Annotated in this window: 84 protein-coding genes and 1 pseudogene; 39 read left to right on the plus strand and 46 right to left on the minus strand. The window is 50.9% G+C overall.

Translation table 11 applies throughout. The annotated features are described in order from the left end of the window. Positions 1 to 232: 232 nt before the first annotated feature. Together ycf46 and IXB28_RS09495 are read right to left on the minus strand one after the other, a co-directional pair. Positions 233 to 1,741, minus strand: a complete 1,509-nt coding sequence (gene ycf46 / locus IXB28_RS09490) for a stress-responsive protein Ycf46 (protein WP_215618340.1) — start codon at positions 1,739 to 1,741, stop codon at positions 233 to 235. A gap of 94 nt (positions 1,742 to 1,835) precedes the next feature. Further along, a complete protein-coding gene (locus IXB28_RS09495; protein WP_215618341.1) occupies positions 1,836 to 2,168 on the minus strand; it encodes a hypothetical protein in 333 nt (110 codons plus the stop codon). Positions 2,169 to 2,383: 215 nt separating this feature from the next. Here IXB28_RS09495 and recQ point away from each other — a divergent pair, with 215 nt between their 5' ends. The 3 genes from recQ to IXB28_RS09510 all read left to right on the plus strand — a co-directional run bounded on the left by recQ (position 2,384) and on the right by IXB28_RS09510 (position 6,449). Further along, positions 2,384 to 4,588 (plus strand): DNA helicase RecQ, encoded by a 2,205-nt coding sequence (gene recQ, locus IXB28_RS09500; protein WP_215618342.1) that lies wholly within the window; start codon positions 2,384 to 2,386, stop codon positions 4,586 to 4,588. Between the two features lie 112 nt (positions 4,589 to 4,700). Then, positions 4,701 to 5,840, plus strand: coding sequence for a THUMP domain-containing class I SAM-dependent RNA methyltransferase (locus IXB28_RS09505; RefSeq protein WP_215618343.1), 1,140 nt, complete (start codon positions 4,701 to 4,703; stop codon positions 5,838 to 5,840). A 33-nt stretch (positions 5,841 to 5,873) separates the two neighbouring features. After that, positions 5,874 to 6,449 (plus strand): Uma2 family endonuclease, encoded by a 576-nt coding sequence (locus tag IXB28_RS09510; RefSeq protein WP_215618344.1) that lies wholly within the window; start codon positions 5,874 to 5,876, stop codon positions 6,447 to 6,449. Between the two features lie 736 nt (positions 6,450 to 7,185). Here the strand turns inward: IXB28_RS09510 and IXB28_RS09515 are convergent. Continuing rightward, positions 7,186 to 8,175: an endonuclease/exonuclease/phosphatase family protein gene (locus IXB28_RS09515; RefSeq protein WP_215618345.1), complete on the minus strand. Its 990-nt coding sequence runs from the start codon at positions 8,173 to 8,175 to the stop codon at positions 7,186 to 7,188. 151 nt (positions 8,176 to 8,326) lie between these two features. Here IXB28_RS09515 and IXB28_RS09520 point away from each other — a divergent pair, with 151 nt between their 5' ends. The 3 genes from IXB28_RS09520 to IXB28_RS09530 all read left to right on the plus strand — a co-directional run bounded on the left by IXB28_RS09520 (position 8,327) and on the right by IXB28_RS09530 (position 13,614). Then, entirely contained in the window at positions 8,327 to 9,274 is a 948-nt protein-coding gene (locus IXB28_RS09520) for a glycosyltransferase family 2 protein (RefSeq protein WP_215618346.1), read from the plus strand. A gap of 46 nt (positions 9,275 to 9,320) precedes the next feature. Further along, positions 9,321 to 12,884, plus strand: a complete 3,564-nt coding sequence (locus IXB28_RS09525; RefSeq protein WP_215618347.1) for an AAA-like domain-containing protein — start codon at positions 9,321 to 9,323, stop codon at positions 12,882 to 12,884. Positions 12,885 to 13,218: 334 nt separating this feature from the next. Next, a complete protein-coding gene (locus IXB28_RS09530) occupies positions 13,219 to 13,614 on the plus strand; it encodes a PleD family two-component system response regulator (protein WP_215618348.1) in 396 nt (131 codons plus the stop codon). Here the strand turns inward: IXB28_RS09530 and IXB28_RS09535 are convergent. Beyond that, the gene (locus tag IXB28_RS09535) at positions 13,594 to 14,922 is read right to left on the minus strand and encodes an AAA-like domain-containing protein (protein WP_215618349.1); all 1,329 of its coding nucleotides are present in this window, start codon (positions 14,920 to 14,922) and stop codon (positions 13,594 to 13,596) included. The genes IXB28_RS09530 and IXB28_RS09535 overlap by 21 nt on opposite strands. Positions 14,923 to 15,258: 336 nt before the next feature. Between IXB28_RS09535 and IXB28_RS09540 the strand changes: the two genes are divergently transcribed. Beyond that, positions 15,259 to 16,566 (plus strand): PQQ-dependent sugar dehydrogenase, encoded by a 1,308-nt coding sequence (locus IXB28_RS09540; RefSeq protein ID WP_246559720.1) that lies wholly within the window; start codon positions 15,259 to 15,261, stop codon positions 16,564 to 16,566. 323 nt (positions 16,567 to 16,889) lie between these two features. Here IXB28_RS09540 and IXB28_RS09545 read toward each other — a convergent pair whose 3' ends face one another. Beyond that, a complete protein-coding gene (locus tag IXB28_RS09545; protein ID WP_215618350.1) occupies positions 16,890 to 19,592 on the minus strand; it encodes a protein kinase domain-containing protein in 2,703 nt (900 codons plus the stop codon). 61 nt (positions 19,593 to 19,653) lie between these two features. Here IXB28_RS09545 and IXB28_RS16775 point away from each other — a divergent pair, with 61 nt between their 5' ends. Next, complete coding sequence (locus IXB28_RS16775; RefSeq protein WP_274609683.1) at positions 19,654 to 19,782, plus strand: hypothetical protein; 129 nt, start codon at positions 19,654 to 19,656, stop codon at positions 19,780 to 19,782. A gap of 611 nt (positions 19,783 to 20,393) precedes the next feature. Here the strand turns inward: IXB28_RS16775 and fcl are convergent. The 19 genes and pseudogenes from fcl to IXB28_RS09640 form a co-directional block, all read right to left on the minus strand. Next, positions 20,394 to 21,338, minus strand: coding sequence for a GDP-L-fucose synthase (gene fcl, locus IXB28_RS09550; RefSeq protein WP_215618351.1), 945 nt, complete (start codon positions 21,336 to 21,338; stop codon positions 20,394 to 20,396). 480 nt (positions 21,339 to 21,818) lie between these two features. Next, positions 21,819 to 23,201 carry an adenosylhomocysteinase gene (ahcY, locus tag IXB28_RS09555; RefSeq protein WP_215618352.1) on the minus strand — a complete coding sequence of 461 codons (1,383 nt, stop codon included), beginning with the start codon at positions 23,199 to 23,201 and terminating at the stop codon, positions 21,819 to 21,821. 434 nt (positions 23,202 to 23,635) lie between these two features. Next, positions 23,636 to 24,790: a methionine adenosyltransferase gene (gene metK, locus IXB28_RS09560; RefSeq protein ID WP_215618353.1), complete on the minus strand. Its 1,155-nt coding sequence runs from the start codon at positions 24,788 to 24,790 to the stop codon at positions 23,636 to 23,638. Between the two features lie 214 nt (positions 24,791 to 25,004). Next, positions 25,005 to 25,370: a hypothetical protein gene (locus IXB28_RS09565; RefSeq protein ID WP_215618354.1), complete on the minus strand. Its 366-nt coding sequence runs from the start codon at positions 25,368 to 25,370 to the stop codon at positions 25,005 to 25,007. 243 nt (positions 25,371 to 25,613) lie between these two features. Beyond that, a pseudogene (locus IXB28_RS16780) lies at positions 25,614 to 25,712 on the minus strand (element excision factor XisI family protein); the annotation flags it as partial. 458 nt (positions 25,713 to 26,170) lie between these two features. Then, positions 26,171 to 26,719: a YdcF family protein gene (locus IXB28_RS09575; RefSeq protein WP_246559721.1), complete on the minus strand. Its 549-nt coding sequence runs from the start codon at positions 26,717 to 26,719 to the stop codon at positions 26,171 to 26,173. A 189-nt stretch (positions 26,720 to 26,908) separates the two neighbouring features. Continuing rightward, the gene (locus tag IXB28_RS09580; RefSeq protein WP_215618356.1) at positions 26,909 to 27,904 is read right to left on the minus strand and encodes an NAD-dependent epimerase; all 996 of its coding nucleotides are present in this window, start codon (positions 27,902 to 27,904) and stop codon (positions 26,909 to 26,911) included. Between the two features lie 138 nt (positions 27,905 to 28,042). Beyond that, positions 28,043 to 28,882, minus strand: coding sequence for a sulfotransferase domain-containing protein (locus IXB28_RS09585; RefSeq protein WP_215618357.1), 840 nt, complete (start codon positions 28,880 to 28,882; stop codon positions 28,043 to 28,045). Between the two features lie 112 nt (positions 28,883 to 28,994). Next, positions 28,995 to 30,125 carry an SGNH/GDSL hydrolase family protein gene (locus tag IXB28_RS09590; RefSeq protein ID WP_215618358.1) on the minus strand — a complete coding sequence of 377 codons (1,131 nt, stop codon included), beginning with the start codon at positions 30,123 to 30,125 and terminating at the stop codon, positions 28,995 to 28,997. A gap of 25 nt (positions 30,126 to 30,150) precedes the next feature. Beyond that, a complete protein-coding gene (locus IXB28_RS09595; RefSeq protein ID WP_326520999.1) occupies positions 30,151 to 31,188 on the minus strand; it encodes an MBOAT family O-acyltransferase in 1,038 nt (345 codons plus the stop codon). A gap of 385 nt (positions 31,189 to 31,573) precedes the next feature. Continuing rightward, positions 31,574 to 32,752, minus strand: coding sequence for a glycosyltransferase family 4 protein (locus IXB28_RS09600; protein WP_215618360.1), 1,179 nt, complete (start codon positions 32,750 to 32,752; stop codon positions 31,574 to 31,576). Between the two features lie 20 nt (positions 32,753 to 32,772). Further along, positions 32,773 to 33,933: a glycosyltransferase gene (locus IXB28_RS09605; protein WP_215618361.1), complete on the minus strand. Its 1,161-nt coding sequence runs from the start codon at positions 33,931 to 33,933 to the stop codon at positions 32,773 to 32,775. Positions 33,934 to 33,980: 47 nt separating this feature from the next. After that, complete coding sequence (locus IXB28_RS09610; protein WP_215618362.1) at positions 33,981 to 35,312, minus strand: hypothetical protein; 1,332 nt, start codon at positions 35,310 to 35,312, stop codon at positions 33,981 to 33,983. 150 nt (positions 35,313 to 35,462) lie between these two features. Beyond that, positions 35,463 to 36,413, minus strand: a complete 951-nt coding sequence (locus tag IXB28_RS09615) for a sulfotransferase family protein (RefSeq protein WP_215618363.1) — start codon at positions 36,411 to 36,413, stop codon at positions 35,463 to 35,465. Between the two features lie 117 nt (positions 36,414 to 36,530). After that, the gene (locus tag IXB28_RS09620; RefSeq protein ID WP_215618364.1) at positions 36,531 to 37,310 is read right to left on the minus strand and encodes a sulfotransferase domain-containing protein; all 780 of its coding nucleotides are present in this window, start codon (positions 37,308 to 37,310) and stop codon (positions 36,531 to 36,533) included. A gap of 33 nt (positions 37,311 to 37,343) precedes the next feature. Next, a complete protein-coding gene (locus IXB28_RS09625) occupies positions 37,344 to 38,657 on the minus strand; it encodes a flippase (RefSeq protein ID WP_215618365.1) in 1,314 nt (437 codons plus the stop codon). A 657-nt stretch (positions 38,658 to 39,314) separates the two neighbouring features. Beyond that, complete coding sequence (locus IXB28_RS09630) at positions 39,315 to 40,550, minus strand: glycosyltransferase family 4 protein (protein ID WP_215618366.1); 1,236 nt, start codon at positions 40,548 to 40,550, stop codon at positions 39,315 to 39,317. Between the two features lie 83 nt (positions 40,551 to 40,633). Then, positions 40,634 to 41,719, minus strand: coding sequence for a glycosyltransferase family 4 protein (locus IXB28_RS09635; RefSeq protein ID WP_215618422.1), 1,086 nt, complete (start codon positions 41,717 to 41,719; stop codon positions 40,634 to 40,636). 461 nt (positions 41,720 to 42,180) lie between these two features. Then, positions 42,181 to 42,999, minus strand: coding sequence for an NF038130 family PEP-CTERM protein (locus IXB28_RS09640; RefSeq protein WP_215618367.1), 819 nt, complete (start codon positions 42,997 to 42,999; stop codon positions 42,181 to 42,183). 2,035 nt (positions 43,000 to 45,034) lie between these two features. Between IXB28_RS09640 and IXB28_RS09645 the strand changes: the two genes are divergently transcribed. Next, positions 45,035 to 46,498 (plus strand): SLBB domain-containing protein, encoded by a 1,464-nt coding sequence (locus IXB28_RS09645; RefSeq protein ID WP_215618368.1) that lies wholly within the window; start codon positions 45,035 to 45,037, stop codon positions 46,496 to 46,498. Between the two features lie 83 nt (positions 46,499 to 46,581). On the opposite strand, the gene IXB28_RS09650 is transcribed toward IXB28_RS09645, so the two are convergent. Then, positions 46,582 to 46,782 (minus strand): hypothetical protein, encoded by a 201-nt coding sequence (locus IXB28_RS09650; RefSeq protein ID WP_215618369.1) that lies wholly within the window; start codon positions 46,780 to 46,782, stop codon positions 46,582 to 46,584. A 76-nt stretch (positions 46,783 to 46,858) separates the two neighbouring features. Between IXB28_RS09650 and IXB28_RS09655 the strand changes: the two genes are divergently transcribed. From IXB28_RS09655 to IXB28_RS09665, 3 genes are all read left to right on the plus strand, one after another. Next, on the plus strand, positions 46,859 to 49,117 hold the full coding sequence (locus IXB28_RS09655; protein WP_215618370.1) for a GumC family protein: 2,259 nt from the start codon (positions 46,859 to 46,861) through the stop codon (positions 49,115 to 49,117). A gap of 771 nt (positions 49,118 to 49,888) precedes the next feature. Beyond that, positions 49,889 to 51,328 (plus strand): polysaccharide biosynthesis/export family protein, encoded by a 1,440-nt coding sequence (locus IXB28_RS09660; protein WP_215618371.1) that lies wholly within the window; start codon positions 49,889 to 49,891, stop codon positions 51,326 to 51,328. Between the two features lie 71 nt (positions 51,329 to 51,399). Further along, entirely contained in the window at positions 51,400 to 53,700 is a 2,301-nt protein-coding gene (locus IXB28_RS09665) for a GumC family protein (RefSeq protein WP_215618372.1), read from the plus strand. A 224-nt stretch (positions 53,701 to 53,924) separates the two neighbouring features. Here the strand turns inward: IXB28_RS09665 and dinB are convergent, their stop codons facing one another. Next, entirely contained in the window at positions 53,925 to 54,989 is a 1,065-nt protein-coding gene (dinB, locus tag IXB28_RS09670; RefSeq protein WP_215618373.1) for a DNA polymerase IV, read from the minus strand. Between dinB and IXB28_RS16785 the strand changes: the two genes are divergently transcribed. Continuing rightward, complete coding sequence (locus tag IXB28_RS16785) at positions 54,988 to 55,113, plus strand: hypothetical protein (RefSeq protein WP_274609685.1); 126 nt, start codon at positions 54,988 to 54,990, stop codon at positions 55,111 to 55,113. The two genes, dinB and IXB28_RS16785, sit on opposite strands and share 2 nt — an antisense overlap. Positions 55,114 to 55,141: 28 nt before the next feature. Here IXB28_RS16785 and IXB28_RS09675 read toward each other — a convergent pair whose 3' ends face one another. The 3 genes from IXB28_RS09675 to IXB28_RS09685 all read right to left on the minus strand — a co-directional run bounded on the left by IXB28_RS09675 (position 55,142) and on the right by IXB28_RS09685 (position 58,175). Next, positions 55,142 to 55,783, minus strand: coding sequence for a DUF4114 domain-containing protein (locus IXB28_RS09675; RefSeq protein WP_215618374.1), 642 nt, complete (start codon positions 55,781 to 55,783; stop codon positions 55,142 to 55,144). Positions 55,784 to 55,857: 74 nt separating this feature from the next. Continuing rightward, complete coding sequence (locus IXB28_RS09680; RefSeq protein ID WP_215618375.1) at positions 55,858 to 56,388, minus strand: hypothetical protein; 531 nt, start codon at positions 56,386 to 56,388, stop codon at positions 55,858 to 55,860. 155 nt (positions 56,389 to 56,543) lie between these two features. Further along, positions 56,544 to 58,175 (minus strand): hypothetical protein, encoded by a 1,632-nt coding sequence (locus IXB28_RS09685; protein WP_215618376.1) that lies wholly within the window; start codon positions 58,173 to 58,175, stop codon positions 56,544 to 56,546. 42 nt (positions 58,176 to 58,217) lie between these two features. Here IXB28_RS09685 and IXB28_RS09690 point away from each other — a divergent pair, with 42 nt between their 5' ends. Beyond that, positions 58,218 to 58,382: a hypothetical protein gene (locus IXB28_RS09690; RefSeq protein ID WP_215618377.1), complete on the plus strand. Its 165-nt coding sequence runs from the start codon at positions 58,218 to 58,220 to the stop codon at positions 58,380 to 58,382. A gap of 810 nt (positions 58,383 to 59,192) precedes the next feature. On the opposite strand, the gene ilvC is transcribed toward IXB28_RS09690, so the two are convergent. Then, a complete protein-coding gene (ilvC, locus tag IXB28_RS09695; protein WP_215618378.1) occupies positions 59,193 to 60,188 on the minus strand; it encodes a ketol-acid reductoisomerase in 996 nt (331 codons plus the stop codon). 21 nt (positions 60,189 to 60,209) lie between these two features. Between ilvC and IXB28_RS09700 the strand changes: the two genes are divergently transcribed. Continuing rightward, entirely contained in the window at positions 60,210 to 60,383 is a 174-nt protein-coding gene (locus tag IXB28_RS09700) for a hypothetical protein (RefSeq protein ID WP_215618379.1), read from the plus strand. Positions 60,384 to 60,457: 74 nt separating this feature from the next. On the opposite strand, the gene IXB28_RS09705 is transcribed toward IXB28_RS09700, so the two are convergent. Next, entirely contained in the window at positions 60,458 to 61,318 is an 861-nt protein-coding gene (locus IXB28_RS09705; RefSeq protein ID WP_215618380.1) for a PEP-CTERM sorting domain-containing protein, read from the minus strand. Between the two features lie 456 nt (positions 61,319 to 61,774). Beyond that, positions 61,775 to 63,220 carry an Asp-tRNA(Asn)/Glu-tRNA(Gln) amidotransferase subunit GatA gene (gatA, locus tag IXB28_RS09710; RefSeq protein WP_215618381.1) on the minus strand — a complete coding sequence of 482 codons (1,446 nt, stop codon included), beginning with the start codon at positions 63,218 to 63,220 and terminating at the stop codon, positions 61,775 to 61,777. Positions 63,221 to 63,668: 448 nt separating this feature from the next. On the opposite strand from gatA, the gene IXB28_RS09715 reads away from it, so the two are divergent. From IXB28_RS09715 to IXB28_RS09735, 5 genes are all read left to right on the plus strand, one after another. Further along, positions 63,669 to 64,976, plus strand: coding sequence for a serine hydrolase (locus IXB28_RS09715; protein ID WP_215618382.1), 1,308 nt, complete (start codon positions 63,669 to 63,671; stop codon positions 64,974 to 64,976). Between the two features lie 446 nt (positions 64,977 to 65,422). Further along, positions 65,423 to 66,712, plus strand: a complete 1,290-nt coding sequence (locus IXB28_RS09720; protein ID WP_215618383.1) for a glucose-1-phosphate adenylyltransferase — start codon at positions 65,423 to 65,425, stop codon at positions 66,710 to 66,712. Between the two features lie 195 nt (positions 66,713 to 66,907). Next, the gene (locus tag IXB28_RS09725; protein WP_215618384.1) at positions 66,908 to 68,134 is read left to right on the plus strand and encodes an ABC transporter permease; all 1,227 of its coding nucleotides are present in this window, start codon (positions 66,908 to 66,910) and stop codon (positions 68,132 to 68,134) included. A 110-nt stretch (positions 68,135 to 68,244) separates the two neighbouring features. Next, complete coding sequence (locus IXB28_RS09730; protein ID WP_215618385.1) at positions 68,245 to 68,961, plus strand: ABC transporter ATP-binding protein; 717 nt, start codon at positions 68,245 to 68,247, stop codon at positions 68,959 to 68,961. Between the two features lie 214 nt (positions 68,962 to 69,175). Further along, positions 69,176 to 70,036 carry a tetratricopeptide repeat protein gene (locus tag IXB28_RS09735; protein WP_215618386.1) on the plus strand — a complete coding sequence of 287 codons (861 nt, stop codon included), beginning with the start codon at positions 69,176 to 69,178 and terminating at the stop codon, positions 70,034 to 70,036. A gap of 73 nt (positions 70,037 to 70,109) precedes the next feature. On the opposite strand, the gene IXB28_RS09740 is transcribed toward IXB28_RS09735, so the two are convergent. Next, positions 70,110 to 70,487 (minus strand): hypothetical protein, encoded by a 378-nt coding sequence (locus IXB28_RS09740; protein WP_215618387.1) that lies wholly within the window; start codon positions 70,485 to 70,487, stop codon positions 70,110 to 70,112. A gap of 123 nt (positions 70,488 to 70,610) precedes the next feature. Here IXB28_RS09740 and IXB28_RS09745 point away from each other — a divergent pair, with 123 nt between their 5' ends. Beyond that, complete coding sequence (locus IXB28_RS09745; protein ID WP_215618388.1) at positions 70,611 to 71,696, plus strand: Gfo/Idh/MocA family protein; 1,086 nt, start codon at positions 70,611 to 70,613, stop codon at positions 71,694 to 71,696. Between the two features lie 31 nt (positions 71,697 to 71,727). Next, the gene (locus IXB28_RS09750; protein WP_215618389.1) at positions 71,728 to 72,528 is read left to right on the plus strand and encodes a hypothetical protein; all 801 of its coding nucleotides are present in this window, start codon (positions 71,728 to 71,730) and stop codon (positions 72,526 to 72,528) included. Positions 72,529 to 72,549: 21 nt separating this feature from the next. Here the strand turns inward: IXB28_RS09750 and IXB28_RS09755 are convergent, their stop codons facing one another. Continuing rightward, on the minus strand, positions 72,550 to 73,170 hold the full coding sequence (locus IXB28_RS09755) for a CPP1-like family protein (protein WP_215618390.1): 621 nt from the start codon (positions 73,168 to 73,170) through the stop codon (positions 72,550 to 72,552). 718 nt (positions 73,171 to 73,888) lie between these two features. Between IXB28_RS09755 and IXB28_RS09760 the strand changes: the two genes are divergently transcribed. Beyond that, positions 73,889 to 74,611, plus strand: a complete 723-nt coding sequence (locus IXB28_RS09760; RefSeq protein ID WP_215618391.1) for a response regulator transcription factor — start codon at positions 73,889 to 73,891, stop codon at positions 74,609 to 74,611. Between the two features lie 45 nt (positions 74,612 to 74,656). Here the strand turns inward: IXB28_RS09760 and IXB28_RS09765 are convergent, their stop codons facing one another. Next, entirely contained in the window at positions 74,657 to 74,989 is a 333-nt protein-coding gene (locus IXB28_RS09765; RefSeq protein ID WP_215618392.1) for a hypothetical protein, read from the minus strand. Between the two features lie 107 nt (positions 74,990 to 75,096). Then, positions 75,097 to 76,422 carry a HetZ-related protein gene (locus IXB28_RS09770; protein WP_215618393.1) on the minus strand — a complete coding sequence of 442 codons (1,326 nt, stop codon included), beginning with the start codon at positions 76,420 to 76,422 and terminating at the stop codon, positions 75,097 to 75,099. A 535-nt stretch (positions 76,423 to 76,957) separates the two neighbouring features. Here IXB28_RS09770 and larC point away from each other — a divergent pair. Then, a complete protein-coding gene (gene larC, locus IXB28_RS09775) occupies positions 76,958 to 78,388 on the plus strand; it encodes a nickel pincer cofactor biosynthesis protein LarC (RefSeq protein WP_215618394.1) in 1,431 nt (476 codons plus the stop codon). On the opposite strand, the gene IXB28_RS09780 is transcribed toward larC, so the two are convergent. Beyond that, positions 78,385 to 79,713: a hypothetical protein gene (locus tag IXB28_RS09780; RefSeq protein WP_215618395.1), complete on the minus strand. Its 1,329-nt coding sequence runs from the start codon at positions 79,711 to 79,713 to the stop codon at positions 78,385 to 78,387. The two genes, larC and IXB28_RS09780, sit on opposite strands and share 4 nt — an antisense overlap. Before the next feature lie 935 nt (positions 79,714 to 80,648). On the opposite strand from IXB28_RS09780, the gene ndhL reads away from it, so the two are divergent. The 12 genes from ndhL (at position 80,649) to IXB28_RS09840 (ending at position 100,445) form a co-directional block, all read left to right on the plus strand. Then, complete coding sequence (ndhL, locus tag IXB28_RS09785; protein ID WP_215618396.1) at positions 80,649 to 80,879, plus strand: NAD(P)H-quinone oxidoreductase subunit L; 231 nt, start codon at positions 80,649 to 80,651, stop codon at positions 80,877 to 80,879. Between the two features lie 2 nt (positions 80,880 to 80,881). Beyond that, complete coding sequence (locus IXB28_RS09790; protein WP_215618397.1) at positions 80,882 to 81,199, plus strand: DUF3007 family protein; 318 nt, start codon at positions 80,882 to 80,884, stop codon at positions 81,197 to 81,199. Between the two features lie 49 nt (positions 81,200 to 81,248). Beyond that, positions 81,249 to 82,046: a tryptophan synthase subunit alpha gene (gene trpA / locus IXB28_RS09795; protein ID WP_215618398.1), complete on the plus strand. Its 798-nt coding sequence runs from the start codon at positions 81,249 to 81,251 to the stop codon at positions 82,044 to 82,046. Positions 82,047 to 82,879: 833 nt separating this feature from the next. Beyond that, positions 82,880 to 83,791 (plus strand): DUF11 domain-containing protein, encoded by a 912-nt coding sequence (locus tag IXB28_RS09800; RefSeq protein ID WP_215618399.1) that lies wholly within the window; start codon positions 82,880 to 82,882, stop codon positions 83,789 to 83,791. Next, positions 83,791 to 87,303: a TonB-dependent receptor gene (locus tag IXB28_RS09805; RefSeq protein ID WP_215618400.1), complete on the plus strand. Its 3,513-nt coding sequence runs from the start codon at positions 83,791 to 83,793 to the stop codon at positions 87,301 to 87,303. The genes IXB28_RS09800 and IXB28_RS09805 overlap by 1 nt, the downstream gene beginning before the upstream one ends. A 50-nt stretch (positions 87,304 to 87,353) precedes the next feature. Then, positions 87,354 to 89,417, plus strand: a complete 2,064-nt coding sequence (locus tag IXB28_RS09810) for an OmpA family protein (protein ID WP_246559724.1) — start codon at positions 87,354 to 87,356, stop codon at positions 89,415 to 89,417. A gap of 51 nt (positions 89,418 to 89,468) precedes the next feature. Further along, positions 89,469 to 94,946 (plus strand): beta strand repeat-containing protein, encoded by a 5,478-nt coding sequence (locus IXB28_RS09815; protein ID WP_215618402.1) that lies wholly within the window; start codon positions 89,469 to 89,471, stop codon positions 94,944 to 94,946. Positions 94,947 to 95,052: 106 nt separating this feature from the next. Then, positions 95,053 to 96,222: a polysaccharide pyruvyl transferase family protein gene (locus IXB28_RS09820; protein WP_215618403.1), complete on the plus strand. Its 1,170-nt coding sequence runs from the start codon at positions 95,053 to 95,055 to the stop codon at positions 96,220 to 96,222. 99 nt (positions 96,223 to 96,321) lie between these two features. Beyond that, positions 96,322 to 97,311 (plus strand): sulfotransferase family protein, encoded by a 990-nt coding sequence (locus IXB28_RS09825; protein WP_215618404.1) that lies wholly within the window; start codon positions 96,322 to 96,324, stop codon positions 97,309 to 97,311. Then, on the plus strand, positions 97,311 to 98,096 hold the full coding sequence (locus tag IXB28_RS09830; RefSeq protein WP_215618405.1) for a hypothetical protein: 786 nt from the start codon (positions 97,311 to 97,313) through the stop codon (positions 98,094 to 98,096). The genes IXB28_RS09825 and IXB28_RS09830 overlap by 1 nt, the downstream gene beginning before the upstream one ends. Positions 98,097 to 98,212: 116 nt before the next feature. Continuing rightward, positions 98,213 to 99,418 (plus strand): glycosyltransferase family 4 protein, encoded by a 1,206-nt coding sequence (locus tag IXB28_RS09835; protein ID WP_215618406.1) that lies wholly within the window; start codon positions 98,213 to 98,215, stop codon positions 99,416 to 99,418. 241 nt (positions 99,419 to 99,659) lie between these two features. Further along, positions 99,660 to 100,445 carry a DNA adenine methylase gene (locus IXB28_RS09840; RefSeq protein ID WP_215618407.1) on the plus strand — a complete coding sequence of 262 codons (786 nt, stop codon included), beginning with the start codon at positions 99,660 to 99,662 and terminating at the stop codon, positions 100,443 to 100,445. 79 nt (positions 100,446 to 100,524) lie between these two features. Here IXB28_RS09840 and IXB28_RS09845 read toward each other — a convergent pair whose 3' ends face one another. Continuing rightward, positions 100,525 to 101,424, minus strand: a complete 900-nt coding sequence (locus tag IXB28_RS09845) for a DUF6473 family protein (RefSeq protein WP_215618408.1) — start codon at positions 101,422 to 101,424, stop codon at positions 100,525 to 100,527. A 148-nt stretch (positions 101,425 to 101,572) separates the two neighbouring features. On the opposite strand from IXB28_RS09845, the gene IXB28_RS09850 reads away from it, so the two are divergent. Then, positions 101,573 to 102,589 (plus strand): glycosyltransferase family 2 protein, encoded by a 1,017-nt coding sequence (locus tag IXB28_RS09850; protein ID WP_246559725.1) that lies wholly within the window; start codon positions 101,573 to 101,575, stop codon positions 102,587 to 102,589. 38 nt (positions 102,590 to 102,627) lie between these two features. Here the strand turns inward: IXB28_RS09850 and IXB28_RS09855 are convergent, their stop codons facing one another. The 8 genes from IXB28_RS09855 to IXB28_RS09890 form a co-directional block, all read right to left on the minus strand. After that, entirely contained in the window at positions 102,628 to 103,788 is a 1,161-nt protein-coding gene (locus tag IXB28_RS09855) for a glycosyltransferase (protein WP_215618409.1), read from the minus strand. Positions 103,789 to 103,916: 128 nt separating this feature from the next. Further along, positions 103,917 to 104,954, minus strand: coding sequence for a hormogonium polysaccharide biosynthesis glycosyltransferase HpsE (gene hpsE, locus IXB28_RS09860; protein ID WP_215618410.1), 1,038 nt, complete (start codon positions 104,952 to 104,954; stop codon positions 103,917 to 103,919). A gap of 667 nt (positions 104,955 to 105,621) precedes the next feature. Further along, entirely contained in the window at positions 105,622 to 106,299 is a 678-nt protein-coding gene (locus IXB28_RS09865) for a hypothetical protein (RefSeq protein WP_215618411.1), read from the minus strand. Between the two features lie 550 nt (positions 106,300 to 106,849). After that, on the minus strand, positions 106,850 to 107,623 hold the full coding sequence (hisA, locus tag IXB28_RS09870) for a 1-(5-phosphoribosyl)-5-[(5-phosphoribosylamino)methylideneamino]imidazole-4-carboxamide isomerase (protein WP_215618412.1): 774 nt from the start codon (positions 107,621 to 107,623) through the stop codon (positions 106,850 to 106,852). Positions 107,624 to 107,751: 128 nt separating this feature from the next. Next, positions 107,752 to 108,573 (minus strand): SirB1 family protein, encoded by an 822-nt coding sequence (locus tag IXB28_RS09875; protein ID WP_215618413.1) that lies wholly within the window; start codon positions 108,571 to 108,573, stop codon positions 107,752 to 107,754. A 26-nt stretch (positions 108,574 to 108,599) separates the two neighbouring features. Continuing rightward, positions 108,600 to 110,153: an NAD(P)/FAD-dependent oxidoreductase gene (locus tag IXB28_RS09880; protein WP_215618414.1), complete on the minus strand. Its 1,554-nt coding sequence runs from the start codon at positions 110,151 to 110,153 to the stop codon at positions 108,600 to 108,602. Positions 110,154 to 110,246: 93 nt separating this feature from the next. Continuing rightward, positions 110,247 to 111,218, minus strand: a complete 972-nt coding sequence (locus IXB28_RS09885; RefSeq protein ID WP_215618415.1) for a DUF3598 family protein — start codon at positions 111,216 to 111,218, stop codon at positions 110,247 to 110,249. Continuing rightward, a complete protein-coding gene (locus tag IXB28_RS09890) occupies positions 111,140 to 111,844 on the minus strand; it encodes a DUF2834 domain-containing protein (protein ID WP_246559726.1) in 705 nt (234 codons plus the stop codon). Before IXB28_RS09890 ends, IXB28_RS09885 begins: the two co-directional genes overlap by 79 nt. Positions 111,845 to 112,071: 227 nt before the next feature. On the opposite strand from IXB28_RS09890, the gene IXB28_RS09895 reads away from it, so the two are divergent. Both IXB28_RS09895 and cutA read left to right on the plus strand, forming a co-directional pair. Next, complete coding sequence (locus tag IXB28_RS09895; RefSeq protein WP_215618416.1) at positions 112,072 to 112,983, plus strand: pentapeptide repeat-containing protein; 912 nt, start codon at positions 112,072 to 112,074, stop codon at positions 112,981 to 112,983. A gap of 44 nt (positions 112,984 to 113,027) precedes the next feature. Further along, a complete protein-coding gene (cutA, locus tag IXB28_RS09900; protein WP_215618417.1) occupies positions 113,028 to 113,366 on the plus strand; it encodes a divalent-cation tolerance protein CutA in 339 nt (112 codons plus the stop codon). The last annotated feature ends 90 nt before the right edge of the window (positions 113,367 to 113,456 follow it).

The raw sequence follows: 113,456 nt of genomic DNA on the forward strand, positions 1-113,456 counted from the left end.
GAGAGATTGAGAATTAAAAAACGCAAAGCCAATAGATTAACAAACCAACGGTTAAAACCTGATGTTGCCGATTCTTGGTATGACGGTCCCTGTAAGATGGTGGTCCATGACCGGTATCTCCAGTTGGGTCTATCCTTGAAATCAGCAATGATAATTTGCTAAGCCATTGCCTCAAAAACTGCTAACCACATGGTTAGCCCCTTGCTAGGGGAAATCCCCTAACAAAAGCCTGTTAAAACTCCATCCGCTGATATTCAGCGACGGATGAAGCCGCGGGGCGAGCACGCTGCCGTGCCCAATCGCGAAGCGCCGTTACCTGTTCACTCATGGTCTTAGACAACGGTAACGTTGCCCGAATAGCCGCAATAATGTCGAGTTGATTAAACTCGCGGCCTTGGGCAAACGCTTCATACATTGCAGAGATTAAACCCTGTTCAATCTCTGCCCCCGAAAAACCTTCACATACCTTAGTTAGTTGTTCGAAATCAAATCGTTCAACATCGCGGCGACGCTTACTAAGGTGAATCTTAAATATCTCTTTGCGCTCTTCTTCGTTGGGTAGGTCCACAAAGAAGATCTCGTCGAACCGGCCCTTGCGCAAAAACTCGCTAGGCAAACGCTCCACCCGGTTGGCCGTGGCCATAACAAATACGGGGGAGTTTTTTTCCTGCATCCAGGTGAGAAAGCTACCAAAAATTCGACTGGAGGTGCCACCATCGGAGTCGGCGGAACCGGCCCCACCGGCAAAGGCCTTGTCGATTTCGTCAATAAACAAAATGGCGGGGGAAATCGACTCGGCGGTGCGAAGGGCACCCCGCAAATTGGCCTCGGACCGACCCACCATGGAGCCGTCGTATACCCGGCCCATGTCTAGGCGCAGTAAGGGCAAACCCCACAGCCGGGCGGTGGTTTTTGCAATGAGGGATTTACCACAGCCGGGCACCCCGAGAATTAACATCCCCTTGGGCTGGGGTAGACCATACTCACGGGCCCGCTCAGTAAATGCGTTTGAGCGTTGTCTGAGCCAGCGCTTGAGCTCTTCCAAACCGCCGACAGAATCCAGCGTTTCATCCTCTTCAATATATTCAAGGATGCCGTTACGACGAATGAGCTGCTTTTTCTCGGAGAGAACGATATTTACTTCCGATTCGGTCAGCTTGCCGGAAACAACCCTGGCTTTGCGAAACACCTTCTCGGCTTCGTCCTCGGTGAGACCAAGGGCCGCCTTGAGTAGTTTTTCGCGAACATCGGTGGTGATGTTGCCGCCGCCCGCCTTGGCTAGCTCAGCCGTGAGAACCTTGTTTAGTTCACCCATGCTGGGCATGTCAAAGTTGAGGACAACAACTTCCTTTTCTAATTCTATCGGAATCTCCTGCACCGGAGACATGAGAACGATGGTTTTGTTACTACCCTTAAAACTTGCGATCGCATCCCGCAAACATCGAGTTACCGCAGGGGAATCCATAAATGGATGCAAGTCTTTAAAGACGTAGATGCCCGGATCCTTCTGACGAATCGCCCAATCAATGGCAGCCTCGGGAGAGACCGTATTACTATTCTGGGAGCTACGCGCTTGACCATACTCAGTAACACCGTGGGTCACCGTCCAGGTGAATAATCTCCTGGGTGGATGCTGTTTTGCAATCGTAGCAATTGTTCTCTCTGCTCTTTCCTCCTCAAAGGTGAGCAAATAGATCAGAGGATACTGAGCTTTAACTAGGACCTTGAGCTCTTCTTTCATTGTTTTTTATCCTCTCAACGCCGACCGACAAACCAGACCAAATAAGACCTTCAGCACCGCGATTATGAGTGTCTCAACAACTAGACTAACGCCCCTAACAGGGCACTAGCTCGCCTTCATCAGACCGCACCGAACTAGGCACAACGTCTGGCACTTCGGTCAACGACTCTGCATGTAAATCCCCGTGAGATTCCACCGTCATTAAGTCGTTGTCCTTGAGCACCACGGGCGTAGAACAAGAAGGACACTCATACACCAAATGAGCTCTGCCCTGCACACCATCAACTACATCTGAATGATTAAGATAAAAACCAATTGCCCTTTCGGCCAAGGTAGACATAGGTTCACCATCTACCGCAGCACGAATCTTAAGCTGGCGGTGCAGGTCATCGGGCATATAGAGAGTGACCTTCTGCTTGCCTTGCATATCAACCCTAATAAATAGCAATAATTCACGGGGCCTGAACCCATGCAGTCACTGTACCCATCCTGCCCGATGCAGTCAAGCCGTCATGCGGCTATAACGCTAAAAAGTTTACATATGTTTACGTCGCAATTTCTATAGATTTTTTTAGTGGGTTTTACTCCTGTGTCGAGGTTATGTGGAAGTCTAGAATAATTGCCGACGAGTTTTCTGCTGACATGGCCAACGCACCTACCATGGCGTCATTTCCATCCCTAGAGTCTGCTCTCAAACACTTTTTCGGCTACGACGACTTTCGGTACTATCAGCGCACGATTATTGAGCAAGCCCTAAAGGGGCAGGATGTGCTGGTGATTATGCCCACGGGTGGGGGTAAGTCTTTGTGCTATCAGCTGCCGGCGCTGTTGCGTTTGGGGGTGACCATTGTGGTGTCCCCGCTGATTGCCCTGATGCAGGATCAGGTGCGCAGTCTCAAGGACAATGGCATTGCCGCCACCTTTCTCAACAGTAGTTTGACCTTTGCGGAGGCACGGGAGCGAGAAAGTGCGCTGCTAAATGGCGATGTCAAGCTGCTGTATCTGGCCCCAGAGCGGTTAATGAGTCCTAACTTTTGGCCACTCCTGGAGCGGCTGCAACAAACCGTGGGCATCGCGTCATTTGCCATTGATGAGGCCCACTGTGTGTCGGAATGGGGGCATGATTTTCGGCCAGAATATCGCCAGTTGTTTCAACTTAAGCAGCAGCTACCCCAGGTGCCCATGATCGCGCTGACGGCGACGGCGACGGAGCGCGTGCGCCAGGACATTAGTCAGCAGCTGCGGCTCAAGGAACCCCAGGTGTTTGTGTCGGGGTTCAACCGTCAAAACTTGCACTATGAGGTCAAGCCCAAGACCAAGCAAAGTTACGATCATGTGCTGAAGCTGGTGAAACAGCAGCCGGGGTCTGGAATTATTTACTGTCTGAGCCGTAAGCGGGTGAATGAAATTTCCTTTCGGCTGAAGCAAGATGGGATTTCGGCTTTGCCCTACCATGCCGGGTTAAGTGATAAGGAACGGCAGGAGAACCAGGAACAGTTTATTCGCGACGATGTGCGCATCATTGTGGCCACCATTGCCTTTGGCATGGGCATCAACAAACCCGATGTGCGGTTTGTCATTCACTACGATTTGCCCCGCACCATCGAAAGCTACTACCAGGAATCTGGTCGGGCCGGACGGGATGGGGACCCGGCCAACTGTACCGTGTTCTTTAGCTATGCCGATGTGGCCACGGTGGAGTACCTCATTAATCAAAAGCCCGATGAGCAGGAGCAGCGCATCGCCCGCCAACAGCTGCGCCATGTGATCAACTATGCCGAAAGTGCCATCTGTCGTCGCAAGATTCAGCTGAGCTATTTTGGGGAATCGTTTCCGGGGGATTGCAAAAACTGCGACAACTGTTTGAATCCTGTGCCGATGGAGGATTGGACCATCGAGTCGCAAAAGTTTCTCTCCTGTGTGGCGCGCTGTCAGGAACGATTTGGCATGAACCATGTCATTGATGTGCTGCGCGGGTCTCGCAAGAAAAGGGTGTTGGACCTCGGCCACGATCGGCTGTCTACCTATGGCATTGGCCAGGACCACAGTGTGGATGAATGGCGGCAGCTGTGTCGGTCGTTGTTGCACCAAGAGCTGCTTTCGGAAACCACCGATGGCTATTCTGTGCTGAAGCTAAATGGCGGTAGCTGGCAGGTGCTAAAAAAAGAGATTCCGGTCAATATCCATGTGATTAAGCGACCGGAGCCGGAGGCCAAGGCCAAGGCTAATGATGTGGTGCAGCTAAGTGGGGATGAGGCCTTGTTGCTGGAGCAGCTGCGACAGCTACGGAAGCGGCTGGCCGACGAACAATCGGTGCCGCCCTATGTGGTTTTTGCCGATGCCAGTTTGCGGCAAATGGCCCAGCAGCGCCCAATTACCACGGCCGCATTTTCGGCGATTTCTGGGGTGGGCAAACGCAAGCTAGAGCAGTATGGCAAAACCTTTACCGAGACCATCGAGGTATTTTGTCGTTCCCACAATTTGACCCCAAATACGGTGGCCGCCGATGCTGCCGCTGCAACCACGTCGTCGTCTTCGTCGAGCGAGCTGACGGCGACTCAACTGACCACCCATGGGTTATTTCAGCAGGGGCTATCCCTATCGGAAATTGCCATTGAGCGGGGGCTGCGATTGGGCACCATTATTGACCATATGGAGCATTTGATGGCCGCCAACTATGAGGTGGATTTGGGGCGGCTGGTGTCGCCAGAACGCCAGGTGCCAATTTTTGAAGCGATTGAAAAGGTGGGGGCCCATTCTTTGAGAGCTATCCGTGAGGAGCTGGGGGACACCTATGATTACAACGAGATTCGGTTGGTGAGGGCGGCCTGGGAAGGGAAAAAATAAATGCTTTCTGTACTCCTGGGGGATCGGCCGGGGCGGTGATGTTCAATTGCGGGATCCTAAGGCATGATTGATAGGCTGCTTGAGTCTGGTGTGTTGAAACCTTAGTGCCCCTATGTTGTTTAACTGTTTTGCGACTGTCGCCCGTGGGTTGGAAGAACTGGCCGCCAATGAACTGGAGCGGCTGGGGGCAGACGGGGTGGAACCGGGGTTTTGTGGGGTGGGTTTTCGCTGCGATCGCACCCAGCTGTACAAAATCAACCTATGGGCCCGGCTGCCGTTTCGAATTTTGGTGACGGTGGGAAAAGTGGGGGCCCGCGATCGCGATTCTCTGTACTACGGCATCCAAAGTATTGACTGGGACATATATTTCTCGCCAGACTATTCCATTGCCGTCAAGGCCACCGGCAAAAATCAGCGCTTAAACCACAGCCACTTCACCGCCCTCCAGGTAAAAAACGCCATCGTCGATCAGCAGCAGGATCGCCATGGGGGCCGTTCCGGGGTGGATACCGAAAGCCCCGACGTGCAGATCAATGTGCACATCGACAACAACCAGGCCGTGGTCAGCTTAGATAGCTCCGGCAGTAGTTTGCACCGCCGTGGTTACCGCCCCGCCATGGGGGTGGCCCCCCTAAAGGAATCCCTAGCCGCCGCCCTAGTGAGCCTGACCGAATGGTCCGGGGATATCGCCTTTTTAGACCCCATGTGCGGCTCGGGCACCCTGCCCATCGAGGCCAGTTTGCAGGCCCTAAATATTGCGCCGGGGTTGTTTCGCCAGCAATCGGGGCAGCAATTTGGGTTTCAAACCTGGCCCGACTATAAGGAGCCGCTGTGGCAGTCGCTGGTGGCAGAGGCGGAACAACAGCAGCGAGCTGAGCTGACCGGGCCGGTGCTGGGGTGCGATCGCGACCTAGAGGTGCTCGACCAGGCCCGCACCAACGCCAGCCACAGTGGTGTGGACAATTACATCGACTTTAGCTACACCGACTTTGCCGACATCGAAGCCCCCGCCGACAGCGGCATTTTGATTTGCAACCCCCCCTATGGGGAGCGACTGGGGCAGAGCGAAAATTTAGCCCCGTTTTATAAACTCATGGGGGATATTCTCAAACAGCGGTTTAAAGGATGGACCGCCTATATTTTGAGTGGCAACAAGGCCCTGACCAAGCGCATTGGCCTGCGAACCGCTAGAAAGATTCCGGTCTATAACGGTGCAATTCCGTGTCAGTTTCTAAAATATGAGCTGTACTAAAACTATCTGTGCGCGTTTTCACCGGGAAGCACCATGACCATTGCAGCGCCTAAAACCTACACCGCCGAAGACTACCTAGCCTTAGAGGTGGAGTCCGAGCTGCGCCATGAATTTCGCAATGGGGAAATCGTCGAAATGACAGGGGGCACACCGGAGCACAATGAAATTACAGGAATGTTGATTTTTCTGTTAAGGGCTAGTTTGCGCAAGCAACCCTACGGTATCTTTTTCACAGATCAACGGCTTTGGATTCCTGACAGGACCGTTTACACCTACCCAGACATGATGGTGACGCCTCGACCACCAGAACTACAACCTGGGCGAAAAGATACGATTATTAATCCCCTATTGATTGGCGAAACCCTATCGGCCTCTACCCAGGGCTATGATCGCGGGCAAAAATTTTCCCACTACCGCACCATCGCATCCCTGCAAGAATATTTACTAATTGACCAATACTCGCCCCATGTGGAGCACTATGTAAAACAGGCGAGTCAAGAATGGTTATTTCGGGAATACGACGGTTTAGGTGGCTCGTTCGCGCTCACATCCGTGCCGGTTACCATTGCTTTGGCAGAACTCTACGAAACCGTCGAGTTTGAAAAATAAGTGGGTGAACTCAATCTTTTATAAGATATAAATAAGCAGTTTGACTTCGCAGATTTTGCCCCCAAACCCCCAATTCTGGGGGCTTTGAGTCTAGCTTCCCCCAGGATTGGGAAGAGGGGGCCTCGATATCTGAAAACTAATTAGGATCACTTACTTAGACAAAAAAATTCCTTAGCCCTTGGCAGGCTAAGGAATTCACCTTTGAAAAATAGACAAAAAAATTCCTTAGCCCCGAAAGGCTAAGGAAATCATCAGGGTGCATCTACCATCTATGTCTACGCCTTAGGCATCAGCCATCAGAACAATTTGAAAAAATTTGAGAAATTGCATCGTGGGTGTGGCAGTTTGGGTTTGCCAGTTTGGGTGCGGCCTTTGGAGTGCGGCAGTTTGCAAACTCTGCCACCAGGGCCAGGCTCTAGGGATTTTTAAACAAAAAAAATCCCTAGCCCAGTGGGCTAAGGAAATCATCAGGGTGCATCTACCATCTATGTCTACGCCTTAGCCATCAGCCATCAGAACAATTTGAAAAAATCTGAGAAATTGCATTGGGGGTGGGGACGATTGTCTAGCAATACCCAGGTTCAGCAATGCCAGTTTCGAAAAAAAGAGCAAAAAAAATCCCTAGCCCAGTGGGCTAAGGAAATCATCAGGGTGCATCTACCATCTATGTCTACGCCTTAGCCATCAGACGTCAGGACGTTTTCGAGATGGTAGAATTTTTTTTTAGCTGGCACCCCTAAGAGCCGTGGGCAATCCCTAAGGTCACGTGGGCAATCCCTAAGGTCACGTGCAATGGCAGGTGGTCGGAGCCAATGTAGGGACCGGTGAACCGATGCAGCACCCCCAAGTCGCGGCTGTGCAAACAATGATCAATCGCAATTTGCAGCAAAAATGGCAGGTCACCGGGCCAGGTCATTTGCCCAATGTGGCCCTGCTGGGAATTTTGCAGATTGCCCTGGCGTTGCATGGTGCCCATGCGGCGGGACCAGGGGGTGGAGTTAAAATCCCCGATAATTACCACCGACTTTTGGGCATCCATCTGGCGGCGAGCCCAGTCTGTCACCGCTTGAAATTCAATATTTTGAAAGTGTGAGCCCCGGACAGTACCCGGTCGGGTCAGGTGAATGCTCATCAAACTAATACGTTGGGAGCCAAGTTGAATATCCACCGTGAGTAAAGGTCGCTGGGAGTAGTTGGGCACCTGAATAATCTGCTTGCTGAGAATCTTTAGGGATGAACCTTGGGGCACAAACATAGCGCTGCCGTGGGATATCACTTTAGGTTCTGCCGCCACCAGGCGATAGTGGGTCAGGCCTTCAACAATCTGAGGTAGGGTGGTCGGGGTGATTTCCTGCAAAAAGACAATATCTGCAGTTTGACGATTCACATAGTCAATGGCGGCGGTGGGCTGGGGATTTGTGTGGTCAATATTGGCGTGGAGTACCGTGAGCGTGTCCACCGCTGCCAGCCCAGGTTGCGCTGGCCAAGCCAAGGATAAAATCAGCGCCCCATTAATGGCCATGGGCACCAGCCATAGGATGAACCAGCGTTGACGTTGCCAGACGCCGATGGCCATGAGCAATAGCAGTAGCCAACAATATTGCCAACGGAAATGGCCCAGTAGCTCAAAGCGCCACCATAGTTGCTCGGCAAATCCTAATAGGGTGGCAAGGGTAATTAGCCCCCCTGCGAAAAGACACAATCGGGAAAGGGGTAGACGAACCATACATTTAGAGGAACTCGAAGAATTGGTATTTTACAGAAATTCGCCCTTGACGTCTGTTTCTACGTTCGTGCGGCCAAAACCTGGCGGCCCCTGAAAGTCTCGGGGATGAATTTGGCACAATAACCAAGAGCGCTTAGCGAGGCTAGAGGCTATGGATCCAGACCAGATATCGTTCAGCATTGTGATTACCACCTACAACCGGGTGGCGCTATTGCAGCGCGCGATCGCAACCGCCCTAGGGCAAACGTTTCCCTGTGAAGTGATCGTGGTGGACAACGCCTCGACCGACGGCACCCAAGAATATGTGGAAAGCCTGGGAGAGCGGGTGGTCTATCACCGCAACGACACCAATATCAACCATTCCGGGGCTGTGAATGTGGGGGTGGAACGGGCCACAGGCACCTGGATCAAGCTGGTGGACGACGACGATTACCTAGCCCCCAACTGCATTGAAACCATGGTGCAGGCCATTGGGCAGCGCCCCGAAGCCGTAATTTGCTCTTGCCAGGCCGCCCAGGTGGACACCGACGGCGAAGAACTCAGCCGCACCCCCATCACCGGTCCGGGGGAGGTATTTTATATTCCCCAGGCCGATATCCACTACGGCATGTTTTTAGAGGTGGTTCCCTTTGGCACCCCGATTCAGGTGGCGGTGCGTCGAGATGCCTTTATCAAGTCCGGCGGTTGGGACATCGCCATGACCGGCTTTGACGATATCGATTCCTGGATTCGGGTGGCGGACCACGGCGATGCCTTGTTTGTAAACAAGTGCCTCACCTATCGCACCGTGTGGCCCGGTGGCTATGACCAAAAAATAACCCTACGCACCCGGCTGAATACCAATATCCTAATTAAAGAGCGCATCTACCAACACGTTAGTCCCAAACATCGAGCGAAGCTGCCCACGCTGCAAACCATTCGCCAGTACCTCAGCCTCCACTGGATGATTGTGGCCCTCAAACAAAAGCAACTGGCCAGTGCCCTGCGCTTTAGCCTGCCGGCCATGTTTTCCCCCAGGGCCTGGCTGCTGTTGCAAAAGGCGGTTAATTTTCGTAAGCAAAAGGCCACCCCCGCCATTGCTAAGCTAGTGCTTGAATAGGAACAAATTGCCAACTCCTGCCCCGTTTTGCCCCTGACGTCACCCCATGACCCTCACCATTCCCTCCTACCAAGTCGGCGGTAGTCTCCATGCCCAGGCGCCCACCTATATCAAGCGCCAGGCCGACGATTATCTCTACGAAAGTCTAGGTCGAGGAGAGTTTTGCTATGTGTTTAACACACGGCAAATTGGCAAATCGAGCCTGCGGGTAAGAACCAAGGACCGGCTGCAACGCGATGGGGTATGCTGTGCGGCCATTGACCTCACCAATCTTGGCAGTGACCATGCCACCGCCGAAACCTGGTACATGGGCATTGCGGCGGAGCTATGGCGCAGCCTCAAGCTGGCCGGAAATTTTCAGCAGTGGTGGCAACAGGGGGACAGCCTATCTGCGGTGCACCGCCTAGAACGATTTATGAAGGATGTGGTGCTGAAGCAAATCGAGGCAGACCGCATCGTTATTTTTATTGACGAAATTGACAGTGTGCTGGCGCTGCCGTTTCCGGCGGATGATCTGTTTACCCTAATTCGCTACTGCTACAACCAGCGGGTGGACAACCCCCAATATCGACGGTTGAGCTTTGCGCTGTTTGGTGTGGCCACACCGACGGACCTGTGCCACAACCCCAACCGCACACCGTTTAACATCGGCACCGCCATTGAACTGGGGGGCTTTACCCTAGATGAGGCCATGCCCCTAAGCCAGGGTCTGTTTCCCACGGTGAGCAACCCGGTGGAAACCCTGGATTATATTTTGGCCTGGACCAATGGCCAGCCCTTTTTGACCCAAAAGCTGTGCCAGCTGGTGGTGAATAAACTCTCGTCGCGCCCCGGCGTCTACGTAGAACAACCCTGGGTGGATGGGTTAGTGCGTACCCAGCTAATCAGAAACTGGGAATCCCAGGATGAGCCCCCCCATCTGCGGATTATCCAAGATCGGCTGCTCTCTCGCTCCCAGCTAATTAGCCGTCTGTTGGGCTGTTATAAAAAGTTGTTGTCCAACCAGTCGCTAACCCTAGAAGACAACCACCTTAAAGAAGAGTTGTTGCTGTCGGGGCTGATTGTGAAACAAGCCGGCCAATTAGTCGTGCGCAATCAGCTCTATCGTAAAGTCTTTAACGACGACTGGGTCGATTACCACTTGGGGCGTCTGCGTCCCTATTCCCAAGCCTTTGATGCCTGGGTGCAGTCGAAACAACAGGATCGTTCGCGACTGTTGCGGGGGCAGTCCTTAATCGAAGCCCAGGCTTGGGCCAAGGATCAACAGCTGAGCGATTTAGACTATAAATTTCTCTCGGACAGTGAGGCGGTAGATCGCCAGGAAGTGCAGCAGGCATTGGAATCGGAGCGTCTAAAAGAACTTGAAGCCAAGCTGGAAGCCGAGCGGCGCAATGTCACTTTGCAGCGCTTTTTGCTCGTGGGCATGGGCATAGCATTTTTGAGCATTACCAGTGTGGCCATGTTGGCCTATCGCCAGTCGCGGCAGACCATGCTCACCCGGCAGGACAACCAAAACAACCAGGCCCTGTCCGTTAGCTACTATGCCGACGCCCTCTACAACCGCAACAACCGCCTACAGTCGCTGTTGGAGGCGGTGCGGGCGGGACGACAGATCCAGCGTTTGCCCAGCCCCCAGCCCCTAGTGAAGCAACAGGTGGAGAGAACCCTGCGACGGGCTATCCAAGGCATTGCGGAGGCCAACCAGCTGCGGGGCCATCGGGCCCCCGTCTACGGTGTCGCCTTTAGCCCCGATGGTCGCTACATTGCCTCGGCCAGCTGGGACAATACCCTCAAACTGTGGCATGCCGATGGCCAGTTGATTACCACCCTGAGCGGCCATACCAATGCGGTGTGGGATGTGGCCTTTAGCCCCGATGGGGAGTATTTGGTATCGGCCAGTGCCGACGCCACGGTAAAAATTTGGCCCATCACCTATGAGAACGAGCTGCCCGGTGTGGTGGGGCCGCCGATGACTTTGCGGGGCTATGAAGGGCGAGTCAATGCGGTGGATGTGGCCCTCGATAGCCAGACCTTTGTCACCGGTGGCGAGGACGGTTCCCTGAAGCTGTGGGATCGCACGGGGGAGCTGCTGCTCGATATCCAGGCCCACGGAGCCAGCGTTACCCAGGCCATCATTAGCCCCGATGGTCTGACGTTGGCCACCGCCAGCGAAGACCAAACCATTCGCCTGTGGGATGCCACCAGCGGTGAGAAAATCCAGGAGCTGCGGGGACACCAGGCCGGTGTTTATGGGTTGGCCTTTACCCCCAACGGCCAGGTGCTGGCCTCTGGCAGTGACGACAAAACGATTAAGCTGTGGTCCCTGGTGGGGCAGCGGGACGGCGCCACCGCCGATGATGATGATGCCCAAACCATACAGCCCATTACCCTAGACGGCCACCAGGATCGGGTGTGGAATCTGCAGTTTAGTCCCGATGGGCTGCAGCTGGCCTCCACCAGTTGGGATAACACGGTGAAGCTATGGACCAGCAGCGGCACCCTGGTGACCACCCTCAAGGGCCACGACGCGGGCACCTGGAGCATTGATTTTAGCCCCGATGGTCAGGTGTTGGCCTCCAGCAGTGATGACGCTACGGTGCGGCTGTGGCGGTTGGATAAAATTCATCGCACCCTCCATGGCTATTCCGGTCCGGTGACGGGGCTGGCGGTGCATCAGCGGACATTGGCCGCGGGCAGCTGGGATAAAACCGTTCGCCTGTGGGATTGGCAGGGGAGCCTACTGGCCGTGCTGCGGGGGCACACCGATCGGATTCGCCAGGTGGCCTTTAGCCCCGATGGCGGTATGTTGGCCTCTGCCAGTGCCGATAAGACGGTAAAACTGTGGCGTCCGGAGGGGGCGTTGCTCCACACCCTCAAGGACCATGGCGATCGCGTTTGGGGGGTGGCCTTTAGCCCCGAGGGGGATGAAATCGCATCGGCCAGCTGGGATAGCACAATCAAGCTATGGACCTCGGGGGGGGAACTCGTGCGCACCCTTGTGGGTCATCGAAATCGGGTTTATGGGGTGGCCTATAGCCCCGATGGCGAATATCTGGTGTCCGCCGGGTGGGACCACACCATCAAAATATGGAACCGCCGGGGCGAACTGCAGAAAAGCATCCATGGCCATCGGTCGCCCATTTGGGCGGTGGCCGTGAGCCCCGATAGCCAGGTGATCGCTTCGGCCAGTGCGGACCACACGGTGCGGCTGTGGTCCATCGAAGGCAAGCCCCTGGCCACCCTGAGCGGTCATCGGGCCAGGGTCCATGGGGTGGCCTTTAGCCCCGATGGTCAGCTAATTGCCTCCACTAGCTACGATCGCACCGTACGTATCTGGCAATTGGACGGCACTTTAGTTACCACGCTTTATGGGCATAATGGGTTCACCTGGGGGGTAGCCTTTAGTCCAGATGGACAAACGCTAGTGTCCAGTGGCCACGATCGACAGATGATTTTGTGGGATTGGCAAGACAACCGTAGTTTTGAGCAACTTTTGGAGGATAGCTGCCGCTGGCTCGATAATTATTTAGCTTATGGAGATAATTTATCCGATGCGGATCGACAGCTGTGCACCCGGGGGATCGGTGGGGGAGATCTAGGTGGTATCTAGAAAGACCAATAGGATCTTCCTTTAAATTACTTTTTTAGCCTTACAGATTTTCGGTGTTTTCCCTTAAATTGCTTTCATAGCGAACAAGTCTGTTGGTCATTTATCAATTGGTGGTTCTGGTTACGCGGCTAGAGATATCTAGGGCTACGGTTACGCAATTTAATAGTTTACATTTGTTGTTCTTGCTGAGCCGAGGTTCCTGAAAACACCTTTGTTCAACAACTTTTGTTACTTCAAGTGGTGATTTCAATTAGCAAGGCGGCTTTACAGCCATGTTCCCAACGCCGTATTCGGCATCGCCACACGCTTTAGGACTCTCAGGAGGTATGGTTTTATGAAAGCTATTGCAATTGTGGGAGGCGCAAATCAGCCAGAGACCCTATTGGCTGATCTGTTGCACTGGCACGGACTGTCTGTCTTTCAAGTGGAAAGTGGTGAAACCCTGTTGCCGTTGTTAAGCTTTATTTCACCCGAGTTGATCATTGTTGAGTCGTTACCCGCTACAGAGGTTCAATCTGTTTGCGATCGCATCAAGCGCAGTGCTGTCGTGGGTCGTGTTCCCGTTTTAGTTTGTTCCGACTGTGGTGGCTCCCAGTCAGCAGAGCAGGCCGATGCCTACCTATGTGGCTCCTACACCGCCGAGGACGTGTTCGCCTACATCCAGGCGCTGCGTCCCCTTGGGGAAACCATGTACAGCCAGCTAGCTACATCAGCCTGGGTCGATTCCTAAACGTCCGCCAAAATATTCCTTATACAGGTTGCAACTGGCGGTTGCTGTGTTCCCGGCTAGGGTTACAAGTCCCATACTTTCTAAGCGATAAGCGGCCATGGGCTCAAGCTCCGTGGTCGTTTCTTCTTGGATGACCTGATAAAACGACCGACATAGTTTCGGTTCCGATTCAAAAATGGCGAGGTAGCTACGCAGGTGGTCGCTGTAGATGCCACTGTGTTGCGGTGCCTCATCAATCAGCGTGGTCAGGTTCATCTGCTGGACACTGAGGTTATAAAGCGCCAGGTGAATCAAATAGGGATGGCCGTTCACCAGCCGATGCAAATCGCCCAGGCTGTCTTCCCACGCCACCCGATAGCGCTGGGCCAACTGCTGGGTTTGGGCCAACGTAAAGGCCGGTAGCCGTAGGGGCAGACCCACATTGAAAGGAGACTGATGAATTTGTAACGGAATAAATGCTTCGGTGGCGTAGGCGACCAAGAGCCTCAGGTGGCCCCACTCCGGCAGGTTTTTGGCCTCCTCGTGCCACACCCGCAACATGGGCAAAAACTCCTGGGCCATGGCCGGGTGTTCAAATACGGCCTGGAGGTCGTCAATTACCAGCAATAGGGGATGCTGCAGCGGTGTGAGCACACTATTTTGCATATAGTTAGTGCAGCTCACCTTGCTGCCTAGATCCACATTCCATACTTCATCCAGACGGGTGGATAGCCGTAGCTGCTGGGCAATGTTGGCGCAAAACCAACGCAAAAATTTATCAAAATTGGCCAACACCCCCCCATCGGCCTGGCGAAAGTTGAGGCGAACGACGCTGAAATTGAGGGTTTGGGCCTGGGCCACCAGGCGATTTACTAAGGACGTTTTGCCCCACCGTTCTGGGGCACGAATTCTCAGCAGCGCTCCGGGCTTACGTAATTCCCCCATGGCCTGCTTTTCTACGGGGGGGCGTTCAATATAGAGGGGGCTACCCAGGGGCAACGGGCTACCGGGGAAGGGGGTGTCCGATTGTTCATCGGCGCCGGGCCACCATGGAGACGGGGTTTCGGGCTGATGCAGCTGATGGGACTGCTGCCGCAGCACCGCATGAATGTTCTTTTTAGTAACCCGTTCGCCTAAAACTTGGGAGATTTTTTGCCAGAGGCGGGAACCAGTAACCCGCACATAGTCTGCGTCGTATCCTTCACTGGAGGCAATTTCCGCGTAGGTAGAACCTTCCCAACACCGTCTAAAGACGACTTCTTGAATCGCCGTCAGTCGATAGGGTGAGAGCAGCTTATCAACAAGGTTAATGGCATCTTCAGGAGACATGGCCTACCACCACTTGTTGGATGTATAGATAAGCACTACCAGAGAAGGAACCTCCTATGAACTGTAATTGGCACGAAGCCACTAATATATCAGGCTGTTTGCGTTCTTTTTTGTGATTCAATGTGTACTTTTGCTGCAGGATAGGGCTAAACCCCAGGCTGGCCCGGACTTAACCAGGCGAGCTTAGCCATTGGTCTAGCATCTTAATGCTAGCTTAAGTAGCGGTTCGACCCTGGGCGGCTGTTAGCCTTTTGCAACTGTTACAAAAGACTACAGCGCTTGGTTTATATGGTCGGAGGGCCCCTGGTCGGACGGCATGTACGGAGTTTAGGAAGGATGCTAACTAACGGAATGAAACGGCTATTTGGCCTAGCGGGTCTGGTGGGTTTGGCGGTGGTGCTGGGCTGTCAGCCGGTGGTTTCCCAGGATGGGGGGCCTGCTCCGACTGATGTTGGCGTGACTGACGGCGGGGCCACTGATGTTGGCGTGACTGACGTTGGTGCCACTGATGTTGGCGTGACTGACGGCGGGGCGACAAGACCTGGGCAAACGGCCTATGGCATTCGTGCGATCGCATCCGGGTTAGATCACCCCTGGGGGATGGCCTGGCTGCCGGACGACAGTGTCTTGATTACAGAACGTGCCGGTGGGGTGCAGCATTGGACCGGGGGGGAGCTGATACCCGTCAAGGGTGTGCCCCTTGCAAGGGGTGTGCCCCTGACGAGGGGAACACCTCCCGTCTTTGCCAAGGGTCAGGGTGGGTTGTTGGATGTGGCGATCCACCCCCAGTTTGTCGATAACCAATGGGTTTACTTTACCTATGCGGCGGGGACCTCCGAGGCCAATGGCACCCAGGTGGCCCGGGCAAAACTTGTTGGCAACAGTCTCCAAGACTGGGAAATTATCTTTTCTGTTGAGCCCCTAAAACCAGGGAGCCAACATTTTGGTGCCAGGCTGTTGTGGCTGCCCGACGGCACCCTGTTGGTGTCCATTGGCGATGGGGGCAACCCGCCCCTGGAGCTAGATGGGGCGCTGATTCGCCAGCAGGCCCAAAACTCTACTAGCCATTTGGGTAAAGTGCTGCGGTTGAATGACGATGGGTCTGTTCCCAGGGACAACCCAGTCCTACCCGGAACGGCGGCGCCATCTGCCCTGTGGACCTATGGCCATCGCAACATTCAGGGATTGGCCTACCATGGGGGGCAACAACAGGTGTGGGTGACAGAACACGGGGCCAGGGGCGGCGATGAACTAAACCGATTGGCCCCGGGCAACAACTACGGTTGGCCGGTGGTGAGCCACAGTCGTGAATACCATGTGGACCGGTTGGTGAGCGAGCGACAATCCCAGCCGGGGATGGTGGACCCGGACATTGTTTGGACCCCGTCCATTGCGCCTTCTGGGTTGGCCGTCTACAATGGGGACGCATTTCCAGAATGGCAGGGAGATTTGTTTGCCGGGGCGTTGGTAAATAAAGAGATTCGGCGGATTCGGCTGAGTTCCGGCGGCGGCGCTCAAGAAGTTGAGGCTATCCCCATCGGTCAGCGGGTGCGGGATGTGCGCCAGGGACCTAACGGTTATCTCTATGTGTTGACCGATGAAGACAATGGGGAATTGTTGGTGATTGAACCGGCGGAGCCCTAGGGCAGCGTCAACGCTAAAAATGGGGATTCTGCCTTGATGAAGAGTGAAGGGTAAAGAGTGAAGGGTAAAGAGTGACTCTTCATCTCGTTTCACCCTTTACTCTTTACTGGCCTTATTCTAAATTTTAGGCTTGACAGACCACTAGTTCAATTTAGAACGTTTTAGAGCCGATGATGCTGGTGACCACAACGATAACCAGCAGGGCGCCGACCATAACGAAAACCATGGAATACATAATGGGTTATTTATTAAAAATGATTTCTGTATCAGAGTACACGGAATGACAGGGAAATCCACAGGGTTTATGCAGTCTTTATTGGGAATTAGGAATTGGGATTTCCGACTTCCGACTTCCTGATTCCGACTTCTTTGGTCGCAAAGTGCTCTAGCACTAGGCGATGGATAAATAAGTAACCGCCGCCTACTTTTTGGAGGAAAATGCTGGCGGCGGCATAGTCTAGAAACTGGCGGTAGTTCCAGGGGATGGTGCCGTTGACGGTGAGCAGCAGGCGCAGCAGGACGTGTTTAATCAGGGCTTCGCCACCGCCCGCAGCAAAGCCGAAGGCCAGACCGGTGGCGGCCCAAAAGTCGGCTTCGGTGTTGCCGATGAGGGCACCGGGAATGTAGAGGGTGACCATGGCCACTAGGGCGAAGAGGGTGCAATTGCGGGCCGATTGCCAGATGCCGGCATTGGGGCGGCTGGTGGTGCCGATTTGTTTGCTGCTAAGGCCGCGAATCAGGCCATAGGTGAGACCTAGGGTGGCGCCAAAGGTGAGGCCGATGAGGCTATGGTTGGGCAGGCAGCTACCGTTGAGCAAACAGGGGCGATGGCCAAAGGTAAGCCCCACGCCGATTTTGAGACCCCAGCCGATGAGGGGGCCGATGGTAATGCCGATCAACAGATTGTTGCGGGCCGCTTGCCACGACCAGCGTAGGGTTTCGGCTGGGGTAATGCGGCGGACGCCAAAAATGTGGTGGCAGATGATGCCCCCTAGGAAAATCCCTGCCAGTAACCGGTCCCAGGCCAGGACTTGGGAGCCGATGGTAAAGGCGATCGCAAAAAATATGCACCACAGCCCGACCACATACAAACGGCGCAGCGGCGGCGATAGCCAGTCCGGCTGCATGCGCTCAATCAGAAAGATGGTTTCGGAGGTGGCCACCAGCCGCTGGGCCAGGGTGGAGAGCCAATGGATAATTTGATCTGGGCGGTAGGCCGCATCGGGACGGTGGGCCAGCATCCGCTGGATGTAGGCATCAAAGAGTTGTTGTTGGTAGTTGGGCGGGCTGCCCGCAGAAGAGTCTGGAAAAATCTCTGCCGCCGCCACCCCCTGGAAGGTGAGTACCATAATGTTCAAAATCAGGGGGGAGCGGGCCAGTTCCAATAGTGAGACGTTGTTATCCTGGATGGCGGCGTCTTTTTCCAAAAGAGATTTTAGCCCCGTCAGCCCCTGGTCGGGCTGGTTTAAATAGGCCAAAATTTGGTCATCGGTGAGGGGGCGCAAAAACAAAGCCGCCTGGAAGGTAAGCTTTTCCGGTAGGGCCTCATAGTCGCGGATGCGGCTGCACACCACCATTTCTGGGCCATAGTCTTGGTGGAACTGGTTGATGGCGGTGACGCAGGCGGCGCGGCGGTCGAGGGCAACTTCGTCGAGGCCATCGAGCAATAGCAGCAGCTGTTGTGCGGCCACCCATTGTTTGCCAATGGCCTTGGGTACTTGGTATTTGCTGTTGAGTTCCTGCACCAGCCACTTTTCCATGGGCTGGTTGAGCCAGGACGATAGGTTGAAAATTACCGGCAGTCGGTGGGTTTCGGTCTGTTCTACCCGCTGGAGCAGGGTGCGGGCCAAACTGAGCAGGGTGGTGGTTTTGCCCGCGCCGGGTTCGCCTAAAATCACCAGGGTGCGGCCCTCGCCGATGGCATCGAATACGTGGCTGGCCTGGGTGTTGGCCGGTAGCGGCTGGGGGGCCTGGCCGGGGCTGGCATAGGAGACCTGCCAGGGCGGTGCGATCGCATCGGGGCGTTCTTCTAACCCCAGGGAGAGCAACACCTGGCCATGGAGAGAGCGTTCTAGCACGCCTTCGATCCAAAAGCGCCGCACCTTGTTGAGCAGGGCCTGGCGGTTGCGGTAGGTTTGTTGCGAATGGGCGGCGGCCGGTGGAGTCGTTGGCGCGGGCGGTGGGCCGGGGGGCAGCTGTGTTGTTGCCAGGGCCAAGGCCTGGGGGGCGGGGTTGCCGGACATCAGCTGGGTGAATGCGGCTAGGGCTGCGGTGGCATTGGGGTAGCGTTGGTGGTGGTCCAAATAGATTAGCCGGTCGATAAACTGGGCTAGCTCGGCGGGAACTGCCACCCCGAGCTGGGCGCAGCTGGTGGGCATGTCAAAGGTCATCGGGTGCCGTCCCGACAGCCCCTGGAGGATGACCATCCCCAGGCTGTAGAGGTCGCTGCTAAACCCGGGGCGAGAGGCTTGTTGTTCTGGGGCCATGTAGCCCAGGGAGCCAATGGCCACCGTGTGGGGTTGGTCTGCCTGGATGGCTTTGACCGCACCAAAGTCGATTAGCACTAGGGGGCCGGGGAGTTGGCCCGGTTCGTGGCGCCGCAAAATGTTGCTGGGTTTAATGTCGCGGTGGATCACATTTTGGCCATGGACGGCGGCGAGTACGGTAAGTAGTTCTTGCAGGCATACTTGCGCGGCGGCGATGTTGAGGGGGCCTTGGGCAAATTCGGTTTCTAGGGAATGGCCTGGGATATAGTCTTGCACCAGGTACATGTGGCCATCTTCTTGGATGTGGGCCAGCAGTCTGGGGATTTGGGGATGTTCGCCTAGTTGGTATAGGGTTTTGGCTTCTAGGTCGAATAGGCGCTGGGCGGTGGCGCTGGATTTTGGGTTGACGGGGTGAAGCTGTTTGACGACGCAGGTGGGTTGGCCGGGCAATTGCTCATCGTGGGCCAGGTACACTTTGCCGAAGCCGCCCTGGCCTAGTAGTTTGGTGATGCGGTAGCGGTGGGCTAGGCGTTGGCCCATTGGGAGAGGGGGATTAGGTTGACTGTATTGGTCATAGCATAATTTTTGGGCTGGCCTCCAGGTGTTGGATGGGTTGGGGGTGTTGGTTGGTGGCAAAACCAGTCGCTTGGGGTCCCGCCGAGTTCCCCAAACCCCCTGGCTAGGGCGTTCCGCCGCCCTAGAACCTGGCGGACGGCAACGGTTGTCCTGAATTGCAAAAATAAGGGGGTACGGCAAGGTCTATGGGCTAGGTTCTGACCATTTTGTTTGTCACGTTTGTGCTGGAGAATATCCTTTGTGGATACTTTCTGATTTTTGGATAGAATCTCTCTTTGAGGCTTGAGCAGTAAAACATCGAGACTGGGATAGCTTAAATCTTGCACCTGGTGATGAAGCACGGCCCACCTTGGACTAAAAGTGCCAAGGCTAATCGAATGAAAACCCACTAAAAGGGGTTAGAGGATTCCTGAAAGCTCTAAATATAGAGCTTTTAATCCAATTTTGTCCCTTTAGTGGACAGCCCTCAATTAGCGTTGGATTTTGAATCCAATGTGGGTTTAAGGCTCAAAACCGACTTGGTGCAAGATCTGAGATAGCCCTTTTTAGAATTTTGCGCGATTGAGCGTAAAATTCTAAACCGCTTTACCGACCAGCCCTCAACACATACGCTATGTAGCAAAATCCTCCGGTACGAGGGTCGTAGGGCGGCGTTCCGCCCTGCCCAGGGGGTTTGGGGAACACGGAGGGACCCCAAGCAGCCGGTTTTAATTGTTACCGACTCCCCCCACCAAAAAAAATTAATCTACGCCAACATGCGTCAACCTAAACCCCTCGTAATGTCTCATAGTGCAACAAAAACCACTCATAGGTCTTGGCAACACCTTCTTTCAAAGATGTTTGCGCTTCCCAGCCCAGGTTGGCCAACCGAGACACATCCATTAGCTTGCGGGGGGTGCCGTCGGGTTTGGTGCTATCAAAGATAATGTCACCTTCGTAGCCGACAACGTCTTTGATGGTGAGGGCAAGTTCTTTGATGGAGATTTCCTTGCCGCTGCCGATGTTGACGAAGTCGATGCCTTCGTAGTTGTTCATTAGGAAGAGAAGACCGTCGGCGAGGTCATCGACGTAGAGAAATTCGCGCAGGGGACTGCCGCTGCCCCATACTTCGGCGGTGGGTTGGTGGTTGAGCTTGGCTTCGTGGAATTTGCGCATCAGCGCGGGTAGTACGTGGGAGTTGGCTAGGTCGAAGTTATCGTTGAGGCCGTAGAGGTTGGTGGGCATGGCGGAGATAAAGTTGACGCCATACTGTCGGCAGTAGTTTTCGCATAGTTTGAGTCCGGCGATTTTTGCGATCGCATAGGGCTCGTTTGTGGGCTCTAGAAACCCGGTCAGCAAATGTTCTTCCTTCATGGGCTGGGGGGCCAGCTTGGGGTAAATGCAGGACGAGCCGAGGAATAGTAGCTTTTTCACGCCAACTTTATAGGCACTGTGGATGACGTTGGCTTCGATCATCATATTGTCGTAGAGGAACGACGCGCGGTAGGTATTGTTGGCATGGATGCCGCCCACCTTAGCCGCTGCTAGAAATACATAGTCTGGTTTGGTTGCCTCAAAGAAAGCCTCCACGTCTGCCTGGCGACACAGGTCGAGTTCTTTGCTGGTTTTGAAAATCAGGTTGGTATATCCCTGATCTTTTAGGGCACGGACAATGGCGCTTCCTACCAGGCCGTTGTGGCCAGCAACGTAGATCTTGGCATTCTTTTCCATAATGGTGATGTATCTATAAAAGAGCGAATAAAAGGTTCGTTATGGCTACCCTCAGTCTAATTATGGTTACAACTGGGGGCGTTGTTGCCATGGGAGCCGGGGGTAGTTTTACGTAAAATTTACGTTTAGTGGACTGACTATTCCAAGTTTAGCCGTTACAGGTTAGGGCGATGGTGCAAAAACTAAGGAAGCCTTTCTCTGAGTTTAGAGAAAGGCTTCGGGAAGTTAAATGAGCTGTGGTGCCTAGCGACCAGTGGTTCCCCTTACCATGGGGAACCGTCAGGGAGGGGTTTGGATAACTGGCGTAAGTGCTCGAAGACCCCTCCGTTGGTTCCCCTTATCAAGGCTTCCGTGTATACAGATCTCGGACTAAAGCTCAAAATCCTGCATTGCCCCCCTTAGTCCCCCCAATTCTGGGGGGAACTCCCAGTTCAAAGTCCCCCAGAATTGGGGGATTTAGGGGGCTTTCAATGTATTGCCTTAGTACTTGTAGCTATCGGTTTTAAAGGGGCCTTCTACGGGGACGTTGATGTAGTCTGCCTGGGTTTTGGTGAGCTGGGTGATGACGCCACCGAAGCCTTCTACCATGTAGCGGGCGACTTCTTCGTCGAGGTGCTTGGGTAGGACTTCTACGGTGATGGCCGCAGCTTTGTCTGCGTCGGCTAGGTCGGCAAACTTGCGCTCAAATAGGAACATTTGGGCTAGGACCTGGTTGGCGAAGGAACCGTCCATGATGCGGGAGGGGTGGCCGGTGGCGTTACCGAGGTTGACTAGGCGACCTTCGGCTAGGAGTAGTAGGAAGTCCTTGGGGTCGTCACTGCGGTATACCTTGTGCACCTGGGGCTTCACTTCTTCCCACTGCCATGCTTTGCGCATGTAGGCGGTGTCGATTTCGTTGTCGAAGTGGCCGATGTTGCATACTACGGCGCCGGGCTTGAGGGCCGCTAGCATGTGGGCATCGCACACGTTGACGTTGCCGGTGGTGGTGACCAGCAGGTCGGTGGTGGCCAGCAGGTCTTGGTTGAGGCTGGCGGCGGTGCCGTCGTTGATGCCGTTGGTGAAGGGGGAAACGACCTCATAGCCGTCCATGCAGGCTTGCATGGCGCAGATGGGGTCTACTTCGGAGACCTTTACGATCATGCCTTCTTGGCGTAGGGAGGCAACGGAGCCTTTGCCCACGTCGCCGTAGCCGATGACTAGGGCTTTTTTGCCCGCCATTAGGTGGTCGGTGCCGCGCTTGATGGCGTCGTTGAGGCTGTGGCGGCAGCCGTACTTGTTGTCGTTTTTGGCCTTGGTAACGGAGTCGTTAACGTTGACGGCGGGAATTTTTAGCTCGCCTTTTTCTAGCATTTCGTAGAGACGGTGCACGCCGGTGGTGGTCTCTTCGGTAACGCCGTGGATGTTGGCCAGCATTTCGGGATACTTTTCGTGGATGTGGCCGGTGAGGTCGCCACCGTCATCCAAAATCATGTTGGCTTCCCATAGGTTGCCGTCGGCGGTGCGGCAGGTTTGCTCGATGCACCAGATGTATTCTTCTTCGGTTTCGCCCTTCCAGGCAAAGACGGGCACACCGGCTTCGGCGATGGCGGCGGCGGCGTGGTCTTGGGTGGAGAAGATATTGCAGGAGGACCAGCGAACGTCGGCGCCTAGTTCGATTAGGGTTTCGATTAGGACGGCGGTTTGGATGGTCATGTGGATGCAGCCGATAATCTTGGCGCCGGCCAAGGGCTTGATATCGCTATATTTTTTGCGAATGGTCATCAGCGCAGGCATTTCGCCTTCTGCGATCGCAATTTCTTTGCGGCCCCAGCTGGCCAGGTTAATATCAGCTACTTTGTAATCTCTTGTAAGTGTTGCGCTCATGGGCTCCTATGGTGATTGTTCGTTTAATGAGTCGAATCTGACCAACATTCTTCATTATGCCGTCAGATCATTTTCAGGGGAATGAGGTTTTCTGATGGTATATCTGCTCTTTACAAGAGCGTTCTTTAGATGACTGGGCACTTCCCCCCTTACGAAGGCTACGGTGTACACAGATCTCGAACTAAAGCTCAAAATCCTGCATTGGCCCCCCTTTACGGAAATATCTACGTTTTCCCAATTAGGCGTTCTGGGGTTTCCCCAATCCTGGGGGGAACCCCAGTTCAAAGCCCCCAGGATTGGGGGTTTGGGGGCTTCCCGAAACTGGTTAGCGAGACACCCTTCTATAGCGCGCCGCTCAACAGGGTGCGGCTGGTTAGCTGGACACCATTTACAGCGCCGCGCTCTACAGGTACCGCTGTTTAGCTGGATACCTTCTATAGCGCCGCTTTTAGCTGGTTGGCTTTGTCGGTGGTTTCCCAGGTAAAGTCGGGTAGTTCGCGACCGAAGTGGCCGTAGGCGGCGGTGGCGCTGTAAATGGGGCGGCGTAGGTCGAGCATGTCGATTAGGCCCTGGGGGCGCAGGTCAAAGGTGTCGCGGATCAGCTGGACGATGGTGTCGTCGGGGAGCTTGCCGGTGCCGAAGGTGTTGATGGAAATGGAGGTGGGTTCGGCGACGCCGATGGCGTAGGATACTTGGATTTCGCAGCGGTCGGCGAGGCCAGCGGCGACGATGTTTTTGGCGACGTAGCGTCCGGCATAGGCGGCGGAGCGGTCTACCTTGGAGGGGTCTTTGCCGGAGAAGGCACCACCGCCGTGGCGGGCCATGCCACCGTAGGTATCGACGATGATTTTGCGTCCGGTGAGGCCGCAGTCGCCCACGGGGCCGCCGATGATGAACTGGCCGGTGGGGTTAATGTGATATTGGGTGCCGGCGTGGAACCAGTCGTTGGGCAGTACGGGTTTGATGATTTCTTCCATGACTGCTTCGCGGATGTCGCCTAGGGTGATGTCTGGGTCGTGCTGGGTGGATAGGACGACGGCATCAACGGCGACGGGTTTGCTGTTTTCGTAGCGTAGGGTGACCTGGCTTTTGGCGTCGGGGCGGAGCCAGCCGAGTTTGCCGCTTTTGCGTAGTTCGGCCTGGCGTTCTACTAGCCGGTGGGAGTAGTAGATGGGCGCTGGCATCAGTACGTCGGTTTCGTTGGTGGCGTAGCCAAACATCAGGCCCTGGTCGCCTGCGCCGAGGTCTTTGTTGGCGCCTTCGTCTACGCCCATGGCGATGTCGGCCGACTGTTTGCCGATGGCGTTGATGACGGCGCAGGAGGCTCCGTCGAAGCCGACGTCGGAGCTGTTGTAGCCGATGCCGAGGATGACGTCGCGGACGATGTCTTCTAGGTCTACGTAGGTGCTGGTGCGTACTTCGCCGGCGATGATGGCCATGCCGGTTTTGACCATGGTTTCTACGGCGACGCGGGAGTGGATGTCGTCTTTGAGGAGGGCATCTAATATGGCGTCAGAGATTTGGTCGGCCATTTTGTCGGGATGGCCTTCGGATACGGATTCTGAGGTAAAAGTGCTGTATAAGCTCATGGTAATGGGACTTAGAAATAGTTAATTCTTGAGGTAAGTAGTTTAACTGACGGCTTATCGTATCTTAATGGATGCTGATGAAATCGTTAATGGTGCGATGCCAGCATGGGTGTTTAGTGGCGTTTAGGTTTATACGCCCTATGTGCGACAGCTTAAAAAAGTAAGCTGCGGCTGATTGTCGTTAGTTGCAAGCTACTTTGGTGTTGAGGCTGACTCACACTGTGTCTGGGTCAATGCCCTGGGAGCGTAAAATCTCAGCCAAGCGCTCGGCCCGTTGTCTTTCGTCTAAATTGGGCGTGTAGGCTTTTCGGGTTGATTTGGGCTGATTGATGTGGGCAACGTAGAGCCAGTCGGGGGCTTTGATGACCAGGTTTTCGTTCATGGTGGCGCATAGGCCCAAATTTGAGGCGACTAGCATTTGTGGCCGGATCCAGCCGCTGAGTTCCAGGGACTCGCGTAATGCGCCTGCTAGCAAGGGTTGACCTGTATTTTCTACGGGTTTTTCGTCAAGCTGAAAGTCCTCTGGTAAGGGGTCCCAGGTGATACGCAGCTCTGCTAGTTTGATTGGGGCAGCAACCATTACTGTTTTTTTGGAACTACCGTTTTCTATTTTAGAACGCTTTGCAGGAACATGGTGCAGATAGGACTCTTTTAGGAATGGGAATTTAACAATGTACCGATTTATCCCCGCTTGGGAGGGGTGCCGTAGGCGGGGTGGGTTTCGGTCGATGGCGCTAGTGGTCAACCCACCCCGCAGCCGCTCCCAGGAGGGGAAAGGAGATCCTATGTTGCGTCAGTTGAAATGGAATTTGTTATGTTCCGCTTAACTGACGGTGTAGTCTGATAGTTCTCGCATATAGCTGGGGTGAAAACCTAAAACGATGTCTTGTTTGGGAACGCCTTTGTCGACTAGTTCTTGGGCTAAGGGCTTGTTAAAAGTTAAAGTTATGGTCTTGTCCCTTGAAATTATGGCTTAACAAGCCTTTCAGGACTAAACCGTGAGTAGTTGATTAACAGTTGCTAATTGAATCAAAACCCACTGGAAGGGGTTAGGGGGTTGCAGGGGCACATTGGATTTGATGCAAAATGTACGTGTTTGGGAAAATCTTTTTGCTTTAGGTTGTTATTTTGATTTCTGGCCTTTTTGGGTGAAAAGGGCAATTTTTTTGCGTTGGTTGCTTTGATTTTGTTTGTTGCTAGCCTAACTGGCGAACGGAGGCTTTTGGGCTTATTTGCTGTGTTTTTGGGTGATAGGGCTTGTTAAAAATTAAAGTCATGGTCTTGTTCCTTGAAATCATGACTTAACAAGCCTTCTAGGCTTAAACTGTGAAGTTATTTTTTAACGGCTCCATATTAGGGGTAGTTATGAACGTTAATGGCTCATCTGGTGGCGATAGTTTGGTGGGGACGGCTTTGGGGGATGTTATTTGTGGCTTTGGTGGCGGGGGAAGAGGAGATTTTTTTGGGTTTTGCGGGTGGGTTGGGGTCTAGGCTGGAGCCGGTGCGTCCGGTGAGGAGCCAGAGCCAACTGCGGGTGATGTCGCGGAGGGTTTTGTGGATGGGTTCTGGTTGCTCATTAGACTTGACTGGGACTGGGGTGTAGGCGATGCCGTGGCTACCGAGGATCCAAAAGGCAATGGCTGTTGAACGGCGCATATGAAAGTCTGATGTGACTAAATATACGTGATGAATCTCTTTATCTTCTAGTTCGGCGACTAATGTGGTGAAGTTGGTCACCGTATCTGTGGCACGATAATCTAGATGAACTCGTGAAAGAGAGATGTTTTCCGTGAGAAAAATTTTTTTTGCTTGAGGAGGTAACAATCCACTTGATAGCCAAACTTCAAGTCCAGGTTGATGTGTGGCAAGTTTGGCAGCAGCTCGCTCTCGTTGATGCCCACCTCCGAGGACTAAAATGGCTTGAGGCATTGGAAAATTTTGTTTAACAACGATAAGTCTGCGAAATACTTCTACAGTAGCTCCTAATGGCATTGCTGTCACCGCAACAATACTATAGATTATCCACTTATGAAACAGCGACCTGATCATCAACTGCGATTTTAACTATGATAGAAATATATGAGCCACTTGGTAAGTAAATGCTAGGCACTACTTATCTTAGACAACAGAAACAGCACTGTAGTAATGACGATACCACTGTACAAATCGTCCTATGCCAATCTCCAAGGGGGTCAATGGAGCAAAGTCGATATCTTTAGCTAGCTCGTCTATATCAGCATAGGTAAGGGGAACATCGCCCGGTTGCATGGGCAGAAAGTTTTTGTTGGCTGTTTTACCTAATGTTTGTTCAATTGTTTCAATAAACTTGAGCAGGGTAACGGGTCGATTATTGCCGATATTGTAAATTTTGTAAGGTGCTGCTGTACCTTCGGTTGCCTTTGACTGAGGTGGTTTATTAACCAGCCTAATAATGCCTTCAACAATATCGTCAATGTAGGTAAAGTCGCGTTGCATTTGCCCATGGTTATAAATGTCGATGGGTTGGCCAGCTTCTATAGCACGGACAAATTTGAAGTAGGCCATGTCAGGACGTCCCCAAGGGCCATAGACTGTAAAGAAGCGGAGCCCTGTGGTCGGAATTTGATATAGATGGCTATATGAATGGGCCATTAGTTCGTTGGCTTTCTTTGTCGCAGCATACAAAGAAATGGGATAGTCAACGTTATCTTTGACTGAAAACGGTATTTTTTTGTTCATACCGTAAACAGAACTAGACGATGCGTAAATCAGGTGGTTGATTTTCTGGGAACGGCAACCCTCTAAGATATTTAGAAAACCAGAGAGATTGCTATCGCCATAAGCGAATGGGTTTTCCAGCGAATAGCGTACACCAGCTTGTGCGGCAAGGTGAATTACTGTATCAAAAGAATGTTCTTGAAAGAGATATTGAATTGCCTCTCGATTAGAGATATCTATTAACTGAAACGTGAATTCTGACTGCTTCTTTAGTCTTAAAAGTCGTTCTTTTTTTAACTGAACATCATAATAACTATTGAGATTATCAATACCATAAATAGTATGACCATTATCTAAAAGATTCCAAGCTGTAAAATAGCCAATAAAGCCTGCAACACCAGTAACTAATATTTGCATTAGCAGTTCACCCCAAAAATATCTTCGAGCAAGAAGCAGAGTATAAAGTGATTCCTAAAGAGTAGACAGGTAGTATAAATCAGGAAAGATTTTTATAGGGAATAAATGGATAAAAGTAAAAGCAAAGACACGAGAAAATTATTGTTCTAGAATCCAATTAGGTAGAGATCTGCCGACTAAATTTTCAACATATTTTATATCTTGATAGTAATAGTTGTTGAGATACTCAACCTCTTTTGGGAAGATCGCTGGCAATTCATCTTCTCCACCAGAGAAAACCTTCTTAAAGCCTAATTTCTTAGCTATTTCTACAAATTTATCAAGCCTGTAAGCTCTTAAATTGCTAGCAAAAATTGCAGATATTTTTGCTAGCATAGGAAACTTAGGCATGCCAGCAGCATTAACTCTTGATTCAAGAGATGAAACAGTTTCTAAATAGTTTTTAGGCAACCCTAAAAATGAATAAATATCCTCCAAAACTTTCTGAGGGTTAAGGATAATATCATCCATTAAAATAAATAAAACTTTCTCATGGCTAAATCTCTCTAGCCAAATGGGAATATATTTAGAGTAGCGACCTGATTCTAGAATTCGAGGCATCTTTTGAATAGCGGCACTAAAATCTTTAGGAACACGTCCTTTTCGAAGATGATGACAGTATAGAGAAAACGTTCTTGCTGCTGGGGCTCTCAAAGTAATGATAATTTTGCAATCAGGATTAAGATTATAAATACGCTCGGGCACTTCCTTTACATCAAAGTATGAAGGAGCTATTTCACCACAAAGTTGGTGTGGTGAGCGATGAGGAAAGTATGATAAGTACCTTGATAATCCTTTTGCGTAAAAAATGTCGAAAAACATAGTTTCTTTGACATTTTTAGGAAAGCATATATTGCTATCATCTGCTATTTTTTGATAAAGCCAAGTTGTGCCAGTCTTTTGAGGTCCAATCGCTAAGAAATCTAACTTAAATGCCATAGTTAATAAAATAATAAGATCAGTTTTAATTTTCAAAAGAGGAATAAAAATACCTAGTTGTTATTCCTGCACTTTAATAAACCAAAACATACATACTGACTTGTCTAAATACTTAAAAAATCTCATGAAGCATAAATTCGTATAAGCTATTAGCTAAAAAATCATGACCAATGGCATTTAAATGAGTATAGTCATGAGGTATGTATAGCGGGTCATAATCTATTTCTCCAGCTAGCATTTCTTCTCTTAAAGAGATAAATGACTCTCGAATGTCTAATAGTTTAATATCTAATTCATCGGCCATAAACTTGATATGAGTATGAGGTGTTACTGATATTTTATTAAGAGGATAGCTTTCAACATTATCTTTTTCATTATCGCTAAGTTCAAAACGAGATGGTATATTTACCATAATCAATGGAATTTGATGCTTGCCTAACTCTTTTTCTAAGTACGATAGCTGTTTAAAGAATGCTTCATATCCCATGAGAGAAGCTTCTTTTATCTGATCATCAAAAGCATATGCAAAGGATGCACCTGATTGAGCCCTCAGGTTGGGCTCAATTATTTTAAGAGCATACATTCTTTTTCTTACATTGCTATCAAATGTTGGGTAAACGTGAGTCTGGTAAAGAAGCCGATGTAATTTAGATGGTACTTGCCTTAAATCACGAAAATTCACTCTGAAAAATGCATTTTTCGTGGTGCCTATAGGTGTGTTATGGCTTAAATCGTTAGTTGGTGGAAAAGAGTTTTTGGCCTTTAAACTTTTAGCAACCATTGATGGCGAGAATGCAAGTAAAACAACATCTGGTTGTATCTTGTCTAAATGATTATTTAAAAGTTCTAGAAAGCTAGGTATATCCCCACCTTGCCCACCACCATTTACTACAGTAAATCTACTTTCGTTAAAACTACTTGCCCCTTCTGAAAGTAAGTGCTCTAGTTTCTTCACATATAGGCTTTCTTCTGGGACACCAGTTCCAAAAGTAGTAGAGTTCCCTAAAACTAAAACTCTGAACTCATCTTCTTCCTTAATGCTAGATATCTCGTCACCTCTAAGACCTATCGAATTTCTATTAATGGAGTAACCACGAGTTAACGACGATGTAGTTGGCCCAATTGACCAAGAAGGATTAATTTTCCTTAAAAACAACTCTGATATACCTAAAATGGAAAAAAATATTAGTAAATCTAAGATAATAAATCTAAATGCTTTGAATGATTTCAATGGAATAAACATTTTCTTCAGTAGTTATGGCTGTAAATTAAAATTGGAAGTAAATAAATTCTGGATTTGATGCGCCAGAAATAGCTATCGAGATGAGAATGATATTGACATATATCAACCATCTGGAAATCAAGGGGAATCGGAGACCTAGTTTAGAAAATCCAAGTGGATTATCCAGAATTTGATATGAAAGTAAAGTAATTAGAATTATTAAGGGAACAAAAGTAGTCTGTAAGCCAGGCTTGTTTGTTAGGATCCGCCCTATGATTGTGGTTGCCTGAATATAGTTCTCTGCCCTAAAGAATATCCAGCTGAAACAGATCAAGTGGAATGTGAAAAGCCACTTTAGAATGGTGAAAAAATAATTTGAAGAAGCATGTGCTTTGAAGATTGTTTTTTCAAACAATCTTTCTGAAACGAGGAATAGCCCTTGCAGACCTCCCCAAATAACAAAATTATACGAGGCTCCATGCCAAAGTCCGCCCAGGAACATGGTGACCATTAGGTTTAGACAGGTCCTTATGTCTCCTGCTCGACTACCACCCAAAGGAATATAAATATAATCTCTTAGCCAAGTTGACAATGTTATATGCCATCGACGCCAAAATTCTCGTATGGATTTTGATAGGTAAGGTCTTGAAAAATTTTCATCTAAATTGAACCCAATTAACTTAGCAGCACCAATCGCAACATCACAATAACCCGAAAAATCTAAGTAGATTTGTACGGCAAATGCATAGGTTGCGATTAATAAAGATAAACCACTTTGTTGAGTGTAATTTGCATATACAGTGCTCACAACATTACTTAGTGGATCCGCTATCAGCACCTTTTTAGATAATCCCCAACAGATTCGGGAAATGCCTTCTATTGCAGTAGAGTAGCTAAAAGATGCTTTTCTATGAAATTGGGGAAATAACTCACTGGCCCTCATAATAGGTCCGGCTACTAACTGAGGAAAGAAAGATATGTATAAGGCGTAGTCAATAAAACTGTAATCGTTAGATTGAAATTCTTTTCTATATACGTCTACACAGCAGCTAATACTCTGGAACGTATAGAAAGAGATGCCCATGGGTAGCAATAAATCTAGGGGCGGGAAAAATTGAAAACCAGCTAAATGGGATATGCTGAGATTAAAGAAATTGAAATATTTAAAGAAAAATAATATTGATAAATTAGTCGTCAGCCCAAACAGTAAAATTGCTCGACGTTTATTGAGTTGTTCAATGCGGTCAAGGGCATGGCATGTGGCATAGGTTATTAAAATAGAAAATATCAGAAGAGATGTATAAGGAATAGACCAAACGGAGTAAAAATAGATGCTCGAAAAAAAAAGGAAGAGTTTTCTATTCGATTGGCTCCTAATTGTTAGATATATGGCAGTAGCTAATGGCAAAAATATTAAAAAATGTAAGGAATTAAATAACATATCAGCAATGAAAACCCCTAAAATTCTTTTAAGAATCTGCGACTAGTTTTTCGAAAAGTTCAACGTAGCTAGAAGCCCAGAAATCTGAAGATAGTCTTTGCGCAGCAAACTTTTCTGCATTATCAGCTAATCTGGCCGATTTCTCTGGGCTAACAAGACAAGACTCTAATATTTTTATTAATTCATTTTTACTGTTATTTTTAACTAGCCATCCAGTATGACCATGTTCGATGACATCGGGAATTCCTCCAACTGGAGTAGCAACAATCGGAAGTTTGGCATGCATAGCTTCATGAATAACATAGGGAATTCCTTCGTTTTTAGATGTCAATGCAAATACATTGGCATTCTTCATGTATCTAGGAATATCTTCTTGCCAACCATGGAAATTAATGTAGTCTTGTAAATTGTTTTTTTCTACGTAAGCCTTACATTGTTCTAGATAATCTTTATCGGCAGATGGCCCAATAAGATCTAACTGAATTTGAGGATATTTTCCACATAAGTTGTTGACAGCTTCTATCAACATTAACTGATTTTTTCTAGGGCTGATAGTTGCTACTGTAACAATACGAAATTTTTCATGTTCACTAGTATACTTGTTTGGTTTCTTTTGTTTAAGAGTCGCAATTCTCTCACTGTCAATACCTGGAGAAATTGCTTTGAACTTATTTCTAAAGATAGAATATGTAGGCTGCTTAAATATGGATTCAGGTTGTGATTTCCCTTCAGTAACAACAATATCTGAAGTGGTTAAACCTATCCAGTGAAGGAATCGCATGAACCCTTTTGATTCTTTCTCCATGCCGATATCCCATACCAGTGGAACGGAAAGTTGTTTAGCAGCTTTGGCAGTTAGTAGTATAGATTTAATTCCTCTGCCCCAAATAGCTTTGACATTATGGTGCATGCAAACTTTTTCTATGGCATGGTTGTACTCTGAAATAGCTCGTAAACTAGCTAATTTCTGAAAGAAGGAATAACCTAAAGTTTTACCACCATAAACATCTAAGATTTCTGGAAACTCAATAATCTCATAGCGTATGTTGGCTTTGCATAACTCATCAGTCAGAGAACTCGCCTTCTGAGTAGCGACGATAGGGCTAAACCCTCTATTAGTAAGCACTTTTGCCAGGTTGATTACAACTCGTGGACCACCTGTAAAATTCTGATTGTATGGATAATAAAGTAGTACGTTGAAACTCATAAATTCTCTAAATAAAGTCGTTAGGCAGTAACCACATTTTCTGATGAACAAGTTTGCTCGAAAAGAGCAACATATTTATCAGCAATACTTGCTGCATTAAATTTTTTCGAGCTTTCTTTACCAGCTAAGGCAAGATGATTTCTCAAATTTATATCATCTAATAAATGAACAATGACGTTGGCAAGAGCATCAGAATCTAGTACTGGAGTTAATAATCCATTCTGTTCATGGGTAATGATCTCTGACGGCCCAGATGGACAATCAGTAGATATAACAGCTGTCCCACAGGTCATTGCTTCAACAAGAACATTTCCAAAGCCTTCAAAAATAGAAGAGAGTACAAATATATCTGCTGCAGCCATATATTTGTATGGGTTTTCTCGAAAGCCTATTAAGTGGACATCACTGTCTAGGGAAAGATGATTAATTTGAGTTTCCAATGATTCTCGTTGCTCTCCTTCACCCAAAATTATAAGTGAGGCATTTCTTTGCTGCCTCACTTGAGAAAATGCGTTTAGTAGAAAAGAAAATGCTTTTTGTTCTACTAAACGTCCACAGGCAACAATTGTTGGCACCTTATAAAGGTGCGTTTCCTCAATGGGTTCTTTACTCAAGTGAATAATACTATTATCAAAGCCTGCGTTATGAATAATAGATAGATTTTGAACTGCTTTGGGAGATAGAATATTTCTTAGGTCTGTAGCCACGCCTTCTGATAAGGCTAAAATTTTATTGGCATAGGGATAAAGCCTTTTCATTAAAAATAGGACCCCTTGACCAAACAAACGATTGGTTCCTGAATATTGTACAGAGGGTGTATTTTGCACTCCAACAATTCGGCAAATATTAGCAATACCTGCAGTAGAAATGAGGGCGGTAATATTAGCAGGATCTAGAAATGAACAGACAATATGTGCCTGACGGGCTAAAACTAGACTTCTTAAAGGTATAACAGATGCTATTAATCGAGCAGTACTAGATGAAAGGTTTCCATCTGTTAGATAGACAATTTCAATATCTTTGGACAATCTTTTTTCATAGCTGCCACCAGGGCAAGCAACTGCCAAGATTGGTTTGATCCGAGTTCTATCAATATTATTTAGGAGTCTCAGAAGATTCATTTCTGCCCCACCATTTCCTAAAGAGGGCACAAAAAATATAGTAGTTAATGGACTTCTCATACGATATCTAAATCACTTACATGAGTACATTAGAAACATTGCAGTCACTAATTCGACAGATTCGTAGGTGACTTACTAAGCCAACTATAATACCTTTTAAGCCTACGCTTGTATTTTCGTTTTGCACGTATTTTGATAGATGTAAGGGTGAACCAAAGAGCTAACAAAGGGATATATGGTAATGGATGTAAAACATTTAATAAACATGCTAGTAAAGTTGTTAAAACAACTATAAATGCGTTATCTGTTGAATCTCCTAATCGGCATACAAGAGCTAAAATCATAGGGCCAACCAAAAAGCCAATCCAACTAAAGTTAGCGATGCTCTCTGCCAAGATAGATGTTGTAATTCCATAGGGCCACAATTTTATAGGTTTTAGCCTGGCTGCAGAAACCATATATCTTGGAAATGGAAGCGGCTTATTCTCCCACATAGAACGAGGGACTAAAAAACCACCAACGTAAAGTAAAAATGTCTGGCCACGATGTTCTAAAACATTTAAAGTCTCAGGATTTAGCTCAGCAAAAATAGCTGTTTTTATGACATCATCTCTGCCATAATCTTCTCTAAAATCTTGATATAGAGCTGCCTGACCAACTGATTCAAGGTCTTTACCTCGTATTGCTGACTTATAATTGTAAGAAAAAACAGACATAATAATCGTTGCTATCAAGAACATAGCTATTATTTGACGTCCCTTCAGGTATCTTTTTACTATTCCTACAAACAGAATAGTGACAAGATAAACAGCAACAATATTTCTCTTCCCGTTGAGCCATATAGCAGAAAATATGAAAGGTGACAAAAAGAGAAAAACTGACGGATTTAACCTACCTTTTCTTAAAGCTAAGAAGCCAGCAAAACCTAAAGCACTCAGAGAACTGGAAAGACCAATAAAACGGTGAAAGTTTCTTTCCGCATCACTTTCAAATAGCTTTTGAGCAGATGCTGCATAGGAAAAATAAAGCTCAGGTCGAGGACTGAAAAAACAAAATATGACTGGAAGAGCGATAATGAAAAAGCAGAACATGATCCCTAGCTTTCTCAATGACTTATTGGAATTTTGAGGTATAAAATTTAAAATATTTTTGGTATGGTAGCTTGCCTTGGTTCTTGCAAGAAACCACCAAAAAATAGGTACTAAGCTTACATAGATACAATAAATTATATTAGTAGTAGCATCACTAGTTGCTGCCTTAAACCCATCTCTAAATACATAGGCAGGTGGTCCAACAAGGACTTCAAATAAGAGTGGTAGCCCGCAGAATAACCAATGTATAACTATTGGAGGAAATATTGAATGATACTGCCCACGTAGTAAAAGTACGACAACTCTAAGAGCCCATCCAAACAACCATAGAAATGTAATTATATTCAAAAGGTAGACGAAATAATACATGGCCCAGATTTTAGTTTTTAGTCGCTACTAAGCTTAGTAAATAAATGTATTTTAACAAGGTTAAGGTTTGCTCAAAAAAAGTTTTGAAAAGCATATAAAATTAAAAAATATACAGTTCCTTCAAAATAGTTAGAAAGTCTTTTTTTGATTTCTATAGATTGTTAACCAACAATCTAAATCTTGATTTATTATTTGGGAAAGCTGACTAATATCCGAGGAAAAAACCGATTCTAACTCTCTTCTCAGCTCTGGTGCGATTATCTGTCTATCTGTTGTTTGAACTCTGGCTAAGTTAATATTTGATGTAATCGATCTTTTTTCTATTTTTACTAAGGACTTGAGAGTCCTTATCCAAGGATACCAGATTCTTTTGTAAGGACGTATCAACTGTAATGGTGTATCTAACCAATGGGCACGTGCTTGTTTTCTCGCATTAACCTTTGGGAAACTTGTTCTATTGTCAGAAGGTATATCTAGAAAAGATAAAACCTGCTGGTATACACTACGGGTATCTTTTATAAAGTCATCAAATATGATGGTTTTAACTTGTTCTCTTGGAAAATAAGAAAATAATCTGGTGAGTTGTTCTGCATAATTTGCATGATCTCTATATTGCAAAAATGAAGGCTCTAAGCAAGTTCTGGGGATAAATGAGCCAGTTCTTCTCTGTTCCTGTAGAGACCAAGCCTTTTCAAAGTCTTTCTCTGTTTCATACCCGTTAAAAAGAAATTCTGAGTGTAATGAGTAAACCATATCAACAGGATTACGCAGCATCACTAGCAACTTAGCCTGGGGATTGAACTCATAAAGGTTTTTGATGGCTTTAGAAGAGTAAAGATAGGAGGCTGAGGCTTCTCCTCTAATCCTTTCTATTTCGGAGCCTTTAAATAAAGCTAAATACTGTTTCTGAGTTCGTACACAGCGAATTTTTGAAAAATCTGTTGAAAAGAAGTGAGGTTCTTTAGGCTGACACATAAAAATGTCAGGATGAGAACGGAGGTATTCACTCATTGCCGATGTTCCACATTTTGGAGCACCTACTAAAAAAAAGTTTGGAAAACGATTTTCAACATTACTCATAGATAAAACTAAAAAAATGAAATAGTTGAACAGAGAGGTTGGCAACCATACTAAATTAGAATTTAAATTTTCTAATTAGCGTAAGCTATTAATACGGAAAAATTAGTTCAGGTTTATTTAGCATAAAAATTTTTCAAATTTAGTACCTGCAAGAGAGGTTCTAATCTCGTCAAAGTTTTCAATTTTATTTTCGTAGTTTCCTATATTTATCTTTTTTAATTCACTCTTAAGCTCAATGTCATTAATAGGAATATCTAAATGTTTAAAAACAGCATTTAAAGTAGGATCTCGATGTTCAGAAAGTAAAGATTCATAGGTGACTGTAATCTGATTTATTCTAGTTTTTCTTAATATAAAATTAGCGATTTTATGGTTTCTCTCTCTAGAGTAAATGACATTCCAAACAAATTTAGGATCCAAGTAAACAGCAGACAGTTTCTTCTTCTCTTTGGTATGAGCAAACTTATATTTATCTCTATTAGCTAACGAAATTGCAACATCTAAATGATTCTCTCTTACCAGATGGACTATTTTATGATTTTCAATAAATATTTTAGGAATAATTTCTGGATGTCTAATAAGGTGCTTGTACATCATTTTGCATCCGATTATTTTATGGGCAGTTGGATAACGTTGTATATTTTTCAAATAATCAAATGTCACCCATGGCCTTACTGCTCTTTTTCTGTTGGAACAATACTGTGTAAATGTTTCAAGATATGGATCGTCCCAAAGCCTGTTCTTCTTTAGAAAGGCTTCCTGTAAAGCTGCAATGTCTGGATGACTATTAAGCAAATCAAGTAGCCAAGTTGAGCCACTTCTAGGCGATGTTAGCAGGAAAAATAAGTTGCTTTCTAGTCTTTCAGATTTCATAAGCTTAAAATTTTCAATGAGCACTTAAGTCTTTTATCTCTTAAATCAACACTAAAGCTAAAAGGTTAATGGAATAATCGTGGTGTTGATATTCAATTTTTTCACAACAGCTCTAAAGTTAAGTATATTTACCAACATAATACTTGAGAAAGTTGCCAAAGCTGCGCCAACAGCACCATATTTCTGAATAAGCATGAAATTAAGTATCACATTTAAGGCGGTACTAATAACGCCAGAAACAGCTATGTCTTTCTCGTTATTGGTCATTGCTAGTATCAAACCAACTGGCCCAAAGAAAGCATCTATTAATCGACCCAACACAAGAATTTTTAAGGCACTTCCAGCTTCACTAAAACCATTTCCAAATACATTTAATATAAACCCTGAAAAGATAACGATGATAGCAGATATAGAAAGTGATATGAATAATATGAAACGAGTATTTTCTGATACAACAGCTTGCATTTCACTAGTTTTATTTTCTACATTAAGCTTTGCTATCTTAGGTGATAAAACACTATTGACTGACATTAAGCTCAATGCAACTAAGGAAGCTAGGCGTGCAGAGATGGAGTACAGCCCCACTTCAGTAGAGGTACTAAAGATACCTAGCATTACTATATCAGTCCTCACTTGAATGAGTCGAATTGCTTCGACAAACATGAATGGTAAGGAACGAGTTAGCCATTTAAAGCTAGATAGATTTAAATTTAGACGAGCTAAATGAACTTTTTTAGGTGTAACCCTATATTGAATTATTGCACCCAATATAAAACTCAAAAAATTTGCTAATATGAATAGCCCAACAGCGATAATTGGAGTCAGATATTTAGGAGCAAGAATTGATACAAGTAGCAGTGATATAACAAAAATAAGTGGCGAAACTAGCATCTCCGGTATGAGGCCAAGAATAACTTTATTAAATCCTTTGGTAACTGATAATCTAATATTTTTAAGTGCAATGATAGGTACAGAGGCAAGACCGAGAAAAAAAGCAGAAAGCATAATGGCATCATTAATAGGCTTTAGAAAAAAAATAACGATACCAGTAATGAAAGCAATGGTGAATGAAGACGCTATTGTTAAAATGGTCGAAAAGTAAGTGAGGTTCTTTATTTTTTTCCAATCTTCTTTAGCGCTATTAACGGATATTTCTCTTACTAATAGTTTGTCGAAACCTAAAGTAGAAGGAATGCTTAGGAGGGATGACCAAGTGATTGCATAAGAAAACGCTCCAAATCCATTAACACCAAGATTTTTAGCTAATAAATAACTCAGTAAAAACGACAAAGATAAATTTAATAGCCTTATTAAAAGAGATAGCTTAGCTCCTTTTATACGATTTTTTTTATGCATTTGAGAGTCGCTCACAAAGTTTGAATTTGAGGATAAAATAATAGCCTTTAATTTAAAGAATAATCATGAATAAATAACTTCAAAAAATATTTCCAGTTAACGCATTCTGGTATTCAAATTATTTAATTAAATACTTTTGGAAATACTAAGAATTACATATGGTAATTTCAGCTCTCATGAAGTGCGACCAAAAAAAACTATACTTACTTAGCTTTAGCTTTCAGTCTGTACCTCATTGGATAGAACAACACTGTATCTGACGTTTAATTTTTTAATTGATTAAAATCATAAAATCTATTCTGAGAAATATAGATGTATTAGCTAAATTTAAAGTAGAAACTTATATGGGTTCCCAAAAGACTAATAACAGATCAGTGGCGATATAAGGCCTTAACGCACTTGAATGAAGCTTATGCTGCATAAGGGATTTAAGCGATCTTTCGTAGCAAATCCTGGATCTATTGCTACAAAAGAGTTTGAGCTATTTTAACTTGCTATTTAGCAACAGCTCTAATGGTTGAATTTTAAGGAATACTACTAAGCGTAATGAATTCTTAGATAGTAACGAAAATTCAGTTTGGAAAATAATTAAGCAATTGGAATTTATCTGAATCCCCTACTTCTAGGAAACTCGCAAGCTCTCACCTGTCAATTGATATATTCCTGGGAAAATCAAACTGCTGTACTTAAGGAAGAAGCATTAGAAATTACACTAGATGAATTGTTGAAAATACCCATTTGCGCGTAAACTTCAATCGTTTGCTTGACAATATCTTTGACGTTGAATTCACGAATAACTTTTTCTCTGCCCAAACACCCCATCTTTAGTCGAAGTTCACCATCATTTATCAATGTTTCAAGAGCTTCTGCTAAAGATTCAAATTCCTTTGGAGGAACTAGAAAACCATTAATGCCAACATCAATGACATCACGACAACCAGGAACATCAGTCGCCACCAAAGGTTTACCCATTGCTGATGCTTCTAAAAGTATTTTGGGTACACCTTCACCGCCATGGGATGGCAGAACAACAATATCGGCTTCAGCAATAACATCCTCAATATTGTCCACATGTCCAAGCCATTCAACTATACCCTTGCTTTCCCAATCTGCTATTTTCTCTTGGGAGATAGCTGTTGGATTTCCAGGATAAAGCGCACCAGCTAACTTGAACCTCGCATTGTACCCTTGCGCTTTGAGCCATTTCGCTGCCTCAATATATTCATATATACCCTTATCACCAACAATTCTAGAAGCTAATAAAACAGTTGATTCTTCAACATTTTCAGGTGATAGGTTCAATTTAAATCGTTGAGAATCTACACCAGAACTACGAATTAATACAGACTTCTGGGGATCAGCCAAACCCTCTCTCACCAGCAAAGATAAATCATCAAAATTCTGGAAAATTACTTTGCTGTTCTTAGTATTTAATGCAATATAGTACATTGGCTTGGTCAAAAATCTAATCAACTTAGCTTTAAGGCTCTTGTTGATAAAGATATAGCCTAGGCCAGTAATAGCATTGACGGTACTTTTAATTCCGCTTAACTTAGCTGCAAATGTACCGTACAAAACACATTTGATTGTGAAATGATGTACGATATCGGGCTTTTCCACTAAATAGATAAGTACTAATCTAAAAATGGTGTATAGCTCCATAAAAGGATTGGTACTTCTCCTTTCCAAATCTAAGTCAATCCACCAAAAACCTTCAGCTTGAAGTTTTTCTGCATACTTATCCCATGGGGATACAACGACAACTTGAGCCCCGCGTTCCCGTAAAGCCTGCAACAAAGGAAGTCGAAAATTGTAAAGATACCAACCAGTATTAGCTACCAGTAAAACCTTCTCCTGTATTCTTGTTGAGTTTTGACGCTTGTTTGTGGTCCGGTTGGATAAAAGCATGTTGTTGCTAAATCAGCTGAACGGCTAAGGAGGCTTCTCCCTTCGATGTGAGAGAAGATTCAAGATTTTCTAAAATATTGCCTTCAATCACTCACAAAAGATTGAGATATTTCTTTCGATTGCCAGGCTTTCCAAAAAATAGACATTGCAACTGGTGTAACCCCAGCAATGATAAGGTTTCCATAGGGGATTTGAACGATCAAAAATGCCCAACATCCCATCCAAAGAGTTAGGGCATAAATAAATAAAACAGTCCACCTATGGGACAGCCCAACTTTCAATAATCTATGGTGCAAATGACTCTTGTCTGCCTCAAAAGGAGACTTCCGCCGGATTAGCCGAGAAACAATCACCAGCATCATATCAAAAATTGGCACTGCCAAAACAATCAATGGAATTGTTACAGCTGTTGCTCCTTTAACTAAACCGGTAATACTAATTGTCGCAAGCATAAAGCCAATAAAGTAAGAGCCACCATCTCCCATAAATATACAAGCTGGATTAAAGTTGTAAACCAAAAAGCCACACAAACTGCCTACTAAACATATTGCCAATAGTGCAACCGATGGCTCCCCCATAGATAAACAAATACAGGCAGTAATTAAAGTAGAAATAGCACTTACTCCAGAGGCAAGACCATCTAATCCATCAATCCAGTTGATGGCATTTACCATGCCTGCAATCCAGACCAAGGTGATGGGTAAACTGAGCCAGCCCAGATGAACAATGCCTACACTGGGCACCGTAATAAAGTCGATGCTGATGCCAAAGCTCCACACTACAGTGGCAATGGCAAACTGGCAGATGAGACGAAGCTTTGGAGAGAGAGAATATAAGTCGTCTAGAAATCCTAATAAAAAGTAACCAGCCCCCCCCATTAACATAACTAGAATTTCTTGGTGATCCTTGGGCAGTAGGTCACTAAAACCACCGACATACCAAAGACCGAGTGCCGCTACCATGGTGCCAACAAAAATGGCAACACCGCCAAGACGGACCATGGGGATTTCGTGTACTTTGCGATCGCACGGTAAATCCACCCGACCACAATGTATCGCCACCCCACGCACAATGGGCACACTAGCTAACACAACAGAAAACGCACCGGCAAAAGCAAACAAATAATAAGCGTAGTCAGAAATAAATGAGAATGCTGAAGAACCAAGCATTACACCACTGCCAATAAAAATTAGAAAACAATAAATGTGTTCGATATGGGGCAAATAATAAATTTCTGGTGATGATGCCAAACAAAATGACCTTGATATACGTCACCTAACTAGACCAGAGCAAAAAGAGGCATCCTTGGCAGCAAAACCCACCAGCAATTTGTTACTCGCTCAAAAAGGCAGATGCATCGACTCGTTCGATAAATCGTCTGTAGCAGACAACATATCGTTGGGCCAAAGTGTCTAACCAATGCTCAAAAAAGGCAGGCAGACGTAGATTCAGGAACCCTACAACAACGTTCTAATGCGGGGTTTACGATTCAGGACTTCGCACCTAATAAAGACACAAAAACAAGAAACGCAAACAAATAGGAACTCTCTACTTCACAAAAGGTACCTATAGTTAGAATTGTCTCTCTACCAAATAAAAACCATTTCGTAAAGAGACAAATGCACAATCTCTACATGGCAGACCGCCGCCGCCGCTGACTCCAAGCGGCAAAACCGCCCGCCACCGCCACACCGATCAACCCCATGGGCTCAGGCACAGAAGGCGCATTACTCGCAATCACCACCTGATAGTTGCCCGTAAACGACAGGGTGCCATCCGCCGAAGCAACACCCGAAGCCGTCGGCGCCTCGCCAATGCTATACAAAAAGCCAGAATTGCCCTGGTAGTCGTAGGCAACAACCTCACTGGCAAAAAAGTCTGGCAAACCAGGCAACCCAGATATGCTAGGCAACCCCAGCTGGGTAGTGGCCAGGTCAATCAACAAATTGGGTTCCAGAAACCCAGCCAGGTCAATCTCCACAGAGCCATCGCCCAGTTCCGTCACCGACTCAATGTTGGCATCGCTCAGGCGAGCATCCGCATCAACCGTGTCAAATGCAGTCCTCAGGTCGGCTTGGCCCAACCCAAAGGGGGCCAACAACGGCTGCAGCCCCGCTCCATATATAGACCAAGCATCATTAAACCAGTCGTCGGCCAAGCCCCCGTCCCAGTCGGCCTGGGTCAAACTCCGCAATGTGAGCTCCCCACCGCCTAGGCCCAGGCTCAAACCACCCTGCAACCCATCCAGGCCGCCATCGGTTTCACCCAGCTCAATGTTGCCCCGACCGCTGAGCGCATCGGCTGCAGTGCCACCGGGCGTTAATGAACCAGGGGTCGTTTCAGTAAAAATTTCAACGGTGCCTGATGTGGTTTGCGCCATCGTCGGTAGTGCCGCAAATGCAACAACCCCCAAAGCAGCCCCAAAACCATATATAAAAGTCTTCACCATGCTATCCGAAACAGATTACAGAACAAACGAACAAAAATTCAAGGAACAAGTCAGAAGTCCCAGCAGTCCTTTCCTAGGTCTCAACACAGAGTGGGATAAACTCAAATCTTGCACCTGGTAATGATCCAAAGGGGTTACAGGATCCCTAGAAGCTCCAAGTACCCAGCCACTAAGCGAATCTTGTCCCTTTAGTGGACAGCCCTCAGTTAGTTTTGAACCTAACGTGGATTGCAGCTAGAAGCCCCAAGTACCTACCCATTAAGCGAATCTTGTCCCTTTAGTGGACAGCCCTCGATTAGCGTTAGGTTTTGAACCTAACGTGGATTGCAGGCTGCAAGCTCCAAGTACCCAGCCACTAAGCGAATCTTGTCCCTCTAGTGGACAACCCTCAGTTAGTTTTGAACCTAACGTGGGTTACAGACTCAAACCTGGCCTGGTGCAAAATCTCAGATAAACTCCTTCGAAATTCCGAATTCACATCCCAACCCAAGACCTGTCAAAACCTTCAGAAACGAACAACTCCATTTCAGATCATGCTCCGGTGAGCGGACGATCTTGAAACCCACTTCACAAAGGCAACCTTCGCGTAGCGTTTCAGTAAATACACCATCAAGATGATACGGAGACGTCCATAGATGTCCGGATAAAACCGGACTCCAGCTCAGGACTCAGAACAGCGGGCACACAACTCCATAGCAATTCCTTAGATCCATCATTCTTAGGGCATTCAGGCACTCCGACTAATCCGTTGCAGTGTTGACGATTTCCGATTTAATCCTAGCCATAGGGCTAGGTTGCATCAAAAAAAACTGCTGATCTTCAAATTAGCTTCATAGAAAATTGGCGAATAATATCAATTTTCTATGCTAAAGCCGAAAATTTACTAACCTAGCTGTTCGTCTCACCGAACAAAGGGGATCACACACCGCCATCGAACTTTTTGGGCCCATAGCACGGTTGCGATACTACACAACGTTATTTACAGAGCTGGTCCATACAGACCCCTAATCCGCAGTTGCACAATGGCCGAAACCCTCTTTAGCTAAGACGTTCACCCCAGGGCAAAGGTTGAACACCCACGAATAATAGCAGCTGATTTCCCAGCGATATCGTTACATTCAAGTATTTATTTGCCGATGGATAAAAGTGAAGCTTCAATGAAGTTTTGGTCAAATACTTGATTTTTTTAGTTTCCTTAGCTACGTACTTAGCCGCACCCTCGACGTTTGGCTAATGGGCATAAAGCCCTGCCAGCCTTGGTGTTCAAACGATGCCGGCCCTGGGTGAAATTGCACACGCCCACCCCACATAAAGCACAGCGAACATAACTTCTCAAAACGAGCGGCCTTAATAAAGGCATTTATAAAGGTTTTACATTCCAGTTTTTAGGCCCGTGTAGTACGTAGCCTTCGCCCACCGTTTTCAGGCACCCATAAATAACCCGCAACAGGTTAGGAATGAGAATTTAACACTGTACCGACTTATCCCCTCCCAGTAGACCCCAGAGCAACCCAACGCCCACACGTAGGTTGGGTAGACCCCAGAGAAACCCAACGCCCACACGTAGGTCGGGTAGAACCCAGAGAAACCCAACGCCAACACGTAGGTTGGGTAGACCCCAGAGAAACCCAACGCCAACACGTAGGTTGGGTAGAACCCAGAGAAACCCAACGCCAACACGTAGGTTGGGTAGAACCCAGAGAAACCCAACGCCAACACGTAGGTTGGGTAGAACCCAGAGAAACCCAACGCCAGTAATTTAGGAGCACTCCTAATTCCTAAATTTCCATCAGCAAAAATTATCCCTATAGCTACCCCGCAGGTTTTTTGCGTATAGTTGTCCTAACTAATCCAAATTTGTTGTCCGATTTAACCCCACCGACCCCGGTCTTTATCTACCAGGTGATTGCGGTCCACGGAGTTAACCCACAGCCCTAGTCCGTTCCCTATCGTTTCGGTTAATCCGCATCTATAGATCCTCCATAGGCCATCCATAGATCCCTAACCACCATGGAAATGTTTAGCATCTACTACTATGAACAGTTTTATTTTTCCTGCCAGCAGGTCTGGCCCACCCCTTGGCCTACCCATCGCCCTAGCCATCCTTGCGGCTGCCGCTGAAGCCAGCGCCCTGCCAGCGCTCCCAGCGCCGCCGCCGCCCGCCATCAGTTCCGCCCAAGCCAGCCTCAACGACGTCTACCTCCTAGGCCCCGGCGATCAACTATCCATCGATGTGTTCAATGTGCCGGAATACAGTGGCGAGCAGCAGGTGCTCGCCAACGGCACCATTAATTTACCGGCGGTGGGCCAGCTGTCGGTGGTGGGCCTCACCCTGCCCCAGGCAGAAAAAGCCATTGGCGAACTCTATCGGGCCAAGGTGCGCTACCCCCGTATTACGCTCAGTGTGCTCACCCCCCGCCCCCTGCGCATTGCCATCAGTGGCGAAATCTATCGCCCCGGCGTTTACACCCTGTCGGTGGACGAATTGGGACAGTTTCCCACCCTGGTCAACGCCATCCAACTGGCGGGGGGCATTACCCAGGTGGCCGACACGCGCCAGGTGCGGGTGCAGCGCAAGGGCATCAACGGTCAACTGCGCGAGGTGGTGAGCGATCTCTCCGCCCTCATCGGCGAAGGCGATCTGGTGCAAGATATTTCCCTGCGCGATGGCGACTCCATTGCCATTGTCCAGGCCGATGCCATCGACCTTAAGGAGTCTAGCCAAATTGCGGTGTCCAATTTGGCCACCGACGCGGAAGAGGCCATCAGTGTCTTTGTGGTGGGGGAGGTGTTTCGCCCCGGTACCTATAACTATGCGTCGCGACCCACCTCCAGCCAGTCGGTGACGGTGGGGGACACCAGCAGCAATACGGTGCAGCAGCCGGGCCGGCTGACGGTGACCCGCGCCCTGCGCCTGGCGGGGGGCATTAAGCCCCTGGCCGATCTGCGCCAGGTGGAGGTCAAACGCACCACCCGCGCCGGCGATAGCCGCACCATTCAGCTCGATCTGTGGCAGCTGGTGACGGCGGGGGAAGGCAGCCAGGATATGGTGCTGCAGGCGGGGGATACCATTGTGGTGCCCACCGCCGACGAGGCCACCCCGGAACAGGTGGGCCTGCTGACGGCAACAAACCTGTCGCCGGATACAATCGCGGTCAACGTGGTGGGCGAAGTGGAACGCCCGGGGGCGGTGGCGGTGGCGGCCAATACTACCCTAAACCAGGCGGTGCTAGCGGCGGGGGGCCTCAACCGTCGCGCCCAGCAACAGGTGGAGCTAATTCGCCTCAACCCCAATGGCACCGTCACCCAGCGCACCATTGATGTGGACCTGTCCCAGGGGCTCAACCCCGACGGCAACCCGATTATGCAACACAATGACATTGTGGTCGTAGACCCATCCACCACCGCCCGCCTATCCGATGGTCTCAATACCCTGTTGGGGCCATTCCTAGAGATTTTGCCAGTTAACTTTAATGGCTGGAACGGCCTTGACCTTTAGGGCCTAGGTATCTGGGTTCCCCTTGCCACGGCTACGGTGTACATACAAGTCATCGTAAAATCGCCTAGGCTTCTGAAAGCCCCCTAAATTCCCCAAATGGGGGCCAATGCAGGATTTTGAGCTTTAGTCCGAGATGTGTATATACGGCAGCCTTGCCAAGGGGAACCGTCAGGGAGGGGGCTGGAACCCTTGCGCAAATGATCGAACACACCTCCGTTGGTGCCCCTTACCAAGGGGCACCGCTGCTGGCCATATTCCATGCCAATAGTCTTCCAGTTGGCCATAGACCTTCGCCTTTGTAAGAGCAGAAGACCACACACCACCCGCACCAACAATACTGTTTAAGAGATCGCAAAATCTATGAATACGTTAGATGGGATCAGCACCGCCAATGAGGAGAAACTAAAAGGAGTTTCCTGGGCTCAGGTGCCATGGGATGAGGACGATCTTGATCTAAAACAACTATTGTCGGTGTTGCGGCGGCGCAGTTTGCTTATCGCCGGCATTGCGGCGGGGGTGATGGGCTGTGTGTTGTTTAATACCCTGCGCCAAGACCCGGTCTATGAAGGCGCTTTCCAGGTGCTGGTGGAACCGGTCAATGCGGATAACCAGGTGCAAGACTTTGGCGATGTGCTGGCGGACGCCCTGCCCAGTTCGTCCTCGGGCCTCGACTATGAAACCCAGGTGCAGGTGCTGCGCAGCCCCCGGCTCATTGAACAGGCCCTGGGGGCTTTACGCGCGGTGGATCCGGAGCTGGACTATGAAAGCCTGTTGCAGGATCTGGCCATTGTGCGGGTGGGGGAAACTAAAATTATTGAGGTGCGCTACCGGGATGGCGATCCGGAGACGGTGCGACAAATTTTGACAGTGTTGTCCAATGTGTATTTGGAGTATAGCCTCAAGGAACGCCAGACCAACCTGCGCCAGGGGATTCAGTTTGTTAACAAACAACTGCCGGACCTGCAAGGCCGGGTGGACCAGTTGCAGGGGCAGCTGGAACAGTTTCGCAAGGTGCACAATTTTATTGACCCCACCACCCAAAACCAACAGATTGCCAGTCGCGCCCAGGAACTGAGCACCCAGCGGTTGGCCATCGATCGGCAGCTGGCCCAGGCCCAAACGTCCTACGATCTGTTGGGGGCGGATGGCAGCGAGGCCGCCCTGCAGGAGGCGACGGTATACCAGGGGCTGATCCAACAGCTGCGCCAGGTGGAAACGGAAATTGCCGCTGGGCTAACGCGGTTTCAGCCGGATACGCTAGAAATTCAGGTGCTCCAGGAGCAACGTGAGCAGCTGCTGCCGGTGCTAGAGGCGGAGGCCCAGCGGGTGCTGAATGCGCAATCGGTGGGGGCCTTAAATGATATTCAGGTATTGAAAACCCAAAGCCAAACCCTGGCCCAGGCCGAATCTCAGCTGCAAACAACCCTGACGGATCTGCCCACCCTGGCCCGGGAATATAGCGACCTGCAGCGGGAACTGGAGATTGCGGTGCGGGCCCTGAGCCGCTTTTTGGAAACCCGCGAAACGTTGCAAATTGAAGCGGCCCAAACGGAAATTCCCTGGGAGCTGATCGAACCGCCCCTGGAGCCGACGGTGCCCATTTCCCCCAATGTTAAGCGCAGTTTGGTGTTGGGCACGGTGGCCAGTTTGTTGTTGGGGGTGGGGGCCGCCCTGCTGCTGGAGAAGCTGGACAGCGTCTGCCGTACGGTGGATGAAATTAAGGGGATTTTGAAGCTGCCCCTGTTGGGGACGGTGCCCTACCAGCGAGAGTTTGATGACAGTGAGCGGGCTAGCGGCGGCGGCGCGCCATTAGGCGCGTTTGGCGGCGTTGCGGGCGGTCTCCAGAGCTGGCTGCAGCGGCGGACCAACCCCGGCACCTATGGCTACGGTGGGTCGCAATTTTTGGAGTCCATGCGGCTGTTGCAGACCAACCTGTTGTTGTTGGGGGCAGAACGCCCCATCCAGTCGATTATTTTAAGTTCTTCCATGCCCGGGGAAGGCAAGTCCACGGTGGCGCGCCACCTGGCCCAGACCGCCGCCACCATGGGTAAGCGGGTGCTGCTGGTGGATGCCGACCTGCGCCGCTCGGTGATCCATAAGCGCCTGGAATTGCCCAACGCCAAGGGCCTAAGCGATTTGCTATCGGGCAATGCCAGCCGGGAAGAGGTGTTGCAACGGGCCATGCCCTTTGTGGAATTTTATGCAATTACGGCGGGTAGTGTGCCCCCCGACCCGGTCAAGCTGTTGTCGTCCCAGCGGATGCAACAGTTGATGCTAGACCTGGAACAGGAATTTGATCTGATTATTTACGATGCGCCCCCCCTAGTGGGCTTGGCCGATACCACCCTGATCGCCCCCCATACGGACGGTTTAATTTTGGTCTCCCGCCTCAACCGCTGCGATCGCGATATTCTTAGCCACGTCATCGAAAATATTCGCTTTTCTAAACTGCCCGTGCTGGGCTTCTTAGCCAACGGCGTCCTACCCGATGGCCAGGGCTACAAATACTACGGCTACGGCTACGACAGCTCCCCCGACCCTGAGCCCGCTAACCATAACGGTGCCGCTGGCGGTGCCGCCAGCGGCCTCAGCGTCAGCGATTTTTTCAAATCCCGCTAACCCTGTTAAAAATAGTCCAGTAGGGGCACACCCTTGTGGTTGCCCTCCGATCTGTGAGTCATTGGCGATAACTGGTTCCCCTTGATAAGGCTACCGTGTATACACATCTCGGACTAAAGCCCAAAATCCTGCATTTGCCCCCCTTAGTCCCCCCAATTCTGGGGGGACTAAGGGGGGCAAAGTCCCCCAGAATTGGGGGATTTAGGGGGCCTTCAGAAGCTAAGCGGTTTTTCGATGACTTATGTGTACACCGTAGCTTGTCAAGGGGAGGACGTTTCTTTGTCCTGTTTGGAATTCTGTGTATATAAGAATTCTCTCTCTTCGCCCCACCCCACTTCTTCACCATTTCACATTTGTTCCGATCTCCCTACAAAAACAACAATCTTCTCCTGTACGGAAAATAGAAATCTCCCCATGGAGTACTCTCCTAGGGTGCCGAAAACAATCCATTGCTCTGGCCTACGAACGTTTCCAGGACTGTCCTGAAGGCCGGATTATCCGGATTGTTACTGATTTTTTTGAAAACTAGGCAGGAAGAGCCTTTAGGCGATTTTTCGATTGCTTTACAAATAGCCGTTTGTCTACATCAAGGCTTGATATTCAGCCCCAAAAACCGTGCAAAGCGCGTAAAGCTAAGTGGATTTCCGGATTGATCGCGATCGCAATCGCAGTTTGCTAAAGGACCCATACAACGTCCGTATGCTCATAACGTCCCCTGGGGCGTGCGCTGTGCCTAGTTTTCTATTGATAATGCCTACAGGTTTAATGTCAATGACTGAGTTTGTCAATTTTTCCACCGTAGTTCGCGCTGTGGTTGGCGCCGGATTCGCTGTAGGTACCATCGTGGGTAGTGCACAGATCACCCAGGCGGCGCTACCCAACTTGCCAGGGGCAGACCTCTCCCCCGTCTCCGTCCTCGACGAAAGCTATTTGCTCGGTCCCGGCGACCTGATCACCATCGATATATTTAACGTTCCAGAATATAGCGGTGAACAACGGGTGCTGGCCAACGGCAATGTCAATTTGCCCGTGGTCGGTCAAGTGTCGGTCAATGGCCTCACCCTGGCCCAAGCAGAATCGGCGATCAGCGCCAAATATAGCCGCGAAGTGCGCTATCCCCAAATCACCGTTAATCTACTCAACCCCCGGCAGCTGCGGGTGGCCGTCACCGGCGAAATCCACGCGCCGGGGCTATATACCCTGGACGCGGGGCAGCGGGGCCAGTTCCCCAGCCTAATTGAAGCCATCCGGCTGGCCGGGGGCATTACCCAGGCGGCGGACCTGCGCCGGGTAGAAATTCAACGCCGCACCGAAAATGGCAGCACCCAGCGGGTGGTTAGCAATCTGTCGGCCCTGCTGGGTCGCGGCGACCTCAGCCAAGATTTTCCGTTGCGCGATGGCGACTCCATTGTCATCTCCCAAATGGAAGAGATTGACCTGGAAGCCTCTCGACAAATCGCCCTGTCCAACATTTCCACCGATGAACAGGAGGCCATTAGTGTGGCCATTGTGGGGGAAGTGTTCCGACCAGGCACCTACAACTATGCCTCCCGGCCCACCTCTAGCCAGTCGGCGGTGGGGGACAATGCCAACGTAAACAGTGTGCAACAGCCGGGCCGACTGACCGTCACCCGCGCCCTACAGCTGGCGGGGGGGGTGAAACCCATGGCCGACCTGCGCCAATTGCAGGTAAAACGCACCATGCGGTCTGGCGAGACGCGCATTATCGACCTCAACCTGTGGCAGCTGGTGGAAGCCGGAGACCGGGGCCAGGACCTGATTTTGCAAGAGGGCGACACCATTTTGGTGCCCACCGACTTCAATGCCTCCCCCGACCAAATTAGTATTCTCACCGCCACTAACCTGTCGCCAGATGCCATTGCCGTTAACGTGGTGGGCGAAGTGGAAGCCCCCGGCCCGGTGGCTGTGGACGCCAACACCACCCTCAACCAGGCCGTACTAGCCGCGGGGGGCTTTAACAACCGAGCCAAGGAAACCGTCGCCTTGATTCGGCTCAATGCCGACGGCACCGTCACCCAGCGCGCCATTGATGTCAATTTGGCCCAGGGCCTAGACGATGAGAAAAATCCGATTTTGCAACACAACGACATTGTTGTGGTAGACCCCAATGCCAGGGCCCGACTGGCGGACGGCGTCAGCAGCATCCTGGGACCCTTCCTGCAGATTTTGCCATTCCGCAATCTTTTTTAATACTCAAAAAACAAGTAACGACCCCACTTTTTAACCCACTTAGAACTCCAGTTTATTTTTGAAATCGTCCTATGGATACTTTTGCTTCCGCCAATGGTGCGCCCCCTCAAGGTTTAACCTCCACGCCCCAGCTACCCCAAATGCCCTGGGCCAAGGATGAGGACGAGCTGGATCTAGCCCAGTTACTAACGGTGCTGCGGCGACGCTCCCTGATGATTACCGGGGTGGCCGCAGGTGTGCTGGGCACAGTGATGTTCAATACCCTGCGCCAGGAGCCGGTGTATGAGGGCAATTTCGAAGTTCTGGTGGAACCGGTGAATGCGGAGGACAACCTGTCGGACCTTAGCGGCCTGTTGGCGGAAGCGGCCCCCACTAAGGGGTCGGGCCTCGACTATGAAACCCAGGTGCAGGTGCTGCGCAGCCCTGAGCTGATCGACCAGGTGCTAGAGGAACTGAAGGCGGTCGATCCAGAATTAGACTACGAAAACCTGCTAAAAAATCTCACCATTCGCCGGGTGGGGGAAACCAAAATTATTGAGGTCAGCTATCGGGGCACCGATCCGGTAAAAATCCAGGCCACCCTGGATGCCCTCTCGGCGGTGTACCTAAAATATAGTTTGGACGAACGCCAGACCAACCTGCGCCAGGGGATTCAGTTTGTCGATCGCCAGCTGCCCGAACTCAAGGGCCGGGTGGATGAGCTGCAAGGACAGCTAGAACGGTTTCGCCAAACCTACAACTTTATTGACCCCACCACCCAAAATCAACGGATTACGGCCCAGGCCCAGCAGCTTAGCACCCAGCGCCTGGAGGTGGACCGCCAGCTAGCGGAAGCGCGGGCCAGCTACGACTTGCTCTTGGCCTCTGGCGGTGGCGAGGTGGCCCTGCAAACGGCACCGGTTTACCAAAGCCTGATTCAACAACTGCGCCAGGTGGAAACGGAAATTGCCACGGAACTCACCCGGTTTCAGCCCGGTAGCCTGAGGATTCAGGTGCTAGAGGAGCAGCGCCAGCGGATGATGCCGGTGATTGAGGCGGAGGCCCAGCGGGTGGTCAACGCCCGCTACACCGAGGCGGAAAACACCATTCAAATTTTAGAAACTCAAAACCAAACCATTGCCGCCGCCGAAGCCCAGTTGCAAAATACCCTCACCCAGCTCCCCACCCTGGCCCGCCAGTACAGCGACCTACAGCGGGAGCTAGACATTGCGGTAGGTGCCCTGGGGCGCTTTTTGGAAACCCGCGAAACCTTACAAATTGAAGCGGCCCAAACGGAGATTCCGTGGGAGGTCATCGAGGCCCCCAACCAGCCCGAGGTGCCCATTTCCCCCAATGCGAAGCGCAGTTTGGTGCTGGGTATTGTGGCCAGTTTGTTGGTCAGTGTGGGGGCCGCCCTGCTGCTCGAAAAATTAGACACGGTGTGTCGCACCGTCGACGAACTCAAAGGGTTGGTCAAACTGCCCCTGTTGGGCACCATCCCCTACCAGTCCGAATTTGACGATTCGGATAGGCAAAAGGCAGGCGGCATGGGCCAGTGGCTGCAGCGTCGCATGGGCAAGCAAGATATGATGACCGCCGATGGCTACTACGGCTACGGTGGCTCCCAGTTCCTGGAGTCCATGCGGCTGTTGCAAACGAACCTGATGTTGATGGGGGCCGACCGGCCAATCCAGTCCATTATCATGAGTTCCGCCATGCCCGGTGAAGGCAAATCCACCGTTGCCCGCCACCTGGCCCAAACGGCGGCCACCATGGGCAAGCGGGTGTTGCTGGTGGATACCGACCTGCGGCGACCCACGGTGCACCATCGCCTAGGCATTCGCAATGGCAAGGGTCTGAGCGATCTGTTGTCGGGCAATGCCAGCGCCGGCGATGTGCTACAAAAGGCGATGCCCTTTGTGCACTTCTATGCCATCACCGCAGGCACCATGCCCCCCGACCCGGTCAAGCTATTGTCCTCAAAGCGCATGCGGTTGCTGATGCGCCGCTTAGAAAAAGACTTTGACCTGATTGTTTACGATGCGCCACCGCTGGTGGGACTCGCCGACGCCACCCTGATCGCCCCCCACACCGATGGTTTGATCTTGGTATCCCGAGTCAATACCTGCGATCGCAACGTCCTCAACCATGCCATGGACAACATCAGCTTCACCAACATTCCAGTCCTCGGCCTAGTGGCCAACGGCGTAGCCGCCAAGGGCCGGGGCTACAAATACTATTCCTCCTACGGCTACGATTCCAAGCCAGGGCTCCCCGCCTCTGACGTCGAACCCATCATGGAGGAACACCCCAAAGCCCTAGCGGCAGCCAGCAACGGCAACGGCGGCGGTCTAAGCATCGCCGACTTTATGAAAGTCGGCAAAGATAACTAGAAAAAGAGAATGCGAAATGCAGAATGCGGAGTTCGAAACTCTCGCAAGCTGAGCGCAGTCAAAACTCTCGCTAGCTGAGCGCAGTCGTTCGCGAAGCGTCTCCGAGGAGATAGCTAAAACCCAACCGATCCCCTCTAACTCTCGCTAGCTGAGCGCAGTCGAAGCTACACCCAACCGATCCCCCCCTAACTCCGCTCAAAGAACACTTCCCCATTCCCCCCCCCTCACTCCATCGGCAGCGACAGCTGCTGATACTTCCCCCCCTCGGCGGGCACCAAATTTCCCATCGCCACCCCCAACAGCCGCACCTCGGGGTGCGGCTCCAAATGATGGGTCAACAGCGCCTGGGCCAAGGGTTCCATATCCGTCGCCCTTTGCATCGGCACATCCACAGTGCGGCTGCGGGTCACCTGGCGATAGTCCGCATACTTAATCTTTACGGTTAAGGTATGCCCCATTTTCTTCGCTTTGATCAACCGAGTTTCCACCTCCGCCACAATGGCCCCCAGGGCGGTGGCCATGGCCCCTACATTGCTCAGATCTTCAGTAAAGCTGCGTTCGGCCCCAACGGATTTGCGAATGCGGTTGGGGTTAACCTGGCGATTGTCCTGGGCATGGGCGATGTGAAAATAATGGCGACCCACCTTGCCAAAGTGTTTTACCAGGTCGGCCTCACCATACTGCTGCAGCTGCGCCCCGGTTTCGATGCCCAGCTGTTTCATTTTGCGGGCGGTGGCGGGGCCAATGCCGTGGAATTTTTCAATGGGGAGATTGGCGATAAAGGCCATGGCGTCCCCCGGCAAAATCACAAACAAACCGTTGGGCTTATTCACATCGGAGGCCATTTTGGCCAAAAACTTGTTAATGGACACCCCCGCCGAGGCGGTTAGCTCTGTGGTGTCGGCAATGCGTTGTTTTATGGCCTTGGCGGTTGCGATCGCAGAGTCACGCCCGGTAACATCCAAATAAGCCTCATCTAAAGACAGGGGCTCCACCAGGTCCGTATAGTCTCGAAAAATAGCCCGAATTTGAGCTGACACCTGCCGGTATACCTCAAAGCGAGGCCGCACAAACACCACATGGGGGCAGCGCTGCACCGCCACCCGAGAGGGCATGGCAGAATGAATGCCATAGCGTCTCGCTTCATAGCTGGCAGCGGCCACCGCACCCCGCTGGTCCGGTCGGCCACCCACCACAATGGGCCGATCTCGATATTCAACATGGTCTCGCTGCTCAATGGACGCATAAAACGCATCCATATCCACATGCAGAATTTTGCGATGCTCCATGGCTGTTCCCAGCGGCTGTGCTCAGCTGATTCAACCCTACTTTACCCGTAGATTGTTGCGGCGACTGTGCCCTTGCCCCAAAAACACGTCGGGGCGCTGCATGCAGCGCCCCGACAAAGATTAACGGTAAAATTTAGCCCTTGCCACAGGACTTAGCGCTTGCTGCAACCACAGGGCTCATCCCAGCGCAGGTGGCCACCGACCCGCACGATAAAATCATCGTAGTCAAAGTCAGTGTTCTCATTGCCCACCAAAACAGAGCCAGAATCTTCCCACCGCAATACCAAGCCACCGTCGATAATGTCCTCTACAGGACCATCAAACTGGGCATAGGTTTGGGGGTTAGGGTTGAGGCTGCTGGTGGAGTACAACGTTCCCGCAGGCTGGCCGTTAAAATAGGACTCTAAATAAAAGGTATAGTCCGTATCGGCGGCAAAGCGAAATTCCCCCAGGGGCATGGGCACCGTCTTGCCAGGGGTGCCGTGGAAATCATCCCGATTTTGGTTGCCCAAATCATCTTGATAGTCCGATGGGGCGTTGACGCTTTGTTGAATGTCCGAACCTTTGACTTCTCCGTAGAGGGGATACTTCTCTCCGGTGTCTAAATTAACAATGCCAAAAACAGACTGATAGCTGCCGTTCGATTCTAAAAATTCAAATTCGACCACGGTGTCCACATCCATGCGGATACCCTGATTTCCAAAGGTTTCTTGGGCAAAAGCAGCCGGTGTGGCCAGGCCAATTACTGCGGCAGCGGCCACAGCCGGGGTGAAAAAGTCAAATGTTCGATTCATGATACGCAGACGAAAATTACTACATGTTTGGCGGGTCCTCGAGGGCAAAAGGACAAATCTGTCGGTGCTAGGGGCTACCACACTCTTTGATTGATCGGCGTAGCGCCACCGCGGGCTTGCCGATACTCGGCAACGACCTCCCTGGCCTCTGCAACTAGCTGGTTAAACTCATTACAGGCCGCACTCACGGGGGGAACGCTGGGGCCTGGAGTCCGAGAAAACCGGCGCACACCCCCGGTGCTTTCGCTAGCACAGGCCTGTCTTGCTTTGTTTAGGTTGGCTTGCAAGTCGTCCTCTGGGTCAAGGTCCAACTCTTCGCCATAGGTGTCGAAAAAGTTTTGGAAATAGTCCACAAAAGTGACCAGGTCGCCATTGACACCGCGGAAAATGGCCTCCCCCAGAATGCCGGTGTTGTCCGACTGGTTGGTGCCGGTGTTGTCCGACTGGTTGGTGCCAGTAATATCGGACATATTAGGTCCGGTAACATCGGACTGGTTCTGGGCATGGGCAACGACGGGCACAAAAGCCGGTGCGATCGCTACCACGCTACCCAACAATAGTTTCCAAAGGTTGTCCGTGGATCGAAACAATTTTAACAATGACATAGTTCTCTCTTGCCTCTCGGGGAGGTGCTAGTTTTTAAGTCAGGGCCAGTTGTTAAATCGGGCCTAAAAAAGAATGAATTGGTAGAACGTAAGTCCCATAGCGCCTGGCTTTGCAAAAGCCTACTCAACGCTAAAACTATGCAAAAACCCCAGATTCAAAACTTGAATGAAAAGCCAGCACCCAGCACAAAGCGCCCACCATCACCAGCTCCGGTAATATCGCGCACCGCTGGCAACAGAACGATGGGCACATCCTTAAACGGAGTAATGGATAGACCCGCCGCCAAATCCTGACCCGTCCATTCCACAATTGCACTCACCGGTTCCGCCACACGCACGGCCATACTGCCGAATACGTTAACGGTGTCACGGTCGGCAAACACATCATCTTCACTGCGGAAGCGGCCAGTGCCGAGTCCAGCGGTGAGCGCCACCCGGCTAAAGGGTTCAGTCACCTTTTTGCGGGTGCGAATAATGTGAGAAACAGACCCGTAAACCGAATCTTCAAAGTCCACCACATCGGCGGTGGTGATAAACCCTTCCCAGCCTAGGGCCACAGACCAATCTTCCGACAGCCGTCTGTGGATCTTGGCATTAAAGCCACCGTCCCCAAAGTCGCGGCTGCCACCAAAGCTAGCGGCGGTGTAAGACAGCTGCACGCCAACATTTTCCCGGGCATCCCCGAGGCCCACACCAAACACCATGGAGCCATCGTCATTATTACCAAATCGAGTCCGGCTTTGATAGCCCGCACCGACAAATGCGGTCCGGTTATCTGCGCCAAAGCCCGATGGGTTAGAAATGGTGATGGCGGGGGCACTGCTGTAGCCGCTGCTTTCCCCCTTGCCTTCTTCCAACAGGTCATCAATGATGCTTGGGTCCACATCACGATTGGGTAGGGGGGGCTCAATCGGTAACTGAGCCGTTTCCATGGCTATGTCTGCTTCAAACGCTATGTCTGCTTCAGACACCATGTCTGTCTCAGACACCATGTCTGCTTCCGACACCACGTCTGCTTCAAACGCGTCTGCCACATATGCGGCATCGGCTGCGGGCTGGGGCAGTACAGATGTTTCGAAGGCTTGTTCAGTGTCCGCACCGGGCGCGGATACCACGGCGATGTCAACCGCTGCATTTTGTTCTAGTTCAGCAGATTCAACTGCGGCACTGTCGTCTAACCAACCAGACCCTTCTGCTTCAGCCGGTTCACCCCACATGGCGACCGTTTCCGGTGCGGGGCTAATGGCGGTGTCAACAGCGGCGTTGTCTGTTGGCACCGCCATTAGCGGAGTGGGATCAACCGAGCTGGCGCTGGCTGGCTGGCTGGCTGGTTCACCGGCTGGTTCAATGACAATGCTGGTGGGTGTTGCACCAGGAATAATCTCAGCTTCCGCCGTATTCCTTGCTGCTAGCAGGTTACTATTCGCAGATGCATCACGATTAGAGGTTTCCAGCAGCCTCTGTAGTTTATCGGATGAGTTGTTGTTGGGCTCTGTTACAGGTGCCACTACATTGTTCGGCATAGCGACACTGGGCGCACTTGTCCGCGCCACAAAGGCGGGTTCGCTATCGCTAGCTGGGTTGATTGTTGCAGAGTGGGCACTAATGGCAGCCCCATCCTCCAATGGCTGATTAACATCGGCGTTGTTGAGATCGCCGGCATCAGACTGAGGCTCCCCATCAGGCAGAGACTCTGCTGCATAAACTGGGTCTATACTTGCAGCGCCATAGGAAGCGGCAAGCAGGGTTAAGCATCCGAGTAGGGTTGGATTAAGGGGCTTGGGCACGGTTTTGTGGAAGGGTAGTGAACGATTGTTGAAATCCGGTAGATGCCCCGTCTTGAACCGGCCTATGCCGATTCTCGCTATAAATATGTGTTCAGCCATAAAGCCTGGCAATCTGCTGCTGACTTAGCAGCGGCAATGTCTGTAAAACTGACTAGTCACCTAGGCGAAACAGATGCCATCATGCTGTGGGCCAGCAATGCCCTTTGAAAAATATCAACGGTGATTGCCTAAGGGCTTGTTAAAAAATAAAATCATGGCCTTGTTCCTTACAATCATGGCTTAACAAGCCTTGTCGGATTAAACCGTGAAGTAGTTTCTTAACAGCGCCTAAGACTATGCTTTAATTTAGCAACAGTATTTTCTTTGAACTTTCCAGACCTATTCCATAGACTTCGGGATAGTTCAAAAAAATCTTGTGTGAAAATACGTAAATTGTCTTATACCTGCCCTTTTCACAGAAATCAGAACGGGTCAGCATAATTCTCAAAAAACTGGTACGAAGACACATAAAGGCGCCGTCAATGTGGTCTCCCATGTCAGGAAAAGCGCTTTAGTTGTTGCTAACAATACAGCAACTATTGTTGCTATGCATGATGGACTTATAAACCGTCCGTAACAACAATCTTTAATGGGGCGCTAGAGCCTTGAACGTAAACCGTTTGGCCGGTTGAATGTCATGGAATAAAGGTTTTTATAAATCGTCATAAACAAAGCGCAGGAGAGAAAAAATCTCTCCTGCGCTCTATAAATATAGGTTGTTTGAACCTAAAATCTTTCCCTATTCATCAGAGGCATTACACGTAATGCCCCTAACGCCCATATAAGTAGGTGAACTCAATCTTTTATAAGATATAAGCAAGCTGTTAAACTGCTTGGGCTCTGCCCCCAAACCCCCAATTTGGGGGGCTTTGAGTCTGGCATCCCCCAGAAGATAGCCCAAGGGGCATTCAAGAAAGGGGGATGGGATGGGGCCTCGATATCTGAAAATTAATGAGGATCACCTACTTACCGTTTGCCCTATACCTTCTTGAGCCAGCTAAACATGGCGCGCAGGTCCTTACCCACTTCTTCAATGGGGTGCTCGGCTTCGCGACGGCGAATGGCGTTAAAGCCGGGGTTGCCCGCCTGACTTTCTAGCACAAATTCCCGGGCAAACTGACCGGTTTGAATTTCCTTCAGGATCTGCTTCATTTCCTTCTTGGTGTCCTCGGTGATGATGCGAGGGCCGCGGGTGTAGTCACCATACTCAGCGGTGTTGGAAATGCTATAGCGCATGTTGGCCAGGCCACCTTCGACCACCAGATCAACAATCAGCTTTACTTCGTGCAAACATTCAAAGTAAGCAAGCTCGGGCTGGTATCCAGCTTCGATCAGGGTTTCAAAACCGGCCTTGATCAATTCGCTGAGGCCACCGCACAGGACTACCTGCTCACCAAAGAGGTCAGTTTCAGTTTCTTCGCGGAAGGTGGTTTCGAGGATGCCGGCGCGGGTGCCGCCGATGCCTTTGGCGTAGGCCATGGCCATGTCGCGGGCTTTACCCGATGCATCTTGGTAGACGGCAAATAGTGCGGGCACCCCCTGGCCCTGTTCGTAGGTGCGTCGAACCAGGTGGCCAGGCCCCTTGGGCGCAATCATAACGACGTCCACCTCTTCGGGGGGAACGATTTGGGCAAAGTTGATGTTAAATCCGTGGGCAAAGGCCAGGACATTACCCGCTTTGAGGTTGGGGGCAATGCTGTCTTTATATACGGTCTTTTGTACTTCGTCGGGCAGCAGAATCATGATCATGTCTGCTGCGGCTGCGGCTTCGGCGACGGGTTTTACGGTCAGTCCTTCGGCTTCAGCTTTGGCGGTGGAGCGACTGCCTTCATATAGGCCCACAACGACGTTGACGCCGCTGTCTTTTAGGTTCAGGGCATGGGCATGCCCCTGGGAACCGTAACCGATGATGGCAACGGTTTTACCATTGAGTAAATCTAAGTTTGCGTCGCTGTCGTAGTACATCTGGGCCATTATGAAAGCTCTCCTTGATTTATGGCTGAAAATGCCGAACTAAATACCCGGTCCAGCGCCGGACGGGTTGTGCAGCCTTTCATCCTACCAAACCATATGCCGCTGAGGTACGCCGCTGGGGTTTTGGCCATGGCCCCTGGGGTGGGTCTGGCCCGATGGGGAAGATTGCGATCGCAAAAAAACCTGGTAGGTTAACGGACAGAACCTACCAGGTTTATAGCTACAGGCGACAATCACAGGCCACCCATGGCTATGGTTGAAGTGTTAGCCTATGCCATCAAACGACGACGGATGAACATGCCACCCATGGCTACTAGACCTAGTAGTGCACCGGGCTCAGGAGTCTCAGCCGCATCGGTACCTTCTTCAAAGTCAAAGGACTCGTCGCTGAAGCGGAAGGAATAGTTATCGGTTTCGAAACCGCCACCACCTTCTTGGGTGATTTTGATGCGGTTAAACAGACCGTCGGTCTCGTTCGCATAGAAGTGGACAAAACCGTTGTACTCATTATTTTGGTGAGCGGCTTGGGTGGGCAGCTTAGAGTCGCTAGAGCCAAACACATTGTTGTAGTCAAACAGACCCAGGCTAGTTTCAGCGCCGCTGTCGTCAACCTGCAAGAACTCAAACTTGTTCGAGGAACTCAATGCGCCCCAGTTCATGCCGAAGTAGTTGAGGCTATCGGCCAAATCAACGGTGACGGAATTGCCCTGGAATACGGCCAAATAGTCAGAGGTATTTTTCTCTGCATTGGCGCCTGTGGGTGCCCAGCGGTCACTCTTGATGTCTGTTCTGCTCTGGCCTAGGGCCTTATCAAAGTTAAATACCACGGACTCATTGCCGAAGGTGAATGCATTGCTCTTACCTTCAACCGCTTTCCGTAGGCTGGAGTCGTTAAAGTCGATATTAGTTGTGCCGTCGTTGTAGTAGAAATCGGAATAGGCACCCAGGGAACCGTTAGCATCGTTGGTTAGGTTAATGCCCTTGGTTACCTTAGCTGTGATGCTGTCGATGGTGAACTCACTAAAGATAGGAAGTACTTCATCATCGTTTGCTTGAGCGACCGGTGCAAAAGCAAAAGGTGCCGTCATTGCAACAGCTGCAGCCAATAGGATGTGACGATTTAGTTTCATGGTTGAACAGTTCTCTTGGATATCTGAGTGAATAGCTTGGCTTGCGTGGTGCAGATGTGATTTCTGCTACAAGGTTGTACTCAGTATCACCAGTGGAAGGCCTACCTATTAACGATGAAACTACTGAAAATAGAGGGCTTGGCTCCTAGTTGATTTTTCTTGGATTGATTTAGATTTGACACATCTTCTGGATTTTTTTCAGTAAATATATGCAGGCGATAGTATCCCCAACCCCTCGCAATGTAAATCTCGCTGAGATTGGCTAGGCCGATTGCAGTAGTTATCTAGCCGATTGTTGCCAGCAGAGCCTAAGGGCAGGCCAGGCAAAGGGGCGTGGGATATACAAAATTTATGCTGGCTTTCAGCACAAAAAAGCTGACCGGCCCTAGGACCGGTCAGCACTTAAAAAACGGATTGGGCCGAGTGAAAAGAAGACCCGAGTAGGGCCGATTTTCCCTAGACAACCGGCATCTTTTCATGCCACGGGGTGGCACTTTCATAGGCGGAGGCCACCTCAAACAGGGTGTCTTCCCTCAGCACGTTACCGATCAGTTGCATGCCAATGGGCATGCCCCCCTGGTCAAATCCGCAGGGCAAACTGATGCCGGGGAGTCCGGCCAGGTTGACGGTAATGGTCATCAGGTCAGATAGATACATGCTCAACGGATCGTTGACCTTTTCCCCGGCTTTAAAGGCGGTGCTGGGTACCGTGGGCGTCATCAGCACATCCACATCTTTAAAGGCGGCTTCGAAGTCTTGCTTAATTAACGTCCGCACTTTCTGGGCCTGGAGATAGTAGGCGTCGTAGTACCCGGCGGAGAGGGCATAGGTGCCGATCATGATGCGGCGCTTTACTTCAGGGCCAAAGCCTTCCGCCCGAGTTTTTTTGTACATGGACAGTAGGTTGTCTGTTTCCGTGCGCATGCCGTAGCGCACACCGTCATAGCGGGCCAGATTGGAAGACGCTTCCGAGGGGGCAATGATGTAATAGGTGGGTAGACCATATTTAAAGCTGGGGCAGGAGATTTCGACAACCTCGGCACCCAGTTCTTTAATTTGGGCGATGGCGGCATCCATGGCCTTGGCCACGTCACTGTCTAGGCCTTCGCCAAAGGTTTCTTTTACCAGCCCAATGCGCTTGCCCTTGAGGTCGGTTTTGAGGTGCTTAGTATAGTCGGGAATATCCACCTTGAGGCTGGTGGAGTCTTTGTTGTCGTAGCCTGCGATCGCGCTGAGCAAAATCGCAGAATCCTCAACGGTGCGGCTAAAGGGGCCAATTTGGTCCAACGATGAGGCGAATGCCACGAGGCCATAGCGCGACACTAAACCATAGGTGGGTTTGAGCCCGACCACGCCACAGTAGGCGGCGGGTTGGCGAATCGAGCCGCCGGTATCGGAACCGAGGGAAATGGGGGCCTGGTCTGCGGCTACGGCGGCAGCCGAACCACCGGAAGAGCCACCGGGTACCCGGTCCGTATCCCACGGGTTAGCGGTGAGCTGATAGGCGGAGTTTTCGGTGGAGCTGCCCATGGCAAACTCATCCATGTTGGTTTTGCCTAGGAAAATCGCCCCCGCATCCGCCAACCGCTGGGTGACCGTCGATTCATAGGGGGGGATAAACCCAGCCAAAATTTTGGAGGCACAGGTGGTGCGAATGCCTTTGGTGCAAAGATTATCTTTTAAGGCGATGGGAATCCCAGCCAGGGGACCCAAGGGCGTGCCCGCTGCGATCGCTGCATCCACCTGCTTTGCTTGGTCTAGGGCCTTGTCTGCGGTTACGGCCAAAAAACTTTGTAGTTTGGGCTCTAGCGTCTGTAACCGATCTAAATATTCTTGGGTGATTTCAACCGCAGTACGCTCTTTTCCAGTGAGCTGTTGCTGCAACTTGCGGATGACTGACATTCTGACTCCTCAGTAGCCTAGCGATTCCAAGCTAACAGTATAGGCGGGAATGGCGGGAATGAAACCAGCACTGTTTATGCTTTTCTGAGTAGCTAATCCAGGTGCTCCGGCGATGGCAATACGGCCATGGATGCCAAGGACGCATCAAACATTTTTAGGAAATATCTTGGGGAAATGTGTAGATGAGTACAATTTTTCCTATTATTTTTCTATTAAGTTTTTAATCAATGGGGAACTGTTTTAATAAACCTGCCCTAACAGTTTTGTTTCCCCAGTAACTTCCTGAACTTTTTCTATGGATTAAGCGGCCCCCGCTTAGTCGCCAGCTTCTGCATACTATTGTCACATATGCCGCAGCAACGTTATTCCGGTGCATCCGCTCACTATGTTCCTTTTTCAATCCCCTGCTAAACCTATTTGGCGTCAGACCTGGTTGCGGTTTTGCGTTATGTCAGGGAGTTTGGCTGGTTTGGCTGCCCTGGTGCTGCCCCAGCTGCCAGCGTCATGGTCAAAAACTCTCAGGGCCCAGGTGGCGGCCCAGCCTACTTTAATTTCTTCGGCCCTCCCCCCGGGCTCTGATGCGGTGCCAAACGTGGTCGCTGAGCCAAGGCCAGCCCCCATTGATAGTGTGGTGCGCCCCTATTTGGCCATGAGCCAACTGAGCTACAGTTTGACCGAGCATGTATTGGCAAAGCACCAGGCGGCTGTGCGCTACAAGCAGGCGGTTGCGATCGCTCAGCAAGCCCTGAATTTGCGACAGCAGGGTAACAGTGTGGAGTTAAAACGCCAGGAAATCGCCCTCTGGCAAGATGCGGTCAGTGCCCTGGGCACTATCCCCAGCGACACCCCTGAGTATGTGCAGGCCCAGGCAAAAATCAAGGAATATAGCACCATTGCCACCGTGGTCAACCGCTACCTCGAACGGCAACAGTCTGCCTTTTTAAAGCCCATTGCCGCCGCCGGGGGCAATGGGAGCGCGGTGCGCATTGGGCTTTGCCAGCTGGGCACCACCGAATGTCGTTCTTTCCAGGGCAATGTGCCCCCGGTCAGTTTGGCCAGTTTAGTCAAGCTCCCCCTCGCCGTGGCCCTGATGCATCAGGTCACCAATGCAAAGGCCAGTCTCGATGAGCTGATCTATATTGATCCCGCCAACTTTACTGAAAATGCCCAGGGGGCCAAAATTTTTGTCGAGAAAACCTACACCCTGCGGGAGGTGATGGTGCGCATGATTACGGAGAGCAATAATATTGCCACCAATCAGCTAATCGACTACATGGGCTACGACGCCATCAATGCGGCCCTAAAAGCAGAAGGGTTTACGGGCACCAGCGTGGGGCATAAGTTGGTGGGCAGTAAAACCTTCCCTAAGACCATGGGCGCCGGCCTGAATCGCAGCACCGCTGATGAGCTCACCCAGATGATGATGCGCATCTACAGCTTTACCAAAGACAGTGATGAAGAGATTCTCAACGCGCTGGTGGGGCAGTACGATCTCGATTTTGGCTATCGGGCCTTGGTTAAGGAAAAGCCCAATATTTTTTGGATTGGGGAAAAAACGGGCCAAAATTCTCGCGTCATTGGCAGCACCGTTGCCTTTAAGGTGGGCGATGAACGCTATGTGATGACCGTCACCATTGATAAAAGTAAGAGCCAGGGGAGATTGCGGCAAATTATTCGGGATGTTGCTCGCCACGTGCTAGACCACGGTCCGCTGGATCAATCATCCACGGCTCCTAAAATCGCCCGTAATTTCTAACCCGTTTATCGTTTAGTTAAACCCGGATTAAGCATTAGCCTCCCCATCCATGGAAGCGGTCTCTATGGATTCGGTTTTGTGGGTTTAAATCCGTGGGATGATGGTCTTTTTTTTATAGATAGGAAAAGGCGTATTTATTATTAGAAATTAGTAGAAAAAACGAGTTGCCCCATGCATATGTTTGGTCTCTTATTGACGTGACACTTGCCAAAAAATATGCATGTTCTTTCTAGCAATGGTGTTCTTTTCTAAACACAGGGTTCCCTTGTAAAGGGGATTCCCATTTGCTTACCTTATATCGCCCATAGGTTATGTGCACAACCGATCCCATTCATTGAGTATTTCAGGACACAAAGCAAAAATAATTTGTTTCAACCTCTTGTCAAGGATTAGATACACCCTCAAACTAATAATGAATTAAAAAACTGCGCTAGTGAGACGATCCTGTGAAAAGAGTTCTTTCAATTATTCTCGGTGGCGGTGCCGGTACTCGCCTCTACCCTCTAACTAAGTTTCGTGCAAAGCCCGCAGTTCCCCTAGCTGGTAAATATCGATTGATTGATATTCCAGTTAGTAACTGTATTAACTCAGAAATCTTAAAAATCTACGTTCTCACGCAGTTTAATTCCGCCTCTCTCAATCGTCATATCACCCGCGCTTACAACTTTTCCCAGTTTAGCGATGGCTTTGTGGAGGTGTTAGCCGCCCAGCAAACCCCGGAGAGCCCCAGCTGGTTCCAGGGCACCGCCGACGCGGTGCGCAAGTACCTGTGGCTGTTTGAGAGCTGGGATGTGGATGAGGTGATCATCCTGTCCGGGGACCACCTATATCGCATGGACTACGGCCTATTTGTTGAGCGTCACCGCCAGACCGGGGCAGACATTACCCTGTCGGTGGTGCCCGTGGGTTACAAGGTGGCCCCAAGCTTTGGCCTGATGAAAATCGATGGGTCTGGTCGCGTCGTAGACTTCCACGAGAAACCCAAGGGTGACGATCTAGAGGCGATGAAGGTGGACACGACCACCCTGGGGCTGAGCCCCGAGCAAGCGAAGGATAATCCCTTTATTGCGTCCATGGGCATTTACGTCTTTAAAAAGCAGACGCTGATCGATCTATTGCGTCGCTCCCCCGAACAGACGGACTTTGGTAAGGAAATTATTCCTGGGTCTGCCCGTGACTACAACGTTCAGGCCTATCTATTTGATGGCTATTGGGAAGACATTGGGACCATTGAGGCGTTTTTCAATGCCAACCTAGCCCTCACCCAGCAGCCCCATCCCCCCTTTAGCTTCTACGAAGAGAACGCCCCCATCTATACCCGGGCCCGCTACTTGCCCCCCAGTAAGGTGTGGAACTCTAAAATTACTGAGTCAATTGTGGGTGATGGCTGCATTCTCAAGGAGTGCAGTATCCACCGTACGGTGATCGGTTTGCGCCAGCGCATTGGGGCCAACTGCGAAATTGAAGATGCCTTGTTAATGGGGGCGGACTACTATGAGTCGTCTTCCGAGGGGCAGCAGCACCTTACCCGTGGCAAAATTCCGGTGGGGATTGGCGAAGGTACCATTATTAAGCAGGCCATTGTGGACAAAAATGCCCGCATTGGTCGCAATGTGAAAATTGTGAATAAGGAAAATATCCAGGAAGCTGAACGGGAAGATCTAGGCTTCTACATTCGCAGCGGTATTGTTGTGGTGCTTAAGAATGCTGTAATTCCTGACGGCATGATTATTTAAGGCCTTGGGGTGGCTCCGCTCACCGGCGGTGTTGCCTAATTATTTATGTTTACGCCAAAGGGCTTCCAACATTGGAAGCCCTTTGGCGTAAATGCGGTTCCTAAAGCTTGGGTTTATTCTGGAGGTAAGGCACCGGATTGTTGTTTTTGCTCTGGGGTGGCGTTGTTTCCTGTTCCATCTCACCTCTATTGACCTATGGATTTTGGCGAAAGTTTTCAAATGGCTGTGAAAACGCTGGCTGCCAGCAAACTTCGCAGTGGACTAACCATGCTGGGCATCATCATTGGCAATGCATCGGTTATTTCCATGGTGGGTCTGGGGGAAGGGGGGCGGCTTTATATCAATCAGCAGTTGCAAAGCTTGGGACCCAATATTTTGTTTATTGTGCCGGGCAACCGAGAGACGCGACGGCTAGGGGGCTTAGAAACGTCTCGCAACCTGGTGTTAGCCGATGCCGAAGCCATTGCCCAACAGGTTCCCTCTGTGGTGGATGTGGCGGCTGAGAATACGACACCGGGGCTGATCACCTTTCTCAATCGCAATGCCAATGCCAGTGTGATTGGTACAAATCCGGCATTTATTACGGTGCGCAACTTCACCACGGACCAAGGGCGGTTCCTGGGGGATTTGGACATGCAGCGGAATAGTGCTGTGGCGGTGTTGGGCAATGCCCTGGCGGAACGATTGTTTGAGGACCAAGTGGCCCTAGGCCAGTCTATTCGCGTTAATAATGTCACCTTTGAGGTGGTGGGGGTGCTGGCGGTCCAGGGGTCAAACCTGGGGGTAAATTATGATGATGCGGTGATAATTCCCATTACGACCCAGGCGAGTCGCCTGGTGGGACGCACCTCTCCCTTTGGCATTGAGGTGAGTTTTATCTCGGCGACGGCGCGGGATTCGGAGAGTTTGCAAACGGCGGAATTTCAGGTGACCAATCTGTTGCGTTTGCGCCACGGCATTGTGGACCCGGCGGAAGATGACTTTTTTATTCAAAACCAGGATACGTTGCTGAGTATTGCCGATACGATTACGGGGGCGTTGACCCTGATGCTGGCTGCGATCGCAAGCATTTCCTTGCTAGTGGGGGGCATTGGCATCATGAACATCATGTTGGTATCGGTGCGGGAGCGGACCCAAGAAATTGGCCTGCGTAAGGCCATTGGCGCGTCCCAACAAGATATTCTCCTCCAGTTTTTAATCGAGGCCGTCATTCTCTCTGCCGCCGGTGGCGTCATCGGCACCCTTGTGGGCGTCAGCGGCATTAGTTTACTGAGTTTGCTCACCCCGTTTGAAGCCACCGCCTCCGGCGCGGCGATTGTCCTGGCGGTGGGGGTGTCGGGCAGCATTGGCTTATTCTTTGGGGTGATTCCCGCTCGCCAGGCGGCCAAGTTAGATCCCATTGTGGCCCTGAGAAGTATTTAAGATAAAACGGTGAGTGGTGAACGGTCCCGTCTGGCACCAGGCGTTGCGGCCACACTTACCCGCGCAGCGCACTCACGCCCCCCTAGCGAGCCTTGGGCTCGGAACTCCCCATGTCTGCCCTAATCACCCTGCAAAACATTGCCAAAGTCTACGGTAGCGACAATACCGAGGTAAAAGCGCTGTGGGATGTCAATCTCACCATCACCCAGGGAGACTATTGCTCCATCATGGGCCCCTCTGGGTCTGGTAAATCCACCGCCATGAATGTGATTGGCTGCCTCGATCGGCCCACCCAGGGCCAATATTTGTTTGATGGCCAGGATGTGGCCCAGCTAGATGACGATGCCCTGGCCATCATTCGTAACCGTAAAATTGGGTTTGTGTTCCAGCAATTTCATTTGTTGCCCCAGCTAAGTGCCTTAGACAATGTGGCCCTACCCATGGTTTACGGTGGTGTGCCCCCGGCAGAGCGCCGCCAGCGAGCGGCCGAGGCCTTGCAGCGGGTGGGGTTAGCCAATCGCCTGACCAATAAACCCAGCCAGCTATCGGGGGGGCAGCAACAGCGGGTGGCCATTGCCCGTGCCATTGTCAATCGTCCCCTCTTGTTGCTGGCGGATGAACCCACCGGGGCATTGGATACCACCACCACCGAAGAAGTGATGGCGATTTTTGCAGAGCTAAATCAGGGCGGCATCACCGTGGTGATGGTGACCCACGAACCCGCTGTGGCCCGGTTAACCCAACGGGTGGTGTGGTTTCGCGATGGCCAGGTGATCCATACCCACATGGATCCCGAAGAGATTAGCTACGGCACGTTGGTGGGCTAGGCCCCGTTGAGAATTTGTGAGAATTTGGTGAAACCTTGACATGGGTTTCACCCCGGCTTCAGTAAAATTACCGGATTTAGATGGTAGGCTAGGACCCATTGCTTTATGTAAATTTCATTAAGAATATTTGAAATTACATAGGGCTCGATTAAGACCGTCTACTATGTGGCGATTTCATTCGCTGGAGCAATTACTCATTTAGGGGAAGTGTCCAATGAACCTAGGTCATCGCTACGGAGTATCACTGTTGTTGGCGTTGAGTCTGGCTGCGTCTAAGCCCGCCTTTGCCCAGGGGAACCGCAATGCAGAGGCCGCCGTGGAACAAGGGGTGATCCATGTGCAGCAAGGGCAGTTAGATGCTGCGATCGCATCTTTTCAAAGCGCCATTGCCCTAGATCCCACCCTGTCGATCGCCCACTACAACCTGGGGTTAGCCTATCGCGAACAGCGCCAGATGCAGTCGGCAGCGGATGCCTTTTGGCAAGCCACCCAGGCCGATCCAAACTTCACCATGGCCTATGTAAATCTAGGGGCTGCCCTATTGGATGGCGGCAATGTTACCCAGGCCGAAAGCTATCTCCAAAGGGCTGTTTCCCTGGAACCGCAGCTGGGGTTGGCCCACTACAACCTGGGCCTGGTCCAGCGCCGTCAAAGTAAGCTGGTGGAAGCCCTAGAGTCCTTCAAGTCAGCGGCTGAATATAGCCCCCAGGCACCGGAAGTACACTATCAAATTGGTTTACTCTACATCCAAGATAGCCAGTTGGAGGGTGCTATCCAAGCCCTAGAAACAGCCGTCAGTATCGATAACAACTACCCAGAAGCCTACTACAGCCTGGGCATTGCCTACCTGGGGAAAGGCTCGCCAGAAACCGCCTTGGGCCATTTTGACCGCTCAATTGCCCTGTTCCCCACCTTTGGCCACGCCTACTATTCCAAAGGCGTTGCCCTGGTTCAGCTGGGGCGTACCGACGAGGCAGAACAGGTGCTACAACAGGCCCTAAATCTGTACATCAACCAAGGACGGGGGGAATGGGTTGCCAATACCCAAGCCCAGTTAGATGGCCTGCGGCCATAGGTGCGGCCGGCCGGTTTAAGCATTAAGAAGGGTGCGGTGAAACACCGCACCCTTTTTTTATATTGGGCTCGTTTTACTGAAAGAAATCTAGTTCAAAGGCTCTGGGTTGGCCACTTTCCAAAAGGGCGAGATTACTTTTTAGCTGTCGCCACACTAGACCCGCACTCAGAAACGTCAGGGGCGCCGCTGTTGCATAGGAGAGCCAGGTAGGCGTACCAAAACATCCTAGACCGGAGGCTAGAAAAATAGCCGTGCCAGCGCAGATACCCATGAATGGCAGCTGAATATTAATCCCCCCCAGCTTTTTCACCACTGCCGTCGAGCGAGTTTTGCGCCATGCCGCCACAATATCTTTGAGCACAGCACTAAAGGCGGCCCCTGAGGTCACTGCAATCAATAGTCCAGCCACCATAAAAAAGTAGGGAGGCGTAAAAAAGTAGTAATAGTTCATGGCTGGGGGATAGGAAGCTTGTAACGTTCTGTTAATTGCCCCATTATACGTGCCGCTAGCGCTGTGTCCCTCTTCTCGCTAGTCTAGTTACTCGAGAGTTTTGCCGTTTAGTTTGGGTGTGCCATGAGCCAAGGGTCCATTGGTGTTGCTGTTGTGGGTACAGGGTTTGGCCAGAAGATCCACATTCCGGGTTTGCAGGCCCACCATCGCACCGATGTGGTGGCGGTGTACCATCGCGATTTATCGAAGGCCCAAGCCATTGCGGCGAGCCATGGCATTCCCCATGCCTGCGACACCATCGAAGCTATTGTGGCCCTACCCCAGGTGCAGGCGGTCAGTGTTGCCACCCCGCCGTTTGCCCACTACGCGATGGCCAAGGTTATTTTGCAGGCGGGCAAACATCTGCTATTAGAAAAACCAACCACCCTCAATGTGCAAGAAGCGGAAACGCTCCAACAGCTGGCCCAACAAAACTCCGTAGCCGCTGTGATGGACTTTGAGTTTCGCTTTATTCCTGCCTGGCAGCGGCTGGCGGAACTGATGCAAGCCGACTACGTTGGCCAAAAACGCCTGATTAAAATTGATTGGATTGCCGGTAGCCGCGCGAATCCGCAACGGGCTTGGAACTGGTATGCCCGCAAGGATCAAGGCGGCGGTGCCCTGGGGTCCATTGGCTCCCACATGTTCGACTATGTGAGCTGGCTATTTGGTCCGGTGAAGCGGCTATCGGCCAACCTCAGCACCACCATCACCCAGCGCCCCGATCCGATCTCCGGTGAGTATAAACCCGTGGATTCTGACGATACTTGCAGCATTTCGTTGGAGCTGGTGGATGGCACCCCTGTGCAAGTGACCCTGAGTGCCGTGGCGTTGGCGGGGCGCGGCCACTGGGTTGAGGTATATGGCGAGCAGGGCACCCTGGTGCTGGGTAATGCTAACCAAAAGGACTATATCCATGGCTTTACCCTGTGCGGTAGCCAGGCCGGTGCCCCGCTGGAACCGTTGGAAATTCCAGAACGGCTGGCCTTTCCCACCCTCTATGACGATGGCCGGTTAGCCCCCTTTATTCGGGTGGTCGACCATTGGGTAGCCTGTATTGAACAACAGCAGTCCCTAGCCCCATCGTTAGCGGAAGGGGTATATTCTCAACTGTTGATGGATTTGACCCATCAAGCCAATGTTCAACAAAATTGGGTGCCTGTTCCCTGAGGGGGAATGAGGATTTAGGGGCTCCGTAGCTATGTCGTCGCAAAAGTTTTCCATTCGTGCTTTGCAAACGGTGAGGCGTTCTCTGCAGCGGCAGCTGGTTTTGCCTGCCTGTGAGCACACCCCCAATGCTGAATCTGCGGGCGATATCCCGGAGCCAGATTCATTGGCGAGTCTGAGTACCTTATTTCGGAAGGGAGGGTTTGCCCATTCGGAAGGGTCTACCCCGAATACCAATGGCCGTTGGTTTATTAGTACGGTGGATGCCAGCGCCGCGCTTAAGCCTTTGCCAGGCATTGCCCTAAAACCTAACTATTGCCTGGTGACCTATCTGTATCGCATCCGCAGGGCCAATGAAAACCATGGGGGGGCGGTCACCTGGGCGATGGCCAATAGATTAAGCACCACCTCCCACCTGGAAGCGGCCTTGGAAGCGGCGGGTGATTATAATACGCCCCCCTACCCCGAGGGGGCGTTATCCAATTACATGACGGCGATTACCGGCGATTTAACGTCGGGTTCGTTTGCGATCGCATCTGTACTTCAGCGAGAACTGCAAGAGTTTGGGCGCTGCGGCAAGTTTTACCGCTGGCACCACCACCGCTTAATTGGGGCTATCCCTAGTAAACGCCAGTGGAAATGGCGCATGGAGCAGCCAAAAAGCCTACTGCCTACGGTACATAAGCTGCCCAATGGCAAAAGAACCGTCGAATTTTATACCTGTAAAGTTGCCCCGCCTATCGGCATCTTTCACCATGTGGATCGCTACGGTGGCAATGGCTATGTGGCTAAGGCCACCAATCATCCGGTCGCCGCTTGCGTCGGCAAAGCCTAAACCGGCATCCGCGATCGCTAGCTAACGCAAAAAGCTGCTCACAAACCACAGCAGAATCATGGTGATAATCCCCACCACCGCATTGATTCGTTCCGCCGATAGCTCAAGGCTGGGTTGACCCACCAAATTAATAAACGCAAGGCCTAGTAGAACCCCGACAAACAAACCGCCGGTGGCAAACCCCAAAGACCGCCAAAACTTACGCTCTTTGCGATTGATAAAGTAAATGGTTGCGGCTACGGCAAACCCTAGGGCCGTTGCTGCGCTATTGGCCGCAAACCAAGCCAGAGCCGACAGCGCTAAAAACACCACAGATGGCCATAAAATATCGTCCCGACTGGGGGTATCTAGCCAGTCTTGGAGCCAGTTTGGCGTTTGGGGCGTGGGCAAAGAAACCCGAGGGGTAGAGGCCGACGATTCTGCGGATTTTTCAGCGAAACGAATTCGATCCGGCACTTTTATTTTGCCTTCCTGGCGCATCCGTAGCCGCTCCATCAGGATGGCGTCATAGGCCGCTTCAATGGCCTCCTTTTGCTTTGGATCATCCTGACATTCATCTATAAGGCGCTTGCGAGCCACCTGCACCTCTTCGAAAGACGATGACTCATCCAATCCCAACGTTTTATAGTTGCTTTCATTCATGTCAACACCTGGTACGTATGGTGGCTATTACGATGGTTTTACAGTGGTGATACAACGTACACCAAAAAAAGTACACCAAAAAAAGAATAGTTCGGCGCGTATCAAGAGACACCATTGCCCATGATACCTATCAGTCTAACTATCCTGGCAAAAAAATAGTCAGTGTGACGGAAATGTCAGATAACTTTTTAGAAGTTTCGTTGTCTACTATAACGTCACCCTGCTGCCGTCCTTATAATGGCTGGAATCATAACAATTGACTACAATTGCAGGGCGTTGCACCCCATGATTTAGTCAAAAATACAGGTAGGTCGCTTAACCTGTCTTCTTTGTCCACCGTATATCTACTATCAGTAAATATACGACGGCCCTATGGGGCTATGCTGGATTGGTTTTAGTCCCATACAACTGAACCCAGATCGTTAGGATGAAATAGTCGCGGTTGGCCCACTCTATTTAACAAAATTTTTTGATAAGGTGTGGAAGCCCTGTAAAACTTCTCTGAAGTTATTGAAAACTTGTGAAATAGGACTTTAGACGTGCCTTTTCGGGCAATCTAACCGCAGTAAGATTTATGTCGTTGTTAATCTATAGAAATAAACAATTTAAGATAGGGACCTTTGTCCGCAAATCTGAGGATTGATTTTTTAGAGATTATCAACGCTAAGTTTATTTTTACGTTTTTTACCTAGACTCGTATTTTTTTGGTGTAAGGATTATGACCACGGCCTCTGCCAAAATTTTAGTTGTAGACGATGACCCAGCCATCCGCAACCTGATCCATCGCTTTTTAGCTAAGCAGACCTACGAAATGGAATCTGCGGAGGATGGGAAACACGCTCTGGCCGTGTTTGAACAGTTCAACCCAGACCTAGTGATTCTTGATGTTAACCTGCCCGATGCCAATGGGTATGACCTGTGCAAAGAGATGCAATCTCGCACGGGTGTATTTGTATTGATGCTGACCAGCCGTACCGATGAATCGGATAAGATTCACGGCTTTAACCAGGGTGCGGATGACTATATTACTAAGCCCTTTAGCCTCGGTGAACTAGAGGTGCGGGTGGGGGCTATTCTCAAGCGTCAGCGTCCGGTAACGGCGGCAGAACAGCAGTGTCTAACCTTTAATTCCCTGGCGATTGACCCCATCCGGCGGGAAGTCACCCTGGAAAGTGAGCTGGTGCCTCTGACGGCCTTAGAATTTGACCTGTTACATTTCTTGGCCAGTCATCCAGGTCGTGTTTGGCGACGCACCGAGTTAATTCAAAAGGTGTGGGATTACGAATATGTTGGCGATCAGCGGGTTGTCGATGTCCACATCGGCCAAATTCGTAAAAAAATTGAGATTGATACCAATCAGCCCACATTAATTCAGACCGTGCGCGGTGTTGGTTATAAGTTTGAACCCCCGTCCACCGCTGTCGAAGCCGTAGAAGGATAAACAGTTGGGCCGTTAAACCACCCGACCGGGGGTTAGCTGAGCTATTTAATTGGGGCTATGGAACTGGGTTCTGTGGCCCCAATTGCTATGGGGAGACGGCGGTCGGTCCTGGTCAGCGGCGATGGCAGGGCCGATTTGGCGACGGTTTTTAATGCCAAATGCGCCTGCCGTACACCCTGGTGCCAAATCGGCAATCCTGTCGGGGCAACCTCTTGTGGATGCCTGCCTATGGAGAGGCGTGGGTCGTGGTGGGGCCTTGGGCCTTTGTGGGGTATGGGGGGGTGCCGCGTAATCCCTCATCGAGCCTAATATTTCGTCTTCACAGACCCCTAGGGCTGTGGGGGCACTCCCTTGGGGATGCCCTGTGATACTGAGCACTATCAGTCAAAATTTGGCCTAGCCCATGGCACCCAGCCATAAAAAAAGCCTCCGCATTGCGGAGGCCTTGGACGTGCACTCAAGGAAATAATTGGTAATGGGCAGATTTAGCTTTCTGCTTTTGGCTTTGCTTTAGCCGTTACCTTGCCTGAGCGATTGGTATTGCGTAGTTTCCAGGCGCTGGATACTACTTGGCTCCAACGGCGCTGTACCCGTTTGGGGGTCCATCCCAGCTGCTGAGCGATGTCTGCATCGGAGGGAATGGCGCGTTTGGGGTCCTGCATTTGCTGTTGTTTTAAGGCCAGTAGATGCTTTTGTTCATCGGTAAGTTTCTCCATGAACATGGTCCACTCTTTGGGGGACAGGCCTAGATTTTTGTCTAGGTCTGCGCCTAACCATTGGTGTACCAATTCCCAGTTGTGGGACTGGGCAAACTTTTCTACGTGGTACTTAAATCGCTGTTGCAGGTAGTCGCGCTGTCGGGGGGTGAGACCAAGCACTTCGTCAATTTCGGAAGCGGCCATATCCTGCAAACGCAAGGCTAAATAGTCGATGCAGGCATGTTGGTCTTGGTCTTCGAGATATTCCACCAGCTCACGGATAATGCGATCGCGCAATACCGCTTCTGCTGGGTCGGTGACATCGGCCACCATCTGTTCCCGAATTTGCTGGAGGGCAGAGGACCGAGAATCGGCATCATCACTTTTCGGTGAGTCAACGGCCATCTCGATATCTACACAGGTTTCAGCGGGCAGACGCTTGGCAAAGCTTTGGGCTCTTAGCACCAGTAGCTGCTGGTTGTAGCAACCGGGCAAGGATATCCGACGCTTGGCGTACTGCTCAGAAAAGGCCATATATTCTGCCAGTTCCAACCGGGTTCTGGGGGTGTAGTCCGCCTCCAGATGGTTTTCGCGGCGAAATGCCTTGAGTACTTCAATGTAGAAGCCTTGGAGAAAGTCTTCTAGCAGGTTGCAGCGACCCTGGAAACCCAGCTGGGTTTTGGCGGGCGCTATGTAGCGGTAAGCGATCGCACTCAGGCGGCTTTGGAGTTCCACTCTGCCCTGGCGAGAACCGAGGCGGTAGTATTCCAAATATTTCTGAATCCGATTTTCCGCTAGGGAGTGCTGCCAGGCATTGACTTCACCAGAAGCCTGAATCCGGTCGCTTTTCCGACAGATTCTTGCCACTTCAATGGCTAGGCGGTTAGCAACCGCATGGACGGTGCGGTTGCTGCCGTTGACCTGCTCTTGAAGCATGGTTACCAAGAAACCAACCAGGGCCTGATCAACAGGACACAGTTCGCCTTCATGGGGGGTGGCAGTTTTGTTCTCAGGGGGCTTAGGAGAATCGCCCGCAGTTGGATGGAGAACGACGTTATTAGTTGAATTACGAGTAGTTAGGTTTAATACTGTAGCGGTAGATTGAGCTTTCATAGTTCCCTTAGTGATGCACGCCCCGTCTAATCGAGGAGCTGTTCAGTTGGCAGTTGGAGCTGTAGGCCTGTCCTTAGTGGACAGTTTCACTGTAAAGGGACTCAATCTGGAATCTAAATACCAGTGTGTCACTATCCAAACCAAATGGACGTAGAGTCTGTTGAAAGACCGGATGCTGCTCGAAAATATAGGGCATCAATAACTCTAAAATACTTGCTGTGTGGTCGTTTGGCAGATGACTCAAATAAAGGGGTAGACACTTGAATCTGTTTAAAGTTGACGTCCTTGACTGTGACAGTTGAGTAGATAGTCTATCTTTTAAGTCTATTTTTATCAGTGTGACAGTTGCAGCAAAATCGATGAATCTCGACGTATCAACAACTATTGATGAGCTGATGGTTAATCTAATAATTCCCTGACGTATTCCACTATTTAATAGCTACGTAAATACGGCAGCCTGTCCGGTGGTTTTACGGCAGACCAGGATGAAGAGTATGTAGAGAAAAATTGCGCTCAGGTGAGAATCTATAAAGCTATGGAAAAGATTGCGTATTTTGATTGCTCAACCGGTATTGCTGGCAATATGTGTCTCGGTGCAATCTTGTCGGCGGGAATGCCACTAAAGGAGTTACTGGCCCAGCTCAAGGGACTCGGTTTAGAGGATGAGTATGAGTTTACAGTTGCTCACGTTAAGCGTCAGGAACAAGCGGCAACTTCAGTCACGATTAAGCTGGGGCATGCCCATGGCCATCGCCATTTGCCGGATATTGAAGCGCTGATTCAACGGGCGAATTTGCCGGATCGGGTGGTGCAGTGGAGTTTGGCTATTTTTCGTGAGCTGGCCGCCGCCGAAGCTGCGGTCCATGGCATTCCAGCGGAGCAGGTGCACTTTCACGAAGTGGGGGCCACCGATGCCCTAATCGATGTGGTGGGTACCTGTTTGGGGCTGCATTGGTTGGGGGTGGATCGCATGGTGTGTTCGCCGCTGCCGGTGGGCGGCGGGACTGTTAAGGCGGCCCATGGGCGTTTGCCTGTCCCGGCACCGGCGGTGTTAGAGCTATTTCGCCGCGCCCAGGTACCTATATATAGCAATGGAATTAATCGGGAATTGGTGACGCCGACGGGGGCTGCGATCGCCACTAGCCTGTGTGAGTCCTTTGGTCCTCCACCGGCTATGGTTCTGCAACAGGTGGGGCTAGGTGCCGGCAGCCACGATTTGCCCATGCCCAATATTTTGCGGCTATGGATTGGTACCGATGCTGCCGCCATCGCCGATCGTTCAAGCAGTGTCCATAATCACCGGGCTGGCCACTCCCCTGGCCACAGCCATTCCGATGGCCACAGCCATTCCGATGGCCACAGCCATTCCGATGGCCACAGCCATTCCGATGGCCACAGCCACGATCATCACCATGACCCGGCTGGCAACACACCTGAGCCGCAACCCGGCTACACAGAATCTGTGGTGGAGCTTCAAACCCAGCTGGACGATCTCACGCCCCAGGCCATTGGCTATCTCTATGACGTTTTATTTCAAGCTGGGGCTTTGGACGTGTTTACCCAAGCCATTGGCATGAAAAAAAATCGCCCAGGCATTCTGCTAACGGTGGTGTGCACCCAGGCCAATCAAGCGGCCTGCCAATCCCGTCTCTTTGCTGAAACCACGACCCTGGGGGTGCGTTGTACCCTGCAGCAGCGCCGTACCCTCTATCGCACATGGCGTTCGGTCAATACCGTGTATGGGGCGGTAGACATTAAAGCCGGGTTGGCCACGCCCCAGGGCCCGGCCCTAAATCTGCAGCCCGAATACGAAACCTGTGCCCAACTGGCCCGTGATCAAGGGGTGGGTTGGAAGCGGGTGCAGTGGGCGGCCATTGCAGCCGCTCAGGCCCTTTACACCCAGCAAGATTGGCCATTGCAGCCGCCAGAACCCCAAGGGACCAAGCCATCGGCTCCTGGGGGTTAACTATGGTCAGGATGCTGAATCGGAGCCCACTGTAGCTCCTGCATTATTTGTGAAAAGATACGATACTCATCCAATGACGCCGTCTCTGCATTATTGGCGGCGGCATGCTGAATATGAACCAAGTTGTACTGCACATCGCTGCCGCAGATAGCTAAAGTAACGCTGTAAATTTCTAGGAAGTGAATAATCCATTGACACTCTTCCCGTGGGAACTGCTCGTAGTAGCGAATTAAATCGGCGATGCGAGCATCCAGGTATGGGTGAGAATTGGGCGAAATCAGAATTAATTTCAGCAGGACAATGGCCAGCGTGAGCGGACGACCATTGGTTAATAACAGCGTGAATAATGAAGAGGGGGTTTCCGCATCTTCCGTCATGAGGCAATCAATCACCCGATTGTTGGTCAGCAACGCCAGGGATGCATCCAGGGGCTTTTGGTCGGACTGGGTGTACAGACTATTTAATTTATTGCCCAGCCTGGTTTCAAGGGTGACTACAAAATCGGTTTTAGTTGCCGAAAACAGCAGGTACTCCATCAGACTAGTTTTGTAGCTGCCATAGGTCAGATCTTGGGTTTGCTCATGGAAAATGCGGGCCAAATTGCGATGGCTAAACATGCCCCGCTTGGCAACCAGGGCCTTAATAACGCGTAGGGCGCTATCGCCCAGCATGGTTGGATTAATCCGCCGATTGGTTTGCACCGGAGCCTTCTGGAAATGGGCCGTATACATGGCCAAGTCGAACTTAAACTTGTCCCGTAGCCGTTGTGACATCACCCTAGCCGCTTCCCGCTGTTCGAGGGGATTGCTGGTATTGATATATTGAGGCGCTAGCAAGTAGGCCGTATACCGTTGCGACCAATGGCGCTCTTCGTTGTTGAATCGATTTTGGACAAATAGGGTTAAGTCTTGAAAGTCGCTGCTGCCGATAAAAGCCCGTAACCACTGGCGCAATCGCTTAATCGATGGCGAAACCGACATCCTCTGAATGGCGGGATCCGCAAACAGCTGAATCAGGTTACGAATCGCTCCATACTCCCGCGCCACTTCCCAGTTATTAATGAGAATGTAGCAAGAACGCTTCAGGGTGTGGTGGAATTCCTCTGAATTATTGGCAAATAAAATTGTGTGGAGAGCGGGGGCCGTGCTGCTGCTGACGGTTTCAGTGTGTTGCAAGAAAAGGGCCTTAAACTCGCCCAGCACATCCTCCGCATGCCAAGTTTTGACGATATCCAGCAGAAAATCATAGATCGTCTGTTGAGCCTGCTGTATGTCTAGATAACGACGTCTGGGGTTAAACGAATCAGAAACTCTATTAACAACCATGCAACTTACTGGTGTATGAGGCCATTTGCCCTGCTAGCAATGGCACCTAAATAGAGGCGGAAATCTAAAACTAAGCTTATGTCTAAACACTCACTTTGTAATAATAAGTCCCCTATCTTGGAAAATATATTTAGTTAGCGGCAGGTCCATAGAAATACGGCTTTCCTGCCCATAGTGAATTTTCAGAAATAAACATGTTGCATATAGGGCCTTCTCAAGCGGCCAGATATGAACATAAATGTCTGTAGCGCGATCAAGAACTCTGGATAAATGGCCAGGTGCTGTATGAAACAACAGACAAACTATACCTAGTTTAACCAGATGATTGACCAAAAAAAGAATTAAGAATGGGGGCGGAGGGACTTGAACCCTCACGACCGTTTAAGGTCAGCGGATTTTCACCCTCCCACAGCTTTCGCTGTTGCCACGCTCAGCGGGCTTTGAGGATTGGACCCTCCCTTTACCCTCGACTTTACGTTAGGGTAGCTCCCGTCGGGCCTCTGCACCTTCCGCCTGGGCTTACTAGCGTTCAAGCGGCTTGGCTCAGGATTGCCTTATCTATATAGACTTAGGTTTCCCTGAGTTTGAGAGCTTACACTTAGCAGATTTCTCCACTAAGGCTCAGTTTTCTAAGTCCGCAGCGTCTACCATTCCGCCACGCCCCCTTAGTTAGAGCTATTGAATAGTAGCAGTAAATGACGTAATTGCTCACAAATGCTACAAATTCAAAACTCCTGTTTAATTCCACCACCAACTGGTATTCCGCGCAACCCTCTGAATACCATGCGTCTGTTCGATTATCTAGGCGACGTTCGGGCCGCTAGATGCATCCCGCCGGAGTCGTAATCGACGTGGGCTGAGCGAGCTATGCATCCGTCGATTGCTATATGATGACTAACGGTATGTGTGAAATATGTCCACAACGCTGAGGGGCTATGGATAACCTTGATATTTCTCTTTTAATGACGCTGGCTACCTATGGGGGCTTGGCCGGCCTCTATTTGTTAGTGGTGCCGGCGGTGCTGCTGTTTTATCTAAAGCAGCGGTGGAACGTGGCCACATCCATAGAACGTTTGCTGATTTATTCCTTGGTGTTTGTCTTTTTCCCCGGCATGTTGCTGCTGTCGCCGTTTCTTAACTTCCGCCCCCAACGTCGTGAGATTTAGCTATGCGTCGGATTGATGTAATTGGCATTGGTCTGGGTGTTTTTCTAGCGGGAGGGGGTCTGTATTTAGCCCTGTCTTTGGCGGGCTTGGACGGTCTTTCGGCGGGCATTTGGAGCCAGGTAATTTTTGTGGGTGGTTTGCTGGGTTGGGTGTCCACCTATCTAACCCGGGTGTTTTCTAAGCAGATGACCTACAACCAGCAGCTTAAGGATTATGAGGATGCTGTCTTGCAGAAGCGCTTGGACGAAATGTCCGATGAAGAGCTCGCTCAGCTACAGGCGGAGCTAGATGCTGAGAAAAAGTCCCAATCGTCGTCCTAATTTCTCATTTTGCTCACAGCGCTATAGATAATTTTTGAATACATCAACTATGGGTAAATCGGTTTCAGCTCAATTTGAGGCATTGCGCGAACAGCAAAACTGCGCACTTATTCCATTTATTACGGCTGGCGATCCTGATTTAGCCGCTACTGCTGATGCTTTGCGGGCGCTAGATCGAGCTGGGGCAAGTTTGATTGAGTTGGGGGTGCCCTATTCCGATCCGTTGGCGGATGGTCCGGTGATTCAGGCGGCGGCGACTCGAGCCTTAGAGCATGGGGTCACGTTGGATGCGGTGCTGCAGCTGGTGGCAGAGGTGTCTCCGGAGCTGTCTGCCCCCATTATATTGTTTACGTACTACAATCCCATCCTCAATCGGGGCATTGAAACGTTTTTGCGGGATATTTACCGGGCGGGGGCCCGGGGGTTGGTGGTGCCTGATTTGCCCCTAGAAGAGATGGATGTGTTGCTGAAACCGGCCCAGGAAATTGGCATTGAAGTGACGCTGTTGGTGGCACCCACCACGCCCAAGGAACGTATTGTTGCGATCGCACAGCAATGCCAAGGCTTTATCTACCTGGTGAGTGTGACTGGCGTAACCGGCATGCGCACCCAAATTGAAAACCGTGTGCAGGATCTATTGAAAGATTTGCGGACGGTTACGGATAAGCCAATTGGCGTAGGTTTTGGTGTGTCATCGCCAGAGCAAGCGGCCCAGCTCAAAGATTGGGGCGCGGACGGCGTGATTGTTGGCAGTGCTTTTGTCAAACGCCTGGCGGGTTCTGGTGGGGCGAACGGTGTGGCGGAAGTTGAGAGCTTTTGTCAACAGTTGAAAACAGCCCTGAGTTAGCCCTGGACTTCGGCTTAGCAAACCCCCTGGATCGATTACAGATTCAGGGGGTTTGTTTTGGCCAAAAATACGGCTGGCAGCCCGTGGTGTGAAGGAGATCTGAGGCTTGATGCCTAAAATCTTCTTAAGATCTGTTGGTTGTTTATCAGTTTTGTGGAACAAATTTGACAACTTTTCTTGATGCCGCTCCCCGAGGGACTCTCAGCAGACGAGGTTCGATGTTAAGGAGTGATGACAAATATGTCGGAGCGTAAAGTTAAACGATTCTTCATGCTTATTTAAGTGATCTTCAATGAAGTTGCAGATCTGCCTTAAATCAGTACATGAGAGCAGCGATCCCAACGAAATACTTAGGTGAAATCACTAGAATTTAGAGATTTTTTTTGGATTTTTCATCAAGTCTTCCTGATGGCGATTACCTCCGTAGGACCCCCTAGAGTTTTCTAAGCGTTTTGAGGTATTGCGCTCCTTCGAATCGGAGTGTAATAATCCTTGACCAGAGAGAGGAATAACCGTATAAATACGGCAATCTCCTTTGATTTATTGATTTGCCAAATGCGGTTGGTCAGTGATTTTTCGTAAATCTGTCGCTTTAGGTGATGGCGTATCTACTGAGCAGTTATTTTTCAGTTTCGTTACACCGTGACTGGAGTGTCTGTTTTTCGTAGCTCCGGTTCTTTGCTTCGAGTTGCTTGTGGAAGAGAGGCGATGTTAATAGCGGTTTGCCTTGTTGTTGGTGCCTGTGAGGGGTGGTAAAAGTTGTGAAAAACCGTTCTAGAGGTGCTTTTCGGCACCTGTTTAAGACCGTAAGCTTTTTCCTGGTGGGTGTTCTAATGAGCACCCTATTGGTTTATGCCCGGGTACCGATGATGGCAGCGGTGGCCCAGGTGACGATACCCAATACGGTATCTGGAGCTTTCGATGATCCTAGTGACGATCCCGATGATCCTAATCGTCGCAGGCGGTTAGCCCCCGACGGGAATGAAACGACAATTCTAGTGGAAGGCGATACTGAGGCGTTGCTCAGAATCACCAAAACCGCTGATAAATCTGCTGCTGAACCCGGTGATGTGGTGATTTACCGACTGCTCGTCGAGAATTTGAGCAGTACCAATGTGGCGTCCCCTGTGACGGTGGTGGATAACTTGCCCCGCGGCTTGGAGTACATCGAGAACTCTGTCAATACCGCCCCGACGCCCCCAAATTTGACCTCGTTTACTGTTTCTGGGCGTCAACTAAATTTTCAGTTTGATAGCTTGGCCGCTGAGTCTATTATGCAGATTCTTTACGCGGTGACCTTAACGCCTGATTCGGTTAGGGGTTCGGGTATTAACGTCGCTACGGCCGTCGCCCCCGGCTTCCCTTCGGCTCAAGCCGAGTTCCGTTTGACCATTCGTCCTGGCATTCTGTCCGATTGCGGCACCATTATTGGCCGAGTGTTTGTGGATAAAAACTTTGATGGAGAGCAGCAGCCCGGTGAGGCTGGTGTCCCCAATGCCGTTATCTATCTGGATGATGGTAATCGCATCATTACTGACCCAGATGGTCTCTTCTCCATGGCCAACGTGGTGTCGGGTAACCGGGTGGGTGTGATTGACCTGAGTAGCTTGCCGGGTTACACCTTGGCCCCCAACCTTTACCGCCTAGAAAACAATAGTCAGTCCAGATTGGCTCGCCTAGAACCGGGTGGTCTGGTACGGATGAACTTTGCAGTAACGCCCACATATGGGGAGGGCCAGAACTAATGATGCGTTTGTTATCTAATTCAATCTGTCTGGGGCTGCTGACGACATTTACCGGTGTGGTTGCTATGTTGCAACCGGCTAGAGCGGCTCAAGAGCTACCCCCTGTGTCTGGTGCCAATGCTGCTGTCGCTGATTTATCAGGCTTTGACAGTCCACTTTTAGGGCAAGCCAGTGATGATTTGCCCAGCGATCTGTTGGACTCAAACACTCTCCCGATAGAGGAAGATCCAGGGGAAGCGGAAGGCTTTATTGACGAGACGATTATTCGTCAGGTGCCCAGTACGCTGCCGCCGTTGATTAAAGATGAGCTGGGCGATGAGCTGAGCTTTGAGATTTTCCCGGCTGGGGATGCGTTTTTGCCCGCCGATGGCCGCTCTACCATGGTGTTGCGAGGCAACATCTTAGATAGTTCCGGTCGCCCCGTGCGTGAGGATGTGGTGGTCACGTTGACCACGTCTGCTGGTGCCTTTATTGGCGCGGACTACGACATTGACCGAGGCGGCTTTCAGGTATTGGCTCGCCAGGGAGAATTTGAGGCTGAGCTGCGTTCATCTCTGGATGCCCAAAGCGTTACGGTGCGGGCCAGCGCGCCAGCACGGGAGGCCTTGGGCCTAGACGGTGATGATGAGACCGCCCAGCGTCCCGAGGCAGAGCTCGATGCCTATACCCAGGTGATTTTCACCACCCCTTATCGGCCTTCGCTGGTGGCGGGTGTGGTTGATTTTCGCTTCGGGCCCGGAGCCACAGACTTTTGGGGCCGCTATGCTGATTTTCTGGATCCTGATGATATCGGCGACTATGAAGCCGATTTGGATGCGGGTATTTTTGCCACGGGCACCATTGGCGATTGGTTATTGACGGCGGCGTTTAATAGCGATCGCGCCCTCAATGAGCGCTGTAACGACAATCGCCTATACCGGGATGTTCAAAACTGTGAGCAGACCTATCCCACCTACGGTGATAGTTCCACCACGGAGTTTTTGACCCCATCCATCGACAGTTTCTATGTTCGGTTTGAGCAGGACTCGGAAATTGTTGGTTACGAGCCCAACTTCTTCATGTGGGGCGACTACGACACGGCGGAGTTTGCTCGGTTCTCCCAAGAGTTCTCGGCGCTGAATCGTCAGCTCCACGGCTTTAAGGGCAACTACACCTTCGGCAACGGTCTGCAGTTGACCGCCCTCTATGCCAACGATGTCAGGGCGCTCCAGCGGGACACCATTGTCCCTGATGGCACCAGTGGTTATTACTTCTTGTCTCGCCGTTTGCTGCTAGCCGGTAGTGAGGATCTCTTCTTTGAAATTGAAGAGCTGAATCGTCCGGGCACCGTAGTGGAGCGGGTGCGCCTATCGCGGGGGGTGGACTACACCATCGATTACGATCGCGGTGCCATTCTATTCAATAGCCCTGTTTCTGCGGTGGATGCCAATCCGTTTGGGCCAGCCCTGGTGCGGCGGATTGTGGCCACTTACCAAGTGGATGGTGGGGACGCAGATGGTGATTTGTTTGGTGGACGCCTGCAATATAACTTTGACACCAGTTTAGAGAACCCAAGCTGGGTCGGTGCTTCGGCCATCTTTGAAGACCAAGGTGCCCAAGACTTTAGTCTGTTGGGGATAGATGCACTGCTGTCCTTGGGCGACAGCGGCCAGCTGGTGGCTGAACTGGCTCGTTCCGATTTGGATACCCCCGTTACTGACGCGGAGGGTGTGGCATTTCGGGTGGAGGCCACCGGTCAGATTACTCCAGATCTTGGCGGTACGGCCTACTTTAGGAATGCTGAAAGCGGTTTTCGCAATACGGCCACTACCAGCTTCAGGGCGGGGCAAACTCGCTGGGGTGGTCAGTTGGGCTATAACCTGGGCGATACCACCCAGCTGCAGCTGCAGTTTGACCGCGAGGAAAATAAGGGGAATGAGGATCAGATTCCCACCACCTTGGATCAGTTGCTCAATCCGGGCTTAGTGCGGGCCGATGGGGCCACCGTGAATAATTCCATCACGACGCTGCGCGCAGGGGTGCAACAACAGTTTGGTTCCATTACTGGCAACTTAGACTGGGTGCATCGCGATCGCAATGACCGAGTGACGGGGGCCGACATAGAGTCCAATTTGTTGTCCGCCGGTCTTACCTGGCCCCTGGCCGATCGGCTCACCTTCCGGGCCCAATCGGATATCGCCCTAGGCGATCAAGACGACGCCTATCCTGGCCAAACTGTCGTCGGTCTAGACTGGGACGTTCTGCCGGAAGTCACCCTGCGCTTTGCCCAGCGGTTCTTCCACGATGATGATGTGACGCCAGACGCGCTGACTACGGTGGACGCCCTGGTGAACTATGACCTGACTGACAACACCGAGTTGACCGGCCGCTACTCAATTTTGGGGGCCAATAATGGCATGAGTGGCCAGGGGGCCCTCGGGTTGAATCATCGCATTAACCTGAGCCCTGGTTTGCACATGGACTTAGGGTTCCAACGCATCTTTGGCAGCAGTTTGTCCTCTATTACGGGCGGCACCCAGTTTGTTCAACCCTACGCTGTGGGGCAATCGGCCTCCTCTTTGGGGCTAGTGAGCGGCACCACCTACACGGTGGGCGTGGAATACAGCGACAATTCCGACTTCCAAGCGAGCGCCCGGTTTGAACACCGCGATTCTGAGGATGGCGACAACACGGTGGCTACCGTATCCGCTGCCGGTAAACTGTCCGATGCCTTAACCACATTGGCTCGGATTGAACATGCGAACTTCTCCAACCAGGCCATTACCGATCGGCTGAACAGCTCCACCAGTGCTCGTTTAGGAATTGCTTACCGTAACCCTTACAGCGATAAGTTCAACGCTCTGTTGAGCTACGAATACGCCATTAACCCCTCCAGTACGCCCAATGCTCTGTTGGTGGGGGCGGGGTCCGATTCTATCCAAGAACACACCCTGGCCATGGAGGGCATCTATGCCCCTAGCTGGCGTTGGGAGTTCTATGGTAAGTATGCTCTGCGCGCTACCAATGCCGATCTAGACTCCCTCGGGGTGACCTCATCTAACGCCATCCACCTGGGGCAGTTTAGGGCCACTCACCGATTTGCCTATCGCTGGGATGTCACCGGAGAGATTCGCTACATTACCCAGCCAGAAACCAACTACGACGAAGTCGGTTTTGCCTTAGAAGCCGGCTATTACATGACGCCGGAACTGCGTTTAGGTCTGGGTTATAGCTTTGGTAGTGTGAACGATCGCTCCCTAGGGGGCAGCGGCTATCGCAGTGATGACGGCCCCTATCTAGGGGTGACCTTCAAGGTGAATGAGCTGTGGGATCAGTTTGGTCTACAGCAGGTGGCGCCTGCGCAACAGGAAGAATCTTTGGTAGAAGCCGATAGTTCGCCGCCCGACCCGCTCAGTAATTCTGATATAGAGGCCGAAGAAGAGACCGACGACGGGGCATTGGCGGACAACATTTCGTTGGCAACTGATGGCGATGGGGCATCTGAGCAAACAACTGATGGGGGTGAGGAGTAATGAAACCAATGAAGCACATGTCTAAACTTGTGGGAACAGCTGCGTTGGCCATGACTCTGCCACTGGTTGCCCAGGGGGCTATGGTCCGGGGGGCTATGGCCCAGGAGGCTATGGCCCAGGAAATTGAAGTGACTATCCCCTATTCGGTCATTGTGAATTCTGCTGCCGATGGTGAAGTGCGTCCCGATGATGCCCTCACCCTGCGCGAGGCGATTGAGGTGGTCAATGGCACGTTGCCGGTCACTGAGCTAAGTGTGGCGGAGCGTGCCCGGGTGACGCCGGCTTCTAGTCCGGTGATTAACTTTAGTTTGTCGGGGGATACCACCATTGCCCTGGCGGCGCCACTGCCGCCGATCATGGCCGCAGGAACTTTGGTGGATGGTACTAGCCAGCCAGGCTATGGTCCCGTTTCCACCACCGACACCATGGTGACGCCGGTGCCCACCCCGGTGGTCGCTCTGACGGTGGCCAACGGGGCTGAAGTCCCCCGGGGATTGGCGATTACTGCGGATGAAGTGACGGTGCGCGGGTTAAGTTTTTATGGCTTTTCCACTCGCCATCGTTCTACCCAGACTACGCCCCCTGCTGATATTTTTATCTCCCATCTAGCGCCCCCCATTGATGCGGGTTTGCCCGACCCTCCGGGATGGAAAACCCTGCGCCCCGATGACGAGTCAGATGCTCCGGTGGGTGTGGTGGTCGAAGACAACTGGTTAGGAATGTCCCCATCGGGTCAAATGCCTTCGGAAGAGCAGATGTCTGCCCTGGGGGTATTTGTGTTTAATGGTATCGATACGGTCATTCAGCGTAACCGCATTGAGTTCCATGAGGGCAGCGGCATTATTACCGGTGCCCGGGCCCTGGGCATGGATGTGACTGAAAATACTATGCGCACTAACGGTGTGGCGGGTATTCCCGACGGCATTCGTTTGGATGGCAACATTGACGGCACAGAAATCTACGGCAACCTGATGTGTGGCACCGACGGCAGCGGTGTGTTTATGTTTAAGCCGGAGGGGTCTGCCCGCATCTATAACAACGACATTCGCTTTAATGGTCGTCGGTTTCGTCGGGCCGCGGTATACCTGATGGGCAGCGGCCACGAGGTGACTGAAAATGTGATTCAGCATCAGCCGGGACCCGGTGTGGCCATTGCCTCCTATCCTCGCAACGAAGGCAACATCATCCGCGACAACAGCTTTTCGGCGTTAGACGGTCTTAGCGTTGATCTGGGCTTTAATGACGACACTGGAATTCAAGATTTTCAGCGGACCGATGGGCCTAATCCGCCCCGTAATTCGCCCATGCGTCGTCGGGATACGGCAAATGGTGCGGTCAATGCCCCGGAATTTGATGACTATGTTTTTCCCATGGACGGTGGCAAGACTGTGCTTAGCGGCGTTGCCGATCCGGGCGCAACCGTTGATATCTATACCGTGGTGGACCGTACAGGATATTACGGGGCACTAAATCAGTATGTGGCCACGGTGGCGGCCGATGATACGGGCAGCTTTAGTGTGGAATTGGATGCGCCAGATGGCACCTTGGTAAGTGCGATCGCAACCGACGAAATGTATGGCACCTCCGAACCGTCTGCCATTACTGCGGTGGGCACCCTGGGCGATGGCCCCACCAGCTCTGCTATGCCCAGCTGCGCCATTGCCCAAGCGCCGCCGCCAGAGCCAGAACCAGAACCGGAGCAACCTCCAGAGCAAGTGATTTTGCGCATTCCCCGCAACATTCACTTTGCCCTCGACAAATCCAACATTACCCCTGAAGCCGCTGCCATTATGGATGGCATTATTGCCGTCCTCCAGGAATATCCATTTATCACCGTCGAGTTGCAGGGGCACACCGACCCCCGTGCCAGCGACGCCTATAACCAGGCCTTGGGTGAACGCCGTGCTTTGGCGGCAAGGAACTACCTATTGCAACAAGGCATTGCCGCCGAGCGAATGCGCATTCGCTCCTTTGGTGAAACGCAACGGGTCTCTAGCGGAAGTGGACGCATTGACTATGCCCGAGATCGCCGTACTGAGTTTATCTTCACCGATACTCGCGGCCTCGACATCATTTACGAAAATCTGGAAACCGATCTGCAGATTGAACCGTAACCCTATCCGTTATCTCTCCCTATTGCCGTCACCTTTACTAGGACTTAAGCGATGAAACGCTTGCTCAAAAAAATAATTAAAAAACAGTTCGGCGCCACCGCATCTCCAAAGTTGGCTACTCCTAAGAACGTTTTCGCTGCCTCGGCTTTAACCGCCGCCACCCTAAGTCTGGTTACGGGGCGTTCGGCTCAAGCATTTTCCATTTTTCCAGTGGATCTAAGCACCTACGGAGATGGGGTTACCAATGAAGAGCTGACCGTAACCGACCAATTTGGTAACGAAGCGTTCGTCAACTTCGATTGGACCTTTCCCGCCGGCACCCTCAATGCCCTCCGCCCAGCCACCTTTCTCACAGGTGGTTTTGAAGGGGGGAGTTCCCTAGAGGTCATTTATGACCCGAGAACCATCGCTGAGGAAGTAAATCTCGATATCACCTTTGCCAATGGCGTAACCGGTGCCCCCGCAGCGGTGGAACGGGCGCGTCTAATTGTGCTGGATATTGACAGAGATAACTCCAACACCTGGCAGGACTTGATCGAGTTGGGCGGTAGTGTTGCCCCCAATGTCACCCTGGCGACCCAGGCTTCCAATCCCCTAGGCGTATCGCCAGAGATAGCCGCTCAAATTAACGGCATTCCCCTGGGTATTGACCAGCCCAACGGTGGTAATGCGCCGGGGTTAGCTATTCTGAGCGACTACACCGTATTTGTTGACAATCTTGCCAATCAATTTATCGGTGTTTACAATCCCAGGTCCCTAGATGCCCGGTTGCAAAACTCCACCGATCCGTTAACCACAGAGTTTGACCCTAAACCCACCGGGACTGCCGCTGTGAACCCCGCCAATAGTTTGCCAGAGGGAGGTTTAAACGCACCACCGGCAACGGGGGTGGAAGCCAATAATGCCAGCCCTGAAGGTACGATTACGGCTGACTATATCGGCTCTGGCGGTGCCCCGGTGAACAACCTGAGCCTGGTCTATGGCAATGGTCCGGCATCCCCCAGTCTGGCGGTCAATGGCCCCGGTACCGCTGGGTTTGTAAACAACCCGAATGACAACAACGGTGGTCCGCTATCCCACGGTATCGGCCTCTATACAGTATTTATCGTTCCTGGGGTTATCGGCACGGCCAAGAACGCGTCTGCGCCGGTTCAGGTGGGTAATACTACAGCCTATAACGTCACCTATACCGTTAACGTTGAAAACTTGGGAGCCAGCACCCCCCTAACAGATGTGCAGGCTACGGATAATCTCGTCAACACGTTTCAAGGGGCGACAGACTTTACCGTCTCTAACGTTACCCTGGTGTCGGGGAATTTGACCCCCAACCCCAACTTCAACGGTAACACTGACCAAAATTTATTTGTGGCTGGCGGTACCCTCGCTCCGGGGGCATCTGCTGTGATGCAGTATACGGTTACCCTCGACACCGCATCGCCAGATATTAACTCCAATGTCCAATACGACAATACGGTGATTGCCGCCGGTACCACCCCCATTGGGCTGCGGATTACAGATACTTCAGACGACGATTCCACCATTGGGCCGAACGATCCGCCGGATCCAGATCCCAATAACAACGGTGATCCGGGGGATCCAGGGGAAGATACGCCCACCCCGGTGACGTTGCCAGTTCCCCCCGTTAACCTCAACCCCAACATCAACGTGGCGGAGGAAGTCTTCAACATAGATGTTGATCCCACAACGGGGCCTGCGCCTACTTTTCCCGATAACACAGCCCGGGTTTCCTATCGAGTTCGGGTGCAAAATACCGGTGATGAGCGGTTAACCAATGTCACCCTCACCAACGACTTTACCCCCACCTTTGATAGCGATAATCGCGGTGGTTCGGGGCCAGATACGGGGTTTGAAATTGTCTCGGTTACCCGCACGGCTGGTACCGAGACCGAGGGCGCTATTGAGCCTAACGCCGCCTATAACGGTGGTGACAGCGTTGATAGCGGCGGTGTTGGTGGCGCTGCAGACAACCCTACTTTGGCCCAGGGTGGCATCTTGAACCCTGGTGAGTTCACCGAATACGAGATTCTTGTTGACGTCGATACCACCGGGAATGGTGAGACCCTAGTTAGGGAACTACCTGGACCGTTTGATAACTTCACCACGGCGACTGGTGTGGGCACCGACCTTACCACTCCATCGGGGACAACCGTCACTGATATTTCCAACGATATTGGTAGCTTTGGCACCTTAGAAGCCGCCCTGAACCCGGATGGTGATCCGGCCAACGGCGGTAGCAGCGTTGATGGGGCTCCCCCCGTTGCGGGCGATCCTGAAAATATTCCCACCCCCGTTAGCATTCCGTTAACCACCGACCCTCGCATCAATATTTCTGAGCGAGTAATCAGTAATGTCTTTGAACCGACGGGCACCTATGGCGTTAACACCGGTCGGGTAACCTACCGTATTCGTGTGCAAAACACGGGCGATGAAGACCTGCAAAATGTCTTGGTAACCAATGACTTTACCGACACCTTTGACAATAGCGATCGCGGCGGCTCTGGCCTCGACACCGGCTTTGAAATTGTGTCATCCTCATTTGTCAACGGTGTCAACCTGCCCGTGAATCCCACCTATGACGGTGGTGACACGGTGGAGAACGGCGCGGGACCGAACGGTGCCAACGATGACAATCTGATCGATCCCACCAGCGCTACCCGAGACCTAGCCGTGGGTGAATTTAGCGAATACGACGTCGTTGTAGATGTGGATCTCACCGACAACGGTGAAACCCTAATTAGTGCCTTACCGGGTCCCTATGACAACTTCTCTAGAACTGAAGGTGTCGGCGTCATTTCTGGTGACACCGTTAGGGATGTTTCCAACGACGCCACTGACTTTAATAACGATTTAGAGGCGGCATTGAACCCCGCTGGCGGCGATCCTGATGGTGGTGGCACCACAGATCCTGAGACTCCCCCCGAGCCATCAACAACGCCAGCGGATGAAAACGTGCCCACACCGGTACAGCTAAGTCCGGTGCCGCTGATCAACGTATCTGAAGAAGTCGTAGGTACCCCTGAACTCAATCCAGCGGGGGGTGCATTTGGCGCCAACACAGGCCGCGTTATCTATCGCATCCGGGTGCAAAACACCGGTTCCGACGATCTAAACAATGTCACCCTGGTTAACGACTTCACCGAAACCTTCGACAATGGTTTGCGAGGTGGGTCTGGGGCAGACAACGGTTTTGAAATTGTTTCGGTCACTGAGTTGACCGGCACTGGCCAGACGCCAAATGCCCCCAACGCCACCTATGACGGTGGTGATAGCGATGCCACTAACGATGTCGGTCCTGGATTGGCCGATGACAATCAGCTGCTGACAAACGGATCACTGGCGGTTGGTGAATTTAGCGAGTACGAGATTGTAGTCGATGTTGATCTCACCGATGATGGTGAAACCTTAACCACAGCAACCCCTGGACCGTTTGATAACAGCACTACTGCTCGGGGTACAGGCATTACTTCCGGCATTGGGGTGGTGGATGTTTCCAACGATCGCACCTTGGCTAATGCGCCGACTCTAGAAGATGCGCTGAATCCAGACGGTGGTTCCACAACGGGTGGGGCGGAAATTGGCACACCGGCAAATAATCCACCAACGGCCCCTGCCGTAGGGACTCCTGAGAATATTGCTACGCCGGTGAACTTCCCACTGCAGCGTCCATTGATTAACGTGGCAGAGCAGGTGTTTGACACCACGCTCAACCCCACCGATGGTCCAACGGCCACATTCCCTGGTAATACGGCCCGTTTGTCCTACCGCATTCGGGTACAAAACACCGGCGACGAGCGGTTGACCAATGTCACCCTGACCAATGACTTTACCCCCACCTTTGATAGCGATGATCGCGGTGGTTCGGGGCCAGACACAGGCTTTGAAATTGTTTCGGTAACCCGGTCTGACGGTAACGAAACCGAGGGCGCTATTGAGCCTAATGCCAACTACAACGGAGGTGACAGCGTCGATAGTGGTGGTGCTGGTGGTGCTGCGGATGACGCCACCCTGGCCCAGGGCGGCATCTTGAATCCTGGTGAGTTCACCGAATACGAGATTCTTGTGGATGTGGACACCACCGGCAATGGAGAAACCCTGGTCAGGGCATTACCTGGTCCATTCGATAACTTCACAACAGCCACCGGTGTGGGGACAGACCTGACTACGCCATCGGGACTAACGGTGACGGATATTTCTAATGATATCGGTAGCTTTGGCAGTCTCGAAGAGGCCCTGAACCCTCCGGGCGGCTCCCCGGATGGTGGTGTTACGCCGGATCCCAATCTCCCTGCTAACGATCCTGCTAACGAAAATGTGCCAACCCAGGCAGACATCATTCTCACTCCTGAGATTTCAGTGATTGAGCGCATTGATGATAGCCGGACTGAGGTGGGTGGTGATATCCCAGGGGCTACATTTGGCGACAGCAATGTTCGTTTGGTGTATCAGGTTGTGGTTCGCAATATTGGTGTGGAGGATCTGCAAAATGTGGAGCTCACCAATAGCTTTACCGATACCTTCGGTGTGTTGGGTAGTGGTGCGACGGATGACTATACCATCGTCGGTCCGCCCACATTTGTGAGCGGGGCAACGACGGTACCGGTCAATCCAGCCTTTGATGGCAGCGGTGATTTGCGCTTGGCAGGCGATCCAGCCGATCCAGCTAGCGTTCTCAACACGGGCGAGTTTGCCGTTTATGAGATTTTGGTGGATGTGAATACGGCTGGTAGTACGGTGGCTCCTAATTTACCTGGCCCCTATGACAACCAGACTATTGCCACCGGTATCGGTGTGGGCTCCCAGGAGACCACGACGGATCTGTCAAACGACATTAATCCATTCCCCGCTGGTGGTACGACACCGGATCCCACCACCAGCGACCCGAATGGTAACTCGGAAGCGAATGAAGCGGATGAAAATGTCCCCACACCGGCTTTGTTGGGGTCTGACCTGCGGTTGGTGAAACGGATTACCCAGGTGATTCGCAATGGTCAGTCTGTGAATATTGCAGGCATTAATGAGTTTACGGACCAGCCTGGGGCTGAAGATGACAATGAGTTGGCGACTTCCACGAGGGAGAACCTGCCCCTAGGTGTATTCGAAGTGTTGGATACCCTACAGTCTGGTGATGAAGTGGAATATACGGTCTACTTCTTCAACCGTGGCAGTGTCCAGGCCGCTAATGTGGAGATGTGTGATGAACTGCAGGTGGTGTCTGGCATCGGCACTATTTTGCAGCCTGCATCATTGGAACTGGCCTCACCGGTTCCCTTTGCCTCTAGCAACACCCTCGACTTTGATGGCACGAGCACGTTGCTATTCCCTCAGGCTCCATTGGCCCCATTGGCTGCGTCCTGTACCTCGTTCCCGGGCAGTTTCCCTTCGGGTAATCCTGCCGGTGGCTTAGGTGTGGGCGTCGGTGGCGGTGTTGTCGTCGGTGGCCCTGATCTGGGTCTAGATGTGGATGCCGGTAGCGTGGGTGCCTTCCGCTTCCGGGTGAATGTGCAATAGCGAGTTGGGTATCAAAACGCGATTCTAGCTTGAAAAAGTGGGCCAGATTATCTGGCCCACTTTTCGTTATGTTAGGGCGAGTATGTAATGCAGGTGTCCTAATACGATGAGCTGGGGCAATAAAATTTTAGTCTGTGGCTTTTATGGCTATCACAACCTGGGGGATGAGGCCATGCTCAAGGGCCTATGCCATTGGTTGCGGCGCTGCGGTTGTGGGTTGCCTTTGACGGTGTATTCCAAGGATCCGGCAGATACTGGGCTGCGCCATGGGGTGGGGGTTTTGGATAATCGCTATGCGCCTAGACGACGGGCCCAGGTGGAAAAATGGCTGCGCCATCGGTGGGCGATCGCAACCCATCGGTTTTTTATTTTAGGGGGGGGCGATCTACTGCGGGATGCTCCAGATCGCGATGTGGCCGGGGAATGGCTGCAGCCCTTGGAACGGGCAATCCAGGCGGGTAAACGCACCCTGGTGCTGGGCATTAGCGTAGGCAAACTGTGGCGACCAGAGACTAAAGCCCGCATCAAACAGGCACTGCAGCAGGTGAACTTAATTGCCGTGCGAGATCACGCCTCCTGCCAGCGGTTGGTGGAGTTAGGCCTCACTCCACGATCAATCTATGTGATGAGCGATCTGGCCCTGGAAGCGGTGGTGCCTGCGGACCGACGCGGCGATGGTGGCGGCGGCCCCCATATCGGCATTTCGGTCCGCCCGGTGGCTGGCCGCAATGGACAGTCCAGCGATGCTGATTTTTACCAACAGCTGGCTAACCTGGCGGATACCTTGGTGGAAACCCATGGCGCCACCGTGCATCTTTTCCCCTTCCAAGCCTATCCTGACGATTTTCGTCAACGACATCTCCCCCCCGTGGACGACGAAACCGCCATTGCTGAGGTGGTGCGTCGCAGTCGCTATTGCGATCGCTTGCGCCCCTTACCCCGCATCGCCTCCCTAGACGACTTGAATCACCGCATTAGTCAGTTGGATGTGATGGTGGGGACCCGGCTCCATGCCGTGATTCTGGCCGCAGGGCTGGGGGTGCCGGTGGTTGCCATTGAATATGCGCCCAAGGTCAGTGGGTTTATGGCCGCCATCCAGCAGACAAGGTGGACCCTTGCCCTAGAGGACTTTACCGCCCCCAAAGCCCTAGACCTGATCGATGCCATTTTGTCCGATTCAGTGGCTGTCAGGCAGCGGTTAAATCAATCGGTCCAAACCTATCGCACCTCGATGGCGCCAGTGGATCAGGCATTGCAGCAGGTATTGTTGATGTAAATATTCTAGATGGGTAACTTAGATCAAAGGGGTGTTGGCAGCTTTTATCAGTTGCGTCTGTTTGCCGATGGCGTATTCAATATTTCTATTTAAATTTTTATGGTCATAGCGGCTGAGCGTCCAATTTTTATTGTCGGCATGCCCCGTTCTGGCACTACGCTTTTAACCAGTCTTCTCTCCGCCCATCCTCGCATTGCTATTTCGCCTGAAAGCCATTTCCTAACCTATTGGCTACCCACCTATGGGCATTTAATCGAACAGCCAGACAAGTTTCAACAGTTCTGGCAGATGCTCAGCCACAGTAAACGATTTTCATACTTTGATATTGACCCAGAGACAACCCTGGCTAATATTCTTGCCAAGGGCCCACCGACGGCGGTCAATATCTTTGCCGGTTGGTTAGAAACCTATGGAAACCGCCGTGGCAAGCCGCGGTGGGGAGAGAAAACGCCCCTCCACTATCAACATTTAGAGCAACTTTTGGCCTGGTTTCCCCATGCTCAGGTGCTCTGGCTTTTGAGAGATCCTAGGGCTGTGAGTGCCTCTCTTTTGAGGATGAACTGGGCCAGTAACTATGTGCATATTCATGCCGAACAATGGTGCCAAAGTACCCAGCTTTATGAACAGCGATGGCAAACCGATGGGCGAGTCAAGCTAGTGCAGTATGAAGCGCTGGTGCAACAGCCCCAAGCTGTGTTAGACAGTATTTTTGAATTTCTTCAGGAAGATCTGCCTGAAGACTTAGTCAACCAACGCTCTACTGCTGATATGCCGTTGGTGAATCGTCAAGGCTGGGCCCTGGATCATTTAAACCAGTCGCTACAGCCGATGGATGCGATCGCTGTGGATCGATGGAAACAGCAGTTGTCTCCCAGTTATGTTGCCATTGTCAATAGTTTGACCCATGGAGTACAACAACGATACGGCTATGCCCAAGGGGATTGTTCCCCATTGTCACTGGTCTCGAAGCTGCTGTTGCAGTCGGAAAAACTACGGTGGAAGGTGGATCGTAAACTATTGGTGTGGCGTACCCGTTGGTTTGGGGTCTCACCGCGACGAGGTCGTGAAATTGGGGCAGAAGTAGTGTGATGGATACGTTTTCTTTGAAACCGCTGGATTTACCCGTACAAAAACTGCATTTACGGCTCAAGCCAACCCTAAACTACCTGTACCGCCGTCCCCCCTTAACACCGGTGCGGTTTATTCTGTTTGGGCGAGGACGCTCTGGCACAACGGCCCTGGTGAGTTTATTAGATGCCGTGGCGGGTATCCAATGCGATGGGGAGATTCTACGCCGTCCGGTTTTGCTCCCCCAAGCCTATTTGCACAGTTGCTGTGCCAAGTCTAGTGCCTACGCCTATGGCTGTAAAATTTTGAGCTATCACATTCGCGATGTGCAACCCTTGCTGCGGCGACAACGATTTTTATCCCAATTAGATCGAGCCGGATTCAAAATAATTTATTTGCAACGTCGCAATTTATTGCACCATGCCATCTCAAACTTAACGGCGCGAGTCTCTGGGTTCTATCAAAAAAAGACGGATGGGGTAAACAAACATCGGAAAATTGTGGTGGACCCTGAAGCGGTGTTGGATTGGATCCGCCGGAGTGAGCGGCTAGCAGCCTATGAGCAAACCCTACTCAAGGGGCTCACCGTATTACCCTTGACCTACGAAGATAATATTCGCCACAGCCACCAGCATCAAGCCACAGTGGATGCCATTTGTGAGTTTCTCGCGGTGCCGTCGTCACCGGTAACGAGCGCCTATCGTAAACAAACGTCGGGCCGTTGGCAAGATGGGATTCTCAACCATCAAGAACTGGCCCAGGTGATTGCTAACACCCCCTATGCCCAGTACCTTCAGGAAGACTGATCCGGCGCTGGTTTAGAGGCCGAATCCAGCCATGCGGTCCCCAAAACAGCGGAGTTTGGCCCCAACAATCTTTCTCAACATTAGCACCGCCCAGCCTCCATTATCCCTGGTTTGTTATGAGTTCCTGCCGTAGTCTTGTGATTGTTCAGGTGCCCCCCTATCCCCCCACGGGGGGGGTCGCTTTGCGAAATTGGCAAACGCTCAATTTGCTTAAACGCAGGGGAGACGTGGCCGTTTTCTCGATCTATAAAGGCGCGGATCATGCTTCGCAACAGCTGCAACAACGGGGGTTTACCCCCGGTTATCACTACAACATTGCCAGTCCCAACCGTTCCTGGTTGGAAAAGGTGAAAAACCGTTTCGGGTATCTTCGTCCCGATGGCTATCGCTATTCTGATTGGCTGTACACAGTAGACGCCGCCAAGGCACTAGGCCAACTGGTGAAAACATTTCGGCCTAATTTAGTCGTGTTTGAAGAACTTTGGTTATATCCCTACCTCAAAACGGTGCAGCGTGCCATGGGGGCCCATAGCTGCTCCGTAATTTTGGATAACCACAATGTAGAAGGGGACAAGGAAGACTATCGCTTGCATCCTCGGACGCTAGCGCAAATTCGCTACATTGAAGCACAGTTTGTTCGTCGGACCGATCAAACCTGGGTTTGTAGCGGTCTAGATCGTCAAATATTACAGCGGTTGTACGGTTGTGAGGGCAACAATATCCAGGTGCTGCCGAATGGTGTGGAGGCTGCTTTTTATCAGCAATCTGTTTTGGAAACACGACAGCCACACCAGCTACTATTTTTGGGAAAATTTTCTTATCAACCCAATGCTGATGCGGCTCAAATTTTGATTCAAGAGATTTACCCCCAGCTAAAACAGCAATTTTCGGACACCCATTTATGGTTGGTGGGGCGTGATCCTACCGCTGCTATGACAAGGGCTGCGGCTGCCGATAGCCATATTCATGTGACGGGCATGGTGCCCGATGTGCGGCCCTATCTAAATAGGGCGAGTGCCATGGTGGTGCCGTTATATGAAGGGGGGGGCACTCGCTTGAAAATATTGGAAGCCTTTGCCAGTCATTGCCCGGTGGTGAGTACGGCCAAGGGTGCGGAGGGATTAGCGGTTGAAGATAATCACCATCTATTGATGGGTAATACTTCTAAAGAAATAGTGGAAAAAACCGTCTATCTTTGGCAAAACGAATCGATAATACGGCAGGTAGTGAAAAATGCCCATGGTTTGTTTTTGCAAACCTACTCCTGGGACGCCGTGGCCTCTTCTTTATCAGCGGCCATAGATTCTCTTGGGGATACTTAGGAAAACGCAATCAATTAAATCCATACTTGTCACCCCTAGCCACAGAGGACTGAGCGGAGTCGTATCGCCCTATGGGCATCGGTAAACCCAACGTGCAGCGTCTCCCTCGGAGTTAGTCCGGCAAAATTGGACGTTATTTAATCGCCATTACTTAGTCACGAAACGTTAATGCTCTAAGTGTTTATCCGGAAATGTTGCTACATCGGTGATTACTACAGTAGGGCATAAACCAAAGGACTCTATGAAACCCTTACTCAAAACAATTCGACCTTCCCACGCCTTAGAAACTATGTTTCAGTCGGTTAGGGAATTTTTACCTGAACAGGACGCGCTTTATGCCGATCCTTTTTGTGGTATTGCTGAGGTTCCGTTTGAGTTGGAACTTAAGAATTGCATTCTTAGTGATAATAACCCTCACTACATTAACCTTTATAGACATGTTCAAAATGGAACATTCTTAAAGGGGAGAGATCGGCTCTCGATTGAGACGGGGACAAAGCGTTCCAAGTGGGCGGACAATCGTGTCAGGTTTAATAAGTTGCTGGCCAAAGGTGAGATAGATACGGCGGAGGCTGCCCAGCTAACCTTTTATCTCAGTCACATTTCCACCTCATTTCGATTTGGTGATGTGGATAATCGCAATCCGCGCAGTAAGATTGTCTTTACTGGCGAACACGACCCTGTGGCTGAATTGCCAAAAGTTGACTGGCAAGCGGCCCAAGCGTTAATGGCAGATTGGAAGCTGCTCAATCTTGCGGATTATACCCACTTTTTCCAGCAGGGCGATATTAAGGAGACCACGCCGCTGGTGGTGAGTGCTCCCATATTTCGGAGACTGCAGTGGGACGGTACGGAGTGGACCGATACGGAGCATAGAGCTTTGTTTGAGCGATTAAACCGTCACTCCGGCGATGTTCTGGTGTTTCATCCTAAGCGCAGTACTATTCAGAGAATTTATTCTCCTTGGTTCAATGGTAATCCGGTGCTGCCGACCCAGCAGCGGGTATTTAAGGTGCTGCCACGGTAGGGTAAGCCGTTGCTGATCTTGGGGCGGCGTGTGTGTCTTGAAGGTCGGCAACGGTGCAATAAGCTTTTAGCGATCGCACTTAAATGCCCAGTAGGGTCTGACAAACGGGCAGTAGCTGTTGGTAAACGCCCTGGTGCATTTCAGGGGAGGGGTAGTAACTGTTGGGGGGCAGAGATTTGCCATCCACCGTGGTGAGGGGCTGGGGTAGGCCGGGTCTGCCCACATATTCCACGTAGCGATCGCACTGGCTTTTTAGCTGGTCCACCATGGCCTGATTCACCAGGTGGGGAAAGTCTCCCAAAAAATTATCCACCCGAGTTTCATGGCGGCGACGCCACAGTCCAACTTTGCCATTGGATATTTTCTCAAGCCAGCGGTTGAGTTTTCGGGGCAAAACGGCGGGGTATACCTCTTGATAGTCAGGAGAACGGACGGAAAACCACAGTAGTATGGTGGGGACTTGAATTTTGTTTAGCAGCTCTATCATTGCCTGGACATAGTTGGCGCGAGTTTCCGCGATCAGCGTTTTTAGAAATGCTGGATCTAGGCCTCGCGGGTCCTGGCCGCTAATCAGTTCGTAAAAAATGATATTCGCCGTTGTTTTTTTCCCATTGCTAAGGCGAATGCCGGAACGGCCCCCGAGGCTGGACTGAAATACAGAATTACTAATACTACGTCCGGACATCACCTGGACCACAGCGAACTTAGCGTTGTTAATTAGGTCCAAGGTTTGAGGATTTTGCAAATAGTATTGGGGCCCCTTGCCACCGGACCCTAAATTTAAGGTGTCTAGCTTGAGCCGCTGCCCCAATAGGGTGGGAAAAGGATGGTGACAATAGCGGCCAAAGGTTTGGGCCGCACCCAAATAGGCAACATAGTCAGGCTGGGTTACCTGGGGGCCGCGCAGGTCTACCCCGGCCAGGCGATACATGTTGTAGTCAATAATCTCTTGGTCCCAGTCCTGATAAAACTTGCCCATTGAGCTACCTGAGGTTGGCCGTAGTTGGTCCCAACTGGGAACATCTTGCTTTACTGAAGGTGTCCAGTTGTATAAGGATAATCTGTTAGGGATATAGACTACCCAAGGGGGCCTAAGTTCTTAGCTGTTGCATTAACAATGGCAAACTTTGAACGTCCTCAACGGGCTTGCCCCAGTCCTGAAAATTAGCACCTTAGTGTCCATGACCTGTGTCAGCGTCATTGTTCCCCTCTATAACAAGGCGGCGTTTATCCGCCGTACCCTCGACTCTATTTTGGCGCAGACGATGCCCGATTTGGAGGTGGTGGTGGTGGACGATGGGTCCACCGATGGGGGGGCCGCCATTGTGGATGGTGTAGACGATGGTCGTATTCGTTTAGTGCATCAAAAAAATCAAGGGCCGGGGGCGGCGCGCAATCGGGGGCTGGAGATGGCCCATGGCGACTATGTTGCGTTTTTAGATGCGGATGATGAGTGGCTGCCTGATTTTTTGGCGGTTACCCTGCAACACCTAAAGCAACGGCCAGACTGTGCCCTGTGTTTGACGGGGCAGTACCGGGGAGAAAATCGCTCGGACTGGGGTAAAACGCTGATGGCCCTGGGCCTAACCTCTGGCCAGTGGCGATTGCCCACCGAGCTATCGCGCGATCAACACAAGCCGAATTTGGATGTGCTCCATTCTGGGGCAATTGTTTGCGATCGCAATGTGATCCATCGCTTTGGTGGCTTTTACGATAAAGACCGCTGCACCTACGGCGAAGACATTTACCTGTGGCTGCAGGTTGTGCTCAACTATCCCATTTATCGCGATCTGCGCCCGCTAATGTGGTATCACACCGAAGCGTCCGATTTGGCGGTGTGGAATCAGGTGCGGCCCCCCTGGCCCATGTTGTTAGAACCTGAGCCCATTCGCCGCCGCTGCCCCCAACCCTACCGGCCAATTTTAGAAAATATTCTGAATACCTATGCGGCCATTGCCGCGTATCGAGCGACAACGGTAGAAGATTTGGCCACCGCCAATCGACTGTTTGAAGCATTTCCCGATGCCCGGCAAGAAATGTTTCAAGACTGGCGTAAACGGGTGGACTACTTGATTGCCAATGTGCCAAATCTCAGACGGACCCTAAAAGGATTTAAGGGCGATCGCTCCCAGCGTCAAAGCTAAAACAAGACTATTAAAAGGCCTTAGGCCCCGCTAGACAGCTATTGCCCCGAGGCCTGTGCGGCATGCTGACTCAGTACCTGGTCATAAACTGTTTCCAACTGGCGAGTATTTCTATGGAGGTCAAAGTTTTTCGCCACATGGGCCTGGCCCGCGCGGGCAAACTTATCTCGCAGGGCCCCATCCTCCAACAACCGACGTATATTTTTCGCCAGCTGTGCCGTATCTTTCTCAGGCCCTAGCAGGCCGGTTTCACCCTGGATAACGGCTTCAGGAATCCCCCCCGTGGCAAAACTCACGACCGGTAGCCCCATGGCTTGGGCCTCCGCAAAGACCATGCCAAATCCTTCCGTATCCCCTGATTTAGCAACAATGCTGGGGCCGCAAAATATCTGGGCTCGATTCATCCAGTGGTGCACCTGTTCCGGGGGCTGTTGGCCCAAAAACTGTACCTGCACAGCCAGCTTGTTGGCTAGGTTTTGCAGTCTCGGTTGCATTCCCCCCTTGCCAATAATCACCAGTTCAACCCCTGGGTGCTGTCGCTGCACCTGGGCCATCGCCTGAATTAAATATTGCACCCCCTTTTTTTCCACCAGCCGACCGACAAACAGGACGATGGGACGCCGCTGCATCGGGGTGGGAGAAAACCGTTGGCGATCGATGCCAATGTAGTGCACCAAAACTTTTTCCGCCGCGGCCCCTCGCTGTAGCAGTTGGTGACGAATAAACTCAGATACTGCAACAATTCGATGGGCCTGGTTTAGGGCCTGGTCTCGCTTGTGTAATATCAAGGTTCGAAAAAAGTCACCCTGATTGCGAACGCTGGTCCACTGAGGCGTTTTACACGTGGCGTCGTAGCCATGGAAGGTCACTACCAGGGGAATGTTCAAGCGCTTACAGATGGGGGCAACCAAACCACCATCACTGCCAAAGTGGGCATGTACCAAAGCCGGATTATAGTCCCTGAGTGCCGTTAACCACCTGGGAGAAACAATGCCGCCCACCTTATATAGGCCTTTCCACAGTCGACTAAATTGAGACAGTTCATCAAAGACGACGGTTTCTTGCTGATTTAGGATGGAATTGAGCCGGCGACTGCCACCATAAAAAGCCTCGTAGTGGCATAGACTCTCGACCTGGGCTGGAATAAATGTTTCCGAATAGGGGAGCAGTTGGTCTCTATAAATTAGAATCCTAGGCATTGGGAGTGGTTAGGCGCTGTTAAGAAACTACTTCACGGTTTAAGTCTGAAAGGCTTGTTACGCCACGATTTTCATCAACAAGGCTATGATTTTGAGTTTTAGCAAACCCTTACGTCCGTAGAATTCAATCAATTTGAAAGAGTTTGAGGTTTCTTCGATGGTTTGTCCTGGCTTTCCAAGGCTAGGGGGTGGCCATGGACTATCGTTTCCGTTGCTGTCAACATTCGCTTCAGACCATACAACGGACTGAACAAGCTACTGACAATTAGCTGTAACTCAGCGGCTGAAACCACATCTTGTTTTAGGTGGCGGTGATGTTTAATCAAATGCAGTAAAAGCTTGCGACTATCATTCCCCATAAATAACAGCGTGATTAAAGGCCTTTTCCATAACGGAATACCCACCATGCGGGTGATATGTTTACTCAGGCCAATGCCATGGAAAAAGCGCAGTAAGTAGCTCCGTTCAAAGCGCCAGCTGGGAATTTGGTGTTCGATGTTCATTTGGGGGTTAAACCATATCTCCCAGCCTGCTTTTTTCAAATGCAGCAGGGCTTCCACATCTTCTCCCTTCCCGGTTAAAGAGGTGCCAACCGGGCCTTGGAGCTGTAACGGGTAGGGAACATGGTCGAGCCAAGCCTGACGTAAAATCACCAACCCTGCCCCCGGAGGCACTAAATTGCTGTTGGCACGCCAGCCAGTGGTAAAACAGACGACTTCATCCCGTTCTACAACCGGGATAAAAGGGGCAATGCGTTCAAAATTGTTAGGGGGAGGGGTTTCATAGCAGGGATGTATTTGGCCACCAAATGCAGCGGCTTGGGGATGGGTCCGACCAAAGTTATAGGCGGCGTCTACCCAGTGGAGACTGGGCACATTGTCATCATCCAAAAAGCCAATCCAGGTTCCTTGGGCTTCTAAAATTGCCCGCTTGCGAGCAAAGGATGCTCCCTGTTGGGGCTCTAAAACATATTTCAGTGGACAGCGAGTCCATGTCTGCTGATAGTGATAGACAATATCGGCTGTGCCATCGGCACTATTATTATCAACAACGATGATTTCCCATTCAAAATCGGTAGATAATACCTGCGCTTGAAGGGCCTCTAAAATTCTAGGTAGAATTGCAGCGCCATTATAAAGACGAATAGCAACCGAAAAATCAGTCATAGATTAAGTGAAGGCTACAACCGCCTGACCCCCTGTAAATATGCTATCCCGTTGTCGTTTACGAAGATCGTTCCTACGCCATTGATGCCCCCAAAGTATTTAAACTATGACTTAAATAGCGGAGGGATGACAATAGTGCCGATAATATGGGCCGAACGGGTTAGAAAGTAGTAAGTACGAACCATCGTTATTTAGCCTGGGGCAGGTTAGAAGACTGGCAATGCCAATGATTCCATGGGCTTGATGCTGAAAAACATCTAGAAAACATAGTGTTATCGGTGCGTTGATAACGCGATATCGGTGCGTTATCAACGCGGTATCGATATTTAGAACAGCTACTTTAAGGTGAATGTGTAATTGCTAAATGCAGCAAATATATAGTGACCTCCTTAACATTACTGATAAAGGTACTCGTCCGATATCGGCTAAATTCTTGAAACTTTAAGCCATTGCTGATTTAAAGGATAAATCTAGCTTCAAAAAGAGGGGAATTTATCGAGGCTTTATAAATAACATGGCCTCGAGAGTCAGAATTTCAAATTACGTGATTGGCACGTAATTGCACCCATAATAAAAAGACCCAAGATTAAGGAACATTGATAAGTGTTCCTTAATCTTGGGTGTGAAGTTTTTTCTGGGGTTGACCGTTGCCAACAGCCCCTTAAATTTACTTCAGCGCTTTTGAACTCATGCTGTACTTACCGCCCCGACCGCGATGCCACTCATTGGTGCGAGCGCCAGCAGACAGAATGTTGGAAACACGATTGCGCGCCTTAAGGAAGGTTGCCTTAGGCATATCACTTTTGAAAATTGCTTCCATAACTTCAGCAATTTTGAAGGCTTCATCGGGCTGAGCCTTCAGGATATTAGCAACAACGTCGGGTAAAGGTGTTTTGCGGAAAGGATCTTGAACGTAGCGCTGCCAGTTGGGGGATTTGCCACCACGGGGCTTCCGAGAAGACGTCGCTGTCTTTGTTACGGTGGCAGCAGCAGCCTTAGCCACCTTGGTCTTTTTAGGGGCAGCAGCTTTTGCAGCTTTGGCGGCTTTTGCAGCTTTTACGGCAGCCGTTTTAGCAGAGGGCTTGCGACCACGACGCTTACCGGGTTTCTTGACTGGAGCAGGCTCGGGCTCACTGACATCAACGCTCGCAACAGCGCTGGATAGAATCTGAGTAACACTGGCGGCAACACCGTTGCTGTCGCCACCACCTTCAAATAGACCGATAACAGTCTGTAGGCCTTTGCGCTTTTCTTCAGTTTCTGAGATTTGCGCGTTTAGTTCTGCGATTTGAGAAGCAAGTTGGGATTCAACTTCCTTGAGCTGATCAAGGACATTAGTAGCCATATTGGAAAAACCTCACTTTGTTGCAATGAATGGAGTGATATTTGAGAAAGACAATCTCGTTGGTTCTCTAATTCTACAGAGATATACCACTAATTCAACAAGTTTTTAACACCAAAAAGATACCCAAACATAAAAAAGTAATATCATGGCACTTTTTTGGGGGCCGTGAACAACCTCATCTTTTACTGTTCTCCATGCCTAAATTCGGCTGTTTTGAAGAGCCTGTGGCGGCCAAAAAATGCTTGAAACAAACCTGAAAACTACTGTGGGTATTGGGTTTTTCGTTTTGAGTGTCCGTATTCAAACTTGATAAATGTTGGACTGATGGGGGCGGAACTATTTCGATAATGGATTGATTGTTCTAGCTAATACCACTTATTATTTTTTCGGAAAGAATCTTGGAGATGACCTTAAAAATTAGGGAAAATTAGATGACAGAACAATGGAAACTGTTAACTATCACCCCCTGAACTCCTTTTAAAAACAACAAAACTAGTTCAGACGAACTAGTTTTGTTGTGGTTTTTGATATTTGTTTTGACTGTTTGAATCTATCCCCAGCGACTTGAGTCTAGATTGGGGGGAACATCTTGGAGCCTGCCTGGGCCAATGGCTTTAATGGCTTCTGAAAGGTCGATATTGTCGGTGTAGAGGGCTTTGCCGATAATCACACCGCTAACCCCCAGGGGCGCAACACCCAGCAGGCTGAGAAGATCGCTCATGGAACTCACACCGCCAGACGCGATGACAGGGGTGTCAATTTTTTGGGCTAACTCTCTAAGGGCTTCTAGATTAGGCCCCTTGAGAGTGCCATCTCGTTTGATGTCGGTATAAATAATGGCGGCGGCCCCTAAATCTCCCATGCGTCGGGCGAGATCGTCTGCCATGACGGTGGATGTCTCAATCCAGCCGCGGGTGGCAACTCTACCGTCGCGGGCGTCGATCCCCACGAAAATACGACCGGGAAATTCTTGGCTGAGTTCTCCTACTAGGTCAGGGTTTTCGACTGCAACCGTGCCTAAAATTGCGTACTGCACCCCCAAGTCGAATAGTTCTTTCACGCGGTTGCGATCGCGTAAGCCCCCACCCACCTGCACCGGCACATCAACGGTCTGAACAATTGTGCTAATGGCCTGCCAGTTCTCTGGTTTCCCGGCCTTAGCCCCATCCAGGTCAACAAGGTGGATGCGGGTGGCTCCCTGGTCAGCCCAGCGCTGGGCAACAGCCACCGGATCGTCATCGAAGACCTGGGACTGTTCATAGTCTCCTTGAAATAAACGAACACAGCGACCACCGAGTAAATCAATGGCAGGGATCACATCCATAGGTCAGAGTCCACCGTTAGAACAAGCAATGGTTCAGATTGTACAGAAAAAGACGATCCTACGGAGACAGGGACGCCAAAACAGGAGATGGGCTGGCGGGTAAGCGGTAAACAATCGCACCCACGGGGCTAAAGGTTGTCTGTAATATTATCGAGAAGCTGTAAAATTTGCTCCCGGTCCGGGGCTGTTGGTCGATGGCGTAGGTAAATTTCCAGGTCGCTACGGGCCGCCAACAAGTTTTGCAACTGATAGTGAATTAAGCCCCGGTCACGGCTATTGCTGGGTTCCCCAGGCAACAGCATCAGCAAGTAGTCAAGAATGATGAGGGCGTGGGAAAAATTTCGCTGATTTAGATAAATCAACTTTAAATTGTTCAGCAACCTGGCTAAAAAGGCTGGTGGGGCAATGGTTTGGAGATAATTACTGTCCCAGGCCGCATTGGCCACACACAGCCGTTGGAAAATCGCCTGACAGTCTGCTGGAAATAGGATTTCTCCTTGGTTAAATGGGTCCACATAGACGTCCATGTCAGCCACCGTAGGCCGGACTAAAAAGTGCCCCGGCATGCCCACCCCTGCCATGGGAAAGTCTAAGCGCTGAGCTACTTCTAAATACACCAGTGCCAGGGTGATGGGGATACCCAATCGTCGTTCTAACACTCGATTCAGGTAGCTGTTGTCAGGGTCGTAGTAGTTGATTTGGTTGCCCCTTAATCCACATTCTGTGTAGAGCTGCTGGTTAATGGCTTGAATGGTTTTCAGGGGATAGGCGGAAAGCTGGGGCCGAATGGCCTTGGCCATGGCATCCAGTTGTTGGTAACACTGCTCGGGTTCCAAGTCAGGATAGACCTCCTGGGCCGGACAGAGGGCCGCTGCGGCAAGATTTAGGGAGGGTGATTGGGCAATAAGCTGTCGGAACCGTTGTCGGGCTGGGGAGAAGCTGAGGGCCATGGGCGGATGCAAGGGGGTGGTCGATGTTAGGGCTGGGGATGGCGGTCGTAGTCACCGCCGCTGCCGTAGAGCAGGGACTCTCGCCAGCGTTGCCAATAGTATCCGTGGGCAGGCTGTGGGTCGCTTAGGAGGCGATTCAAGCCGCTGTAAACGGCCAGGCTAAGGTAGTGCCCGGTCCAGTCTAGAACAGCCGGAATCCCTACCTGGGGAAGAATCTTGGCCACCAGGCCAGGATGGTATATGGACGTGCGCAGCAGCGTTTTCGCCAGGGGGCCAAATTGCACCACATCCTGAAGAAAGGGGCGGAGAATGGGATCTCCCAGGGCCGCCATGTCCTGAAAAATGGTGGTTAGCAGGGTATTGATTTGGTCGCTGTCCAGGGATTGATCTGTTCTGAGGCTCATGGCTTTTTGAAATAGCCAGGTGACAGCAATATTGGGCTGGTAGGGTTGTAGCCAGGCCAGGGCAGAAGCACTGAGCTGATCCTGTTTGAGGGCATCGTCAATGCCGAATGTGAGCCGGTTCAGGTGCCGCACCATGGCGCCAAATCCACCGAAACTCAGGGGAGATTGGTGGCCACTGGCATCTCCCACCGCCAACATTCGATCCCACTGAAACCGGAGGGGACTCTGGCGATAGGCTGGAAAAAAGCCGAACAGGGCCCGTTTAAAGGTGAGGGTGTCGAGGTTAACGCCCTGGTAGGTGGGTAACAGCTCAAAATAATCGTCAAATAGCTTTTCTAGGGTAATGCGATCGGGGTGGGCGTCGAGATAGGTGAATAAATACGTAGTACGGCCATCTTTGGCGGGAAAGGCCTCCCAAAAATATTGACACTGATTTTGAATGGGGGTGAAGGAGGTGATTAAATCGCCGGTTTGGTTGTGTTCATAGCCGGTAGCACAGGTGCCGACAACGAGGCAGACGGCATCCGGTGTGGCCCCCTGGCGAGCCTGTTGCACCATGGGGGAAAAATGCCCCATGGTGTCAATTAATAGTCGGGTGTTGAGGGTGGTGTCCCCAGCCTGTACCCGTACTCCGTTAGGCGCTACACAGGCCTTGGAAAAAGGGGTGTTTTCCAGTAGTTCTCCACCGGTAGCGATGAATACCTGTTTGAGGGTTTCTAGTAGATATACGGGATCGACACCAATGTTGAGAACATCTTCAACCCATAGACTTTCACCGCCGTCAAATTGAATACGGGCCGGATTGTATTCGGTTGCGATCGCCCTGGTCAGTTCCTCTTCCGTTAATAGACCTAACTCAACAAATGTTCGTAGTTCGCTGCGAGAAATATTCCACTCCTGGTCACGCCCTTTGAGCACCCCCCGTTCTAATAGCGCTACTTTCCAACCCTGTTTTGCCAAAGAAGCTGCTAACAAAATACCCAGGGTGCCACCGCAGATCACCACGTCGTAAACGTCTGTTGCTTCATCTACGACCAAAGCCGTACTTTGGCTTTCCACCACCGTTGGCGTTGGCAGCTTGCCGTGGCGATAGCGGTGCCATAGGGCATCGGCCCGTTGTAGTCCCTGGTAAGGATTCCCAGGAATCGTTTGTAGAATGGTTTGGGTATGGGGCATGGACAGTTTTAGAACAAGGTGAGTTTGGCAGAGGGGGTAGCGGGAAAAAATCCCCACCAGGGTCCCATTGTTAGCAGGCAATCGTTGGCAGACTTAAGATTGCGCGTTCCGAGTCTCTAGGGCGAGGCCTGTGCCTAGCCAGTTGCCTTGGGCATCATAATGTCGCACCAGGCGCTGTCTTTGGTGGGGCGCTAGATACCAACAAATCTCTAACTGGACCGTTTGGTCTCGAGGTAGCTGGGGACAGACGGTACAACTTACCCCGTGGGGTAATAGCCAATACTGTTTGGGATGGTCTACGGCTTGCCAACGGTGATGGTCTAACGGCTTAAACCTCCGTTCTTGGGGGGCGTCCGCCAGCAGCGTGTCTGAGATGACAACTTCTTCCCCAGACATGTGGGCCTGCCAGTGGCTTGTCGTCACTTGAGGCGGCGCCATGGTGGCCGGGAAATAGACAGTTTCCCCGTGCCAGCTGCCCAGCAAACTGTTGATTTCCAGCGGCAGTGTTTCAGGGGCAGCGGGCCTGTGGGCCCAATGGGGCACCCGATATTCTGGGATAAGGGTGACATACTCCAAATTGTGGTCCCCGTTAGCAGTGCCGTTATACAGCTGCACCAGACGCATCCGACGATGGTCTGATAGCAGCGAGAACTCCGCCCCAAAACTACTCCACGGGCGGCGCTGCATGGCCCCTTGCGAAAAGGCCCCCGTTGGGAAAAAACAGATGTACGGGGCGGCGCCCGGATACCCCAGGTCTCGCTCCATAGTTTGGGTGGGTTCCCCCGCAGGGCTGCGCTTCAGCACCAGGGTCATGTGTTCATTGGGGCGATCCTCCGCCAGGGTGAGCACACTGGGCGTGTCCCGTTGCCAAACAGCCATTGGAGAAAACTGTCTAAACCATCCCTGCCATTCGCCAATATTTTTGCGGATATAAAGCCACTGATCGTGATGCCATGGATCGGTAAGTGGGGTGTTGGCAAACTGCATTAAGGCTTTGGCGTAGGAGAACAGGGGGCCGCTGGACGCAGGGCTAAATAAAGTGCCGGTCCCAATAGCGGTAGCCACGAGAGACCTCGCCAGAAGGGAGCGACTTGACGGCGCGCCATGTCATCCCACATCAGCCTGGGGGTGAGCAGGCTGAGCATGCAAAAGTCTAAGCCCATGACATGGATAAACTGGCTGGAGACAAACTGGTCATAAAAATTTTGCAGGGTGGCGTAGCCATGGCCAGAGGTGACGCCATAGGTCAACAACAGCACCATTGAGATCGCTACACCTAGGCCCACAAGACGATGATTTAAACCCCTCAGCAATGGGCTATCGTCTGGACGCTGGGGGAGATGGTGGGTGGACTGGCGCAGGGCCAGGTAGGGCATCAGGGCAAAGGCCCCCAGGGCAAAAGAACCTAGAACAAACGGCCAGGCCGGAATAGATTGATCACGACCATCGCTCAGAGCGAGGGCGGCATAGACCACGGGCCATAACCCCATGAGATTAAACAAAACCACCACAGCCGCATTGAGATCGCCCCATTGACCCGTGGAAAGTTGTCCAATGGTTTCTAAGGTGTCGGGGGCACTGGGGGGAGACAAAAAAATTGCATAGATGACAAAACCTAGCCAAAGGCTACCTAGGGCCAAAGACTGCCATTGTCTGGCTAAAAAAAGATTAATGGCTGGGGGGGACGTCATTATTGAGCGGGTGTAACAGGTATGTTGAAAGTTCAGAGTTTCTTAAGTTTTAAGTTGGTATATCAACCAACATCAACCATCGCTCCCATTGTACGTTGTGCCGTTTACCCTAAGAAATGTCGTTAGCGTGGATCGATAAATCAAACATCAAATCCAACCTCCTCGCCAGCGTCACTAAATTGCGATTAACCCATTGCGGTTAATCAGTATTAAGGTCCTAATCTGCAATGAGAGTTCACGAGTTTCTGCAGTTATACGAATCCGGTCGCCGAAATTTCCAGGGCATTAATCTAAGTAGTGCTGACTTATCCGGTCGTATCCTAGTCAATGTTGATTTTTCTGGGGCTAATTTGGTGGGGGCTAACTTGAGCCGAGCCTTTCTCACCAAAGGTCAGTTTGTTAGCGCCCAGCTCCAGCGAGTGAATTTTCGATTTGCCAAATTGAGCGAAACGAACTTTCGTCGAGCTAATTTGACAAAGTGTAATGGCGATGGTGCCTTTTGGGTCAAGTCTGATCTTTCCCATGCCAGACTGAGCGGGGCGCGCCTGGCCTATGTGAATTTTCGTCAGAGCTGTTTACACGGGGCCAATGTTTCAGGCGCTGCCTTAGCGGGGGCTAATTTGCGAGAGGCCCAGCTGAAGGGGATGAATTTGGCTTGGTCCAACCTGCACGGGGCTAAGCTCTATGGGGCCACTACAGATGCCATGCAATGCATTGGCGTAAACCTAGAAGAGGCCAAACTGAATGGGTTGAATTTTCAAGGGTGTGATTTAAACGGGGTGAATTTCGCCTATGCCCACATGAAGGGTATCAATTTACAACAGGCCAATCTCACCGCCGCCAACCTATCCCATGCCCAGATGCAACACGCGAATTTACATCAGGCTGTGTTGGCCGGTGCCAATTTATCCCACACCCAATTACAACGGGCCTATTTAGTTGGTGCCAACCTGACCCGCGCCAACCTGGAACAAACAAATTTTACCGGGGCCATTCTGACGGATGTCATCGTTCAACATGGGGTGCTGTCCCATGCTCAAAGCCATAACCAATCCCCAGAGAGGACCTCAGTGTCCCCATCTGCGGCAAGAGTTTCCGGTTGGGCTAGGCAATTTTCTTCCCATATGACAGTCAGGTAGGCGGTTGCATAATTTAGGGTATTCTTCTGGGACAAATTTAGGCTATGGTGTCACCCACTCAACTGGGCTTAGTGCTGGTTACAACCTCCTCGGAAGCAGAATCTCGTAAAATTGCTGAACATTTACTGGGGGCACACCTAGCCGCTTGTGTCACCTTCACACCGGTTCAGTCGATTTACCGTTGGCAGGGCAAGATTCACCAGGATGCCGAGTATCAGCTCGCAATCAAAACGGATCTGGCGCTGTTTGATCAAATCGCTCACCAAGTTCGGCAGCTCCATAGCTATGAGCTGCCTGAAATTATTGCTGTTCCCTTCGCTGACAGTACATCGGACTATGGCCAGTGGATTAGGGAACAATTAGAAAAAGACGTTGGTGGCTAACGTTGGCGACGGCTAAAATTTGGTAGTCCTAAAGACGTAAGGATAGGGTAGTGTATAGCCATAACATCATGCATCGTCTTTATCATGTCA

The sequence above is a fragment of the Leptothoe kymatousa TAU-MAC 1615 genome (assembly GCF_018739865.1).
GTDB lineage: Bacteria > Cyanobacteriota > Cyanobacteriia > Phormidesmidales > Phormidesmidaceae > Leptothoe > Leptothoe kymatousa.

Bases quoted from the DNA above. Each gene is read 5' to 3' on its own strand.
- trpA (WP_215618398.1), top strand. From the start codon at position 81,249: ATGGGTAAATCGGTTTCAGCTCAATTTGAGGCATTGCGCGAACAGCAA.
- IXB28_RS09545 (WP_215618350.1), bottom strand. From the start codon at position 19,592: ATGGGCCAACGCCTAGCCCACCGCTACCGCATCACCAAACTACTAGGC.
- IXB28_RS09650 (WP_215618369.1), bottom strand. From the start codon at position 46,782: ATGGCCAACTGGAAGACTATTGGCATGGAATATGGCCAGCAGCGGTGC.
- IXB28_RS09530 (WP_215618348.1), top strand. From the start codon at position 13,219: ATGAAAGCTATTGCAATTGTGGGAGGCGCAAATCAGCCAGAGACCCTA.
- metK (WP_215618353.1), bottom strand. From the start codon at position 24,790: ATGAGCTTATACAGCACTTTTACCTCAGAATCCGTATCCGAAGGCCAT.
- IXB28_RS09760 (WP_215618391.1), top strand. From the start codon at position 73,889: ATGACCACGGCCTCTGCCAAAATTTTAGTTGTAGACGATGACCCAGCC.
- IXB28_RS09590 (WP_215618358.1), bottom strand. From the start codon at position 30,125: ATGTTTATTCCATTGAAATCATTCAAAGCATTTAGATTTATTATCTTA.
- IXB28_RS09730 (WP_215618385.1), top strand. From the start codon at position 68,245: ATGTCTGCCCTAATCACCCTGCAAAACATTGCCAAAGTCTACGGTAGC.
- IXB28_RS09665 (WP_215618372.1), top strand. From the start codon at position 51,400: ATGGATACTTTTGCTTCCGCCAATGGTGCGCCCCCTCAAGGTTTAACC.
- ycf46 (WP_215618340.1), bottom strand. From the start codon at position 1,741: ATGAAAGAAGAGCTCAAGGTCCTAGTTAAAGCTCAGTATCCTCTGATC.
- IXB28_RS09505 (WP_215618343.1), top strand. From the start codon at position 4,701: ATGTTGTTTAACTGTTTTGCGACTGTCGCCCGTGGGTTGGAAGAACTG.
- IXB28_RS09515 (WP_215618345.1), bottom strand. From the start codon at position 8,175: ATGGTTCGTCTACCCCTTTCCCGATTGTGTCTTTTCGCAGGGGGGCTA.
- IXB28_RS09780 (WP_215618395.1), bottom strand. From the start codon at position 79,713: ATGGTTGTTAATAGAGTTTCTGATTCGTTTAACCCCAGACGTCGTTAT.
- IXB28_RS09525 (WP_215618347.1), top strand. From the start codon at position 9,321: ATGACCCTCACCATTCCCTCCTACCAAGTCGGCGGTAGTCTCCATGCC.
- IXB28_RS09575 (WP_246559721.1), bottom strand. From the start codon at position 26,719: ATGCCTCAAGCCATTTTAGTCCTCGGAGGTGGGCATCAACGAGAGCGA.
- IXB28_RS09510 (WP_215618344.1), top strand. From the start codon at position 5,874: ATGACCATTGCAGCGCCTAAAACCTACACCGCCGAAGACTACCTAGCC.
- IXB28_RS09660 (WP_215618371.1), top strand. From the start codon at position 49,889: ATGACTGAGTTTGTCAATTTTTCCACCGTAGTTCGCGCTGTGGTTGGC.
- IXB28_RS09875 (WP_215618413.1), bottom strand. From the start codon at position 108,573: ATGGCCCTCAGCTTCTCCCCAGCCCGACAACGGTTCCGACAGCTTATT.
- IXB28_RS09840 (WP_215618407.1), top strand. From the start codon at position 99,660: ATGAAACCCTTACTCAAAACAATTCGACCTTCCCACGCCTTAGAAACT.
- IXB28_RS09690 (WP_215618377.1), top strand. From the start codon at position 58,218: ATGCCCCGTCTTGAACCGGCCTATGCCGATTCTCGCTATAAATATGTG.
- IXB28_RS09880 (WP_215618414.1), bottom strand. From the start codon at position 110,153: ATGCCCCATACCCAAACCATTCTACAAACGATTCCTGGGAATCCTTAC.
- ilvC (WP_215618378.1), bottom strand. From the start codon at position 60,188: ATGGCCCAGATGTACTACGACAGCGACGCAAACTTAGATTTACTCAAT.
- IXB28_RS09735 (WP_215618386.1), top strand. From the start codon at position 69,176: ATGAACCTAGGTCATCGCTACGGAGTATCACTGTTGTTGGCGTTGAGT.
- IXB28_RS09890 (WP_246559726.1), bottom strand. From the start codon at position 111,844: ATGACGTCCCCCCCAGCCATTAATCTTTTTTTAGCCAGACAATGGCAG.
- IXB28_RS09600 (WP_215618360.1), bottom strand. From the start codon at position 32,752: ATGAGTTTCAACGTACTACTTTATTATCCATACAATCAGAATTTTACA.
- IXB28_RS09770 (WP_215618393.1), bottom strand. From the start codon at position 76,422: ATGAAAGCTCAATCTACCGCTACAGTATTAAACCTAACTACTCGTAAT.
- IXB28_RS09700 (WP_215618379.1), top strand. From the start codon at position 60,210: ATGGCTGAAAATGCCGAACTAAATACCCGGTCCAGCGCCGGACGGGTT.
- IXB28_RS09605 (WP_215618361.1), bottom strand. From the start codon at position 33,933: ATGAGAAGTCCATTAACTACTATATTTTTTGTGCCCTCTTTAGGAAAT.
- IXB28_RS09655 (WP_215618370.1), top strand. From the start codon at position 46,859: ATGAATACGTTAGATGGGATCAGCACCGCCAATGAGGAGAAACTAAAA.
- IXB28_RS09645 (WP_215618368.1), top strand. From the start codon at position 45,035: ATGAACAGTTTTATTTTTCCTGCCAGCAGGTCTGGCCCACCCCTTGGC.
- IXB28_RS09565 (WP_215618354.1), bottom strand. From the start codon at position 25,370: ATGGTTGCTGCCCCAATCAAACTAGCAGAGCTGCGTATCACCTGGGAC.
- IXB28_RS09640 (WP_215618367.1), bottom strand. From the start codon at position 42,999: ATGGTGAAGACTTTTATATATGGTTTTGGGGCTGCTTTGGGGGTTGTT.
- IXB28_RS09675 (WP_215618374.1), bottom strand. From the start codon at position 55,783: ATGAATCGAACATTTGACTTTTTCACCCCGGCTGTGGCCGCTGCCGCA.
- IXB28_RS09595 (WP_326520999.1), bottom strand. From the start codon at position 31,188: ATGGGCATCTCTTTCTATACGTTCCAGAGTATTAGCTGCTGTGTAGAC.
- IXB28_RS09495 (WP_215618341.1), bottom strand. From the start codon at position 2,168: ATGCAAGGCAAGCAGAAGGTCACTCTCTATATGCCCGATGACCTGCAC.
- IXB28_RS09740 (WP_215618387.1), bottom strand. From the start codon at position 70,487: ATGAACTATTACTACTTTTTTACGCCTCCCTACTTTTTTATGGTGGCT.
- IXB28_RS09635 (WP_215618422.1), bottom strand. From the start codon at position 41,719: ATGCTTGGTTCTTCAGCATTCTCATTTATTTCTGACTACGCTTATTAT.
- IXB28_RS09705 (WP_215618380.1), bottom strand. From the start codon at position 61,318: ATGAAACTAAATCGTCACATCCTATTGGCTGCAGCTGTTGCAATGACG.
- IXB28_RS09855 (WP_215618409.1), bottom strand. From the start codon at position 103,788: ATGCCTAGGATTCTAATTTATAGAGACCAACTGCTCCCCTATTCGGAA.
- IXB28_RS09715 (WP_215618382.1), top strand. From the start codon at position 63,669: ATGTCAGGGAGTTTGGCTGGTTTGGCTGCCCTGGTGCTGCCCCAGCTG.
- IXB28_RS09755 (WP_215618390.1), bottom strand. From the start codon at position 73,170: ATGAATGAAAGCAACTATAAAACGTTGGGATTGGATGAGTCATCGTCT.
- fcl (WP_215618351.1), bottom strand. From the start codon at position 21,338: ATGGAAAAGAATGCCAAGATCTACGTTGCTGGCCACAACGGCCTGGTA.
- IXB28_RS09630 (WP_215618366.1), bottom strand. From the start codon at position 40,550: ATGCTTTTATCCAACCGGACCACAAACAAGCGTCAAAACTCAACAAGA.
- larC (WP_215618394.1), top strand. From the start codon at position 76,958: ATGGAAAAGATTGCGTATTTTGATTGCTCAACCGGTATTGCTGGCAAT.
- IXB28_RS09580 (WP_215618356.1), bottom strand. From the start codon at position 27,904: ATGCAAATATTAGTTACTGGTGTTGCAGGCTTTATTGGCTATTTTACA.
- IXB28_RS09835 (WP_215618406.1), top strand. From the start codon at position 98,213: ATGAGTTCCTGCCGTAGTCTTGTGATTGTTCAGGTGCCCCCCTATCCC.
- gatA (WP_215618381.1), bottom strand. From the start codon at position 63,220: ATGTCAGTCATCCGCAAGTTGCAGCAACAGCTCACTGGAAAAGAGCGT.
- cutA (WP_215618417.1), top strand. From the start codon at position 113,028: ATGGTGTCACCCACTCAACTGGGCTTAGTGCTGGTTACAACCTCCTCG.
- IXB28_RS09845 (WP_215618408.1), bottom strand. From the start codon at position 101,424: ATGGGCAAGTTTTATCAGGACTGGGACCAAGAGATTATTGACTACAAC.
- hpsE (WP_215618410.1), bottom strand. From the start codon at position 104,954: ATGACTGATTTTTCGGTTGCTATTCGTCTTTATAATGGCGCTGCAATT.
- IXB28_RS09615 (WP_215618363.1), bottom strand. From the start codon at position 36,413: ATGAGTAATGTTGAAAATCGTTTTCCAAACTTTTTTTTAGTAGGTGCT.
- IXB28_RS09725 (WP_215618384.1), top strand. From the start codon at position 66,908: ATGGATTTTGGCGAAAGTTTTCAAATGGCTGTGAAAACGCTGGCTGCC.
- IXB28_RS09540 (WP_246559720.1), top strand. From the start codon at position 15,259: ATGCTAACTAACGGAATGAAACGGCTATTTGGCCTAGCGGGTCTGGTG.
- recQ (WP_215618342.1), top strand. From the start codon at position 2,384: ATGGCCAACGCACCTACCATGGCGTCATTTCCATCCCTAGAGTCTGCT.
- IXB28_RS09820 (WP_215618403.1), top strand. From the start codon at position 95,053: ATGAGCTGGGGCAATAAAATTTTAGTCTGTGGCTTTTATGGCTATCAC.
- ahcY (WP_215618352.1), bottom strand. From the start codon at position 23,201: ATGAGCGCAACACTTACAAGAGATTACAAAGTAGCTGATATTAACCTG.
- IXB28_RS09810 (WP_246559724.1), top strand. From the start codon at position 87,354: ATGACTCTGCCACTGGTTGCCCAGGGGGCTATGGTCCGGGGGGCTATG.
- IXB28_RS09895 (WP_215618416.1), top strand. From the start codon at position 112,072: ATGAGAGTTCACGAGTTTCTGCAGTTATACGAATCCGGTCGCCGAAAT.
- IXB28_RS09750 (WP_215618389.1), top strand. From the start codon at position 71,728: ATGTCGTCGCAAAAGTTTTCCATTCGTGCTTTGCAAACGGTGAGGCGT.
- IXB28_RS09520 (WP_215618346.1), top strand. From the start codon at position 8,327: ATGGATCCAGACCAGATATCGTTCAGCATTGTGATTACCACCTACAAC.
- ndhL (WP_215618396.1), top strand. From the start codon at position 80,649: ATGGATAACCTTGATATTTCTCTTTTAATGACGCTGGCTACCTATGGG.
- IXB28_RS09585 (WP_215618357.1), bottom strand. From the start codon at position 28,882: ATGGCATTTAAGTTAGATTTCTTAGCGATTGGACCTCAAAAGACTGGC.
- IXB28_RS09825 (WP_215618404.1), top strand. From the start codon at position 96,322: ATGGTCATAGCGGCTGAGCGTCCAATTTTTATTGTCGGCATGCCCCGT.
- IXB28_RS09865 (WP_215618411.1), bottom strand. From the start codon at position 106,299: ATGGCTACTAATGTCCTTGATCAGCTCAAGGAAGTTGAATCCCAACTT.
- IXB28_RS09815 (WP_215618402.1), top strand. From the start codon at position 89,469: ATGAAACGCTTGCTCAAAAAAATAATTAAAAAACAGTTCGGCGCCACC.
- IXB28_RS09745 (WP_215618388.1), top strand. From the start codon at position 70,611: ATGAGCCAAGGGTCCATTGGTGTTGCTGTTGTGGGTACAGGGTTTGGC.
- IXB28_RS16785 (WP_274609685.1), top strand. From the start codon at position 54,988: ATGGCTGTTCCCAGCGGCTGTGCTCAGCTGATTCAACCCTACTTTACC.
- dinB (WP_215618373.1), bottom strand. From the start codon at position 54,989: ATGGAGCATCGCAAAATTCTGCATGTGGATATGGATGCGTTTTATGCG.
- hisA (WP_215618412.1), bottom strand. From the start codon at position 107,623: ATGGATGTGATCCCTGCCATTGATTTACTCGGTGGTCGCTGTGTTCGT.
- IXB28_RS09800 (WP_215618399.1), top strand. From the start codon at position 82,880: ATGAGCACCCTATTGGTTTATGCCCGGGTACCGATGATGGCAGCGGTG.
- IXB28_RS09805 (WP_215618400.1), top strand. From the start codon at position 83,791: ATGATGCGTTTGTTATCTAATTCAATCTGTCTGGGGCTGCTGACGACA.
- IXB28_RS09830 (WP_215618405.1), top strand. From the start codon at position 97,311: ATGGATACGTTTTCTTTGAAACCGCTGGATTTACCCGTACAAAAACTG.
- IXB28_RS09535 (WP_215618349.1), bottom strand. From the start codon at position 14,922: ATGTCTCCTGAAGATGCCATTAACCTTGTTGATAAGCTGCTCTCACCC.
- IXB28_RS09790 (WP_215618397.1), top strand. From the start codon at position 80,882: ATGCGTCGGATTGATGTAATTGGCATTGGTCTGGGTGTTTTTCTAGCG.
- IXB28_RS09680 (WP_215618375.1), bottom strand. From the start codon at position 56,388: ATGTCATTGTTAAAATTGTTTCGATCCACGGACAACCTTTGGAAACTA.